Annotated in this window: 109 protein-coding genes and 2 pseudogenes (2 of these 111 cut by a window edge); 43 read left to right on the forward strand and 68 right to left on the reverse strand. The window is 66.1% G+C overall.

Annotated elements, in window-relative coordinates:
• Both B133_RS0118310 and B133_RS0118315 read right to left on the reverse strand, forming a co-directional pair.
• Positions 1-290 carry the beginning of a bifunctional 2-polyprenyl-6-hydroxyphenol methylase/3-demethylubiquinol 3-O-methyltransferase UbiG gene (locus tag B133_RS0118310; RefSeq protein WP_018603098.1) on the reverse strand. It extends 916 nt beyond the left edge of the window, so the window shows 290 of its 1,206 coding nt (coding positions 1-290); it begins with the start codon at positions 288-290; its stop codon lies beyond the left edge, outside the window.
• A gap of 88 nt (positions 291-378) precedes the next feature.
• Positions 379-1,464 carry a bifunctional 2-polyprenyl-6-hydroxyphenol methylase/3-demethylubiquinol 3-O-methyltransferase UbiG gene (locus tag B133_RS0118315; RefSeq protein ID WP_018603099.1) on the reverse strand — a complete coding sequence of 362 codons (1,086 nt, stop codon included), beginning with the start codon at positions 1,462-1,464 and terminating at the stop codon, positions 379-381.
• A 321-nt stretch (positions 1,465-1,785) separates the two neighbouring features.
• On the opposite strand from B133_RS0118315, the gene B133_RS0118320 reads away from it, so the two are divergent.
• Complete coding sequence (locus B133_RS0118320; protein ID WP_018603100.1) at positions 1,786-2,343, forward strand: hypothetical protein; 558 nt, start codon at positions 1,786-1,788, stop codon at positions 2,341-2,343.
• An 84-nt stretch (positions 2,344-2,427) separates the two neighbouring features.
• On the opposite strand, the gene B133_RS0118325 is transcribed toward B133_RS0118320, so the two are convergent.
• Together B133_RS0118325 and B133_RS23900 are read right to left on the reverse strand one after the other, a co-directional pair.
• Complete coding sequence (locus tag B133_RS0118325; RefSeq protein WP_026256592.1) at positions 2,428-2,868, reverse strand: nitroreductase family deazaflavin-dependent oxidoreductase; 441 nt, start codon at positions 2,866-2,868, stop codon at positions 2,428-2,430.
• Positions 2,869-2,941: 73 nt separating this feature from the next.
• Positions 2,942-3,351: pseudogene (locus tag B133_RS23900) on the reverse strand (hypothetical protein); the annotation flags it as partial.
• A gap of 165 nt (positions 3,352-3,516) precedes the next feature.
• Between B133_RS23900 and B133_RS0118330 the strand changes: the two are divergent.
• Positions 3,517-4,044, forward strand: a complete 528-nt coding sequence (locus tag B133_RS0118330) for a TetR/AcrR family transcriptional regulator (RefSeq protein ID WP_157626049.1) — start codon at positions 3,517-3,519, stop codon at positions 4,042-4,044.
• Between the two features lie 18 nt (positions 4,045-4,062).
• Positions 4,063-4,863, forward strand: a complete 801-nt coding sequence (locus B133_RS0118335; protein WP_018603103.1) for an enoyl-CoA hydratase/isomerase family protein — start codon at positions 4,063-4,065, stop codon at positions 4,861-4,863.
• An 89-nt stretch (positions 4,864-4,952) separates the two neighbouring features.
• Here the strand turns inward: B133_RS0118335 and B133_RS0118340 are convergent, their stop codons facing one another.
• Together B133_RS0118340 and B133_RS23040 are read right to left on the reverse strand one after the other, a co-directional pair.
• On the reverse strand, positions 4,953-7,502 hold the full coding sequence (locus tag B133_RS0118340; RefSeq protein WP_018603104.1) for an RNA helicase: 2,550 nt from the start codon (positions 7,500-7,502) through the stop codon (positions 4,953-4,955).
• A 76-nt stretch (positions 7,503-7,578) separates the two neighbouring features.
• Positions 7,579-8,271: a TrkA family potassium uptake protein gene (locus B133_RS23040; RefSeq protein WP_051088140.1), complete on the reverse strand. Its 693-nt coding sequence runs from the start codon at positions 8,269-8,271 to the stop codon at positions 7,579-7,581.
• A gap of 80 nt (positions 8,272-8,351) precedes the next feature.
• On the opposite strand from B133_RS23040, the gene B133_RS0118350 reads away from it, so the two are divergent.
• Positions 8,352-9,848, forward strand: a complete 1,497-nt coding sequence (locus B133_RS0118350) for a potassium/proton antiporter (protein WP_018603106.1) — start codon at positions 8,352-8,354, stop codon at positions 9,846-9,848.
• A 21-nt stretch (positions 9,849-9,869) separates the two neighbouring features.
• On the opposite strand, the gene B133_RS0118355 is transcribed toward B133_RS0118350, so the two are convergent.
• The gene (locus B133_RS0118355; RefSeq protein WP_051088068.1) at positions 9,870-10,559 is read right to left on the reverse strand and encodes a cutinase family protein; all 690 of its coding nucleotides are present in this window, start codon (positions 10,557-10,559) and stop codon (positions 9,870-9,872) included.
• Between the two features lie 83 nt (positions 10,560-10,642).
• Complete coding sequence (locus B133_RS0118360) at positions 10,643-13,465, reverse strand: FAD-binding and (Fe-S)-binding domain-containing protein (RefSeq protein ID WP_018603110.1); 2,823 nt, start codon at positions 13,463-13,465, stop codon at positions 10,643-10,645.
• 172 nt (positions 13,466-13,637) lie between these two features.
• On the opposite strand from B133_RS0118360, the gene B133_RS0118365 reads away from it, so the two are divergent.
• Complete coding sequence (locus tag B133_RS0118365; RefSeq protein WP_018603111.1) at positions 13,638-14,273, forward strand: cutinase family protein; 636 nt, start codon at positions 13,638-13,640, stop codon at positions 14,271-14,273.
• An 82-nt stretch (positions 14,274-14,355) separates the two neighbouring features.
• Positions 14,356-14,919 (forward strand): hypothetical protein, encoded by a 564-nt coding sequence (locus B133_RS0118370; RefSeq protein WP_081618300.1) that lies wholly within the window; start codon positions 14,356-14,358, stop codon positions 14,917-14,919.
• Positions 14,920-14,984: 65 nt separating this feature from the next.
• Here B133_RS0118370 and B133_RS0118375 read toward each other — a convergent pair whose 3' ends face one another.
• Positions 14,985-15,605, reverse strand: coding sequence for a TetR/AcrR family transcriptional regulator (locus B133_RS0118375; RefSeq protein WP_026256598.1), 621 nt, complete (start codon positions 15,603-15,605; stop codon positions 14,985-14,987).
• A 115-nt stretch (positions 15,606-15,720) separates the two neighbouring features.
• On the reverse strand, positions 15,721-16,173 hold the full coding sequence (locus tag B133_RS0118380) for a 6,7-dimethyl-8-ribityllumazine synthase (RefSeq protein WP_018603115.1): 453 nt from the start codon (positions 16,171-16,173) through the stop codon (positions 15,721-15,723).
• 180 nt (positions 16,174-16,353) lie between these two features.
• Between B133_RS0118380 and B133_RS0118385 the strand changes: the two genes are divergently transcribed.
• Entirely contained in the window at positions 16,354-17,247 is an 894-nt protein-coding gene (locus B133_RS0118385; protein ID WP_026256599.1) for a mycobacterial-type methylenetetrahydrofolate reductase, read from the forward strand.
• Positions 17,248-17,258: 11 nt separating this feature from the next.
• On the opposite strand, the gene B133_RS0118390 is transcribed toward B133_RS0118385, so the two are convergent.
• Entirely contained in the window at positions 17,259-17,981 is a 723-nt protein-coding gene (locus tag B133_RS0118390; RefSeq protein WP_018603119.1) for a type 1 glutamine amidotransferase, read from the reverse strand.
• Between the two features lie 229 nt (positions 17,982-18,210).
• Between B133_RS0118390 and hrpA the strand changes: the two genes are divergently transcribed.
• Positions 18,211-22,182, forward strand: a complete 3,972-nt coding sequence (gene hrpA, locus B133_RS0118395; protein WP_018603121.1) for an ATP-dependent RNA helicase HrpA — start codon at positions 18,211-18,213, stop codon at positions 22,180-22,182.
• A gap of 65 nt (positions 22,183-22,247) precedes the next feature.
• Here hrpA and B133_RS0118400 read toward each other — a convergent pair whose 3' ends face one another.
• The 4 genes from B133_RS0118400 to B133_RS0118415 form a co-directional block, all read right to left on the reverse strand.
• Positions 22,248-23,363 (reverse strand): GGDEF domain-containing protein, encoded by a 1,116-nt coding sequence (locus B133_RS0118400; RefSeq protein WP_018603122.1) that lies wholly within the window; start codon positions 23,361-23,363, stop codon positions 22,248-22,250.
• Positions 23,364-23,528: 165 nt separating this feature from the next.
• A complete protein-coding gene (locus B133_RS0118405) occupies positions 23,529-25,004 on the reverse strand; it encodes an FAD-binding oxidoreductase (protein ID WP_026256600.1) in 1,476 nt (491 codons plus the stop codon).
• Between the two features lie 20 nt (positions 25,005-25,024).
• On the reverse strand, positions 25,025-26,185 hold the full coding sequence (locus tag B133_RS0118410) for an esterase family protein (RefSeq protein WP_018603126.1): 1,161 nt from the start codon (positions 26,183-26,185) through the stop codon (positions 25,025-25,027).
• 181 nt (positions 26,186-26,366) lie between these two features.
• On the reverse strand, positions 26,367-28,160 hold the full coding sequence (locus B133_RS0118415; RefSeq protein WP_026256601.1) for a CocE/NonD family hydrolase: 1,794 nt from the start codon (positions 28,158-28,160) through the stop codon (positions 26,367-26,369).
• Positions 28,161-28,500: 340 nt separating this feature from the next.
• Here B133_RS0118415 and B133_RS0118420 point away from each other — a divergent pair, with 340 nt between their 5' ends.
• Entirely contained in the window at positions 28,501-28,944 is a 444-nt protein-coding gene (locus tag B133_RS0118420; protein ID WP_018603129.1) for a PPOX class F420-dependent oxidoreductase, read from the forward strand.
• A gap of 1 nt (position 28,945) precedes the next feature.
• On the opposite strand, the gene lipE is transcribed toward B133_RS0118420, so the two are convergent.
• From lipE to B133_RS0118435, 3 genes are read right to left on the reverse strand one after another with little or no spacing between them, the layout of a single operon-like run.
• Positions 28,946-30,181 (reverse strand): lipase LipE, encoded by a 1,236-nt coding sequence (gene lipE, locus B133_RS0118425; RefSeq protein WP_018603130.1) that lies wholly within the window; start codon positions 30,179-30,181, stop codon positions 28,946-28,948.
• Positions 30,182-30,212: 31 nt separating this feature from the next.
• Positions 30,213-30,698 (reverse strand): peroxynitrite isomerase, encoded by a 486-nt coding sequence (locus B133_RS0118430; RefSeq protein ID WP_018603131.1) that lies wholly within the window; start codon positions 30,696-30,698, stop codon positions 30,213-30,215.
• A 43-nt stretch (positions 30,699-30,741) separates the two neighbouring features.
• The gene (locus B133_RS0118435; protein WP_018603132.1) at positions 30,742-31,974 is read right to left on the reverse strand and encodes a globin domain-containing protein; all 1,233 of its coding nucleotides are present in this window, start codon (positions 31,972-31,974) and stop codon (positions 30,742-30,744) included.
• Between the two features lie 254 nt (positions 31,975-32,228).
• Here B133_RS0118435 and B133_RS0118445 point away from each other — a divergent pair, with 254 nt between their 5' ends.
• Both B133_RS0118445 and B133_RS23905 read left to right on the forward strand, forming a co-directional pair.
• On the forward strand, positions 32,229-32,897 hold the full coding sequence (locus B133_RS0118445; protein WP_018603136.1) for a GNAT family N-acetyltransferase: 669 nt from the start codon (positions 32,229-32,231) through the stop codon (positions 32,895-32,897).
• Positions 32,898-33,004: 107 nt separating this feature from the next.
• Positions 33,005-33,310 (forward strand): hypothetical protein, encoded by a 306-nt coding sequence (locus B133_RS23905; protein ID WP_081618301.1) that lies wholly within the window; start codon positions 33,005-33,007, stop codon positions 33,308-33,310.
• Between the two features lie 43 nt (positions 33,311-33,353).
• On the opposite strand, the gene B133_RS0118450 is transcribed toward B133_RS23905, so the two are convergent.
• On the reverse strand, positions 33,354-34,013 hold the full coding sequence (locus tag B133_RS0118450) for an enoyl-CoA hydratase-related protein (RefSeq protein ID WP_018603138.1): 660 nt from the start codon (positions 34,011-34,013) through the stop codon (positions 33,354-33,356).
• 41 nt (positions 34,014-34,054) lie between these two features.
• Positions 34,055-34,264, reverse strand: a complete 210-nt coding sequence (locus B133_RS0118455; protein WP_232423323.1) for a hypothetical protein — start codon at positions 34,262-34,264, stop codon at positions 34,055-34,057.
• A gap of 121 nt (positions 34,265-34,385) precedes the next feature.
• On the opposite strand from B133_RS0118455, the gene B133_RS0118460 reads away from it, so the two are divergent.
• Positions 34,386-36,935: an ABC transporter ATP-binding protein/permease gene (locus tag B133_RS0118460; RefSeq protein WP_026256602.1), complete on the forward strand. Its 2,550-nt coding sequence runs from the start codon at positions 34,386-34,388 to the stop codon at positions 36,933-36,935.
• A complete protein-coding gene (locus tag B133_RS0118465; protein WP_018603141.1) occupies positions 36,932-38,671 on the forward strand; it encodes an ABC transporter ATP-binding protein in 1,740 nt (579 codons plus the stop codon). The genes B133_RS0118460 and B133_RS0118465 overlap by 4 nt, the downstream gene beginning before the upstream one ends.
• A gap of 32 nt (positions 38,672-38,703) precedes the next feature.
• On the opposite strand, the gene B133_RS0118470 is transcribed toward B133_RS0118465, so the two are convergent.
• Together B133_RS0118470 and B133_RS0118475 are read right to left on the reverse strand one after the other, a co-directional pair.
• Entirely contained in the window at positions 38,704-39,477 is a 774-nt protein-coding gene (locus tag B133_RS0118470) for a DUF2127 domain-containing protein (protein ID WP_026256603.1), read from the reverse strand.
• A 45-nt stretch (positions 39,478-39,522) separates the two neighbouring features.
• Positions 39,523-40,980, reverse strand: a complete 1,458-nt coding sequence (locus B133_RS0118475) for a hypothetical protein (protein WP_026256604.1) — start codon at positions 40,978-40,980, stop codon at positions 39,523-39,525.
• A 212-nt stretch (positions 40,981-41,192) separates the two neighbouring features.
• Between B133_RS0118475 and B133_RS0118480 the strand changes: the two genes are divergently transcribed.
• The gene (locus tag B133_RS0118480; RefSeq protein WP_018603146.1) at positions 41,193-42,101 is read left to right on the forward strand and encodes a DMT family transporter; all 909 of its coding nucleotides are present in this window, start codon (positions 41,193-41,195) and stop codon (positions 42,099-42,101) included.
• 14 nt (positions 42,102-42,115) lie between these two features.
• On the opposite strand, the gene B133_RS0118485 is transcribed toward B133_RS0118480, so the two are convergent.
• From B133_RS0118485 to B133_RS0118495, 3 genes are all read right to left on the reverse strand, one after another.
• Positions 42,116-44,293, reverse strand: a complete 2,178-nt coding sequence (locus B133_RS0118485) for an elongation factor G-like protein EF-G2 (RefSeq protein WP_018603149.1) — start codon at positions 44,291-44,293, stop codon at positions 42,116-42,118.
• An 87-nt stretch (positions 44,294-44,380) separates the two neighbouring features.
• Complete coding sequence (locus B133_RS0118490) at positions 44,381-44,800, reverse strand: TIGR03668 family PPOX class F420-dependent oxidoreductase (RefSeq protein ID WP_018603151.1); 420 nt, start codon at positions 44,798-44,800, stop codon at positions 44,381-44,383.
• 27 nt (positions 44,801-44,827) lie between these two features.
• Positions 44,828-45,331, reverse strand: coding sequence for a hypothetical protein (locus tag B133_RS0118495; RefSeq protein ID WP_018603152.1), 504 nt, complete (start codon positions 45,329-45,331; stop codon positions 44,828-44,830).
• A 265-nt stretch (positions 45,332-45,596) separates the two neighbouring features.
• Here B133_RS0118495 and B133_RS0118500 point away from each other — a divergent pair, with 265 nt between their 5' ends.
• From B133_RS0118500 to B133_RS0118515, 4 genes are read left to right on the forward strand one after another with little or no spacing between them, the layout of a single operon-like run.
• The gene (locus B133_RS0118500; RefSeq protein ID WP_018603154.1) at positions 45,597-46,667 is read left to right on the forward strand and encodes an ABC transporter substrate-binding protein; all 1,071 of its coding nucleotides are present in this window, start codon (positions 45,597-45,599) and stop codon (positions 46,665-46,667) included.
• A 23-nt stretch (positions 46,668-46,690) separates the two neighbouring features.
• Positions 46,691-47,536, forward strand: coding sequence for an ABC transporter permease subunit (locus B133_RS0118505; RefSeq protein WP_018603156.1), 846 nt, complete (start codon positions 46,691-46,693; stop codon positions 47,534-47,536).
• Positions 47,533-48,315, forward strand: coding sequence for an ABC transporter permease (locus tag B133_RS0118510; RefSeq protein WP_018603157.1), 783 nt, complete (start codon positions 47,533-47,535; stop codon positions 48,313-48,315). The genes B133_RS0118505 and B133_RS0118510 overlap by 4 nt, the downstream gene beginning before the upstream one ends.
• Positions 48,312-49,352 carry an ABC transporter ATP-binding protein gene (locus tag B133_RS0118515; RefSeq protein WP_018603158.1) on the forward strand — a complete coding sequence of 347 codons (1,041 nt, stop codon included), beginning with the start codon at positions 48,312-48,314 and terminating at the stop codon, positions 49,350-49,352. The genes B133_RS0118510 and B133_RS0118515 overlap by 4 nt, the downstream gene beginning before the upstream one ends.
• 7 nt (positions 49,353-49,359) lie before the next feature.
• Here B133_RS0118515 and pyrE read toward each other — a convergent pair whose 3' ends face one another.
• Both pyrE and B133_RS0118525 read right to left on the reverse strand, forming a co-directional pair.
• Positions 49,360-49,938 (reverse strand): orotate phosphoribosyltransferase, encoded by a 579-nt coding sequence (pyrE, locus tag B133_RS0118520; RefSeq protein ID WP_018603161.1) that lies wholly within the window; start codon positions 49,936-49,938, stop codon positions 49,360-49,362.
• A 57-nt stretch (positions 49,939-49,995) separates the two neighbouring features.
• Positions 49,996-50,760: a HugZ family protein gene (locus B133_RS0118525; RefSeq protein WP_018603162.1), complete on the reverse strand. Its 765-nt coding sequence runs from the start codon at positions 50,758-50,760 to the stop codon at positions 49,996-49,998.
• Between the two features lie 276 nt (positions 50,761-51,036).
• Here B133_RS0118525 and B133_RS0118530 point away from each other — a divergent pair, with 276 nt between their 5' ends.
• On the forward strand, positions 51,037-52,278 hold the full coding sequence (locus B133_RS0118530) for a maltokinase (protein ID WP_026256606.1): 1,242 nt from the start codon (positions 51,037-51,039) through the stop codon (positions 52,276-52,278).
• A 77-nt stretch (positions 52,279-52,355) separates the two neighbouring features.
• Here the strand turns inward: B133_RS0118530 and B133_RS0118535 are convergent, their stop codons facing one another.
• The 11 genes from B133_RS0118535 to B133_RS0118595 form a co-directional block, all read right to left on the reverse strand.
• Entirely contained in the window at positions 52,356-53,456 is a 1,101-nt protein-coding gene (locus B133_RS0118535) for an acyl-CoA dehydrogenase family protein (RefSeq protein WP_018603165.1), read from the reverse strand.
• Between the two features lie 8 nt (positions 53,457-53,464).
• Positions 53,465-54,625: an acyl-CoA dehydrogenase family protein gene (locus B133_RS0118540; protein ID WP_018603166.1), complete on the reverse strand. Its 1,161-nt coding sequence runs from the start codon at positions 54,623-54,625 to the stop codon at positions 53,465-53,467.
• A gap of 84 nt (positions 54,626-54,709) precedes the next feature.
• Positions 54,710-55,462, reverse strand: a complete 753-nt coding sequence (locus B133_RS0118545) for an ABC transporter permease (protein WP_018603168.1) — start codon at positions 55,460-55,462, stop codon at positions 54,710-54,712.
• A gap of 73 nt (positions 55,463-55,535) precedes the next feature.
• On the reverse strand, positions 55,536-56,360 hold the full coding sequence (locus B133_RS0118550) for an ATP-binding cassette domain-containing protein (protein ID WP_018603170.1): 825 nt from the start codon (positions 56,358-56,360) through the stop codon (positions 55,536-55,538).
• Positions 56,357-56,875: a MarR family winged helix-turn-helix transcriptional regulator gene (locus tag B133_RS0118555; protein ID WP_018603172.1), complete on the reverse strand. Its 519-nt coding sequence runs from the start codon at positions 56,873-56,875 to the stop codon at positions 56,357-56,359. Before B133_RS0118555 ends, B133_RS0118550 begins: the two co-directional genes overlap by 4 nt.
• 273 nt (positions 56,876-57,148) lie before the next feature.
• The gene (gene glgX, locus B133_RS0118560; RefSeq protein ID WP_018603174.1) at positions 57,149-59,299 is read right to left on the reverse strand and encodes a glycogen debranching protein GlgX; all 2,151 of its coding nucleotides are present in this window, start codon (positions 59,297-59,299) and stop codon (positions 57,149-57,151) included.
• Between the two features lie 255 nt (positions 59,300-59,554).
• Positions 59,555-60,133 carry an isochorismatase family protein gene (locus B133_RS0118570; RefSeq protein WP_036418731.1) on the reverse strand — a complete coding sequence of 193 codons (579 nt, stop codon included), beginning with the start codon at positions 60,131-60,133 and terminating at the stop codon, positions 59,555-59,557.
• A 40-nt stretch (positions 60,134-60,173) separates the two neighbouring features.
• Positions 60,174-60,605, reverse strand: coding sequence for a hypothetical protein (locus tag B133_RS0118575; protein WP_051088069.1), 432 nt, complete (start codon positions 60,603-60,605; stop codon positions 60,174-60,176).
• Positions 60,606-60,762: 157 nt separating this feature from the next.
• Complete coding sequence (locus B133_RS0118580) at positions 60,763-61,563, reverse strand: DUF427 domain-containing protein (RefSeq protein ID WP_026256608.1); 801 nt, start codon at positions 61,561-61,563, stop codon at positions 60,763-60,765.
• Between the two features lie 150 nt (positions 61,564-61,713).
• Complete coding sequence (locus B133_RS0118590) at positions 61,714-62,124, reverse strand: VOC family protein (protein WP_018603184.1); 411 nt, start codon at positions 62,122-62,124, stop codon at positions 61,714-61,716.
• A 5-nt stretch (positions 62,125-62,129) separates the two neighbouring features.
• The gene (locus B133_RS0118595; protein ID WP_369751500.1) at positions 62,130-62,510 is read right to left on the reverse strand and encodes a helix-turn-helix transcriptional regulator; all 381 of its coding nucleotides are present in this window, start codon (positions 62,508-62,510) and stop codon (positions 62,130-62,132) included.
• Positions 62,511-62,638: 128 nt separating this feature from the next.
• Here B133_RS0118595 and B133_RS0118600 point away from each other — a divergent pair, with 128 nt between their 5' ends.
• The gene (locus tag B133_RS0118600) at positions 62,639-63,196 is read left to right on the forward strand and encodes a hypothetical protein (protein ID WP_018603188.1); all 558 of its coding nucleotides are present in this window, start codon (positions 62,639-62,641) and stop codon (positions 63,194-63,196) included.
• 139 nt (positions 63,197-63,335) lie between these two features.
• Here the strand turns inward: B133_RS0118600 and B133_RS0118605 are convergent, their stop codons facing one another.
• A complete protein-coding gene (locus B133_RS0118605; RefSeq protein WP_018603190.1) occupies positions 63,336-63,956 on the reverse strand; it encodes a TetR/AcrR family transcriptional regulator in 621 nt (206 codons plus the stop codon).
• Positions 63,957-64,046: 90 nt separating this feature from the next.
• On the opposite strand from B133_RS0118605, the gene B133_RS0118610 reads away from it, so the two are divergent.
• Complete coding sequence (locus B133_RS0118610; RefSeq protein WP_018603192.1) at positions 64,047-65,390, forward strand: cytochrome P450; 1,344 nt, start codon at positions 64,047-64,049, stop codon at positions 65,388-65,390.
• Positions 65,391-65,393: 3 nt separating this feature from the next.
• Here the strand turns inward: B133_RS0118610 and msrA are convergent, their stop codons facing one another.
• Entirely contained in the window at positions 65,394-65,909 is a 516-nt protein-coding gene (msrA, locus tag B133_RS0118615; RefSeq protein ID WP_018603195.1) for a peptide-methionine (S)-S-oxide reductase MsrA, read from the reverse strand.
• Positions 65,910-66,132: 223 nt separating this feature from the next.
• On the opposite strand from msrA, the gene B133_RS0118620 reads away from it, so the two are divergent.
• The 5 genes and pseudogenes from B133_RS0118620 (at position 66,133) to B133_RS0118640 (ending at position 74,679) form a co-directional block, all read left to right on the forward strand.
• Positions 66,133-66,951, forward strand: a complete 819-nt coding sequence (locus B133_RS0118620) for a class I SAM-dependent methyltransferase (protein ID WP_026256609.1) — start codon at positions 66,133-66,135, stop codon at positions 66,949-66,951.
• 55 nt (positions 66,952-67,006) lie between these two features.
• Complete coding sequence (locus B133_RS0118625) at positions 67,007-67,906, forward strand: DNA-3-methyladenine glycosylase (protein WP_018603199.1); 900 nt, start codon at positions 67,007-67,009, stop codon at positions 67,904-67,906.
• A gap of 119 nt (positions 67,907-68,025) precedes the next feature.
• Positions 68,026-68,228: pseudogene (locus B133_RS25050) on the forward strand (hypothetical protein); the annotation flags it as partial.
• Positions 68,229-68,624: 396 nt separating this feature from the next.
• Positions 68,625-73,220, forward strand: a complete 4,596-nt coding sequence (gltB, locus tag B133_RS0118635; protein WP_018603203.1) for a glutamate synthase large subunit — start codon at positions 68,625-68,627, stop codon at positions 73,218-73,220.
• Positions 73,213-74,679: a glutamate synthase subunit beta gene (locus B133_RS0118640; RefSeq protein WP_018603205.1), complete on the forward strand. Its 1,467-nt coding sequence runs from the start codon at positions 73,213-73,215 to the stop codon at positions 74,677-74,679. The genes gltB and B133_RS0118640 overlap by 8 nt, the downstream gene beginning before the upstream one ends.
• Before the next feature lie 799 nt (positions 74,680-75,478).
• On the opposite strand, the gene B133_RS0118650 is transcribed toward B133_RS0118640, so the two are convergent.
• Entirely contained in the window at positions 75,479-76,330 is an 852-nt protein-coding gene (locus tag B133_RS0118650) for an LLM class F420-dependent oxidoreductase (protein WP_026256610.1), read from the reverse strand.
• 122 nt (positions 76,331-76,452) lie between these two features.
• On the opposite strand from B133_RS0118650, the gene B133_RS0118655 reads away from it, so the two are divergent.
• Positions 76,453-77,799 carry an NAD-dependent succinate-semialdehyde dehydrogenase gene (locus B133_RS0118655; RefSeq protein WP_018603208.1) on the forward strand — a complete coding sequence of 449 codons (1,347 nt, stop codon included), beginning with the start codon at positions 76,453-76,455 and terminating at the stop codon, positions 77,797-77,799.
• A gap of 6 nt (positions 77,800-77,805) precedes the next feature.
• Here the strand turns inward: B133_RS0118655 and B133_RS0118660 are convergent, their stop codons facing one another.
• Together B133_RS0118660 and B133_RS0118665 are read right to left on the reverse strand one after the other, a co-directional pair.
• Entirely contained in the window at positions 77,806-79,431 is a 1,626-nt protein-coding gene (locus tag B133_RS0118660; RefSeq protein ID WP_018603209.1) for a SulP family inorganic anion transporter, read from the reverse strand.
• Positions 79,428-79,805 (reverse strand): metalloregulator ArsR/SmtB family transcription factor, encoded by a 378-nt coding sequence (locus B133_RS0118665; protein WP_018603210.1) that lies wholly within the window; start codon positions 79,803-79,805, stop codon positions 79,428-79,430. The genes B133_RS0118660 and B133_RS0118665 overlap by 4 nt, the downstream gene beginning before the upstream one ends.
• A gap of 91 nt (positions 79,806-79,896) precedes the next feature.
• On the opposite strand from B133_RS0118665, the gene B133_RS0118670 reads away from it, so the two are divergent.
• Positions 79,897-80,904, forward strand: coding sequence for a PHP domain-containing protein (locus B133_RS0118670; RefSeq protein ID WP_018603211.1), 1,008 nt, complete (start codon positions 79,897-79,899; stop codon positions 80,902-80,904).
• A 38-nt stretch (positions 80,905-80,942) separates the two neighbouring features.
• Here the strand turns inward: B133_RS0118670 and dinB are convergent, their stop codons facing one another.
• Positions 80,943-82,232: a DNA polymerase IV gene (gene dinB, locus B133_RS0118675; RefSeq protein ID WP_232423324.1), complete on the reverse strand. Its 1,290-nt coding sequence runs from the start codon at positions 82,230-82,232 to the stop codon at positions 80,943-80,945.
• Positions 82,233-82,271: 39 nt separating this feature from the next.
• Positions 82,272-82,910: a TetR/AcrR family transcriptional regulator gene (locus B133_RS0118680; RefSeq protein ID WP_026256611.1), complete on the reverse strand. Its 639-nt coding sequence runs from the start codon at positions 82,908-82,910 to the stop codon at positions 82,272-82,274.
• Positions 82,911-82,988: 78 nt separating this feature from the next.
• Between B133_RS0118680 and B133_RS0118685 the strand changes: the two genes are divergently transcribed.
• Positions 82,989-84,458, forward strand: coding sequence for an NAD(P)/FAD-dependent oxidoreductase (locus B133_RS0118685; protein ID WP_018603214.1), 1,470 nt, complete (start codon positions 82,989-82,991; stop codon positions 84,456-84,458).
• Between the two features lie 69 nt (positions 84,459-84,527).
• Here B133_RS0118685 and rraA read toward each other — a convergent pair whose 3' ends face one another.
• The 8 genes from rraA to B133_RS0118730 all read right to left on the reverse strand — a co-directional run bounded on the left by rraA (position 84,528) and on the right by B133_RS0118730 (position 89,857).
• Positions 84,528-85,007 (reverse strand): ribonuclease E activity regulator RraA, encoded by a 480-nt coding sequence (gene rraA, locus B133_RS0118690; protein WP_018603215.1) that lies wholly within the window; start codon positions 85,005-85,007, stop codon positions 84,528-84,530.
• Entirely contained in the window at positions 85,004-85,483 is a 480-nt protein-coding gene (locus B133_RS0118695) for a hypothetical protein (protein ID WP_036419421.1), read from the reverse strand. Before B133_RS0118695 ends, rraA begins: the two co-directional genes overlap by 4 nt.
• Positions 85,484-85,566: 83 nt before the next feature.
• Complete coding sequence (locus tag B133_RS0118700) at positions 85,567-86,508, reverse strand: CopD family protein (RefSeq protein WP_018603217.1); 942 nt, start codon at positions 86,506-86,508, stop codon at positions 85,567-85,569.
• The gene (locus B133_RS0118705; protein ID WP_026256612.1) at positions 86,484-86,990 is read right to left on the reverse strand and encodes a copper resistance CopC family protein; all 507 of its coding nucleotides are present in this window, start codon (positions 86,988-86,990) and stop codon (positions 86,484-86,486) included. Before B133_RS0118705 ends, B133_RS0118700 begins: the two co-directional genes overlap by 25 nt.
• Entirely contained in the window at positions 86,987-87,667 is a 681-nt protein-coding gene (locus B133_RS0118710; protein ID WP_026256613.1) for a YcnI family protein, read from the reverse strand. Before B133_RS0118710 ends, B133_RS0118705 begins: the two co-directional genes overlap by 4 nt.
• A 41-nt stretch (positions 87,668-87,708) precedes the next feature.
• Positions 87,709-88,242, reverse strand: coding sequence for a hypothetical protein (locus tag B133_RS0118715; protein ID WP_018603220.1), 534 nt, complete (start codon positions 88,240-88,242; stop codon positions 87,709-87,711).
• Between the two features lie 8 nt (positions 88,243-88,250).
• Complete coding sequence (locus B133_RS0118720; RefSeq protein ID WP_018603221.1) at positions 88,251-88,907, reverse strand: DUF6474 family protein; 657 nt, start codon at positions 88,905-88,907, stop codon at positions 88,251-88,253.
• 365 nt (positions 88,908-89,272) lie between these two features.
• Complete coding sequence (locus tag B133_RS0118730) at positions 89,273-89,857, reverse strand: hypothetical protein (RefSeq protein WP_018603224.1); 585 nt, start codon at positions 89,855-89,857, stop codon at positions 89,273-89,275.
• 31 nt (positions 89,858-89,888) lie between these two features.
• On the opposite strand from B133_RS0118730, the gene B133_RS0118735 reads away from it, so the two are divergent.
• The 3 genes from B133_RS0118735 to B133_RS0118745 are packed head-to-tail and all read left to right on the forward strand — an operon-like array spanning position 89,889 to position 91,990.
• Complete coding sequence (locus B133_RS0118735) at positions 89,889-90,335, forward strand: hypothetical protein (RefSeq protein WP_018603227.1); 447 nt, start codon at positions 89,889-89,891, stop codon at positions 90,333-90,335.
• Between the two features lie 27 nt (positions 90,336-90,362).
• Positions 90,363-90,854 (forward strand): ImmA/IrrE family metallo-endopeptidase, encoded by a 492-nt coding sequence (locus tag B133_RS0118740; protein WP_018603230.1) that lies wholly within the window; start codon positions 90,363-90,365, stop codon positions 90,852-90,854.
• Positions 90,851-91,990: a hypothetical protein gene (locus B133_RS0118745; RefSeq protein ID WP_018603232.1), complete on the forward strand. Its 1,140-nt coding sequence runs from the start codon at positions 90,851-90,853 to the stop codon at positions 91,988-91,990. The genes B133_RS0118740 and B133_RS0118745 overlap by 4 nt, the downstream gene beginning before the upstream one ends.
• Before the next feature lie 94 nt (positions 91,991-92,084).
• On the opposite strand, the gene B133_RS0118750 is transcribed toward B133_RS0118745, so the two are convergent.
• The 4 genes from B133_RS0118750 to B133_RS24710 form a co-directional block, all read right to left on the reverse strand.
• Positions 92,085-92,483, reverse strand: a complete 399-nt coding sequence (locus B133_RS0118750) for a helix-turn-helix transcriptional regulator (RefSeq protein WP_026256614.1) — start codon at positions 92,481-92,483, stop codon at positions 92,085-92,087.
• 662 nt (positions 92,484-93,145) lie between these two features.
• Positions 93,146-93,679, reverse strand: coding sequence for a hypothetical protein (locus B133_RS0118755; protein WP_026256615.1), 534 nt, complete (start codon positions 93,677-93,679; stop codon positions 93,146-93,148).
• Between the two features lie 177 nt (positions 93,680-93,856).
• Positions 93,857-94,480: a superoxide dismutase gene (locus B133_RS0118760; RefSeq protein WP_018603238.1), complete on the reverse strand. Its 624-nt coding sequence runs from the start codon at positions 94,478-94,480 to the stop codon at positions 93,857-93,859.
• Between the two features lie 127 nt (positions 94,481-94,607).
• Positions 94,608-94,766 (reverse strand): hypothetical protein, encoded by a 159-nt coding sequence (locus B133_RS24710; protein WP_085974202.1) that lies wholly within the window; start codon positions 94,764-94,766, stop codon positions 94,608-94,610.
• Between the two features lie 465 nt (positions 94,767-95,231).
• Between B133_RS24710 and B133_RS0118775 the strand changes: the two genes are divergently transcribed.
• From B133_RS0118775 to B133_RS0118785, 3 genes are read left to right on the forward strand one after another with little or no spacing between them, the layout of a single operon-like run.
• Positions 95,232-95,573 (forward strand): rhodanese-like domain-containing protein, encoded by a 342-nt coding sequence (locus B133_RS0118775; protein WP_026256616.1) that lies wholly within the window; start codon positions 95,232-95,234, stop codon positions 95,571-95,573.
• Between the two features lie 34 nt (positions 95,574-95,607).
• Positions 95,608-96,684 (forward strand): DUF4328 domain-containing protein, encoded by a 1,077-nt coding sequence (locus B133_RS0118780; protein WP_026256617.1) that lies wholly within the window; start codon positions 95,608-95,610, stop codon positions 96,682-96,684.
• Between the two features lie 4 nt (positions 96,685-96,688).
• Positions 96,689-97,552: a glycerophosphodiester phosphodiesterase gene (locus B133_RS0118785; protein ID WP_018603245.1), complete on the forward strand. Its 864-nt coding sequence runs from the start codon at positions 96,689-96,691 to the stop codon at positions 97,550-97,552.
• Here the strand turns inward: B133_RS0118785 and B133_RS0118790 are convergent.
• The 4 genes from B133_RS0118790 to B133_RS0118805 all read right to left on the reverse strand — a co-directional run bounded on the left by B133_RS0118790 (position 97,549) and on the right by B133_RS0118805 (position 101,127).
• Entirely contained in the window at positions 97,549-98,097 is a 549-nt protein-coding gene (locus B133_RS0118790) for a ferritin (RefSeq protein ID WP_026256618.1), read from the reverse strand. The genes B133_RS0118785 and B133_RS0118790 overlap by 4 nt on opposite strands.
• Positions 98,098-98,230: 133 nt before the next feature.
• Positions 98,231-99,493: an LCP family protein gene (locus B133_RS0118795; protein ID WP_369751462.1), complete on the reverse strand. Its 1,263-nt coding sequence runs from the start codon at positions 99,491-99,493 to the stop codon at positions 98,231-98,233.
• Between the two features lie 31 nt (positions 99,494-99,524).
• On the reverse strand, positions 99,525-100,286 hold the full coding sequence (locus B133_RS0118800) for a CPBP family intramembrane glutamic endopeptidase (RefSeq protein ID WP_026256620.1): 762 nt from the start codon (positions 100,284-100,286) through the stop codon (positions 99,525-99,527).
• Between the two features lie 58 nt (positions 100,287-100,344).
• On the reverse strand, positions 100,345-101,127 hold the full coding sequence (locus B133_RS0118805; RefSeq protein ID WP_026256621.1) for a DUF2470 domain-containing protein: 783 nt from the start codon (positions 101,125-101,127) through the stop codon (positions 100,345-100,347).
• A gap of 128 nt (positions 101,128-101,255) precedes the next feature.
• Here B133_RS0118805 and pheA point away from each other — a divergent pair, with 128 nt between their 5' ends.
• Both pheA and B133_RS0118815 read left to right on the forward strand, forming a co-directional pair.
• On the forward strand, positions 101,256-102,191 hold the full coding sequence (gene pheA / locus B133_RS0118810; RefSeq protein WP_018603253.1) for a prephenate dehydratase: 936 nt from the start codon (positions 101,256-101,258) through the stop codon (positions 102,189-102,191).
• On the forward strand, positions 102,188-102,874 hold the full coding sequence (locus B133_RS0118815) for a histidine phosphatase family protein (protein WP_018603254.1): 687 nt from the start codon (positions 102,188-102,190) through the stop codon (positions 102,872-102,874). The genes pheA and B133_RS0118815 overlap by 4 nt, the downstream gene beginning before the upstream one ends.
• A 4-nt stretch (positions 102,875-102,878) precedes the next feature.
• Here B133_RS0118815 and B133_RS0118820 read toward each other — a convergent pair whose 3' ends face one another.
• From B133_RS0118820 to B133_RS0118830, 3 genes are read right to left on the reverse strand one after another with little or no spacing between them, the layout of a single operon-like run.
• The gene (locus B133_RS0118820; protein WP_018603255.1) at positions 102,879-103,067 is read right to left on the reverse strand and encodes a hypothetical protein; all 189 of its coding nucleotides are present in this window, start codon (positions 103,065-103,067) and stop codon (positions 102,879-102,881) included.
• A gap of 59 nt (positions 103,068-103,126) precedes the next feature.
• Positions 103,127-103,477: a metallopeptidase family protein gene (locus B133_RS0118825; protein WP_018603256.1), complete on the reverse strand. Its 351-nt coding sequence runs from the start codon at positions 103,475-103,477 to the stop codon at positions 103,127-103,129.
• Positions 103,478-103,480: 3 nt separating this feature from the next.
• On the reverse strand, positions 103,481-104,908 hold the full coding sequence (locus B133_RS0118830) for a septum formation family protein (RefSeq protein ID WP_018603257.1): 1,428 nt from the start codon (positions 104,906-104,908) through the stop codon (positions 103,481-103,483).
• Between the two features lie 147 nt (positions 104,909-105,055).
• On the opposite strand from B133_RS0118830, the gene serS reads away from it, so the two are divergent.
• Positions 105,056-106,315 carry a serine--tRNA ligase gene (serS, locus tag B133_RS0118835; RefSeq protein WP_026256622.1) on the forward strand — a complete coding sequence of 420 codons (1,260 nt, stop codon included), beginning with the start codon at positions 105,056-105,058 and terminating at the stop codon, positions 106,313-106,315.
• Positions 106,316-106,379: 64 nt separating this feature from the next.
• Positions 106,380-107,195 carry a DUF5718 family protein gene (locus tag B133_RS0118840; RefSeq protein WP_018603259.1) on the forward strand — a complete coding sequence of 272 codons (816 nt, stop codon included), beginning with the start codon at positions 106,380-106,382 and terminating at the stop codon, positions 107,193-107,195.
• A 3-nt stretch (positions 107,196-107,198) separates the two neighbouring features.
• Here the strand turns inward: B133_RS0118840 and B133_RS0118845 are convergent, their stop codons facing one another.
• Together B133_RS0118845 and B133_RS0118850 are read right to left on the reverse strand one after the other, a co-directional pair.
• Positions 107,199-107,534, reverse strand: a complete 336-nt coding sequence (locus B133_RS0118845) for a hypothetical protein (protein ID WP_018603260.1) — start codon at positions 107,532-107,534, stop codon at positions 107,199-107,201.
• The gene (locus B133_RS0118850) at positions 107,531-109,075 is read right to left on the reverse strand and encodes an MBL fold metallo-hydrolase (protein ID WP_018603261.1); all 1,545 of its coding nucleotides are present in this window, start codon (positions 109,073-109,075) and stop codon (positions 107,531-107,533) included. The genes B133_RS0118845 and B133_RS0118850 overlap by 4 nt, the downstream gene beginning before the upstream one ends.
• Positions 109,076-109,196: 121 nt before the next feature.
• Between B133_RS0118850 and B133_RS0118855 the strand changes: the two genes are divergently transcribed.
• Genes B133_RS0118855 through B133_RS0118865 form a run of 3 tightly spaced genes read left to right on the forward strand, consistent with a single transcriptional unit; the run spans position 109,197 to position 111,580 of the window.
• Positions 109,197-109,991: a 1-acyl-sn-glycerol-3-phosphate acyltransferase gene (locus B133_RS0118855; RefSeq protein WP_018603262.1), complete on the forward strand. Its 795-nt coding sequence runs from the start codon at positions 109,197-109,199 to the stop codon at positions 109,989-109,991.
• 6 nt (positions 109,992-109,997) lie between these two features.
• The gene (locus B133_RS0118860) at positions 109,998-110,753 is read left to right on the forward strand and encodes a 1-acyl-sn-glycerol-3-phosphate acyltransferase (protein ID WP_018603263.1); all 756 of its coding nucleotides are present in this window, start codon (positions 109,998-110,000) and stop codon (positions 110,751-110,753) included.
• 2 nt (positions 110,754-110,755) lie between these two features.
• Positions 110,756-111,580 (forward strand): Cof-type HAD-IIB family hydrolase, encoded by an 825-nt coding sequence (locus B133_RS0118865; protein ID WP_018603264.1) that lies wholly within the window; start codon positions 110,756-110,758, stop codon positions 111,578-111,580.
• 4 nt (positions 111,581-111,584) lie between these two features.
• Here the strand turns inward: B133_RS0118865 and B133_RS0118870 are convergent, their stop codons facing one another.
• Both B133_RS0118870 and B133_RS0118875 read right to left on the reverse strand, forming a co-directional pair.
• Positions 111,585-113,195, reverse strand: coding sequence for an N-acetylmuramoyl-L-alanine amidase (locus tag B133_RS0118870; protein ID WP_018603265.1), 1,611 nt, complete (start codon positions 113,193-113,195; stop codon positions 111,585-111,587).
• Between the two features lie 133 nt (positions 113,196-113,328).
• Positions 113,329-114,252, reverse strand: coding sequence for a hypothetical protein (locus B133_RS0118875; protein WP_026256623.1), 924 nt, complete (start codon positions 114,250-114,252; stop codon positions 113,329-113,331).
• A gap of 214 nt (positions 114,253-114,466) precedes the next feature.
• Here B133_RS0118875 and glf point away from each other — a divergent pair, with 214 nt between their 5' ends.
• A protein-coding gene (gene glf / locus B133_RS0118880; RefSeq protein WP_026256624.1) for a UDP-galactopyranose mutase crosses the window boundary here: on the forward strand, positions 114,467-115,343 show its 5' portion. Its footprint extends 383 nt past the window's final position; only the first 877 of its 1,260 coding nucleotides appear in the window; its start codon is at positions 114,467-114,469; its stop codon lies beyond the right edge, outside the window.

Raw genomic sequence — 115,343 nt, forward strand, 5'->3', positions numbered from 1 at the left:
TTCAGATAGTGCTGATGGTCCAGCGATGGCCGACTGATATCGACCGCGACCACCCGGGCGTCGGGATTCGTGTAGGCAAAGACTGCGGCCTGATTGGTGCCGCAACCCGCGATCAGAATATCCAGATCTGGCCGATATTCCCGATCCGGCCACAGAATGCGGTGTGCATGAATCGGGTCGAACCACTGCCAGTTGTCCTCGAGCCAAGCCTCCAGATCCTCTATCGGCTCGGGATAGGTCCACCGCTCATACTGGCGGGAGACAACATCGGTGCGTGGATCCTCACTCATGACGGGGGTTACTCCTTGACGGCTCAATAACTTTCACTATCCCAACGGGAAGCACTCGTACGGTGAAGCCTACTTTGCAGCTGGCCAGTCACCCGCACGTCACATCAACCATCCGGGACTGATCACCCGGGCCGCCGATCTTCTGATACACCAGCCAGCGCATCTCGATCGGGCAGTCCGCCCGCTCCACGTCGAATACATCCAGACCACTGACCCACTCCGCGTACCAACTCGTGGGTGGCCAATGAGCCGGGGCCAGGTGGGCCTTCTCGTATTCGTAGACCGAGTCGTCCCCAACCAATTCAAGAGGTAAACCGGCTGCGGCAGCCGATATCTCGGGTCGCGTGAAGATACTTGTGTACGTCTGCTGGCCGAGTTCACGCACGGCGGCGTCGGGGACGTAACCGTCGCGCGCCACAAAAGCGTTGAACACCAAGCGTCCACCGGGCGCCAGGCACTGGGCGGCGAGTTCGAACACACCGCGCAGCTGCCGGGTCGTCCGGAAATCCGACACCACCTCGGAGAGCAGAATCAGGTGATAGTTCCGCCGCAGATCGTCGATGGTCTCGAAGACATCACGCGTGATGACGCGGACATCGAGTAATTCCCGTGCGGCATCGTGCCGGATCATCTCGGCGAACTTCGGGGTGAGTTCCACGACGTCCATGGGGTGGCCGCGTCGCGCCAAGGCCAGGGCGTTGCGCCCCGTTCCCGCGCCGATATCGAGTACCGGACAGCTTCGGGGTTGCGGTGCTTCGCACGCCAGCGCCCACACGCGAGCATCTGGTTCCGTCCCGAACAGAGGTGGCTGACGTGTGCTGAGCCAATTGTCGTAGGCGCTCTCGAGCGTCCACCACTGCGCTTTGACGTGATAATTCAAGACCGTGCCGACGGGGGCATCGAACGAGATCACGATGGTCGAACGTGGCGACGCTGCGTAGGCTTCCGCCAATTGCTCCTCGAGTATCACCTTGAGGTCAGCGAGCTGTTCGGCCGTGAACCTGCGCCCCACACCACCAAAGACACTGTCGCACATCGCCACATACTCGTCGACCATGCTGGGAACGGCGGGCAAGCTGATCTCACCCGTGACCAACGCGCGGCGATACAAGCGCCGCGCCAAGGCTTCACGCAGCAGTGCGGGATCAGCTGACACACACGGCGGATTATCCATGCGATCTCTCTACACCACGGGACGTGCTCCTGCCAGGCAACAGCTTAGACGTGTTGAGCAGCACCACCGTAATTCGCGACTATCTCGATGTGTTGGCACAACTACGTAAACCGAATTACAGCACGGGATCTTGCGATTATCGCAACCAACATGATCCCTAAAATATAAGTCTTTTACTCCGATTACCGCTGACACACGCTCGGACGGCAAACTCAAAAGGGAATTGAAACTGTGTCGAATCGCAGCAGAAGGGCTTGTGGTACTGGGTGATTACGGATCGCGGGCCATCGTGGCAGGGGCTTCAGCCGCTATCATCGTCACATGCCGGATTCACATGACGATGTTCGCACCCATTCCGATGAGACTTTTGCCGAGGAGACACCGCGGCGAGAGGTGTCTCGGTCGGCGGTGCAGATTGCGCCACAAGGAATGTCCCGTTGGATGGCGCCCGCCGCGCTGGTGATTGCGTTGGCTGCTGTCGCCGTTGCCCTATGGGCCGCGAAGAGCCCGTCACCAGGCGGCGCTGGAGCCGCGAACCTTTCCGGCGATCCGAAAACGCGCGTGTGCACCGCTTTCGGCGTGGTGAGCAAGGCAGTGCCGTTGCAAACGCACACGAGCTTGGGCCCTGATCCGGTGGCGCAGGCGGCCGTGGCGGCCAACTCCCGCTTGGCGCTTTTCGGCGGCGGTCAATACCTGCTGAACAGTCTCGACGGTGCGACGCCGGCATCGCTTGCCGATCCCGTTCGGTCTTTCGCCACCTCGCTACAAGACATCGGAATCAATGCTTTGGCCGGAGTGCAGAACACTGATCCTGCTCAGTCCACGCGACTCGTCGAAGCTGATCACACCAGGCAGCAGATCGTCGACTTGTGCAAGTAAGCATGCGTCAGAGTTACAGGGCCGGATTTCGGTATTCGTAGTGCCTTCGCCTGGGCCGCACAGAAGCCGACACGTCAGTCCGTCTCAGCCCTGCAGTTCGCAGATCACCACCGGAATGTCACGAGTCGTCCGCTTCTGATAGTTCGCGTAGCCCTTGTAGGCGGCGATGATCTTCGGCCACAGCTCGGCTTTCTCGTCGGCACTTGCGGTGCGGGCGTGTACCTTTCGACGCTCGCCGTTGATTACCAACTCGGCGTCGGGGTGCGCCCGCAGGTTCTGATACCAGTCGGGATTGCGGTCGTCACCGCCCTTCGAGGCGACCAGCACGATGCGGTTGGCGTCGTGCACGGGCGTGGTCAGGTAGCAGGACCGCGGCTGGCCGGACTTGCGCCCGGTCGTGTGAAGCTCGACCAAAGGCATCCCGAAGGGTTTGGCCAGCAGCCGTTTCCCGCTGATTGTGAGGACAAGACGGTGCGCGAGGTTCATCAACTTGGCGCTGCCGTCTTTCAGGGCATTGGTGTTCATCGCTTTGCTCTCATTCTGATGTAGGGCCCGATATTGTCTGGACTGAGATGGGCACCGGTATGTGCAGGGCGAGCTGAGCTTCGGTGGTGACGTCGGTTTCGCCGTCGGCATTGGCAACCCGCGCGGTCGTTCGTCGATGTCGACATCGAGTTGGGTTACCCATTTGGGAAATCCGTAACCGTCGTGGCCGCGGACCTGGGCAATGTCGGTGTTGACCGGCAGGGACAACACATAGGTGTGGAGGTGATCGTTGCCGAGACCGGTCAGCAGGTCCAAGAATCCGGGTCCCCCGTGGCGGGCGGGCCGGACGGCGACCCCGACCGCCGCCTCGGTGTAGAAGTCGACGTCGCTGACACGCGGGTCGCTGGTGACTTCGTCGAGATCGGTGTTCATCCGATACCGGTCATACAGACCACCTTTCGGCACGGTGACTACCCGGTTACCTAGCTTGACCTCGACGGTGTCCTGATCGGTCGATGACATTCAGCGCCAGCTCCCTTGTTGCATGTGCGCGGTGCTCAGATCTTGTAAGCACCGCTAACACTAGGACCGAATGTGAGCGGTGTCAACACTTGGTACCGTGACACCGTGTCGTCGGCCGCGCGCTATCACCATGGGGACCTACCCAGGGCTCTGGTGGGTGCGGCGATGGAACTCCTCGAGGAGGGGGGCGCGGCCGAGCTGTCACTGCGGGCCGCGGCGCGGCGGGCCGGTGTCTCCACCGCGGCGCCCTACCGACATTTCGCCGATCGCAATGCCCTGCTGTCGGAAGTGGCCGCGGTCGGTTACCGCGAGTTGGCCGCAGACCTCGTGGCGGCCCATCCTGCGCCGAGGAAGCCCGAAGACTTCGCCACCGTCGCCGTGGCTTACGTCCGGTTTGCGTTGGCACGCCCTGGACTCTTCCGCGTCATGTTCGCCGAGCAGTGCGATTCTACGCACGCAGAACGGGTGGCAGCGGTCGACGCCATCCGAGGTTATCTCAACTCCATTGTGCAGCAAGCATTTCCGTCTACCGATCCGGAGGCGATGTCGATCGCCCTGTGGGGGCTCGTGCACGGGCTGGCGTTCCTGCACCTGGATGGGAAGTTCGACAGCTCATCCGCTCAGGGCGTCGCCGACCGCGTCCGTGCCGCGGTACTGGCGACCATCAAGACGGCAGGCCTCAAGGACAGCTGAGCACCAGACGGAGGAAAGATGAATCTCAACGACTATCGGCAACTGACGTTGAGCCGCCGGGACAATGGGGTCCTGCTGATCACCATCGACCGTCCCGAGAAGTACAACGCTGCCGATGAGGAGATGCACGCCGAACTGGCCACCATCTGGCGGGACGTATCCGCCGACAGCCAGACCCGCGTCGCGGTGATCACCGGCGCGGGCAAGGCCTTCAGCGCGGGCGGTGACCTGGCCATGGTCGAGCGGATGGCCGGTGACTACGAACGGGTTTCGCACATGCTCACCGAGATGAGCGATCTGGTCTACAACATGATCAACTGTGACAAGCCCATCGTGTCGGCGATCAACGGAGTCGCGGTCGGCGCGGGCGCGGTGGCCGCGTTGCTCGCCGACATCTCGATCGTCGCCGAGGACGCCCGGATCGGCGACGGGCACGTCAAACTCGGTGTTGCCGCGGGCGACCATGCCGCTATCGTCTGGCCCCTGCTGGCCGGTATGGCCAAGGCGAAGTACTACCTGATGACCGGTGAGATGGTCACCGGCACCGAGGCCGAACGTATCGGCCTGGTGGCCAAAGCCGTTCCCCGCGAACAGGTTCTCGCCGAGGCGTTGCGGATTGCGGATGGTCTTGCGGTGGGTGCCCAGCAGGCCATCCGGCTGACCAAACGGTCGATCAACAACTGGCTTCGCCAAGCCGGTCCGGTATTCGATCAATCGGCCGCCTACGAGATGCTGACCTTTCTGGGGCCCGATGTGGTCGAGGGCTACACCGCATTGCGCGAGAAGCGACCACCGCGGTTCCCGTCCGCTCGATCCTGACCATGCCGGTGGTGCATGGCCTTCATCGGTGTCTCGAACACCGTCGCCCTAGCGATGTGCTCCTGCCTGATCGACGCGCGTCGGACCGTTCAGTCCATGCGGCCTGCGTCCAACATCCGCAGCACCGCCGTTCCCGCTTCATCGGACGCTTCGAGGTCCACCTCGACCTCGAAACCCCAGTCTCGATCGCCTGCGGGGTCGTCGAGGATCTGCCGCACCCGCCACATGCCGGGTTGACGGTCGAAGATCAACATCGCGGGGCCGCGTGCGTCAGGACCGGTGCCCACATTGGGATGCTCGGCAAAATACGCGGCGCCCACCTCTTCCCATTCCACGTCACCATCCAGCTCACCGAGCTCCTCCCAGCGTCGCCGGGCGAACAGCTCTACCCGACGGAACAGCGCATTGCGGACCATCGCAGTGAAGGCGCGTTCGTTGCCGGTCAGCGGCCGTGGCCGCGTGGGTGTCGCGACGGGGACGTCGTGTGGCTGGTCGGGGTCGGTGAGCTGTTCCCACTCATCGAGCAGGCTCGAATCTACCTGGCGGACAAGCTCGCCGAGCCATTCGACGATATCGGTGACATCCTCGGTGCGGGCCGCGGCGGGGACTCCGGAGCGGAGAGCCTTGAATGCGTCCGACAGGTAACGCAGCACCGCGCCCTCCGAGCGGGTCAGCCCGTAGCCGCTGACGAACTCCCGGAAGGTCATGGCGCGCTCCCACATCTCGCGCACGATCGACTTGGGCGACAGCCGGCCGTCCGCGGCCCACGGGTTCGTGCGCAGATATACGTCGAAGGCGTGGTTGAGCAGTTCTTCGAGCGGCTTGGGATAAGTGACGTCGTCGAGCAGCTCGATCCGTTCGTCGTACTCGATGCCGTCGGCCTTCATCTGTGCGACGGCTTCGCCGCGCGCCTTGTTCAACTGGGCACCCAGGATCTGGCGCGGATCCTCCAGCGTCGCCTCAATCACCGAAACCACGTCCAGCGCATAGGTTTCGGCTGCGGGATCGAGCAGGTCGATCGCGGCAAGCGCGAACGTCGACAACGGCTGGTTCAGCGCGAAGTCGGGCGGTAGGTCCACGGTCAGCCGATAACGCCTACCGTCGGAGTCGGGTACGTCGAGCCGCTCCAGCACGCCGGCCTGCAGCAGCGAACGGGCTATGCCGACGGCCTCCTTGACAAGTCTGAGTTGACGTTTGCGTGGTTCGTGGTTGTCGGTGAGCAGCCGGCGCATCGTCACGAACGGGTCGTCTGAGCCGTCTCCCGTCGCTGCGCTCGCCCTGGGCCGGTCCACGACGTCGAGGATCATCGCCGTGGAGACCCGCATATTGCTGGTCAGTGCCTCCGGCGGGGCAGCGACGAGGCGGTTCATGGTGGCCTCGCTCCACGGCACCATGCCTTCGGGAACTTTACGGCGCACGAGTTTTCGCCGCTTCTTCGGATCGTTGGCCACCTTGGCGAACTGCTTGAGGTTCTCCACTTCGTGGTCGGGGGCTTGGACGACGACGGTGCCCGCGGTGTCGTAGCCGGCTCGCCCGGCGCGGCCCGCGATCTGGTGGAACTCACGGGCACTGAGCAGCCGGGTGCGCGTGCCGTCGTATTTGGACAACGCCGAGAACACCACCGTGCGGATCGGCACGTTGATACCGACGCCGAGGGTGTCGGTACCGCAGACGACCTTGAGCAGGCCGGCCTGAGCGAGCTGCTCCACCAACCGCCGATACTTCGGCAGCATCCCGGCGTGATGCACCCCGATGCCGTGCCGGACCAGCCGCGACAGCGTCGCCCCGAACGCCGAGGTGAAGCGAAACTCGCCGATGGCCCCGGCGATCGAGGCTTTCTCCTCCTTGGTGCAGACGTTGACGCTCATCAGCGCCTGCGCGCGTTCCAATGCCGAGGCCTGGGTGAAGTGCACGACATAGATCGGGGCCTGTTTGGTGTCGAGCAGATCCTGAATCGTCTCGTGCATCGGCGTAGTCGCATACGAGTAGAACAGCGGCACCGGTCTCTCGGCCCCCGCGACCAGCGCCGTAGGACGACCGGTGCGCCGGGTGAGGTCCTCGCGCAGGAACGTGACATCACCGAGTGTGGCCGACATCAACAGGAACTGGGCCCGCGGCAACTCCAGCAGCGGGACCTGCCACGCCCAGCCGCGGTCGGGATCGCCGTAGAAGTGGAACTCGTCCATCACCACCAGGCCGATATCGGCCTGCGCACCCTCCCGCAACGCAATGTTCGCGAGCACTTCTGCGGTGCACGCGATGATCGGCGCATCGGAGTTGACCGCGGCGTCGCCGGTGAGCATGCCGACATTCACTGCGCCAAAAATCTCGCAGAGCGCGAAGAACTTCTCACTGACCAAGGCTTTGATCGGGGCCGTGTAGTAACTGCGGCCCCCCAAAGCGAGCGTGGCGTACAGCGCACCCGTGGCCACCAGCGACTTGCCTGACCCGGTCGGGGTGGCGAGCACCACGTTGGCCCCGCTGACCAGCTCGATCAACGCTTCTTCCTGCGCCGGGTAGAGCACGGTGCCGTTGGCCTCGGCCCACGCGGCGAAGTCGGTGAACAGCTCGTCGGGGCTGGAGCTGCGGGCGCGCAGCGCGGACAAGTCGCCGGGGTCGTCGAGCAGCGCAGCAGTCATCGGGTGGGAGCGGTGGGAGTGGCCATTGTGGTGACCAGCGTGCCTGACCGGTGCCCGACCATTCCGCTAGGGGCTGTCACTCGTCCCCGCCGAGCATGTCATGGAGGAACTCGCCGCCGTGAACCGCGGCGAGCAGCGATCCTTCGGCGGAACGATTGGCGATGAACAGCATCTCGTCACCGGCCTCAAGCACTTCGTCGGGGCGCGGCAAGATGACGTGCCGGCCCCGGACCACCGTCACCAACGCCGTGTTCGACGGTAGCTCCAACTGGTCGACCCGCTGCCCGACGAGCGGGTTGGCTTCGGGCAGAGTCAGCTTCGTCAGCTCGGACGTTCCGCCTCGTAGCCTCATCAGCCGTACGAGATGGCCCACGTCGATAGCGCCCTCGACACCGGCGACCAACGCGCCCGGAGTCGACACCGCGACGTCGATACCCCATTCGGGGCCGAACAGCCACTGGCTGCGGACGTCATTGATGCGGGCCACCACTCGGGGCACCTTGAACTCGGTCTTGGCAAGCAGGCCAATAACCAGATTGGCCCTGTCGTCACCCGTCGCCGCGATCAGCACGTCGCACGTCTGGATCCCGGCCTCCTCCATTGTGGTGAGCTCGCAGGCGTCGGCCAACAACCAGTCCGCACCTGGAGCCGTCTCGGGCTCGAATTTGCGCCGTTCGTGCTCGATCAACAAGACCTTGTGGCCGTAACCGAGCAATTCTCGCGCGACCGACCGTCCTACGTTGCCTGCCCCTGCGATCGCGATTCGCATCTTCCGTTCCGCCACTTAGTCATCTTTGCGTACACACCGGGGCTCACTGCAGACTTCGGTACTGATTTACTTTCACGTTGATGAGCTTGCAACAGCTGTACCTGGCCCTCTTGATCGGAGGCCTCGTGCTGCTCGCAAGCATCATCGGTACGCGCGTCGCGACGCGCGTGGGGTTCCCCAGCTTGCTGCTGTTCCTGTTGGTCGGCGTCGTTCTGGGCGAGGACGGACTGGGGCTGAACTTCGACAACGTCGAACTCGCCAGGAACATCTGTACCGCCGCGCTCGCGGTGATCCTCGTCGAGGGCGGTTTGACGACGCGGTACTCCGACATTCGCAAAGTGCTGGCGCCAGCAGCGTCGCTGGCCATCGTCGGCGTGCTGATCAGTACGGTGGTGACGGCGGTGGGTGCCCACGTGCTACTGCGCATGGATTGGCAGCTCGCCCTGTTGCTCGGGGCGATCGTGGCGCCGACCGACGCAGCAGCGGTGTTCTCGGTCCTGCGCGTGCTGCCGCTGCCCCGGCGTCTGGCGGGCCTGCTCGAGGCGGAATCCGGATTCAACGATGCCCCCGCGGTGATCCTCGTGCTCATGTTCAGCGTGGTGCCTTTCGTGCTGGAACCCGAGGGTGCGCTCACCGATCTGTTGTATGAGCTGGTGGTCGGTATCGCGCTCGGCCTGGCGGTAGGTCTTCTGGGTGCGATCGCTCTGCGCCGCATCGCGCTGCCCGCGTCAGGGCTGTACCCGATCGCGACGTTCGGGCTGGGACTCGTCGCGTTCGCCGCCAGCGGCAGCGCTCACGCCAGCGGGTTCATCGCGGCCTATCTCGCCGCGGTCGTGCTCGCCAATTCAGGATTGCCGCACAGGTCGGCGACCCGGTCGTTCGCCGAGGGGCTCGGCTGGCTGGCTCAGATCGGCCTGTTCGTGCTTCTCGGGCTGCTGGTCAACCCGCATGAACTGGCACCCGACGTGATCCCGGCCATCATCATCGGCCTCGTCCTGCTACTGGTCGCCCGTCCGATCTCTGTACTGGGATCGCTGATCGGGTTCCGTATCCCCGTGCGCGAGCAGCTGTTTCTGTCATGGGCAGGGCTACGCGGCGCGATCCCGATCGTGCTGGCCACCTTTCCGATCGTGGTAGGCGTGACGGACAGCCACCGCCTGCTCAATATCGTGTTCGTGCTGGTGGTGATCTTCACCCTGGTCCAGGGCCCCAGCCTGCGTTTCGTCGCGCAGCGGCTGGGCCTGGTGACCCCCGAAGCCGCTCGGGAGATCCAGGTCGAAGCAGCGCCGCTGGATGTCCTCGACGCCGAGCTGCTCACCATGACAGTGCAGCCGGCGTCGCGTCTGCAGAACGTCACGATCCTCGAACTGCGGCTGCCGCACCCCGCGGTCATCACGTTGATCATCCGGGACGGGCACACCTTCGTTCCGCTGCCCGATACGCGCATCGAGGTCGGCGACGAGCTCCTCATCGTCACCACGAGCAAGGTCCGGCCCACCACCGAAGCGCGGCTGCGGGCCGTCAGTCGCCGAGGCAAGCTGGCGTACTGGTTCGACGAATACGGTCAGCTGGACTGAGCGCGTGGCGCCGGCGAGGCGTCAGACGCGTTGCTTGATGTGGCGCGACGCCCATTGTGCACCGAGCTGTATCAAGCCGGACTGCTGATAGCGGACATGTGCGTCGAAATCCCGGCCGAGCGAGCAGACGGGGTCGTTGGTGTTGCACAAGTCGGCGGTTCTGGCGCCGAAGTCGGGGCTCATCCGTGTCAGCGGCTGGCCGAGACGCGCCGACGGATTACCGAAGACCACGATTGAGGCGATCCGCGGGACGACGGCGGCCGGCAGCGGCGCGGAGTAGCCCAAACCACCGACGGGGGAGGTGGCGACGACATCGACGACAGCCGCGCCCTGCGAGTAGCCGCCGAGCACGATCTGCGTCTTCGGGCATCTTGACGCGGTGTTCTGCGCGCGGTTGCTCATGTCGGTAGCACCGGCCGCGGCCTTGAGAAAATCCCACGATGCGGGGTACTGGACCGCGTAGCTGCTGAGCGTCGATCCCTTCACCATGGGACGCAGCGCGTCCACGAAAGCCTGCCCGACGGCACCGATGCCCGGTGGCTCATCGGTGCCCCGCGCGAAAATGACCTCGACGTCGGAGCACTTCGGGGCCGCGGAGGCCGTCGGTGTCGGGACCGTGGCGGCGACTGTGGTCATCACGACGACAGCGAGCGCGCTGTGCGTTCCCGTTCGCAAGCGGCGACGATGTCGAGGGGTCGTGCCGACAGGCATGATTCTCCTCGACGTGTTCCGGATCGGCGCCCTGCAGATCTTTTCCCGATAACCACTTTTACCACTCTGTCAACAGGCTGGCGTCAGCGCCGCGACTCACTTAGGCCTGCCGACAGCAATTCGGCCAGGTGCAGCCCGTGGGTCTGGGCCAGGTCGTGCAGTTGGGTGCGGCACGAATAGCCGTCGGCCAGCACCACAGTGCCGGGCTCCGCCTCGCGCACGGCCGGTAGCAGCTGCTGTTCGGCGACCGCGACAGACACCTCGTAGTGGCCTTTCTCCACGCCGAAATTGCCTGCCAGACCGCAACATCCACCCAATTTGCGGACCACCGCGCCGGCATCGCGCAGCAGCGCGGCGTCGGCACCCCACGTCATCACCGCGTGGTGATGGCAGTGTGGTTGGGCCACTGCCGAGATGTCGTCGAGTCGTGGTGGCTGCCAGGATCTTTCGGTGAGCAACTCGGCGAGCGTGCGGGTGGCGGCTGCGACCGGACCAGCCTTCTCGCCGAGCAGTTCGCCGGCGTCCGAACGGAGCACCGCTGTGCAGGACGGCTCCAGGCCGACGATCGGGACTCCGGCGCGGGCAGTCTCGGTCAGCTCGTCGATGGTGCGCCCCAGGATGCGTCTGGCGGCATCGAGCTGGCCGGTGCTGATCCAGGTCAGACCGCAGCACTGCGGCCGCCGCGTCAGCTGCACCCGCAGGCCCGCAGCTTCCAGCACCGCCACGGCTGCCTGGCCGACCTCGGGGGTGAAGTAGTCGGTGAACGTGTCGACGAACAACAGCACCGGATCACCAGTCGCCGGCTGGGTGTGCGTGCGGCCGAACCAATGCCGGAAGGTCCGGGGAGCAAACCGTGGGATGGTGCGGCGTTGGTCGATGCCTGCGACGTGCCGTGCCAGCCGGTCCACGCCCGGCAGCCGGGCAGCGGCGTTGACCAGACCGGGAGCTGTGCCGGCCAGCCGTGCCCAGCGTGGCAGCCAGCCGAGTGAGTAGTGCGTGACCGGGCGCAGCTGCCGACGGTAACTCTGATGCAGCACTTCGGATTTGAACATCGGCATGTCGATCCCGGTCGGGCAGTCCGAGGTGCAGCCCTTGCAGGACAAGCACAAATCGAGCGCCTCGTGCACCTCCGGCGCCCGCCAGCCACCGGTGACCGCGGTGCCGTTGATCATCTCCTGCAGCACCCGCGCGCGGCCCCGCGTGGAGTCTTTCTCATCGTGCGTCGCCAGATACGACGGGCACATCACCCCGCCGGTCGCGCGGGTGTCGGCACGGCATTTGGCGACTCCGGTGCAACGATGCACAGCCTGACTGAAGTCCCCGCCGTCTTGGCGGTAGGCGAAGGCCAGGTCACGCCGCAGCGCAGGTGCCGCGGGAACCCGCAGATCCGCGTCGAGTGGGCGGGGGTCGACGATCACCCCCGGGTTGAGTACGTTGCCCGGGTCGAAGATGTGTTTGACCGCCGCGAAAGCGTCGAGCGCGGCGGGCGAGTACATCATGGCGAGCAGTTCGCTGCGGGCCCGGCCATCGCCGTGTTCCCCAGACAGCGAACCGTGGTATCCGACCACAAGATGCGTTGCAGCGGTGATGAATTCGCGGAAGATTGCGACGCCGCCGAACCGCTCGAGCGGCCAGTCGATTCGGATGTGCAGGCAGCCGTCACCGAAATGCCCGTACGGCAGCCCGGTGACGCCGAATTCGGCCATCAGCGCATCGAATTCGCGTAAATAGGCACCGAGCCGGTGCGGCGGCACCGCGGCGTCCTCCCAGCCCGCGTGGGCGGGCCGGCCGGCCGGGCTGCGCGACGACAGCCCGGCCCCGTCGGCACGAATGCGCCACAGCGCGGCCTTGTCGGCGGCATCGGTGACGACGCGGGCGGCCACGGCATCGCATTCCGTGGACACCCGCGCGGCCCGGTCGAGCACATCGTCGAGATCGTCGCCGGCTATCTCGACGAACAGCCAGGCCCGTCCTCGCGGCAGCGGCGGCACGGCGCTCGGTCCGCGGCGCTGGGTCACCACGTCGACGATGCGTGAATCGAGGCCCTCGCACGCCGTGGGTGAGAAGGCCAGCACACCGGGCGCCGCGTCACCGGCAGCGACGATGTCGTCGTAACCGAGCACAACCAACACCGCGTGGACCGGATCAGTCACGAGCCGCACCGTGGCCTCGGTCAGGACCGCGAGTGTGCCCTCCGAGCCGGCCATCATCCGGGTGACGTCGAAACCACGTTCGGGCGCCAGGTGCTCGAGCGCATAGCCGGACACCTGACGTCCGAAGGTGCCCAGCTCGGTGCGGATGGTGCTCAGATGTGCGGCGGCGACCTCGCGCAGCGCCTGCATGATCGGGCCGTGATCGTCGGCGGCCGTGTCCAACCGCGCGCCGGAGCCGGTATAGCCGCGGACCCCGAGCAGGTTGTCGGACGTCCGGCCGTAGCCCAATGCCCGTGACCCGCAGGCGTTGTTGCCGACCATGCCACCGATCGTGGCGCGGTTGAACGAAGACGGGTCGGGGCCGTACCGCAGACCGACAGCGGCGGCTCGACGCTGCAGATCGGCCTGGACGACCCCGGGCTGCACCACCGCGGTGCGGGATTCGACGTCGATGCCGAACACCTGGTTCATGTGCCGGCTGAAGTCCACGACCACACCGGAGCCGATGGCATTGCCTGCGATCGAAGTTCCCCCGCCACGGGAGGTCAGCGGGACGCCTTCGCGGCGACAAACGGTCAAGACCGCGTCCACCTCAGCGTCGTCGTACGGCCGTACCACCAGCAAGGGCAGCACACGATACAGCGACGCATCAGAGGTGTACAACGCGCGGGTGGTGTCGTCGGCGGCGACATCGCGCACGCCGGCGCGGCCCAGTGCTGAGGCCAGCCCGGCTGCGTCGATCACGGTTCGCACGCTACCGAAATACGACTGGTGCGGCTTCCGCGCATTGGTGCGGCGCCACGAGGAGCGTCAGGTCCGGCAGGTCGCACAACAGCAGCCACATCCGTGAACGACCGCATATGCGCCGCGGGTGTGTTTTGATCGGCGGATGAGCCACCGGGGGTTGACGCAGCTGATACGCCGAATGGTGCTGACCGCCATGCTGATCGTGGCGCTCGTCGGCGCCGGTCCGGTCCACCCGGCAACCGCCGACCCGTGCGCCGACGTCGATGTGGTGTTCGCGAGGGGTACGGGTGAGCCGCCCGGTATCGGCCGGGTGGGGCAGGCGTTCGTCGACGCGCTGGTGCCACAACTGGGCGGACGTTCCGTGAGTACCTACGGCGTGAACTATCCCGCCAGCATCAACTTCCTCACCACGGCTGACGGCGCCAACGACGCGGCCGCGCACATCGCCTGGATGGTAGGGCAGTGCCCGGGGACCCAATTGGTGTTGGGCGGGTTCTCCCAGGGTGCGGCGGTCGTGTCGATGCTGGCGGGCGTGCCGCCGTTGGGCAACACCATCGGTTCGTTCGGGTCGGCCCCGCCGCTGCCGCCGCCGAGCGCCGACCAGATCCGGGCGGTCGCGGTGTTCGGCAATCCCGGTCAGCGTTTCGGCACGCCGCTGTCGAGCACCGGACTGTTCGCGGGCCGTGCCATCGACCAGTGCAGCCCGGGTGACCCGATTTGTGTCCAGCGCGGCCGGGACCGCGCGGCACACAGCAACTACGAACTGCCGCCCTACAGCGACCGGGCGGCGAATTTCGTCGCCGGTCGCCTCTGACGTTTCGGGGAGCTAACAATCGGGTCCTAACTCGGCTTCGACCCCTCCCACGTCGCCCCCGCGCGTGGTGTCGTGGACCGTGATGGTGCGTTCTTTGTTGTCGATGCGCGGGTTGCCCGTACCTCAGCTGGTCGTTGCCACAGCGTTGGGTACGGCGCTGCTGGCGGCTTCCTTGGCGCCCGCATCAGCAGGTCCGGCCACCGACGCCCAGGGGTTCGTCGATTCCACCGCGCGGTGCGGGACCGTCGACGCGACGGTGCTCTACGGCAGCACCGACGCCTCGCGGGTGGCGATCTGCAAGACCGGCAACACCTACGAGTACCGCGGTGTGCGCGTGCGGGACGGGGCCAAACTGGTCGTGGCAGCCACACCGTCCGGCGATGGCTTCCGCGCGGAATCCAGCGGTTTCACCTACGTGGTGACGGCAAAGTCGTTGGTGGTCAGCCAGGGGAACACGACGATCCGCGAGGAAACCATGGTCGATTTCCATCGACCGGGTACCTCGACGCCGCAAGGGGCGCCTCAGGGGAGTCCGGCGCCGGAGAGCGCACCGACAGCGCAGAACGTCCCGCAGCCGCTGGAATCAGCAACACCGTCAACACCGCTGCCCCCACCGTTGCCCGCCGAGGTGGGCGCGAAACGGTAGCGGGCAACCCCGTATTCGGTGCCGATGCGCAGAAGCGGAAGTATCTGCCGGCCATGGCCGACGGGTCAATCCTGCAAGACGGCGTAGGTCTGCAGATACGCGGTCAGCGCGCGGGCGCCTTCGGCAAGCACAGAGCGGTCCCCCTCCGGCCCGGCCCGGTGGGCGACTTCGAGTAGACGGTCACCCATCTCCACCGCCACCGCGGTTACCAGCGGATCGGTGTCTGGCCGCACCAACTGCCACGCCAGCAGTGCTGAGTGGAGGGCATTGGCGAACTTTGCGCGGCGCAGCCTCGGGTCGGCCAGCAGGCCACGCGCCAGGCTGTTGTAGTGCAGCGTCACCAACTGTGGACGGGCGTGCAGGTGTTGGTAGTGAAAGTCGAAGAGCGTATGGGCAACCTCGCTCAGGCTGCTCGGCGCCATCGCACCCAGCATGGCAGCGCCGTCGGCATCGCGCTGATCGAGATGCTCCAACAGGATCTCCGACAGGATGGCGTCCCGGTTCGGGAAGAACTGGTACACCGTCGCTACCGGTACATCGGCGCGTTCGGCGATCGCCCGGGTGGTCACCGCGTCGGCGCCGTGAGCCTCCAGCAGCTCCATCGCGGCGGCGAGGATTCGCTGGACCCGTCGCTTGCTGCGTTCCTGCACCGGCTGGCGGCGACGTAACCCGGTTTGGGTGACCACCTAGGCATAGTCCCACACTGATAACATGAACGGGGTTCATGTTAATGTTGGCTCGACGATCGGCCGATCATCCGGTTCGAGGGGTGCTGGATGATGACCGGTCCGCGTCCGGTCGCTAACCCAGGGACTTGTGCAGCTCCAGGGTCGCAGCGACGGCGTCGGCCGCCTCGGCCCCCTTCTTGACGAAATGCTCGGTGAAGTAGCGGACGTGTTCGTCGTGCTCGTGGAAATGGTGCGGCGTCAGCACCACCGAGAACACCGGGACATCGGTATCGAGCTGGACTCGCATCAGGCCGTCGACGACGGCCGTCGCAACGAATTCGTGCCGGTATATGCCGCCGTCGATCACCAGCGCCGCGGCGACCACCGCCCGGTACCGGCCGCTGCGCGCCAATCGCTTCGCCGTCAGCGGGATTTCGAACGCGCCGGGTACCTCGAAGAATTCGAGGTGGTCATCACTGAAGCCGACTGTCCGGATCCGCTCGGTGAAACCTTCACGCGCACGGTCGACGATATTGCGGTGCCAGGCGGCCTGCACGAACGCGATCTGGGTGGCTGCGTCAGTCATGCCGTGACGGTACCGCAGTACCAATCGCCACCGAGGTACGCGTCGACGCGTTCGCGCTCGTCCAGGTGACCGGCCCGTCACCGCGGCGGCCCCCATACGTAGGCTGGAGGTCATCGGCTGCTGTTGGTCAGTGCTGCCCGGCATGCTGCGACTGAACGCAATGAGATGTGGAGCAAGTTCGTGCCCCTGAACACCATCGCGCTGGAACTCGTCCCGCCGAACCTGGAACGCGGCGTGCAGTACCCCGTCGACGAAGCGCACAAAGTGCTCGCGCTGGCTGCCGAGACCGGGATCGAAGGCCGGATCCGCCACGTCATGATCCCGGGGATGATCGACGAGGACGACGACCGTCCGGTCGAGATGAAGCCGCGGATGGATGTCCTGGACTACTGGAACATCCTGCGGCCCGAGCTGCCCGGCATGGGTGGTCTGTGCACGCAGGTCACCTCGTTTTTGGACGAGGCGGCACTGGGCCGGCGGCTGGCCGATCTGAGCGCGGCCGGTTTCGACGGCATCGCCTTCGTCGGCGTACCGAGGACGATGAAGGACGGCGAGGGTGAGGGCGTCGCGCCCACCGACGCGCTGTCGATCTATGAGCAGCTGGTGCCCAATCGGGGAGCCATCCTCATCCCGACCCGCGACGGCGAGCAGGGCCGGTTCAAGTTCAAATGCGAGCGGGGCGCGACGTACGGCATGACGCAGCTGCTGTACTCCGACACCATCGTCGGATTCCTCAAGGAATTCGCCGAGACCACCGACCACCGACCCGAGATCATGCTGTCATTCGGCTTCGTACCGAAGATGGAGTCCAAGGTCGGTCTGATCAACTGGCTGATCCAGGACCCGGGCAACGAGGCTGTTGCCGCCGAGCAGGAATTCCTCGGCCAGCTCGCGGATCGTGACCCGGACGACAAACGCAAGCTGATGCTGGACCTGTACAAGCGGGTGATCGACGGGGTGGCCGACCTCGGCTTCCCGCTGAGCATTCACTTCGAGGCGGCCTACGGAGTGTCCAAGCCTGCGTTCGCAACATTCGCCGAGATGCTCGCCTACTGGGCGCCGGATCGCGCCTGACCCCGCTCAGCTCAAGACTGTGGCGCGGCGCGGACCACCCGTGACAGGTAACCGCGTACCAGCGCGCGCATGCGCACGGCGGAGTCGTCCGCGAGTTCTTTTGTCCGCAAACGTAATTCATCCTGGGTCAGACCGACCGCCGCGGCGGCGGCTCCGTCCTGGTCTTCGCCCATCCAGACCTCCAGCAACGCCGGATCGAGTTCGGGGTGGAACTGCAGGGCCAGCGTGCGGCCCAGCACGAACGCCTGCGGCGCGTTGCTGTTACGGGCGATTTCGGTGGCGCCGGGTGGCGTCGTCCAGCGATCGAAATGCCACTGGAACCACGGGCCTGGCGGGATCAGTTGCGGATCGTCTGTGCTGATGTCGTACCAGCCGACCTCGGGTGAACTGGACTTGCCGACGGACCCGCCGAAGGTCTGCGCGAGCAATTGGCCGCCGAAGCACACGCCCAACAGACCAACACCGGCGTCGGCCGCCTCACGTAGCCGGGCCATCTGAGTGCCGACCCAGGTGTCACGCAGGGCGTCGTCGTACACCCCCCAGCGCCCGCCCATCGTGACCACCACGTCGTAACGGGTCAAGTCGGGAAAGTCCACCTCGATGGCTGGGTTTTCCAGTTGATCGCGCGAAACCACGGCGAAGGTGTCGACGTCGAATCCATTTTCGGCGAAGGCCTCACTCAGCGTCGTCCCGGGCTCGGCGGGGTCGTTGCGGATGAACAGTACTTTTGCCACGCCTCATGGTAGTTCCCGAACCGATCACAATCGGGAACTGGGTCTGCGACGGCCTACTTCGTGTAGTCGGCCATGGGAGCCGTCATCCGGATGGTGTCGGAGCTTTTGCCACCTGTTTTTCGACGGTCGGCGCCAGAGGCGGATACGCCCGCAGTCCGGAACCCGCCGATCAATCGCAGCCACGCTGATCGCATCGTGACCGGTGATGGGACGTCGCTACCCTTGTCGGGTGTCCGAACCATCAGTCGCCGAGCTGCGCTCCCGCCTCGACGACCTGACGATCCGTGACGCCGCCCGCCTGGGCCGACGGTTGCGGAATCTTCGTGACGCCAGTGTCCCGACGAACCTCATAGAACAATTCCGCGCGGCGGAGGCCCTGGTGCTCACGCGCCAGGCCGCCGTCCCGTCCATCACCTACCCGGATCTACCGGTCACGCAGCGGCGCGACGAGATCGCCAAGGCCATAAGCGAAAACCAGGTGGTGATCGTCGCGGGCGCCACCGGCTCGGGTAAGACGACGCAGCTGCCCAAGATCTGCCTGGAACTCGGGCGCGGCATCCGCGGCACCATCGGTCACACGCAGCCGCGTCGACTGGCCGCGCGGACCGTCGCCCAGCGCATCGCCGACGAGTTGGCGACCCCGCTTGGTGAGGCGGTCGGCTATACCGTGCGGTTCACCGATCAGGCCAGCGACGCAACATTGGTCAAACTGATGACCGACGGCATTCTGCTCGCGGAGATTCAACGAGACCGCCGGCTGCTGCGTTACGACACGCTCATCCTCGACGAAGCCCACGAACGCAGCCTCAACATCGACTTCCTGCTCGGCTATCTGCGAGAGCTGTTGCCGCGGCGGCCCGATCTGAAGGTGATCGTCACCTCGGCGACGATTGAGCCGGAGCGCTTTGCGAGGCACTTCGGCGGTGCCGAACATGGATATAGCGGCGGCGCCGAACATGGATATAGCGGCGGCGCACCGATTGTCGAGGTGTCGGGCCGGACGTATCCGGTCGAGATCCGGTACCGGCCGCTGGAAGTGCCTGTGACGCTCGGTGATTCAGAATCAGACTCGGCCGACCCCGACGATCCCGATCACGAGATCGTGCGTACCGAAATCAGGGATCCGGTCGAAGCCATCATCGATGCGGTCGCCGAGTTGGAAGCCGAGCCACCCGGTGACGTGCTGGTCTTCCTGTCTGGCGAGCGTGAAATCCGGGACGCCGCCGATGCCCTGCGTACGGTGGTCGGCCAGAACACCGAGGTGTTGCCGCTGTATGCGCGGCTGTCGACCGCCGACCAGCAGAAAGTGTTCCAGCCCAGCCGGGCGTTGCGCCGAATTGTGCTGGCCACCAACGTCGCCGAGACTTCGCTGACGGTTCCGGGGATCCGCTACGTCGTCGACCCCGGTACGGCCCGCATCTCCCGCTACAGCCGCCGTACCAAGGTGCAGCGCCTGCCGATCGAACCGATCTCGCAGGCTTCGGCTGCGCAGCGCGCCGGCCGGTCGGGCCGCACCGCACCCGGTATCTGCATCCGGTTGTACTCCCAGGAAGACTTCGAATCCCGGCCCCGCTACACCGATCCGGAGATCCTGCGCACCAACCTAGCCGCGGTCATCCTGCAGATGGCGGCCCTGGGACTCGGTGACCTGGAGGGTCCCGCGCAGTTCCCCTTCCTGGATCCGCCGGATCCGCGCAGCATCCGCGACGGTGTCGGCCTGCTACAGGAACTCGGTGCGTTCAGCGCCGACGGTGGGCTGACCGATATCGGCCGTCGGCTGTCCCGTTTGCCGCTGGACCCCCGGATCGGCCGGATGATCCTCGCCTCCGAGGCCGAAGGTTGCGTGGCCGAGGTGCTGGTGCTGGCAGCCGCGCTGTCGATCCCGGACCCGCGCGAACGTCCCGCCGACCGCGAGGAGGCCGCGCGGCAGAAACACGCCCGGTTCGCCGATGAGCACTCCGATTTCGTGTCCTACCTGAATCTGTGGAGGTATCTGCGAGAGCAACGAAATGAGCTGTCCGGCAATGCCTTCCGACGGATGTGTCGCGAGGAGTTCCTGCACTACCTGCGGATCCGGGAGTGGCAGGATCTGGTGGGGCAGTTGCGCAGCATCGCCCGCGACATCGGAATTCGCGAGAGTGACGAGCCGGCCGACCCGTCGCGCATACATGCCGCGCTTGCGGCGGGTCTGCTGTCGCACGTCGGGATGCGTGAGGAGACCCGCGGACGCGATTCCCGGGAGTTCCTGGGGGCCCGCAACACCCGCTTCGTCCTGGCGCCGGGCTCGGTGCTGACCAAGAAGCCACCCCACTGGATCGTGGTGGCCGATCTGGTGGAGACCAGCAGGTTGTTCGGGCGCATCGCGGCCCGCATCGAGCCCGAGGCGATCGAACGCGTGGCGGGGCATCTGGTACAGCGCAGTTACAGCGAACCACACTGGGATGCCAAGCGCGGCACGGTGATGGCTTTCGAGCGCGTGACGCTCTACGGATTGCCGCTCGTGGCGCGCAGGCGTGTCGGCTATGCGCAGGTGGACCCGGAGTTGGCCCGGGAGCTGTTCATTCGGCACGCGCTCGTCGAGGGGGATTGGCAGACCCGGCACCACTTCTTCCGTGACAACGCGCGGTTGCGCGCAGAGCTGGAGGAGATGGAGGAGCGGGCCCGCCGTCGTGATCTGATCGTCGGCGACGACGATATCTTCGCGCTGTACGACGCCCGCGTTCCCGCGGATGTCATCTCGGCCCGCCACTTCGATGCCTGGTGGAAGAAACAGCGGCACCAGACCCCGAACCTACTTACCTTCACCCGCGCCGATCTGCTGCGTACCGACGCCGACGACGAACACCCTGACACCTGGCAAACCGATGATCTGACGCTGCCGCTCAGCTACCGCTTCGAACCCGGCGCAGCCGACGACGGTGTCACCGTGCATGTTCCGGTGGGAGTGCTGGCCCGCCTCGGTGGCGACGGATTCGCTTGGCAGGTACCCGCTTTGCGGGAGGAGCTGGTGACGGCGTTGATCAAGTCGCTGCCCAAGGACCTGCGGCGCAACTTCGTGCCGGCACCCGACACCGCGCGGGCCATCCTGCCCGATCTCGATCCGGCCGCCGGTTCACTGTTGGACGAGGTGCAACGCGAACTGCGGAGGCGCAGCGGCGTCCTGGTGCCGATCGACGCGTTCGATCTGGACAAGGTACCCGAGCATCTACGGGTGACCTTTTCCGTCGAATCCACCGACGGCACCGAGGTGGCCCGGGGTAAGGACATCGATGCGTTGCGTGAGCAGCTGGCGGTGCCAGTCGCCGCGGCGGTGGCCGACGCTCTCGGAGGAGGCCTGGAATGTAGCGGGTTACGCAGCTGGCCCGAGGATCTCGATGAACTGCCTCGCAGCGTCGAGAACGTCTCGGGCGGTCACACCGTGCGTGGCTACCCGGCGTTCGTGGACACCGGCAACGCCGTGGACATCCGGGTGTTCGCGGCCCAGGCCGAACAGACCGCGGCGATGGGCCCGGGTCTGCGTCGGCTGCTGCGGCTCACGGTGCCTTCACCGGTCAAGGCGATCGAACGCAGTCTGAACCCCCGCGTGCGCCTCACCCTCAACACCAACCCGGACGGCACCCTGGCCGCGCTGCTCGAGGACTGTGCCGATGCGGCGGCCGGTGTTCTGCTGAAGCGGACGGTGTGGACCAGGGCTGATTTCACCGCACTGGCGCAGCAAGCCGCCAAAGAACTGGGGCCGACCACCACGGCCGTGGTGAACCGGGTGCAGGCCGTGCTGACGGCGGCCCACGAGGTACATGTCGCGCTGCCGGACAAACCGCTGCCGGCGCAAGCCGACGCGGTGGCCGACATTCGCTCTCAACTGGACCGCTTGCTGCCCAAGGGGTTTGTGACCGCCGCGGGTGCGTCGCGGTTGGCCGACCTCGCCCGGTATGTCACCGCGATCAGTCGCCGGTTGGAGCGATTGCCGCAGGCCGTGGCTGCCGACCGCGAGCGGATGGCCAGAGTGCACGCTGTCGAGGACGCTTATGACGATGTGGTGCAGGCGCTTTCGCAGGCCCGCGCCGTCGATCCGAAAGTGAGCGAGATCGCGTGGCAGATCGAGGAATTCCGGGTGAGCCTGTGGGCTCAGCAGCTCGGGACCCCGCGCCCGGTCAGCGAGCAGCGTATCTACAAGGCGATCAACGCGATTCAGAACTGATGGGCCCCGTCCGGCCTTCTGCCGGCGCCTAGATCACCCCGCGAGCGACCGCAAATGCACGCAATTCACGGCGTGTCGGTGTACAGACACGGTCGCTCGCGGAGCAGGGGGGCGGGATGCAGATCGGCGTAGTGGCACGCCTGGTTCCCACCGGCGCGTTTGGCCGCATACATTGCCAGGTCGGCCGCGACGATGACATTGTCGAGGAATCGCGGATCAGGGGTTGTTCCGGCACCGTCGAGTGAGGCGCTGGCGCTGCCGATGCTGGCGGTCGTGGGGTAAGGGAGTGCCGCGGTCGCCCGGCGAATCCGCTCGGCAAGGTCGGCCGGCCGCGGTGTGCTGTGGATGTCGGCTACGACGAACTCCTCGCCCCCGAGCCGTCCGATCACCGCCGCCGACGGGCAGTTGTCCCGCAAGGCCGCCCCGACCCGGGCCAGCGCCCGGTCCCCGAGGGCATGCCCCCACGTGTCGTTGAGCAGTTTGAAGTTGTCCAAGTCGATCACGAGGACCACCAGATGTGACCCCACGGCCTGATGCCGAATCAGGCCGTGCGCCGAGCGGTAGAAGGCGCGTCGGGTGTGCAGGCCGGTGAGCGGATCGTGATCGGACACCGTGAGGTCCGAGCGCAGGGCGTGCACCAGGGACCGGATCCCGAACGGGACACCGGTATTGAGCACCACCACGGTCAGCACGGCGGCAGCCGCCAGGGCGATATCACCCGTGTCCTTGATGAGCCGGGACGCAAAAACGGCCGCGCACACTGCGCAGACCACGAGATTGCCGACGACGTAGCGCAAAGTGTGGAAGTACGCGATGAATCCGCCGAGCACTGCGAAGACCACACAACCCATGAGGGCCGAGTACGGATTGGACAGGGAGGCGCACCCGAGCGCGGTAACACCGCTCGCAGCCAGCAAAAACAGCGACGACTGCCTTCTGGTGGGCCAGTGCACCAGCCACACCAGGGCGCTGAGAAATCCGAGTGCTGCGGTGCCCACCGCAATCATTCTGGAGGCCAGATGGTCGGGACCGTTTGGGCTCCAGATCATCAACAGCGGAAGCGCCGCCAACACGGCGGTATACAGGGCCGTCACCCACTGCCAGCGGCGTCGTAGACCGCGGTCCCGGATGTAGGTGCTGAGCCAGTCGAACTGGTGAGTCTGTTGCGGTATCCCGCTCACCTCGCCGCCCCCCGATTTCCCAAACCTCCGCATAGTGCGGGAACTTACGACATCTGCGGGCCGATAGTAGCAATACCGCGCCGATCGCCAGCTAACGTTCTCCTGTGCGTTTTTGGTGCCGGAGTCGATCAACGAGCAACGACGGCTAGTGTCAGGGGGAGGGTGTCACCGCGACGTCGGTCCCAACGCCGTGCAGATCAGCCCGGCGGGATCGTAGTGAGACCGGACGGTATTCAGCCGATCCAGGTTGTGCCCGAAGTAGCGGGCCGCGGGCATGCCGGCCTCGACGTAGTTGACATATCCGCCGACCGAATTCGCTTGCACCGCGTGGTGCGCGTCGCGCAGCCAACCGGTGGCGGTCTCGACGGCGGCCGATGACGTCGGCTCGGTGTACCACTGCACGCAGGCGGCGTGGCGCCGCCACGGGAAGGCGGTGGCGTCGGGTGCCGTGTCGGTCACGGCGCCGTCGAGTGATTCGACGACAGCGGTCGCGGCCCCTGCGCCCTTGGTCCAGGCGGACAACGCGGCGACGATGGATTCGGCGGCGGCGTGGGTCATTTCCGCCGCGATGTCCGAGCCCGCGACGAAGGCCCGGGGCCTGGTGGCATCGCTGCCGCCCTCGAAGTAGTGGACGAAGTCCAGGTGGCCAAGGGTCTGGGTTCGGGTGCTCAGTGGGGCTGTGCCGATCGCGGCGGCCAGGGCAGACGCCGCTTGGTCGCCGGTCTGTGCGGGAGCCGCCAGCACGACACTGCATTGCAGGTCGGTGCCTGGGCCGGAGGTCAGGTTGACCATGCCCCAGATCTCCCGCGGTGCCGTGCCCAGCCAGTGGTGCCATCCGTAGAGCAGTTGTGCCGCAGCCGTTTCGGGGAACGTGAGGGTGACGACGTCGCGGTCGACGGTTGCGAAGGTATGGAATGTGAACGAGGTGACCACGCCGCACCCGCCTCCGCCGCCCCGCAGCGCCCAGAGCAAGTCTTCGTGGTCGTCCGATGACGCGGTGACCGTCTCGCCACTAGGCACGACGACGGTCGCCGAAACCAGGCTGTCGCACGTCAGTCCGTAGCGCCGGGCATCGGAACCCAGGCCGCCGCCCAGCGTCAGGCCCGCGACACCGACGCTCGGGCAGCTTCCGGTGGGAATCGAGCAGCCGTGCTCGGCGAGTGCGCTCTGCACCGTGTCGAGATCGGTGGCGGCTGCAACCGTCACCAGGCCGGTGCCGTTGTCGTAGTCGATGGCGCGGGGCAGCCCGCGTAAGTCGATGACCATCGCGCCCGATGTCGCCGAGGCGCCGATGTAGGAGTGCCCGCCGCTACGGGGCGCAACCTTGATGGCGTGCTCGGCGGCGAATACGACGGCTTTCGACACGTCGCCGGACGAGTTGGCCACGACCACCGCGGCAGGTCTCGTGCCGTCGAACCGGCTGTTGAAAATGCTCTTGGCGGAAGGGAATTCCGCGTCATCCGGCAGGATGACCTTGCCGTCGAGCGAACCGGACAGGGCGACCCAGCCCGGTGGCCCGGCAGCCATCGTCGAGCCGGCCGGAGGAGGTGCGGGACTGTCCCGGCACGCTCCAAGTGCCCCGGCGGTCGCCAGTCCCAGTGCCCCGCGTAAGAAGGTCTGACGAGAGATCTGCGAGGTCATGGTGCCGACGGTCGGCGCGGTTACTGCGGGTATGCCGCAGGTACCTGCGCCACCGCCGCGGGCACCTGTGGGACCTGGGGTACCTGCGCCACGGCGCCGGGGACCTGTGCTGCCTGCGGTACCTGGGCCCCGGGCACCTGTCCCACGCCGGGTTGCTGCGCGAGCGCATCAGGTGCTGGTTCCGGCGCCGGGGTCGGTGGTGGGGCGCCGACCCCGAGGACCCGGAGCAGGTCAGGCTTCATCTGCTGCAGCTGGGCTCCCCAGTAACCCCAGCTGTGCGTGCCGTTGGGCGGGAAATTGAAGACTGCGTTGTGACCTCCGGCGGCCAGATAGCGCTTCTGGAACTCCTTGTTGGAATCCACGGTGATGTTCTCCAGGAACTGCGCGCTGTACATCTGGCCGAAGCTGCCACCGGCCGAATCCAGGTCGGAGGAGACGCCATTGCCGCAATACACCCAGATGGCGGTGTTGTTGGCGACCAGTCGGCCGACGTTGACCATGGGGTCGTTGCGCCGCCAGGCCGGGTCGTTGGACGTGCCCCACATGTCGGTGGAGTTGAATCCACCGGCATCCTTCATCGCGAATCCGATCATGGTGGGCCACAAGCCCTGTGACGGATTGAGGAAGCCGGACAGCGCGCCGGCGAAGATGAACTGGGCCGGGTGCCAGATGGCCAGGGTCAGTGCGGCGCCGCCTGACATCGACAGCCCGACGACGGCGTTGGCCGTCGGCCGGATGCTGCGGTTGGTGGCCAGCCACGCCGGTAGTTCCTGGGTGAGAAACGTCTCCCACTTGTACGTGGTGGTGCCTGCGCTGCCTGCCGCGGGCCGGTACCAGTCGGTGTAGAAGCTGGACTGCCCGCCAACCGGCATCACCAGTGCGAGACCCGACTGGTAGTACCACTCGAACGCGGCGGTGTTGATGTCCCAACCGTTCTCGTCGTCCTGAGCTCGCAGGCCGTCCAGAAGATACAGCGCCGGGGTGCCGCCGGCGGTGGCCGGCCCGTCGCCGGGCTGGAACGAGACCTTGATGTCGCGACCCATGGACGCGGACGGGACTTCGAGCTGCTCGACCGGAAGGCCTTTACGTGAGTAGGCCGTCGCGGTGGGCATACCAGCCACGCTCAACAGTGCCGACACCAACAATGTCGCGCTTGCGGTGGCCGTCAGCCGCCAGATCATCCGGCCCAGATACCTCCCCGTCACATTGGCAAGCTAACAATGCAGTCTGTGATGACCACGGGGCCGCGCCCGGCGTAACCCGGCCGTTATCAAGGTGATTCGATCCCGATGCCGAACAGACCGATGATCGTCTACTTTGCGATCTGGATGAAGCAGCGTCGCGCGCGATGAATCTCGCGCCTTATCCGAACGTCGCAGGGTCGGCCAGCGAGATGAGGATTTGGGACGGCGACTGTCCGCCCTGGCGCAGCTGATAGACCCCGCCCGCCAGGGCCCGGCGGGCCGGCTTGGTCGGCACCAGATGCGGGAAGTCGTAGGTGGTCAGGGTCAGCCGCAACCGATGTCCGGCCTCGATCAGGGCAGCAGTGGGAAACACCTCGATGTCGTAGCGCGTCAGCTGCCCCGGCACCACCGGAACGACGGCCGCGCGCGTGCTGATGTGATGCGGCCGCAGCACCGTGCCGTCGTCCAGGTACCACGTCTTGTCGGCATCCAGGGTGCGGTGCGAACCGAGCAGGGCGCCCTGGGTCAGGGGACGGCTCATGCCTTCGGGGGACACGTCGTCCAGATGAGCCACCCACAACGTCTCCGTCGTGCTGGCGCGCGCGTACACGGCGAGCGCGACCGGGCCCGCCACCAACTGCGGCGTGTCGAATGCTGCGGTGGTATAGGTCAGGGCTTCCCGCTGAACCTTGCTGTTGTCCAGGTCGTAGCGGATGCGGCGGCCGGCCTGCGACACCACGAAGCTGCCCATCCCGAAACTCCACTGTTCCAGGCTGCGTCCCGAGATCGGCCCACGTGTGGCGTACCGGAGCATCGCCTCGGTCACGTCAGGCTCGGCGTCGGTGCACAGTACGCCGCCGTCGGACAGGAAGAACCGCGTGGGCGTGGCCTCGGGGAACGGGTATTCGCTGGTGTGAAACCACTGAGAGCTGCCGATGGCCTGGAAGCGCACCGGGGTACCCGTCACCGCGGCGTCCTCGGAGTCTTTCAGCCAACGGTCGAACCACCGCAGTTGCAGGGCGCGCAGGTGCAGGCCGTCCAGATCCGAAACGTGGTACCAGGGACCCATCATCAGTTGGATGCGCTCCGACGTCGGCTGGCCCGGCTGCATCGGCGCATCGGCGGGCCGGCCCGCGAAGGTGTTCTGCAAGGCGGCGTAGTTGAGCGGCGCCCCGCGCTGGAAAGCGTCGTGCCACCCGCCGATGAGGAACACCGCGACGTCGTTGTCGACGATGTTCGGCAACACGTCGCTGGCGCGCATACTGTCCCAGAACGGGCCGTCGAATGCGTTGTCCCCGCCGGCCGTCGCATCGGCGATCATGGTCTTGAAGTACTGCCGCTGGTCGTGTCCGCGCTGGCGTACCCCGGCCAGCCCGCCGGCCCGCGGACGCTCGTGGGGACCACGGTTAGTGAACTCCAGCGTCGAATTGACCACGTTCAGAAGCGAATACACGGCACCGTAGGCCCGGACAGTGCGCATGTGCGGGACGCCGCCCATGGTGACCACATCGCGGTAGAAGTCGTTGGCGGCCATCACCGGAAAGATCGCTCTGAGCGGTGAGCCCCGGCCGACGGCGGCTGCGGTCAACAGCTGGTTGACCGCCAGATAGGAGATACCGAACATGCCGACCCGTCCGTTGGAATTCGGCAGCTGTGCGGCCCAGTCGACCAGGTCGACGCCGTCGGTGACCTGCTCGGCCCCCAGCATCTCGAACGATCCGCCGGAAACCCCGGTACCGCGGACATCGGCTATCACCTCGATGTAGCCGCGTCTGATCAGATACGGGGTTGCCCCGCCGCCGATCTGCGCGGCCGGAGGCGGAGCCTTCTTGCCGTAGGGCGTGATGGACAGCAGCACCGGGAACGGTCCCGGTGCCGGCTCGCCAGTCTCGGGAATGGTCGGGTAGTGAATGTCAGCCCGCAGCACAGTGCCGTCGCGTACCGGGACCGCGACGTTGTGGTGCACACCGATACCGAACCGCGCGGGTTCGGGTGTCCACGGTGGTTCCAGTGGTGACGGGCTTGTCTTCCGCGTCCGTGCCGCTGCCCAGCCGGCTATTGCCTTTTCTCGCACGGCCTGCAACCGGTTCGCCATGAAGCCCCCTTGACGACGTGTCGGTGATCAGCTCGACCGTAGACGAGGACGTGACGTCCCGCTTTTGCCAACAATCCCCACTGTGCAAAGCACCAGTGCTTAACTCTTCGGGCGCTACGACCACTACAGTCTGTGGTCAACGTCGATGCGCTGGGCCCACCGGGCATCGACGCGTCTCCTGGAATAGTGGGCGTGGGTTTGGAGGTTGCGCACAGACGTGACCGTCACCTCATCTAAACCGCCGTTCGATCCGCGCGATCTGCTCGCCGAGGTCCGCCTCGGGATACTCGCCACCCTTAAGGCCAGCGGTATGCCACAGCTGTCCCCGGTGACGCAGTCGTATGTCCGGTCCGCCGACATCATCCAGGTGTCGATGACCGACGGCCGCGCCAAGACGCTCAATCTTCGGCGCGACCCCCGTGCCGCGATCGAGGTGACCAGGTCGGACGGCTGGGCGTGGGCCACCGCCGAAGGGCCGGTGACACTCATCGGTCCGGGTACCGATCCGCACGGTCCCGAGGTGGAGGCGCTCGTCGACTACTACCGCAACGCCGCCGGTGAGCATCCCGACTGGGATGAGTACCGGGCGGTCATGGTGTCCGATCGGCGGGTGCTGATGACCATGACCGTCGAGCGGGTCTACGGCCAGCAGCTGCGCTGACTCAGCCCTGCGGGATCTCGGCGGCGATGCGGTCCAGCACGGCCGGATAGCGGTTGGCCTCCTGATGGCCGCCGGGCTTGCCGCTGCTGACGATCGCCGCGGACAGTCCACGCGCCGGGTCAGCCCACACCGCGATATCGACGAGGCCCGTGTGCCCGAACGCCGAGGGCGTGTTCTTCCCGAACGGCCCGAAGCGTTTCCCGCCGAGCATGTAGCCGGTGCCCCAGCGCATCGGCTTGAGCCCGGTTGCAACGTCCGGCCGCATCCGCCGGGCCGGTTTGGTTGCCGTCCACAGTGTTTCGGGCCGCATGATCCGTACCCCGTCGAGTTCCCCTCCGCGACGCAAGATCTCGGCAAAGCGGGAGAGTTCGTCGGCGTTCGAGACGGTGCTCGACGAGGGCACGACGCTGGTAAGGAACAGTGGGGTGTTGCTGAGCGGGATGATCCGGTCCAGGGTGCCGCCCACGGCGGCCCGGAACGCCGCGGCGATCGGAGGCGGCAGCGGCTTGCCGGTGGGGTAGCTCGGCGCTACCAGCGAAACCTCTTCGGGCGCAACACCGTAATTGGTCCAGCGGAATCCGAGGGGATCGAGGATGTCCTCGGCCAGGATGTCGCGGATGTTACGGCCGGTGGCCGCCAGGACGATCTCACGAACCAGCGGACCCCATGTCAGCCCGTGGTAGATGTGCACGAGCCCGGGCCGATAGACCGGTTTGAGGTTCCCCAATTGCTCACGGGTGTACTCACTGTCGTTGACCCGGGTGACATCGGGACGCGGACCGGTGTGGATCGGCACCCCCGCACTGTGCGTGATGACGTGCCGGATGGTGGTGCGATCCTTGCCGTGACTGGTGTAGCTCGGAAGGTAGTCGCAGACGCGATCATCCAACGAGAAGCACCCGCGTTCGACGAGCATGTGCACGACTGTCGTGCTGATGGCCTTGGCCGCCGAATACACGCAGAACGGGGTATCGGTGCGAACCGGGATCTTCTCGGCTTCGGGCGGAGCGTCAGGACCGTTGCCCCAGCCGTGTCCGATCGCGCGGTTCAGGATCACTTTGCCGTTGCGACGCAAGCAGACCTGGATCGCCGGGTGCATCCCGGCGCGGTACCAATACTGCACCGACTGCCAGATCCGCTCGACTGCCTGCGGATCGATATCGGAGTGATCTTCTTCCGCGATGGCGGTGACTGAGTCCAGGTCGCAGGGGACTGCGATCCGGCCGTCTGCGCTCATGCGCGATCCGCTTTCGCTTCTCGCGGGCCAGTCATGCCCGGCTCCTGTGCAGCGACGCCGCCAAATGATGCTGCAACGGTTGACCAACGGCACCCATGCGCAACGTGTAGCTGAACTCGTCACCCGACACCTTGATCGAACGTGACAGTGCCGTAACGCCTTTGGCGCTCGCACTGAGACCGATGTTGGTTGCGGTCAGCTCCATCTCGATGGTGCCGTCGGCGGCTGTCAGCGACCCTTCCTGGATCTCGGTGATGCCGGTCGGGTGGGCGATAATCCACTCCACCCGACCGGGCGTCGGCACCCGGAGATATCCGGTTTCGGCATGTAGCGGGCGACTGTCCACACGTGACTTGGTGCGCTGACCATAGGTAAGGAACGGCTTCCCGACGTGGCCGAATATGACCTCTTCGACGTAGTCGAACGACTCGATGGTCGGGTATTCACCACAACCCTGCCCTGCCCAGGTGCCCAGCAGCGGAGCCAACGCCGCGACGTCGGGATGCAGATCAACCACGGTCGCCAGGGTACGGACCGCCGCAGCGCGGCGTCGGATCCGATCAGGCGTCGGGCGAACCCTGCGCAGCCCAGAGATCCGGGCCGAAGACTTCGTAGCGGATCCGGCTCGCCGGCACGCCACGCTCTAGCAGCGTCGTCCTGATGTACCGCATGAACGGTAGCGGACCGCAGGTGAACACCTGTATGTCGTCGGGCAGAGGCACGTCGGTCAAGTCCATGTACCCGTGCCGTGACCGGGTGTCACCGTCGTCGACGGTCTCGTACCACGCGTAGGCGGTGAAGTCGTCGAGCTCGCGGCCGAGGTGCAGCACAGTGTCCCGCAGCGCATGGTCCTGGGCGCGGCGGTCGGCGTGCGCGACGACCACCTTCCGCTGCGGCTGGGTACGGGCGATGTGCTCGACGATCGGCAGCACCGTGGTGATCCCCGCGCCGGCGCTGGCGAGCAGCAGTGGCCCGTCGGTGGGTGTCACGACGAAATCACCGGCAGGCGCGCTGATCTCCAAAACATCACCGACCTTCACCTGGTCGTGCAGGTAGCTGGAAACCCGACCGTCCGGTGCGCCGTTGACCCCGCGAACCCGTCGGATGGTGATCTGCAGACGGGTGTGAACAGCTGTGGACGACACCGTGTACTGACGAGGCTGGCGATCGCCGTTCGGCAGGTTGACGAACACCGACACGTACTGACCGGGGGCGATGTCCGGCAGTGGTTCGCCGTCGACCGGCTCCAGCACGAGGGAGATGACGTCGGCGGTCTCCTCGATCCGGCGGACCACCCGGTACTCGCGCGTCGGCTGGTTCGGGTCGACGCCGGCCTCCAGGTACAGCCGGGCCTCCTCGGCGACCAGTTGCAGGGCGAACAGCCAGTACACCTCGCTCCAGGCGGCAGCGATTTCCGGAGTGACGGCGTCGCCGAGCACCTCGCCGACAGCGGCGAGCAGATGTTCGCCGACGATCGTGTAGTGCTCGGGACGGATCCCCAGCGAGACGTGCTTGTAGGCGATCCGGCGCATGACATGGTCGAAGGATGGGGCATCGGGGTCGATCAGCTGCACGGCGTAGGCCACCACAGACCCGGCCAGTGCCTTACTCTGATCGCCGGTGGCCTGGTTGCCCTGGTTGAACAGCCGTAGCAGTTCGGGGTGGGCTTCGAACATGCGCGGATAGAAGCGCGCGGTGATCGCATCGGCATTCGCCGCGACGACGGAAGCGGTCGCCCGCACCACGTCGAGGCTGGCTGGTGACAGCAGCGAGGTAGGTGTCGTGGTGGTCACAAGAGGTCCCTTCGGGCTGGCGGGTGTCTGGCGAAAAGTTATCGGCGGCTAGGCCGGATGGATAGGGTCTTTTGGCCCACGGGCGACGGACCGTTCGCCTCTAGTGTGGAATTGCTGTTAATTGAGGCGAAGCCCTGGCCCGAGGCGTTGCGGATCCGGCTGCGCATCTCGGGCTGCGCCCGTCAATTTGCCACCTGAGGTGGCCGCCGTGAACGCACGGCAGGGTGGACGGGGCTTGCTCTACGCTCGTTGGCATGACCGATCACGACAAGGCCGCCGCGCGGCGTGAGATCGCTGACGCTCTGCTCAACGCACTCAACCGGCGGCACGAACTGCTGGATGTGATCGTGGAGGCTGACGACCGCAAGTCCGCCGTCGCCGCCGTCGCGACGTTGCTCAACACATCGTATGCCGCTGCCGACGCCGTAGTCGGGTTGTCCTTCGACCGGATCACCAAGGAATCGCGCCGGCAGATCGCCGCCGAACTCGACGATCTGAACAGTCGGTTGTCCTTCACGGCTCAGGAACGTCCTGCCAGCTCGGGTGAGACGCTTGTGCTGCGTGCGTTCTCGCCCGACTCCGACCGCGACATCTTTGCGGCGCGTACCGCCGACGTCGGCGCCTCCGGTGACGGGTCCGGCGCACCTGCCGCCGACATCGACGACGAGATCAGGTCTGCGTTGGTCCGCGTCGACGCCGACGAGGCCGCGTGGTTCGTCGCCATCGAGGGTGCGGACAAGGTGGGCATGGTCTTTGGTGAACTCGCAGGCGGCGAGGTCAACGTGCGGATCTGGATCCATCCCGCTTTCCGTAGGCGTGGATACGGTACTGCGGCGCTGCGTAAGTCGCGGTCAGAGATGGCCTCGTATTTCCCGGCTGTTCCGATGGTCGTCCGCGCACCGGGGGTTGTCCCGCCGGCCTGAGAAAGTTCCCGCCTGTCCACACTCCTGATCACTGCTTTCGCCGAAAAGTGGTGGATGTGTGCACAGAATTCCTTGGCAGGGAGCTCACAGCGGGGCACTATGGAGTCATGCTAACCATACGAAAACTCGCAGGAACAGTATTCGTAGCGGGAGCCGCAGCGGCCATTGCCGCCGCACCGACGGCCATGCTGCTCGCTGATGCGCCGGCCACGTTGACCGACCTGAGCGGAACGAATCAAGTAGTGCTAGCCGACCCGGTTGGCGGGGGTGACGCCGGTGGCGGTGGCGGTTGCGACAATGGCCCCGGTTGGCAGGGCTGCGGTGGTTGGAACCCTGCCCAGGGTGGCTGGGGCCACGGCTGTCTCAACGGCATGTGCGGAGGCTGGGACGGCCAGCGCGGGTGGGGTAACTAAACCCCACCCGGTGCCGGCGACGGGCTGACTGGCTTGTTGTCGGCTAACCGTTGGCTTTCAGCGCTCGGACAGCGGCGCCGAACATGACGTCTTTGATGGCACCGAGCGTGCCGCTGTCCTTACCGTGTAACGGGCGCAACAGATCGGCTGCTGCCACCGTGACCCCTCCCTCGGGTGCGGTGGCGTCCACCAGCCCGTGCGCCTGTGCGTCCAGGCCGCCGAAGCGTCGGCCAGTCGTCATCGACGCGACCGCGGCCTGTGGCGTGAGTTTGGCCTGGATCAGTGCTGCCATCCCCGGTGTGAACGGGATGCGAATGTCGACCTCGGGGAAACAGAAGAAGCCGCGGTCGGCGCGCATGACGCGGAAGTCGTGAGCGATCGCCAACATGGCCCCGGCGCCGAAGGCATGACCGACCACTGCGGCTGCGGTCGGCACCGGGAATGTCAGGAACCTGGCCAGCGTGTCCTGGACCCGCCCGACGTACCACGGGCCCTGATCACTGTGCGCCCCAAGCCAATCCAAGTCCAAGCCGTTGGAATAGAACTTGCTGTCGGCCGTGGTGACCAGGCCGTGCGCGCCCTTGGCGATCACGTGGTCGAGATTGGCGTCGACCTCATCGAGAAACTCGGGGGAGAACCGGTTCTCATCGTCCCCGAGGTCGAGGATCGCGATCTCTCCGTCGAAGTCCAGTGTCGTTGTCATGGTGCACCTTTCGTTGGGGCTGGGGGATTACCGGGCTGGAGTCATCGTTCGGCGGTCACCGGGCTGGGGCCGCTGGCGAGCACGGCCTCTACCGCCCCTCGGAGGTGTCGACGCGCCGTGGGATCGCCGAGTCGATCGCGCTGCAGCAGGATGGCGGTGGGCAGGTCGAGACCGGTGATCTCGTGTGGCGGAATGATCAGCACCATCCGGGCTGACGCCGGGCGGTCCTCGGCGAACATGGCAGGCGCCACAGTAACAGGGCATTTGCTCTGTATTGATGACATGTGCCGGTAGGGCCATGTTGACAGTAGGTAAGGCTACCCATACTTTGAGTGCGTATCGTGGTCAAGACCAACCAGGAGGGGACCGTCGATGGCACGTGGATTCCAAGGGGCGATCATGCGGGGCTTCGGCGCCCGTGATCACCAGGCCACGGTCGTCGGCACTGAGCGCCGTACGCCGAATCTGCTGCGTATCCAGATGGTTTCGCCCACGTTGTTCGACGATGCGATCGCCGAGCCGACGTCCTGGTTGAGATTCTGGTTCCCGGACCCGGAGGGGACAAAGACCGAATTTCAGCGGGCCTACACAATCGTCGAAGCCGAGGTCAGCACAGGGCATTTCGCCATCGACGTCGTGCTGCACGAGCCGTCCGGACCGGCGGCGCACTGGGCCAGAACCGCAATGCCGGGCGCGACGGTACCGGTGACGACGTTGGGGTCTGCCGGATTCAGTGTCCCGGAGGAGCCGCCGGCCGGTTATCTGCTGATCGGTGATGCCGCGGCCACACCCGCGATCAACGGCATCATCGGGACTGTCCCGCACGACATTCCGATCGAGGTCTACCTCGAACAGCACGATGAGTCTGATCTGCTCATCTCGATTGCCGCCCACCCACGGATGCGGGTGCACTGGGTGCCCCGCGCAGACACGACCTCACTCGCGGCGGCAATAGAAGGCAGGAACTGGTCGGACTGGTACTGCTGGGTGACGCCGGAAGCCGGATCGCTCAAGCACCTGCGAACCCGGTTACGCGACGAATTCGGGTTTCCCAAGACAGAGATCCATGCGCAGGCCTACTGGACCGAGGGTCGGGCCATGGGCACCAAGCGAGACGACGCTCCGGCTGACAAACCCGTCGAAACCAAGTCGGTAGACGTCAAAACTGCTGCGCCGCGCGGGAACTGGCGAGCGCAGGCCGCGGGCCGGTTGCTGTCCCCGCTCCGCACGCCGTTGATCGTCTCCGGCGTGCTGCAGGCCGTGATCACGCTGGTCCAGTTGGCGCCTTTTGTTCTGCTGGTCGAACTCGCGCGGCTGCTGTTGACCGGCGCGGACCGGGAGCGGCTGTGGACGCTGGGCCTCGTGGCAATCGGGCTGCTCGGCGCGGGTACTTTCCTGGCCGCGGTGCTCACGCTCTGGCTGCACTGGATCGACGCCAATTTCGCGCGCGATCTGCGGACCCGATTGCTGACCAAGATGTCCCGGCTGCCGTTGGGCTGGTTCACCGCTCGCGGATCCGGTGCGATCAAGCAACTGGTGCAGGACGACACGCTGTCGCTGCACTACCTCGTCACGCATGCCATACCCGACGCTGTCGCCGCGGTGATCGCACCGCTGGCGGTACTGGTCTACCTGTTCACCGTGGACTGGAGACTGGCCGCCGCGTTGTTCGTGCCGGTGCTGGCCTATCTCGTGCTCATGTCGATCATGACGATCCAGTCGGGACCCCGCATCGCGCAGGCGCAACGGTGGGCCGAGCGGATGAACGGTGAGGCGGGCGCCTACCTCGAGGGCCAGCCCGTGGTCCGGGTGTTCGGTGGCGCGGCGGCATCGAGTTTCCGTCGTCGCCTCGACGAGTACATCGGTTTCCTGGTGGCCTGGCAGCGCCCGTTCACCGGCAAGAAATCGCTGATGGATCTGGTCACCAGGCCCAACACATTCCTGTGGTTGATCGTCGCCATCGGCACTCCGATGATCATCAACGGTTGGCTGGATCCGGTAGATCTGCTGCCGTTCCTGTTGCTGGGCACCACGTTCGGCGTTCGGTTGCTCGGCATCGGCTACGGTCTGGGCGGTATTCGCGGCGGCATGCTCGCCGCCCGGCGTATCCAGAACACGTTGGAAGAGGCCGACCTCGCGATCGCCGATGCTGAGCCGCCCCAGGATGATTCGGGTGCGGTGGTGTTCGACCACGTGACATTCGCCTACCGCCCCGGCGTTCCCGTGATCGAAGACGTCTCCCTGACACTGCGACCCGGGACGCTCACTGCGTTGGTCGGGCCGTCGGGCTCGGGCAAGTCCACGCTCGCCGCGCTGCTGGCCCGCTTCCACGACGTGAACGACGGCGCAATCCGGGTCGGCGGTAGCGATATCCGCACTTTGAGCGCCGACGACCTGTATCGCCGAGTAGGTTTCGTGCTTCAGGACACCCAGCTGGTGGCGGGGACTGTCGCGGAGAACATCGCCCTGGCCGACCCTGATGCGGGCATCGACCGGGTGCAGGACGCCGCCCGTGACGGGCAGATCCACGACCGGGTACTGCGCTTGCCCGATGGCTACGACACTGCTTTGAGTGCGGCACCCACCCTGTCCGGGGGGGAACGGCAACGGCTCACCATCGCCAGGGCGATCCTCGCCGACACCGAGGTGCTGATTCTCGACGAGGCGACTGCGTTCGCCGATCCGGAGTCGGAATACCTTGTACAGCAGGCACTTAACCGGTTGGCCCGGGACCGGACCGTACTCGTCATCGCGCACCGGCTGCACACCATCACCCATGCCGATCAGATCGTCGTGCTCGACGCCGGACAGATCGTCGAGACCGGTACGCATGAGGAACTGCTGGCCGCCGGTGGCCGCTACGGCCAGCTGTGGGAGACCGGGCACCGCGACACCGTGACCGCCGGAAAGGCCGCTCCATGATCCGCACGCTGATTGCGCTCATTCCCGTCGAGAAGCGCGGCACGGTCGGTGTTTATGCTGTCCTGACGTTGATTTCGGTGCTGATCCGCGCGGCGGGCGCGGTGCTTCTGGTGCCGCTGGTGGCCGCGCTGTTCGGCGCCAGTCCAAGCGACGCGGTGCCGTGGCTCGGCTGGCTGACCGCCGCGACCGTCGGAGGCTGGGTCGTCGACACCATCACCTCGCGGCTGGGATTCGATCTCGGCTTCGCGGTTCTCGACAACACCCAGCACAACGTCGCCGACAGGTTGCCGAACATCAGGCTCGACTGGCTGGCAGGCGACAACGGCGCGAACATCGCCAACACCCGTCAGGCGATCGCCGCGACCGGGCCGGAACTCGTCGGCCTCGTGGTGAACCTGCTCACGCCGCTCGTCGGTGCGGTTCTGCTGCCTGCGGCTATCGCGGTGGCGCTGATTGCGGTGTCCCCGCCACTGGGACTCGCGGCGCTGACCGGTGTGGTGGTCCTGCTGGGAGCATTGTGGGCGTCGGGGCAGTTGAGTCGTAAGGCCGACGCCGTCGCCGACGAGACCAACAGCGCCTTGACCGAACGGATCATCGAGTTCGCCCGCACCCAGCAGGCTTTGCGGGCGGCCCGGCGCGCGGAACCTGCGCGCAGCCTGGTCGGCGACGCGCTCGTGGCCCAGCACGGCGCGAGCGTGCGACTGCTGGCCATGCAGATTCCCGGGCAGTTGTTGTTCAGCCTCGCCAGCCAATTGGCCCTGATCGCGTTGGCGGGTACGGCCACGGTGTTGACCATGCACGGCGCATTGACCGTGCCCGAGGCGATCGCGCTGATCGTCGTCATCGCCCGCTACCTGGAACCCTTCACGGCGCTGAGCGAGTTGGCACCGGCGATCGAGTCGACCCGCGCCACCCTGGACCGGATCGGCAGCGTTCTGTCGGCACCGACGCTCCCGGCCGGGACGGTCGGGTCTCCCGAGCGAAACTCCTTGCCACGCATCGAGTTCGATGAGGTGAGCTTCACCTACGGCGACGATCCGGTGCTCGACAAGGTCAGCTTCGTGCTGGAACCGGGCGGCACGACGGCGATTGTCGGCCCGTCCGGATCGGGCAAGAGCACGATCCTGGCGTTGATCGCCGGCTTGCATCAGCCGACCGCCGGCCGGGTGCTGATCGACGGTGTGGACGCGGCGGCGCTGAACACTGAAACCCGCAGGGCTGCAACGAGTATGGTATTTCAGCATCCTTATCTGTTCGACGGGTCGATTCGCGACAACATCGCGGTGGGAGATCCCGCGGCCGATGCGGACCGGCTCTCCGCCGCGATGCGGCTGGCCCGGGTGGACGAGTTGACCGGCCGGCTGCCCGACGGTGACGCGACGAAGGCCGGCGAAGCGGGCACCGCGCTTTCAGGTGGCGAACGGCAACGGGTCAGCATCGCCCGGGCGCTCGTCAAGCCCGCGCCGATACTGCTCGTCGACGAGGCGACCAGCGCACTGGACACCGAGAACGAGGCTGCCGTGGTGGACGCCCTCACCGTCGATCTGCAGCCGCGCACCCGGGTGATCGTGGCGCACCGGTTGGCCAGTATCCGCCACGCCGATCGGGTGTTGTTCGTCGACGGCGGACGCATCGTCGAGGATGGAAGTGTCGAAGAGCTGCTGAGCGCCGGTGGCCGGTTCGACGAGTTCTGGCGTCAGCAGCACGCCGCCGCGGAATGGCAGATCGTGCACTGAGATTCGGGCACGAGCGGTGGCCATTCCCGAAGTTACTGGTGTTGCTCCGATGCTGCGAGACCGGCACGCTCGACACTGAGCAGGCTCTCGGTGTGATGCTCGGCCCGGTATGCCGCACCGCCGCCGTTGATTCCGAACAACCGTTTACTCCACAGCAGCCAGATCACCGCCGCGACGTTGACGAGGAAGGCGCCGAGTCGAACCACGGTCACCTTCTCGGTGAGTTCGTAGATCTCCAACGGCAGGAACACGCTGGTGGCGATCACCGCGAAGTACTCACCCCAGCGTTCGGCAAGCCACAACCCGACTGCTTCGATCAATTCGATCAAGGCATAGACGGCCAGACCGACGGCGATCCACAGCAGCGTCGTCGCCGACAGCGAGAACGCGTGATCGATGGTCCGGATGATCCTGGAATCGTCCAGGTTCCAACCTATTTGGTCGGCCAGCGGGCGGGCCAGCGGAATATCCTTCTGGAACGCGTCGTGCAACTGGGAGCGGGTGGCGCGCACCTTGAGCACGCCAATCGCCAGCGCCACGAAGACCACCGCGCGGACCGCTCGCTCTACGGCCAGCAGGCGCATGATCGTCCGGTCGCGCAACAGCCGTCCCCGCGGGACTTCGGGAGCGGTGTCGGCCGGGCCGTGCCCCCTCGGCGGTCCGACCACAAACGTCTCACACCGCAGGCAGCGCCACGCTTCCCCGACCGGGGTGTCGGCCCGAAGCCGCTCGCGCAGGTCGGGTTCGTCGGGGGCGAACGTGGCGTGGCCCCGTAAACCACAGGACCGCAGCGCGAAATTCACCATTTCAGCACCGTAGCGACCGATGGCATCTGGTCGCATGGAACGGCGTCAGGTCAGCGGTGCGATGCGCTGAATTCCTGTCGCCGTGCCCTGGTAGATCACTCCGCCGGGTGCCGTGGTGCCCGCAGACTGCATGGGGTCGGCGGCGGTTGCGGCGCCGATGAACTGTTCGGTGAGCACGGCTCCGGTGCCGGTGTCCACGGCGGCGTAGAAGAACTTGTCGGCAGGCGTGGTGCCGAGTTGATCGTCGACCGGATTGTGCCGGGTGACAGTCACGATCATGCCGTCGGCCACCGACAGTCTCGGTACTGCCGCCGAGCGCACGCTGTTGTTCCACGCCACGTCACATCCGGAGTTGTCGGGCCGGACGTCGACCCGCGTCATCCCTCCGACAAACCGCGCCGTAGCCGGCACAGCGGGGTCGGCGGCACTGGGCACCGTGGGATATGGATAGCCGTAGGTGCTGGAGGCGATCACCGTGCGCCCCGCGCCGATCGACGAGTTCTCCGAGCCCGGGCCGCCGGAGGTGAGTACCGGGGTTGTGCACAGGACCGCGCCGGAGGCCGTGCTGACCACGAGCAGATGGACCTGGTTGTCGGCGTTGTCGATGAGCGCGAGGTACTCACCGCCGGTGACCGGCCCGAAGAACGTCGGCGTGGATCCGCTGCCCCAGCTCAGCTGTCCTGGCTTGCGAGCCGATCCCCTGTCATAGCCGACCCGATATTTCACCACCGGGTTTCCGGCTCGATCCTCGGTCAGTAGGTACAGCGCGTGCGTGGTGACCACCGCGGTGCCCTGCGGTGCGGTGGAGATGCTGTTGGCGACGTGCTCGCCGTCGGGCAGCGCCACGGAGGTGACCTTCCGCGCGGCCGTGTCGACGATTCCCACCGTGCCACCCGCGGTGGCGTACCAGACCTTGCCGTTGTAGGCGGGTGCGACACCCGTGACGGAGTCCCCGGACGGCAGACCGGCACCCAGCGGTGTCGACTCGGCGATGGACAGGCCCCACAACCCGAGCTTGTTGCGGCTGTGGCTGATCCGAATCAGGTTGTTGTCACCGTCCACCAAGACCAGTCGATCGTTGTGGTCCAGATAGGCGTCCAGATAGCCATAGACGCCGCCGAGCGGGCTACCCGCCGCAACCGCCATGCTGGTCAACGGCGTGCCGGTGGATTTGTCCAGCAGGTACACGCGTGGCGAACGGCCGAGAGCCTGGGCGCACAGCGCGACCGGTAGACCGTCGGAGCCGATCAGGACCGTCGAACAGGCCGCGGACAGGCCGACGGGCTGGGCGAGCACACGGCCGGTGCCGGGCCCCGGCAATGAGGTGGTGTCCGATGCGCCGCTGTCGCCGTGCCTTGACCCGGTACCGGTGGGTCCGTCGTAGGGGTTGTCCGGCAGCTGCGGACCGAACTGGTTCGCGGCCGCGGCCGGTGGTGGCGTCACCGTCAGCGCTGTCACCAGCACTGGAGCCAGGAGCGTTGCAAGCCATCGGCTTACCGACATCGTCAACTCCTGGTGGCGGACGGAACCGTACGGGTCACGAACGCTACGGCGGCCTGATCACGAAACCGCATCCGCCGGAGCTCGGTTGAGCCAAGAAGCCCGACACGCCGCGTTGGGTAGGAGACCCGGACCGGCGCGAGAGCGTCAGGCACTCTACGGTTGGAGGTGACTGGCGTTCAGGGGCCTACCGGCCCGAAAGGGGTTGACGAGGCTTGCTCGGCAACGGTCTTGCGGTGCTGTTCGCCCTGTGCGCGGCGGTTTTCGCCGCGGTCGGCATCGTGGTGCGGCAACGCGCCACCATGGACGTCCCGGCGGAGAAGGGCGTCAGCACCGTCATGCTGCGGACTCTGCTGGGTCGCCGGCTGTGGTGGTTCGGTACGGCGGCCGCGGTAGCCGGCTACGCGTTTCAGGCGCTCGCGCTGGGTTTCGGTTCACTGCTGCTGGTGCAGCCGGTGTTGGTGTCGGCGTTGTTGTTCGCGTTGCCCTTGAGCGCTCGACTGGCGGGCCGTCGGGTCAGTCGCGCCGAGTGGCTGTGGGCCCTGCTGCTGACTGCCGCATTGACGGTTTTTGTCCTGCTGGCCCGGGCGAGCACGGGCTCGTACCAGGTGCCGGTGGCTACCACACTCATCGTCGCGGTGGTGTGCGCGGCCGGGGTCACCCTGTTCGTGCTGGCCGCGACCCGCAGCACCACGTGGCGCCGCGCCGCCCTGCTCGCCGTGGCGGTGGGCGTGATGTTCGGCGTCGTGGCGGTGCTGACCAAGATTGTGATGCACCTGGTCACCCAGGGCAGTGCGCTCACGGCGCTCACCACACCCGCCCTGTACCTCGTGGTGATGCTCGGAGTGGTCGCAACACTGCTGCAGCAATCGGCTTTTCACGCCGGATCCCTGCAGACCTCGGTACCGACCATGCTGGTGCTCGAACCCGTGGTGGCGGTGGTGCTCGGTTCGGTCGTGCTCGGGGAGCACATGTCGATCACCGGGCTGGAGCCCATTGCGCTGTCGCTGGCCATCTGCGCGATGGCCGTCGCGACGATAGCGTTGGGCCGCGACGAGGGCGCCTACGAGGAGAAGCTGGAAGCCGAGGTGGGCCGGCGGTCGGTGAGCACCGTCACGGATTGATGGCGCGTTCTCGGCTACCCCGCACCGCGTACCCGGGCCGCGGCCGTCTCGGGCATCGGCTCGTACCGGGCGAACGATCGAGTGAACGAACCCGCACCGTGCGACAGCGACCGCAGGTCGATGGCGTAGCGGGTCAGTTCGATCTCGGGGATCTCGGCTTTCACGGCCGTGCGGTCCTCACCGACCTTGTCGGTGCCGACCACGCGGCCGCGGCGGCTGGACAGATCGCTCATGATGGCACCGACCAGGTCGTCGGGCACCAGCACGGTCACGTCATCGACCGGCTCCAGCAGATTCACCCGAGTGGTGGCGGCGGCTTCCCGCAGCGCCAGCCCGCCTGCCATCTGGAAGGCAAAGTCCGACGAATCGACGCTGTGCGCTTTGCCGTCAACCAGGGTCACCCGGATGTCGACAACGGGGTAGCCGACTTCAGAACCGACCCCTTTCTCCATCTGGGCGCGCACCCCCTTCTCGACGCTCGGGATGAATTGGCGCGGAATCGCACCGCCCACCACCTTGTCGACGAACTCGAAACCGGCTCCTTCGGGCAGTGGCTCGACCTCGATGTCGCATACCGCGTACTGGCCGTGCCCACCCGACTGCTTGACGTGCCTGCCGTGTCCTTTTGCCTTGCCGCCGAACGTCTCCCGTAGCGGTACGCGCAACTCCACGGTGTCTACCGATACGCCGTAGCGGCGGGATAGCGCGTCGAGTACGACACCCGCGTGCGCTTCACCCATGCACCAGAGCACGATCTGGTGCGTTTCCGGATTCTGCTCGATACGCAGGGTCGGGTCCTCGGCGGCCAGCCGCTGCAGACCGACCGAGAGCTTGTCCTCATCGGTCTTCGCGCGCGGTTGGACAGCCACCGGCAGCAGCGGGTCTGGCATGGTCCACGGCCGCAGCACCAGCGGATCGGCCTTGTCGCTCAGCGTGTCACCGGTTTCCGCGCGGCTGAGCTTGCCGATCGCGCAGATGTCGCCGGCCACCACCAGCGGTGCCGGGCGCTGCAGCTTGCCCAACGGGAAGGACAGGGTGCCGATGCGTTCATCCTCGTCGTGGTCGGCGTGCCCGGTCGTGGCATGCGCGCCCGTATCGTCGCTTGCGGCGCCGCCATTCGGCAAGAAGGCCGAAAAATGGCCCGACACGTGCACTGTCGCGTCGGGCCTGAGGGTTCCGGAGAACATCCGGACCAGGCTGACCCTGCCGACATACGGATCCGACGTCGTCTTCACCACCTCGGCTAGCAGCGGTCCGGCGGGGTCGCAGGCCAATGCTCTACGGGGCGCCCCCTGTGGCGTGAACACCTCGGGCAGAGGATGTTCCGGTGGTGCTGGGAACCCGCGGGTGGCGACCTCCAGCAGTTCCAGGGTCCCGACGCCGGATCCGCTGCACACCGGGATCACCGGGAAGAACGAGGCCCGGGCCACGGCCTTCTCCAGGTCTTCGATGAGCACGTTCGGGTTGATGTCCTCACCGCCCAGGTAGCGCTCCATGAGCGTCTCGTCCTCGGACTCCTCGATGATGCCTTCGATGAGCGTGCCGCGAAGTTCGGCGATCTCGTCGGTATAGGACTCGGCGGGCGCGTGCGACGAATGCGTACCGTCCGCGTAGTCGTACTGGGTCTTGGTGATCAGCCCGATCACCCCATCGCCGGCGGGGAAGTACAGCGGAAGCACCTTGTCGCCGAACGCCTGCTGGGCGGTGGCCAGCGCGTTGGCGTAGTTGGCTCGAGCATGGTCGAGTTTGGTGATCGCCACGGCGCGTGGCATTCCCACTGCACTGCACTCCTGCCACAGCGCCTTGGTCGGCTCGTCCACGGTCTCATTTGCCGCGACGACGAACAGGGCACAATCCGCGGCCCGCAGCCCCGCGCGCAGTTCCCCGACGAAGTCGGCATACCCGGGGGTGTCGATGAGGTTCACCTTGATCCCGTTGTGCTGCAACGATGCCAGTGCCAGGCCCACAGAACGCTGTTGAGCGATCTCGGCGTCGTCGAAGTCGCACACCGTCGACCCGTCGAGCACCGAACCGATCCTGGTCAGCACCCCGCTGGCCATCAGCAACGCGTCGACAAGCGTGGTCTTACCAGCGCCCGACGGCCCGACCAGCGCGATGTTGCGGATCGCCTCCGGGCGTTCCGCCGTAGGTAGGGCCCCGTTGCCGGCTGCAGAGGCCGTCCTGTCCGCCATGGCATGTCCTCCTGAGGTCCCCTTCCACCATTCCCCGATGCGACCTGCAGCACAAGGGCTGCACGTGGGCTTCGAGCGGTCGCGTGCTCACGCCTGCCAGGAGGACCAGTGTGTGATGGCGACCGTGACGACCGGGCCGTCCAACGCAATCCGTTCGTACTGAGGATATTTGGCGCGCAGCAACGCGTATCCGATCGCCACCTCGTCGCCGGTGTAATGGGTTGCGGCCTGGCCGTCGGCCCGCACCCACCACAGGTGCGTCCAGTCGTCGTCATAGTGGTCGGTGAGCAGACTCACCCGAGAATCGTGTTCGATGTTGGTCAGCCTCCGCAGCTTCTGCGTGGACTTACGTTTGGCGTCGACCGCGGTGTAGATCGTGATGCCTTCGGACTCGCGGTGCACCGCGAACACCACCGGGACCAGATGCGGGGCGCCTTCGGGTCCCAGCGTGGCCAACACCGCGGTCGGGCTGCCGGCAAACTGCTCCACCGCATCGAACTCGCCCATGCGTTCAGCGTAGGAGCAGAGTGGGGCTCAATGCGGGTGTCTGGGCTGTGGCGCCACGCTGTACGGCGACCGGGTCACGTTGATCTCGGGCCGTTTGGTGGGTGTGGGCCGCTGCGGTGCTCGGTACACCGGCGACTGGGACTCGGGCTCCGGTGGCGGAGGTGCCGGCGGCGGGGGAGGGGGAGCAGGCAGGATGCCGGCCCGCAGCGGTGGCGGTGCGGGTGCGGGCGCGGGAGCACTCGATGCCGTCGGCGTCACCGCTGTCGGAGCCCGGTCGACCGTCGATGACGGATCGCGAACTATCAGCAGGACCAGCGAAATCACGATCGCCGCCGCGGCTATCCCCGCCGCGACGATCGCGGCCGCGGCCCGTCGGGTGCGGTACCACGGCACGGGCGCGGGTTTGAAATTCCAGGTGCTGGAATCGAAAGCATCGAAACCAGCGGTTGCGTCGTCGGCCTCACCGTCCGCCTGCTGCGCAGCGTCGGTCCAGAGGTAGTCGAAGCGACCCGCTGCTTCAGGTTCAGCCACGTTCTGATGTTAGCGGCACGACCTGCACAAACGCGCGATGATCGTGATGTCGACACGATCGGCCGTCCCTCACGGTAGGGTTCGGACGTCACGCCGGAGCCATTCACCGCAGCGACCAGTGTCGGTAACCGCGGCGCCATTGCTGCGCTTTCTGATCATCGGAAGGTTGGCAATGCTCACCAGAACAGCGCTTACTCGAATGTTGCAGCCAAAACTTATCCCGGGCGTCCTTGCCGCCGTTACGTGCCTCGTCGTCACGTCTGCGGTGGCATGCGCCCCACCGCAGAAAGACGGCGGCGGCGGGCAGACGGAATCGGGAGTCAAGGCCGCCGAGGCCACCTCTGCCGGGGCATGCGGCGGCATGGACGGCCTGGTCACCGCGGCCAAGGCCGAAGGCGAGCTCAACGTCATTGCTCTGCCCCCGGATTGGGCCAACTACGGCGCAATCATCAAGGCGTTCTCCGACAAGTACGGCATCAAAGTCACCTCGGCGCAGCCCGAGGCCTCCAGCCAGGAGGAGATCAACGCCGCCAATCAGCAGAAGGGCAAGAGCACCGCGCCCGATGTCTTCGATCTTGGACAGGCTGTGGCACTGTCGAACACCTCGATGTTCGCCCCGTACAAGGTGGCCACTTTCGACAGCATCCCGGCGAAGTTCAAGGATCCGAACGGGGTTTGGGTCAATGGCTACGGCGGTTATATGTCTATCGGGTTCGATTCGGCCAAAGTGCCTGCCATCACCGACGTTGACGACCTGCTCAAGCCCGAATACCACGGAAAGGTCGCTCTCAACGGCGATCCCACCCAGGCCGGTGCGGCGTTCTCCGGGGTGGTGATGGCGGCGCTGGCCCAGGGCGGGTCGGCCGACAACATCGCGCCGGGCGTCGACTTCTTCGGAAAGCTCCATCAGTTGGGCAATTTCCTGCCGGTCGACCCGACCCCGGCCACCATCGAGTCGGGCCAGACGCCTGTAGTCATCGACTGGAACTACACCAATGCCGCCGAAACCCAGAAGCTGCCCAGCTGGCAGGTCGTGGTGCCGCCGGACCACGCAGTCGCTGGTTACTACTTCCAGGCGATCAACAAAGCGGCCCCGCATCCGGCCGCGGCGCGGTTGTGGCAGGAGTTCCTGTTCAGTGACGAAGGCCAGAACCTGTTCATGGTGGGCGGTGTCCGGCCGGTGCGCGCAGATCAGATGGCCGTCGCGGGAACCGTCGACAAGAAGGCGTTCTCCAAACTCCCGTCGATCGACGGGCAGGTGGTCATCCCGACACCGGCCCAGACCGAAGCGGCCACCAAGTATCTGGCGGACAACTGGGCCAGGGCGATCGGCTGAGTCGGCCGGTGCCAGGGGCCGTTGTGGGTCGGCGGATCCGCGAAAGTCTGCCGCTGCTGCCGTTTCTCACGGTGGTCACCGTTTTTCTGATCGTGCCGACGGTGACAGTGGTGGTCATGGCCTTCTTCGCCGACGGATCTTTCTCGCTTGCGCGGATCATGGCGCTGTTCTCGCCGACGGCGCTCGCGGCCCTCGGCAAGAGCGTGCTGCTCTCGGGCAGCACGGCACTGATCGGGGCGGTGCTGGGTGCCGTGCTGGCCTGGTTGATTGTCAGCAGCCCGCCGTCGTCGATGGTCCGTCGCTCGGTGCTGGCGCTGTGCAGTGTGCTGGCCCAGTTCGGGGGTGTGGCATTGGCTTTCGCGTTCTTGGCGACGATCGGCCTCAACGGTGTGCTGACGATCTGGGTGCGTGAGCATCTGGGTTGGGACTTGGCCGGATCCGGCTGGTTGTACGGGCTGCCCGGGTTGATCCTGGTGTACACCTACTTTCAGATCCCGCTGATGGTGATCGTCTTTCTGCCCGCACTGGAGGGTCTGCGCGACCAGTGGCGTGAGGCCGCCGTCAACCTCGGGGCGTCCAGGTGGCAGTACTGGCGTGAGGTGGCGGTGCCGTTGTTGACCCCGGCGTTCCTCGGATCGGCGTTGTTGTTGTTCGCCAACGCCTTTGCCGCCTACGCGACCGCCGCCGCTCTGGTCAGCCAAGGAGCTCCGATCGTGCCGCTGCTGATCCGCGCGGCCCTCACCAGTGAGGTGGTGCTCGGTCAGTCCGGGTTCGCCTACGCGCTGGCGCTGGAGATGATCGTCGTGGTGGCGGCTGTGATGCTCGTCTACAACGCGCTGGTGCGGCGTACCGCGAGGTGGCTGAAATGACGCACGCGAGAACGACACTGCGGATCACACTGTGGGTGCTGTTCGGGTTGTTCTTCCTGTTCCCGCTGTACGCGATGGCGGACTTCTCCACGCGCAACCTGATCGAGGGCGGACGCACCCTGACGGCCTGGCGCAACCTGGTGGCCGACGAGACGCTGTATCAGGCGATCGTGATCTCGGTGTTGTTGGCGGTGTTCACCGTGGTCGCGATGCTGGTGCTGCTGGTGCCGACGATGATCTGGGTGCGGCTGCGGGCGCCGTGGGCCCGTCGTGCGATCGAATTTCTGTGCCTGTTGCCCTTGACGATTCCGGCCTTGGTGATCGTGGTGGGCCTGCGCAATGTCTACCTCTGGGTCACCTACTTCCTCGGGGAATCCGCGCTGACGCTGACGTTCGTCTACGTCGTACTCGTGCTGCCGTTCGCCTACCGGGCCCTCGACGCGGCGCTCGCGGCCATCGACCTGCGGACTCTGTCGGAGGCGGCTCGCTCGCTCGGCGCCGGCTGGGGCGCCACCATCGCACGGGTGATCGTGCCCAACATCTGGCCCGGAATCCTTTCCGCCGCTTTCATTTCCATCGCCGTGGTGCTCGGCGAATACACCATTGCGTCGCTGAGCGGTTACCAGACCCTGCAGGTGCAGATCGTCGCAATCGGTAAGAGCGACGGTCCGACGTCGGTGGCCGCCTCACTCGCGGTGCTGCTGTTGGGTTTCGTGCTGCTGCTGGCCCTGGCGGTTGTCACCCGCGGCCGCCGTCGGAGGGCGGGTGGTCCGAGGTGAGGAGCAATCGAGGTCTTGCCGTCGAACTCAATGACCTCACCCGGGTCTACGGCAGTGTCAAGGCGCTCGACGGACTGACGCTGCACATCGAGCCCGGCGAGTTGGTGGCTTTGCTCGGACCGTCGGGGTGCGGCAAGACCACAGCGCTGCGCATCTTGGCAGGTCTCGACGAGGCCACATCGGGCAGCGTGCTGGTCGGTGGGCGCGACGTGAGTTCGGTACCGGCTAACAAGCGCGATATGGGGATGGTGTTCCAGGCGTATAGCCTCTTCCCGCACCTGACCGTGCTGGACAACGTCGCTTTCGGGTTGAAGATGCGAGGAAAGAGCAAGGCCGACAGGCTTTCCCAGGCCGCGGACATGCTCGATTTGGTGGGCTTGAGCGAGCACAAGGACAAGTACGCCGACGAGCTTTCCGGCGGCCAGCAGCAGCGTGTCGCGCTGGCGCGGGCATTGGCGATCCGGCCGCGCGTGCTGCTGCTCGACGAGCCGCTCTCAGCGCTCGACGCGAAGGTGCGGGTGCAGTTGCGCGACGAGATCCGTCGGGTTCAGCTCGAGGTCGGCACCACGACGTTGTTCGTCACCCACGATCAGGAGGAGGCGCTGGCGGTTGCCGACAGGGTCGGGGTGATGAGCCAGGGCAAACTCGAACAGCTCGCAGCGCCGGCAAATCTGTACGCGAGCCCCGCGACACCGTTCGTTGCGGAGTTTGTCGGACTGAACAATCAGGTACCCGCGGAGGTTTCGGACGGGCGGGCTCTCCTGCTGGGTACTTCGGTCCCGACGCTGGCCGGCTCGGTCGATGCAGGTACGGGCACGGCGCTGGTGCGTCCCGAATCCATCATGGTCACCGCCGACACCGACGGTGCCGCTCGGGTCAGCTCGGTGGCGTTCCTCGGGCCGATCTCCCGGGTGTACGTGACGTTGCCCGACGGCGCGGTGCTGCATGCGCAGTTGGCAAGTTCAGCCGCCGAGGTGTTCAGCCCGGGGGACCCGGTGCGCGTCGGGGTACGGCCCGCGCCGGTGCTGGTGATCTGAACCGGGCTCAGACGTCCTTGACCGGTTCGATACCCAGATCGCGGTAGGTCACCAGCGCCGCGAACGGGACCCCGCGCTTGGCGAATCGTCCCGTCGCGACATCGCCGCGGTCGACCATCGGGATGACCCCGGTCACCACCGCACCCGCGGCGGCGACGCGCTCGTAGGCGATCTCGGTGGAGCCGCCGGTGCTGATCACATCGTCGACCAGCAGCACGCGGGTGCCGGGTTCGAGCCGGGTGCCTTCGATCCACTGCTCGCGGCCGCGGCTCTTCTGTTCCTTGCGCACCGAGAACCAGGCCTTGCCGGTGACCATCGCGACCCCGTGGGCCAGCGGGTCGGCACCCATGGTCAGACCGCCGACGGCGTCGAACTCGATGCCGCGGGCCGCGGCCAGATCGGCGACCGCGCGGCTGACGATCGTCATCCGCTCACCGGTGTCGATGGCGTACTTGCCGTCGATGTAGTCATGGCTGAGCTGGCCGCTGGCCAGCCGGAACGGCTCCTCGCGGTGCTCGTAGCCGCGCGTGCGGATCAGATCGAAGGCGGCGTGCCAGGTTTCCGGACGCTCGGCGGCAACAGACATACCCGCGATCGTATTGCACACGGCGTTGTGCGCCGATCCGGCCTGGGCGTGGTGCGCCTATCCGGCCTGGGCTCGCCTGGCCAACTCGACTGTCGCGGAACGCAATTCATCGAAGGAGCTGATCGGCGCGGCATAACCCACCCGCGTGTATGCCACCCCGCGGTCGGTGGCGACCCTCAGATCGAGGCCGTAGCGGTCAGCGCCCGTGCACACTGCGGCGGTGGTGTCGGGGTAGCCGCCGAGAGTGCGGGCCATCGCCAGCAGTGACGCAGCGTGGTCGGCGTTGAGATGCTCGATGGCGCCGGCAGCGTGCGGCGACACCGGGTCGGGCTCGGCGGCGGCGTAGGCCGCACCGGTGGCCGAGTCCATCCGGCCGTAGCCGCCGACCCAACGCACCCGGTCCACGCGCAGCACCCACAGCGAGAAATCGCTGTAGTCGATGTAGTACTTTGCCGCCGTGACCGCTGACAGGTGGGCGTCGCGGGCCGCAGCCGCCTCGGCACCGGCGGGGCGCTCGGCTACGCCGGCCAGGGTGACACGGGCGCTGGCGAGCGGATCCGACCCGGCCCCGGGCGCGACGATCGCGATGCTTGCCCGCGGATCCTGCGCGAGGTTGCGACCGTGCTCCGCGAGATTCGACACGCAGAGCACCGGAGCACCGTCCAGCAGCCCGTAGGTGACGAACGACGCCCACGGTGCGCCTTCGGCGGTGAGAGTGGCCAGCGTGCCGGAGTTGGTCGACTTGGCCACGGTGCGAGCTTCTTCGGCCGCTGATGGTCGCGCCGCCGGTACTTCGCGATCGTCAGGCGCCGACTCACCCACAGGGCATCCCTCATCGAATTGTTGGGGCCGATCTCCGCGGCGGACCGCCGCAGACAAGTTCGAATTCGGGAAAACCTAACCCGTCGCGGGCTCTTGTTCAACCGTGTTCTTTCCCGCAAACTCACTGGTGAGGCTGAATCACGTTGCTGGTGGGTGGAGTCGGTCGGGACGCCGGAAACCAGGCCTCGGCGCAACAGTTCTAGGACGGTTGAAAAGCCGCTCCTGTGGGTAGGTTTAACGCTGATGGAAGGCATCGACGGAGTGGCCGTGCAAGGTCTGGACATCCCGTTTGGCGCGTGGTTACCCCGGCAGCGGTGGTATGCCGGCCGGGGCCGCGCGTTGAGTGCAGCGCGCCCAGCGCTTGTGGTGCCGCTGCGAGACAACCTCCTGCTGGTGTTGTTGGACGTGTCGTACACGGACGGCACTCGTGAGCGCTATCAGGTGATCGTCGGGGTCGGTCGTCGAGACGGTTCAGATCACGGCCACGCCGGCGCGACCATCAGTATCGACGGTGATCGGATCGCTTACGACGCGTTGTTCGACCCGGATGCGGCACGCTATCTGCTGAAACTAATCGACGACGCGGCCACCGTCGGGGAGGTGGTTTTCACGAAGGAGCCGGACGCGGAGCTTCCCCTGGATGCCCCTGCCCGGGTCTCCACGGCCGAGCAGAGCAACACCAGCGTGGTGTTCGGGCAGGACGCCATGCTCAAGGTCTTCCGGCGGGTCACTGCCGGTGTGCATCCTGACATCGAACTCAACCGGGCTTTGGGCAGGGCGGGAAACCCCCATGTGGCTCGGCTGCTCGGATCGTTCGAAACCTCGTGGGACGGCGAGCCGTATGCGCTGGGTGTGGTGTCGGAGTTCGCCGCCGATGCGGTCGAAGGTTGGCACATGGCGACCACCGGTGGCGGTGATTTTGCGCAGGAGGCGCGTGCGCTCGGCGCAGCGGTGGCCTCGGTGCACACGTGCCTGGCTGACGCGCTGGGTACCGATTCCATCCCGTTTCCGGTGGACGTGATGCTGAGCCGGTTGACGACGGCCACGCAAGCGGTGCCCGAGCTGTACGACTTCGCTACGCGAATCAAGCAGCGCTACCGGGCCCTGGCGGGGCGGCAAATCACGGTGCAGCGCGTGCATGGTGACTTGCACCTGGGGCAGGTGCTCCGCACCCCTCAGCGCTGGTTGTTGATCGATTTCGAAGGTGAACCCGGAAAACCGTTGCAGCAGAGGCGTCGTCCAGATTCAGCGGTGCGCGATGTCGCGGGCATGTTGCGCTCGTTCGACTACGCGGCCTATCAACGACCGGGCGTTGCCGCTCAGGCTTGGGCCGACCGCAACAGTACGGCCTTCTGCGACGGTTATGCCGCAGAATCCGGTGTCGACCCACGCGACCCCGTCGACCTACTGGCGGCCTACGAGTTGGACAAGGCGGTGTATGAGGCCGCATACGAAGCCCGGCACCGCCCGGATTGGCTGCCCATCCCGATGGGGTCGATCGACCGGCTGGTGGGCTGAGTCCTTCCCGCGAGCAGACGCGCAGGCCCCTGACATGCCGCGCTTGGCGTACCCAAGTGTCTGTTCGGCGAGAAAAGTTACAGCGTGGCGATCTGGTAGTCGCCCAATTGGTCGATCAGCGTGTGCAACTGGTCTTGCGATGAGCCGAGAGTGTGTTCGATCGCGGTGAGCCGCGCCGCATAGTGCCCGACCGGATACTCCGCGGTGATACCGATGCCGCCGTGCAGCTGAATGGATTCCTGCGCGATGTGTCGGCCCGAGCGGCCGATCTGCAGCTTGGTACGCGCGGCCGTCACGGGATCGAAGTCACCGTCGGTGATCGACATCGATGCGTAGAGAGCCATGCTGCGGGCCAGCTCCAGTGATACGTACATATCGGCGGCCCGCTGCGTCAGAGTCTGGAACTTACTCAGTGTGACCCCGAATTGCTTGCGCGCCTTGAGGTAATCGGTGGTGAGACGTAGCGATTCCGCCATGGCGCCGACTGCCTCGGCGCACAGCCCCGCCGAGGCACGGATCAGCGCGTGCGTGATGGCCGTGCCGGCGTCCACCGCGTCACCGAGGGGATCGGCGAGTGTTTCGGCGAGGTCGATCTGGGCGCCCCGTTGCCCGTCGAACGTACGGTAGCTCTCCCGGGTGACTGTGGCCGCGTCGACGAGAAACAGTCCGGTCCCACCCCCGGGCAGGCCGGCGCTGACTATCAGTGTGTCGGCGTTGTCGCCGGCCAGCACCGGGTTCTTCCGGCCGGTGAGCACCCACGAATCACCTTGGTGGGCAGCGGTTGTGGTGACGGTACCGGTTCCGCGTAGGCCAGGCTCGGTGTGGGCGAAAGCCAGCAGTCGCTTGCCGGCAGCGACCTCGTCGAGCAGTTGACGCTGTGCGTCGGTGCCCACCTCGGCGATGATCGACCCTGGCACCAGCGCGCCGTGCAGCACGGGCTCGGGCGCCAGCCGGCGTCCGATCTCGCCCAGCACCACCATGATCTCGAGCGGGCCGCCGGCGTCTTCCTCGAAACCCAGTCCGAGGACTCCGATCTCGGCGAGCTGGGCCCACACCTGAGTGCTGTAGCCGGGGTCGGTGTCGACGACCTTGTTGCGCTTTTCGGTGTCGTAGCCCGACAACACATCGCGCGTGGTGTCGGCCAGCAGGGTCTGTTCTTCGGTCAGCTGAAAGTCCATGGTTCAACTCACAATCCGAGAATGGTCGACGCGATGATGGTGCGCTGAACTTCGTTGCTGCCGCCGTAGATCGAGGTTTTGCGATAGTTCAGATAGTGCGGTGCGGCCTCCTGGGCCCACTCGGGCGACGCGATCGTATTGCCGGCCTCGAATGGCAGCGCGTCCGGCCCGGCGACCTCGACCAGTAGTTCGGTGGCGGCCTGCTGCAGCTGACTGCCGCGCAACTTCAGCACCGATGACGCTGGGTTGGGCTTGCCGTCGGCGGAGTCCGACGTGACGCGCATCTGGGTGAGTTCCAGGGCCAGCACGTCGTTCTCGGCCTCGGCCAATCGCGCAGCGAACAAGGGGTCAGACAGCAAACCGGACTCCTTGGCTCGGGCCTTTACGTCGGCCAGCCACACTTTGGTGCGAGCCACCTGCGCGATGCCGGTGCGCTCGTTGCCGAGCAGGAACTTCGCGTAGGTCCAGCCCTGGTTCTCCTCACCGACCAGCTGGTCGGCCGGCACGCGTACGTCCTCGAAGAACACCTCGTTGACCTCGAAGCTGCCGTCGATGAGCTTGATCGGCCGCAGTATGACGCCCGGGGTGTTCATGTCGATGAGCAGGAAGGAGATGCCTGCCTGCTTCTTGGGGGCGTGCGGGTCGGTGCGGACCAGGCAGAAGATCCAGTCGGCGTACTGGCCGAGCGTGGTCCAGGTCTTCTGGCCGTTGACCACGTAGCTGTCCCCGTCGCGGACCGCGGTGGTGCGCAGCGAGGCCAAATCGGAGCCGGCCTCGGGCTCGGAGAAGCCCTGGCACCACCAGATGTCCAATGCGGCAGTCGGCGGGAGGAAGCGTTCCTTGACGGCCTGCGAGCCGAACTCGGCGATCACCGGACCGACCATCCGGGTATTGAAGGTCAACGGCTCCGGAACGCTGGCCAACTGCATCTCGTCGAGCCAGATCTGATGCTGAGTGGGCGTCCAATCCTTGCCGCCCCACTCGACGGGCCAGTTCGGCACAGCCAGGCCGTGCTCGTTCAAGATCTTGTGCGCGGTGACGATTCCGTCCTTGCCGAGCGGTTTACCCAGCCGGTTGCGTTCGCGGATCTCAGCGGGAACCTGGGTGGTGTAGAAGGTGCGCAGCTCGTCGCGGAACGCAGCCTCCTCCGGTGTGAGCGCCAGTTGCATGACCGTCTCCCTGTTCCGTGGATCTGACAGCACACTAAACCACCGGTTGGTTGGGAGACGAAAGAGCCTGGTCAGGGCTCAGAGTCAGCGCACCAGCCGGCGCAGCAACGCCGAGGCGGCGGCGACGCCGAGCACAGCCGCCACGATCAGCACCGTGACGTCGAGCGCCCAATTGGTCGGCGTGCCGATCAGCAGGCCGCGCAGGGCGTTGACCTCGTAGCTCAGCGGATTGACCGTGGACAGCCATCTGAGCCAGCCGGGCATGACGTCGACGGGGTAGAGCGCATTGGACGCGAAGAACAACGGCATCGTGATGGCTTGACCGATACCCATCAGCCGGTCCCGTTTGCGGACCAGCCCGGCCAGCGTCATCGACAGACACGCGAAGAATGCCGCGCCTAACGTCACGATGGCCATCGCGGCGAGGATCCGCAGCGGGTTCGCGGTCATCGGGATGCCCATCAGGTAGGCGAGTACCACGACGCCGACCACCTGCACCACGGAGCGCACGCCGGCCGCGAACGCCTTACCGGTCACCAGCGCCGACGCGGGTGCCGGCGTGACCATCAGCTTCGCCAGAATGCCCGCATCGCGATCCCAGATGATCTGGATGCCATAGAAGATCGAGATGAACAACGCGGACTGGGCGATGATGCCCGGTGCCAGAAACGTCAGATAGGGCACGCCACCGGTGTTGACCACGTGCAGCCGGCTGAAGGTCTGCCCGAAGATCAACAGCCACAGTGCCGGCTGGATCAGGCGGGTGAACAGCTCGGTGCGGTCGTAGCGCAGCTTCTGCAGCTCCACGAGGGCGAAGGCACCGACACGTACGGCCATGCCGCGGGCCCGCCGCCACCCGCGTGGCGCGAGGACAAGGCCCGTCGAAATAGGTGAATCAGAAGTAGGCGAATCAACTGACACGGCGTGCCGTCCTCCGGCTCGAACGAACCTCACCGATGCCCGAACGGCGGGTGTCCTCGCCGAGTTCGGACCCCGCATAGTGGCGGAAGACGTCCTCCAGCGTGGCGTCCTCGCCGTCGCCCGACACGGCCGCCTTGAGTTCGGCCGGGGTTCCGACCGCTTGCAGCCGGCCGTGGTGCATCAACGCCACCCGGTCGCACAGGGCATCTGCCTCGCCCATGTAGTGGGTGGTCAGCAGCACCGTCATACCGAACTCGGCCTGCATGCGCTGTACTTGTTCCCAGACACTGTCGCGGGCAATCGGATCGAGCCCCACCGTCGGTTCGTCCAGAATCAGCAGCAGCGGCCGATTGACCAACGCCTGGGCCAGTTCGAGGCGCCGCACCATGCCGCCGGAATAGGTGCTTGCGGGCTCGTCGGCGACGTCGAGCAGCTGCATCCCGTCGAGCGCCGTGGTGACACGTTCGCGAAGTTCGGTCCGCGGCACGTCGTAGAGGCGGGCGAACAGCTCGACGTTCTGCCTGCCGGTCAGTGCCGATTCGATCGAAAGTTGTTGCGGTACATAGCCGATGTTGTGCCGGATGTCCATGGTGCGGCGCTGCGCGTCCAGTCCGAAGATCCGCACTTCGCCCTGCTGGACCGGGGTCAATGTGGTGAGGACCCGCACGACGGTGGTCTTGCCCGCGCCGTTCGGGCCGAGTAGGCCCAGGGTCTCGCCTTGGTGCACTTGCAGGCTGAGATCCTCGACGGCGGTGAAGTGCCCGTAGCGATGGGTCAGGTGCCGGCAGTCGATGGCGAGCAGTTCGTCGTTCATGTGGACTCGATCTCCTCGGGGACGTCCCGTACCTCGGCCTGCTCCTGTAGCAGCCGGGTCAACTCGGCCAGCACGTCTAATCCTTTTGCTAACGCGTCAATTTGGGCACCGTTCAGCTGCGCCATGACAGTCGCCAGCGCGGTGCGGCGGGCGGCCCGGGATTCGTCGGCGAGCCGTTGGGCCGATTCCGTGAGCCTGAGCCGTCCCACTCGGCGATCAGCCTCATCGACGGTCCGGATCAGCAGCCCGTCGGCGACCAGTCGGGATACCAGTGTCGACGCGGTGTTGGGCATCAGGCTGAGTTCGATGGCGGACTCCCGCACCGAGATGCCCGGTCGACGACTCACCAGACGCACGAGTTCGGCCTGGGACTGGGTCAGTCCGGCTGAGCCCGATGTCGTCACCCCGGCGGCGCCGATGTCGAATCCGCCGCCGGTAGAGCGGCGCAGCTGTCGCCGGAATCGACCGACGACGCTGAACAGGTCGCTGATGAGATCTCTGCGGAAATCTACCACCCCACCACAATACCTCTGTAACAGAGGTATTGTCTCGCTCGTCGCGAACGTCTGTGAAGGTGATGTGGGTGCCGCGCGGATTGCCGCAGCCGTGGCCGCAGGGTAGCTGCCGCCGCTCTTCGGCTTCTACCCCCGGCCCGCCCGGCCGGCGGCATGAACCCGAAGACTCATGCCTGCGAGGCGGCCACGGCTGCTACTTGCCGAACGTACCATACTTCCTGGTACGGGCTGGGATATCAATGCTTCGAGCAACGCCCGACGCGGTGCTCAATCTCACTCGGCACGCAGCACCAACACCGCCCGGGCATCTACGTTGACCTTCGCCCCGGCTGCCAGCGGCGTATCAGCCGAGTTTGCGGCGCCGTCGATCGCGGCAGTGTTGATCACAGGCGTCCACTGCTGGCCGAACTCCTTCGGCGGCAGCACGAACTCGATCGGTTCGTAGTGCCCGTTGAAACACAGCAGGAACGAGTCGTCGACAACCTGCTGCCCGCGGACACTCAGATCGGGGATGCCGTGTCCGTTGAGATACACCGACACCGACTTGGCGTAGCCGGTTTCCCAGTCCTCCGCGGTCATGTCGGACCCGTCGGGCGCGAGCCAGGTGATATCGGGCACGTTGGGGGCGCCGGGCTGGCGAACCGGCCTGCCGTCGAAGAAGCGTCGCCGCCGGAACACCGGGTGGGCGGCTCGTAGCGCCGACACGATCTTGGTGAACTCGAGTAGGTCTTTGTCGGCGTTGGCCCAGTCGATCCAGGTGATTTCGCTGTCCTGGCAGTACCCGTTGTTGTTGCCGCCCTGGGTGCGGCCCAGTTCGTCGCCGTGGCAGATCATCGGAACACCTTGGGACAGCAGCAGAGTGGTGAGAAAGTTGCGTTCCTGCCTGGCCCGTAGCGCAAGGATCTCCGGATCGTCGGTGGGCCCCTCCACGCCGCAGTTCCACGAGCGGTTGTGGCTCTCGCCGTCGTTGTTGTCCTCGCCGTTGGCGTCGTTGTGCTTCTCGTTGTAGGACACCAGGTCTCGCAGCGTGAAGCCGTCGTGCGCGACGACGAAGTTGATGGACGCGACGGGACGGCGCGCGGTGTGCTCGTACAGGTCGGCCGAACCGGTCAGCCGGTAGGCGAACTCGTCGAGCGTGGCGGGCTCGCCGCGCCAGAAGTCGCGAACGGTGTCACGGTACTTGCCGTTCCACTCGGTCCACTGCGGCGGGAAGTTGCCCACCTGGTAGCCGCCGGGCCCGACGTCCCACGGCTCGGCGATCAGCTTGACCTGGCTGACGGTCGGATCCTGTTGCACCAGTTCGAAGAACGTCGACAGCTTGTCCACGTCGTAGAACTCACGGGCCAGCGTGGAGGCCAGGTCGAAGCGGAAACCGTCGACGTGCATCTCGGTGACCCAGTACCGCAGCGAGTCCATGATCAGCTGCAGTGAGTGCGGATGGCCGACGTTGAGACTGTTTCCGGTGCCGGTGTAGTCCATGTAGTAGCGCTTGTCGTCCTCGACGAGGCGGTAGTACGCAGCATTGTCGATACCGCGCATCGACAGCGTCGGGCCCATGTGGTTGCCCTCGGCCGTGTGGTTGTAGACGACGTCGAGGATCACCTCGATGCCGGCCTCGTGCAGCGCCCGCACCATGGCCTTGAACTCCTGCACGTGGCCGCCGGGCGTGGCACTCGAGCTGTACCGCGGATCGGGCGCCAGGAACCCGATGGTGTTGTATCCCCAGTAGTTCGACAGGCCCTTCTCCAGCAGCGTCGAATCGTCGACGAAGTGATGCACCGGCATCAGCTCGATCGCAGTGATGCCCAACGACTTCAGATGGTCGATGATCACCGGATGCGCCACCGCCGCGTAGGTGCCGCGAATCTGCTCGGGAATGTCGGGATGAGTTTCGGTCAGGCCCTTGATGTGCGCCTCGTAGATGACGGTGTCGGCGTACTCGTGGCCGGGCGGCCGGTCAGTGCCCCAGTCGAAGTACGGATTGATCACCACGGCCTTGGGCATGTGGGCCGCCGAATCGTCGTCATTGCGGCTGTCCGGGTCACCGAAGTTGTAGCCGAACAGCGGCTGGCCCCAGTCGAAGGTCCCGTCGATGGCTTTGGCGTAGGGGTCGAGCAGCAGCTTGTTGGGATTACACCGGTGTCCGGCGGCGGGATCGTACGGACCGGTGACGCGGTAACCGTAACGCTGACCCGGCTCGATGTTCGGCACGAAGCCATGCCAGATGAAGCCGTCGACCTCGGGCAGGGTGACCCGTGCAGTCTCATTGCCCTCGGTATCGAAGAGACACAACTCCACACGCTCGGCGACCTCGCTGAACAATGCGAAATTCGTGCCCGACCCGTCGTAGGTGGCGCCAAGGGGGTAAGCCTTACCCCGCCAGATTTCGAGTTCGTGTTCCGTGGTTCGCTCGGCTGGATTCACAATCCGACTTTACGGTCCGCTGCGTTGCGTGACCATTCGGACAGCCCGCCCAGCGTGCGCCGAACCGGCGGGGGCTCACCCTGTTCACCGGCTCTGACCTGCCCGAATGCCCTTCGCCTTGGGTGAGGCGGACCACGGCGTTGTGACCGTCACACTGCACCGTTCGGGGCATCGCATTGCCGTCGGCGACGGTGTGCGCCAGGATCGTGCTCACCGCGAGCCGCCCGCGCCGGACCGGCTCACACCAGGATCCGACTAACTGACTTCGACGCCAGCCGAAAGCAATTCGTCGATCGCCGCGGCGGTGCTCTGCGGTGCGACACCGGCCGTCATCCCGGTGAGCACGCGGGTCCGCAGACCGGCTTTCACGGCATCGGCTGCCGTCGCCGCCACGCAGTAATCGGTCGCGATGCCGACCACGTCGACCTCGTCCACATCGTGGGAGCGCAGCCAGTCCATCAGCGTCGTTCCGGAATCGTCGACACCCTCAAAACCGCTGTAGGCGGCCGTGTAGTGGCCCTTCATGAACACGGCCTCCACAGCGCTGGTGTCGAACTCGGGGTGAAACGCCGCGCCCGGCGTCTCGGCCACGCAGTGCCGAGGCCACGACGCCTGATAGTCCGGGTGCTCGGAGAAATGCCCGCCCGGGTCGATGTGGAAGTCCTTGGTGGCCACGACGTGGTCGTATTCGTGGTCGCCGACGAGCAGTTCGCTGATGGCGCGCGCCACCGCAGCACCGCCGGTGACCGCCAGGGAGCCACCCTCGCAGAAATCGTTCTGCACGTCGACGACGATCAGTGCCCGCTTATGCCGTTTTGCTCCTCGCGTCCGCACGCGCCCTTCTGCTCCTCGCGTCCGCATGTGGTTCATCTCACTACTGCACTTGCACGCTGGCGACGGTGCGGTTGAGGTGGTGCAGTTTGATCTCGACAGTCCCGGGCGTATCGACGGTGAACTGGAACTGTTGACCGGTGCGCGGCTCGATCTTGAAAGTGTGGTCCGGTGCGGAGTCTACGTACAGCTCATCGGCGGCGTCGCTGTTGACCCGCACCACGATGGGCTCTTGCGCCTTGCCCTGCAACGACGCGTTGGTCGGTGTCACCTCACCGCCCTTGATGGTTACGTCTATGACCAGCCGGGCGGGCGCCTGCTGCTGGTTTGTCATGTCTGACGGATTGACAGCGGTCACCGAAGGTGTCGTCGAGCCGGTCTCGCTCGACGAGGACTTGTCGGAACTGCCGCATCCGGCCGCCAAGAGTGCTGCCGCGGCCGCCAGGGTGATCAGTCTGCATATACGCGTGTTCACGGTGAACCATCTTCGTCTGTAAGGTCCCGCGAACCGCCTTCTCCCGGCCCGGCGTTTCCTTTGGTGTCCGGAATGCGGCGATCTCCCCGACGACTACAACGGCGGGGATGAATGCCGGCAGCACCGGCAGCAAGGTGGTCAGCCAGGGCCGGAACACCTACTGAGTGCTCCACGGTGTCACCGGCCGCTCGCGCGCCACTCCGTCGATCGTGACGTCGACCCGCTCGTCGAAGAAGCAGATCAGCCCGCGCACGAGCTCGGCGTCGTGTAGTGGCTCGTGGTAGCTCCATGCCACATCTGCCGATCCGCCTGGCACGGAATAGTAGCTCGCCCGGCCCTTGTATGAGCAGTAGCTGATCGTGTTGCTTTCTGCCAGTGCAACTTTCACATCTCTCCGGGGAAGGTAATACCGCGTCGGCAGGAGCGTCTCGAATAACAGTGTGGGATGGCTGGATTCGGCCAGCAGCTGGCCGTCGAGCTCCACGCGGACGTGCCTGCTGCTGCGCAAGATGTCGATGCGGTGGAACGGATCACGCGGGTGGGCGAGGATCGGTTCGTCTTCCTCACGCCACTCGAAGCTGGCGAAGTCGAGGATCAGGTACCCGGCCAGATCCGGATCGTCCGGCTGATAGGCGGCCGCGACGCCAGTCTCCTCGCCCGCGATGACGTCGAATTCGATGCCCGGGCAACTGTGCGTGGCGAAGGGAATCGACGGGTCGAGAAACCCGGGGATCTCATCGTCGCCTGACTCCGCACCGGCCGGCACCAATCCTGCGGTCAGCGCGCCGCGGGGCACCGCGTAGCTCGGGACGACCCGCCGAGGCTCCCACACCAGAACGGCCGCGCAGGTGTCGGCCACCGGCTCGCCGCCCATACAGGCGCGGATCCGTTTCGCCGTCGGCTGATACCGAAGGGTGTCCAGACTTTCGGCGAGTAGGTCTGACACCTTGGCAGCCATATCGGCCATTATCGGCCAGGTGGACCGACTGGCACACGGAGGACAAGGAAACTCTCAGGTACCGACGTAGTCCGCGAGATGCTTCCCGGTGAGGGTCGACAGGGCCGCGGATGCGATCGTGGGTGTCGGCGGGGTGAGAAGTACTACCATTCAGCGAATCTCCTGGAGGCGGATGAGATTGCCGGCTGGGTCCCGCAACGCACAGTCGCGGACGCCGTACGGCTGATCGGTCGGTTCCTGGATGATCTCGGCGTCGGTTGCCTGCAGCCGTTCGAAAGTGCCGTCGAGATCCTTGGTAGCCAGGATCAGGCTGGCGAGGGTGCCCTTGGCCATCATCTCGGCGACGACCCGCTGTTCCTCATCGGTGATGCCCGGAGTGGCCGTGGGAGGGAACAGCACGATTGATACGTCGGGCTGCTCCGCCGGACCGACGGTGATCCAGTGCATACCGTTGTAGCCGATGTCCTTGTGGATTTCGAAACCGAGGATGTCGCGGTAGAACGTCCTGGCGGCATCCGGATCGTTCTGCGGGAGGAAGCTTGCGCTGATGGTGATATCCATGTTCGTCACGCTAATTGCGGGTTGGGGCTCGACGCTTCTCGATTCCTGATCGGTCTGGTCACCTGCTTGGCGACGCACGCCGGGATGCCCTGGGTGGAGTCGGCCATCTGCTGGCGGTAGGTGCTGGGCGGGACGCCGACGAGTTCGGTGAAGCGCGTGCTGAACGTGCCTAGCGACGAGAAGCCGACCGCGAAACAGACCTCGGTGACCAGGTGGTCGCCGGCGCGCAACAACGACATTGCACGCTCGATGCGCCGAGTCATCAGGTAGCTGTACGGCGACTCACCGTAAGCAAGCTTGAATTGCCGCGATAGATGCCCCGCCGACATGTTCACGCCGCGGGCGAGCGCTTCCACGTCGAGTGGCTGGGCATAGTCGCGGTCCATCCGGTCACGCACGTGGCGCAGCAGCGCGAGGTCGCGCAATCGTTGCACGTCGGGGCTGGTGGCCACGTGTTCGATGCTGCCACAAACGAACCGGCGCGTCCGCCGGGCCGGGCGGTAGGCTGCTGTCGGTGAGACCGGCACAGCTGGCGGCGCTGGATTTGCGGCAACGCGACGGGGTCACATGCGGCCCTACCGTCGCGGTGGTGGCGGGCCTGCTGGTGGACCCGGCGTATCGCGCAACCCTGCTGGGGCCCGCCGGCCGGAAGTGGTTCTCCGACGAGCAGCATCGGGTTCACGAGGAGATCAACCGCATATGGCCACGCCGGCTCGGTGCGACACCGGCGGGCATGGCCCGGGCACTGACACACCACAGCATCCGAGTCGCCTACCGTTGGCGGCCGTTTCGCGGCGACCAGGATGGTTTGGTCGATGTCCTGGCTGCGCTCGAGGCCGGCTGGCCGGTCACCATGCTCGTCGGCGGTCGCGGTATCCCACGGCACTGGGTGCTGATCGTGGCGGCTGCCGATGACGTCCTGCAGTGCTACGAGCCGACATCGGGAACGGTGGTTCCCGTTGATATCGCGGAGGTTCGCGGCGCCCGTGTCACCGGGCTGGGATTCCCGCGACCGTTTGCGTTCGTCCTGCCGAGTGGTCGGCAATGCGAGCCAACCACGAGCTGGCGGTGAAGTCCTGTACCAGGCGCTGTGGCGAGCGGGTAGCTCCCTGTGGCATTTTCGGCGTTTTGCCGCGAAAACCTACACGCTCGTCAGAGCGTCCAGAGGCGCATGGTGAGTAGCGTCGGAGTTCGCCCTATTAGCGCGGTTGCTACTCGGCTGAATCCGCGCGCGGTCCCAGGATGGCCTGTGATGCAGCGATGGCCGGATCGTAGATCTCGCGGATCTCACGGCCGTCTTCAACGATCATCGCGGTGAGTTCACGCAGTCCGCCCAGCAGGATGATGGCCATCGGGCGGGTCAGCCGCGGCAGTTCGGCGTGCCGGAAACCGGCGTTTGCACTGAGATCGATAAGGAGGTCGGTTAGTTCGCGCATGGCCTCGCGCTGCAGCGGACGAGCCTGGGCGCCCAGCGCGGGCAATTCCCGTATCCAGCTCAAGGTCACGGCGGGGGCGGACTCGATGTGGTCGACATAGGCGCCGACGGCCTGTGAGATCTGGCTCTGCCAGGGTGCCTCGGCGTCGACGGCGGCGCGGATCTCGTCGGCCAGGCGCGCGTTGTTGAGCCGAAGTAACTCGATGAAGCAGGCTTCCTTGCTGGAGAATTGGTCGTAGAACGTGCGCTTGGAGGTGTGGGCGTACCGGACGACGTCGGCGACGGTGGTCTCGCGGTAGCCCTTGTCGGTGATCCCCGTCGCGAGCCCGTCGAGCAATCGCAGCCGGAAGGTGTCGGTTCCGGCGGGAGCGCCGGAACCCGCGAGTGCAGCAGTCATCTCACCACCCTTGCATCACCTGGTACCTGGGAGTACCGTACTACACACGTTAGTGGTACATCGCAGTACCATCACGTGGCTGGAGATGGCATGACCGAAACAGTGACCGTCATACAACCCGAAGTCGCCGGCATGCGGATCCCGCCCGGTCCGCGGATCCCCGTGCTGTTCCAGGGCGCCGGGTATGCGTTCGCCCGGCGGTGGATGGTCAAACGGATATCCCGGCGCTACGGCGACATCTTCACCCTTCGCCTCCCGATGTTCGGCCGCACCGTCATCGTCGCCGAACCGCAACTGGCCAAGCAGCTGTTCCAGGCCAACACCGAAGATGTCGGCAACATCCAGCCCAACCTGAGTCGTATCCTCGGATCTGGCTCGGTGTTCGCGCTCGACGGCGCCGGTCACCGGCGCCGTCGCAAGCTGCTGACGCCGCCGTTCCACGGCAAGAGCATCCGCAACTACGAAACCATCTTCGAAGAGGAAACTCTGCGCGAATCGGCCAGCTGGCCCGAGGGCCGGGAATTCGAAACGCTCGAGCCGATGATGCGCATCACCCTCAATGCCATCCTGCGTGCGGTATTCGGCGCCGACGGAGAACAACTCGACGAGTTGCGGCGCATCATCCCGCCCTGGGTGACTCTCGGATCACGGCTCGCGGTGCTGCCCAACCCGACGCGGGACTACGGCCGGTTCAGCCCGTGGGCGCGGCTCGCCGAATACCGCAGGCAGTACGACGCGGTGATCGACCGGCTGATCGAGCGGATCGAATCCGACCCCGAGTTCGAGCACCGCGACGACATCCTCGCGCTGCTGCTGCGCAGCACTTACGAGGATGGTTCGGCCATGTCCCGCAAGGACATCAGCGACGAGCTGCTCACACTGCTGGCTGCCGGGCACGAAACCACGGCGTCCACGCTGGGGTGGGCGTTTGAACGCATCAGCCGCCACCCCGAGGTGCTCGCCGAACTGGTCACCGAGGCCGCCACCGCCGGCAACGAGTACCGTCAGGCGACCATCCTGGAGATACAGCGGGTCCGCACAGTCATCGATTTCGCCGGCCGCCACGTCTACGCGCCCGCATTCGAACTCGGCGAGTGGGTGATCCCGCGCGGTTATTCGGTCATCGTCGCGCTCGCGGCGATTCAGGAACGGCCCGAGGAGTTCCCGGACCCGGGCCGGTTCGATCCGCAGCGGTTCGTCGGCAACCGTCCCGGCCTGGGCTGGATTCCATTCGGCGGCGGCACCCGGCGCTGCGTGGGTGCGGTGTTCGCCAACGTCGAGATAGACATCGTGCTGCGAACGGTGTTGCGGCACTTCGTCATCGAAACCACCACGGCACCCGGCGAAAAGGTGCACTCGCGCGGCGTGGCCTACACCCCGAAGTCAGGCGGTCGGGTCGTCGTGCACCGTCGCGCCACCCCGCTGGGGCAGTAGCGGTTACTGACTGGCGGTTTGGCGCTTCGGCAGCTTCCAGCCCGGCCGCGGAAAGTGGCAGGTGTAGCCGTTGGGGAAGTGCTGCAGGTAATCCTGGTGCTCGGGCTCAGCCTCCCAGAAGTCGACGGCAGGCGTGACCTCGGTGACCACCTTGCCCGGCCACAGGCCCGAGGCGTCGACGTCGGCGATGGTGTCCAGTGCGACGCGTTTCTGCTCGTCGTCGAGGTAGAAGATCGCCGAGCGGTAGCTGCTGCCGACGTCGTTTCCCTGCCGGTCCTTGGTGCTCGGATCGTGGATCTGGAAGAAGAACTCCAGCAGCGCCCGGTAATCGGTCTGGGCGGGGTCGTAGACGATCTCGACGGCCTCAGCATGGCCGGGATGATTGCGGTAGGTGGGGTGATCGTTGCGCCCACCGGTGTAGCCCACTTGCGTCGACACCACGCCCGGTTGCTTGCGGATCAGATCTTCCATGCCCCAGAAGCAGCCGCCCGCCAGGATTGCCGTGGAGTAGTTGCTCATTGCGCGCGCTCCTTCAATAGGGTCTTCGGGCCAGTGGGTCCCATTGTGCTCCGGCGCTACCGTGGGGCCCACACGGATAGTAGTAACGGCAGCTCTCGCCGGTTTACTCCTGGCGGCCTCCGCAATCTGTGGGCCAGATGTGCTGCCAAGCAAGGCTGAACACCACGCCGATGGGCGTTAAACTCTTGTGCGCCAACTATATTACCGCGCTAGCCTGGCGAGCATGACCGAAAAGCTCAAGGTCGACCTGCGCGGCGCTCCGCAGACCATGCTCGCGACGTTCTATGCCAAGGCGCTCGATGCCGACCTGCCGAACTCCGTTCTGCATGACACCTGGGCTAAGGGCATCGTCGATCGCATCGACTACGACTGGAGCCAGACCACCATCACGGCCGCGAACTCACCCGCGGTGACTACCCGCAGCGCGCACTTCGACAAATGGGCCCGCCAGTTCCTCGCGGTGCATCCCGAGGCCGTCGTGTTACACCTGGGCTGCGGGTTGGACAGCCGATTCTTCCGGTTGGCGCCCGGGCCGGGTGTCGAATGGTACGACATCGACTATCCCGACGTCGCGCGGTTACGCACCGAGCTCTACCCAGCCGCGGAGCACTACCACGTCGTACCCGCCTCTGTTACGGATCCCGTTTGGCTGCAGGATATTCCGACCGGTAGGCCCACACTGATGATCGGCGAGGGCCTCACCATGTACCTCACCGAACAAGACGGGGTCGCCCTGCTGCGCAGGGTGGTGAACCGATTCGATTGCGGAGAACTGCAGTTCGACGCGTTCAACTGGCTGGGCGTCAAAGCGCAGTGGATGAACGCCGTGGTGCGGCGCGCGGGAGCTCATCTGCATTGGGCGATCAACAAGCCCGAGGACATTCTCGATGCCGTCCCGGGCACCCGGTTGCTGGCTTGGGCGTCACCGTTCGACGACGGTTCGTTCGACCACGTGGTCTGGTACTACCGGTGGACCGTGAAGGCGATGGGGATGCTGCCGGTGTTGCGATACATGGCGCAGTACCACCGCTACGCATTCTGAGCCCGAGGAGCGGTGGTGGGCCTACGACGTCGGCGTCGATGCATAACCTGGACGGGTGGCGACCGCCAGTGTGGTGTTCAACGGCCCGGCGAGTCCCGGTCTGACGCTGGTTCCGCTGCGCCGCAGTGCCGGTGATCCATGCTTTCGCACCGGTGCCGACGGGGCGATCTGGCGCACGAGCCTCATGCGTACCGGCCCGGTCACCGCCCGGATCAGCAAGACGGCGCACGACACCGTCGACTGCGAGGCCTGGGGTGGCGGCACTGCGGAGTTCCTGGATGGGCTGCCGGACCTGCTGGGTGCGGCCGACGACGACAGCGACTTCGATCCGGTGGAGCCGACGATCGCCGAGGCCTATCGGCGCACCCCCCATCTGCGGCTGGGTCGCACCGGGCGGGTGCTCGAGGCACTGATCCCGGCGATCATCGAGCAGCGGGTGTCGGGCCTGGACGCCTGGCGGGCCTGGCGCGCACTGGTCACCCGCTACGGTGCGCCGGCACCCGGGCCTGCGCCGAGCGGGATGCGCGTCGTGCCTAGCGCCGAAGTGTGGCGACGCATCCCGTCGTGGGAATTTCATCGGGCCAATGTGGATCCGGGCCGGGCCCGCACCATCGTCGGTTGTGCGCAGCGGGCCGATGCGCTGGAGCGGCTGGCTCCGGACCGGGCAGTCGCGGGCCTGCGGTCGCTACCGGGAGTAGGGGAGTGGACCGCAGCGGAGACCGTGCAACGCGCGTTCGGTGACTCCGATGCGCTGTCGGTCGGCGACTACCACCTGGCCAAGGTGGTGGGGTTGAGCCTATTGGGTACGCCGATCGACGATGCGGCCATGGTCGAGCTGTTGGAGCCGCTGCGGCCGCATCGGCACCGGGCGGTGCGACTACTGGAAGCCAGTGGGCTGGCGGTCAATCCGCGTCGTGGTGCCCGTCAGGCGATACCGAATCTGTGGGCCCTGTGAGTCCGCGGTACCCGGATACGCACCTGCCCGTATAGCGGCGACGCTGCCGAAGGCCGGCGTGCTGGACACGACGAAAACCGCTGGGCGGTACGGTAATCCAGACGTTGTACTGGAAGTCCTACCGCAAGATGCAGCAAAACCCTTGGTAAGCAGCGAGCTACGATCTGATAGCGATTTCGTGATGTCGATGTCTGTCGGAGCGGTCCCGATGTCGATGTCTACGATGGTGGTCGCGCTCAATGCGCAGCTGCTGTGCTGGCTCGATCTGTGGCCCGAAACGGGCAGTAAAAGGCTATTCCAGCGTGTCGCGAGCAAAATCTAAGAATCTGACCAGGCTTTTCTGCAAACCCAACAGGTTCATATAACAACTGTATAACGCCATTGTTAAGTCGGTGTAGCAAATACAAATAGCTGCTGAGCAGACCTCGGGGCGATCGGTGCGGGCCTGGAAGTAGTTTGGCTGAGCTATGAAATCCCAAGCGGGGCAGGGCTTTTCCGGAAGCTTGTACATTGGTAGACGGATGGGACGGGTCGAGCGGGGAAATATGGTTAGGCTTAGCTAAGTTGGCGTGCCGCACGGTATTTGCCCTATCGTTTTGTCCACTTATGGTTGTCCACTTGGTGTGTCGGACATAGCCGTCGTTCATCGCCGCACGAACGGCTTGCCTCGCCGAGTGGCCTACGCCAGCTTTTGAGCGTGGTTGGAGGGCTAGTGGTAATGGCGCCCAATAAGGTCGGGTTGTACAACTCCGCATACGAACATGACGCCTGCGGCGTCGCGATGGTCGCCGATATGCACGGCCGTCGCAGTCGCGACATCGTGGACAAGGCGATCACGGCGCTGCTGAACCTGGAGCACCGTGGCGCTGCGGGCGCGGAACCCAACACCGGCGACGGCGCAGGCATTCTCCTGCAGGTACCTGACGAGTTCCTGCGCGCTGTCTGCAAGGAACAAGAAGGCTTGGAGCTCCCTCCCGAGGGCAGCTACGCCACCGGTATCGCGTTCCTCCCGCAGTCCTCGCGCGACGCCAAGCTGGCGTGCGAGGCAGTCGAGAAGATCGTCGAGGCCGAGGGGCTGAAGCTGCTGGGCTGGCGCGACGTCCCGCACGACGACTCTTCGCTGGGCGCACTGGCCCGTGACGCCTTGCCGACGCTGCGTCAGGTCTTCATCGGCGGCGCCGAAGGTATGGAGCTGGAACGCCGTGCCTACGTCATCCGCAAGCGCGCCGAACACGAACTCGGCACCAAGGGCCCCGGCCAGGACGGCCCCGGCCGCGAGACCGTGTATTTCCCCAGCCTTTCGGGCAAGACGATCGTCTACAAGGGCATGTTGACCACGCCGCAGCTGCGAGCGTTCTACCTGGACCTACAGGATAAACGGCTGACCAGTGCACTGGGCATCGTGCACTCCCGGTTCTCCACCAACACCTTCCCGTCGTGGCCGCTGGCGCATCCGTTCCGCCGCATCGCCCACAACGGTGAGATCAACACCGTCACCGGCAACGAGAACTGGATGCGGGCCCGCGAGGCGCTCATCCACACCGACGTGTTCGGGTACCACAACGACCTGAACAAGATCTTCCCGGTGTGTACCCCGGGCGCCTCGGACACGGCCCGGTTCGACGAGGTCCTCGAACTGCTGCACCTCGGCGGGCGTCCCCTGCACCATGCGGTGCTGATGATGATTCCCGAGGCCTGGGAACGCAACGAGGAAATGGACCCGGCCCGCCGGGCCTTTTATCAGTACCACGGCTCGCTCATGGAGCCGTGGGACGGTCCGGCATCGGTTTGCTTCACCGACGGCACCGTCGTCGGCGCCGTGCTTGACCGCAACGGGCTGCGACCGTCGCGTATCTGGGTGACCAACGACGGTTTGGTCGTCATGGCGTCCGAGGCCGGCGTCTTGGATCTCGATCCCTCGACCGTGGTGCAGAAGATGCGCCTTCAGCCCGGCCGGATGTTCCTGGTGGATATGGCCCAGGGCCGCATCGTCTCCGATGAGGAGATCAAGGCCGAGCTGGCCGCCGAACACCCCTACCAGGAATGGTTGGACGCCGGGCTGTTCCACATCGACGAGCTGCCCCAGGGCAAGTACGTCAAGATGCCGCACGACCGGGTGGTCCACCGCCAGCAGGCGTTCGGCTACACCTACGAAGAGCTGAACCTGCTGATCGCGCCCATGGCACGTACCGGCGCTGAAGCGCTCGGGTCGATGGGCACCGACACGCCGATGGCCGTGCTGTCGCAGCGGCCCCGGATGCTGTTCGACTACTTCCAGCAGCTGTTCGCCCAGGTGACCAACCCGCCGCTGGACGCCATCCGCGAAGAGGTGGTCACCAGCCTGCAGGGCGCCATCGGTCCCGAGGGTGACCTGCTCAACCCCGATGAGAACTCGTGTCGTCAGATTGTGCTGCCGCAGCCGATCCTGCGTAACGCCGAGCTGTCCAAGCTCGTCGACGTCGACCCCGACCACGAGATCCGCGGCCGTAAGCACGGCATGCGGGCCGCGGTGGTGAACTGCCTGTACCCGGTGGCCGACGGTGGCGCCGGCCTGCGCCGGGCGCTGGAGGACGTACGCACCAAGGTGTCGCAGGCCATCCGCAACGGAGCCCGCATCATCGTGCTCTCCGACCGCGAATCCAACGAATGGCTCGCGCCGATTCCGTCACTGCTCGCCGTCTCCGCCGTCCACCATCACCTGGTCCGGGAACGCAGCCGCACCCAGGTGGGCCTTGTGGTCGAATGCGGCGACGCCCGCGAGGTGCACCACATGGCCATGCTGTGTGGTTTCGGCGCGGCAGCGATCAACCCGTACATGGCGTTCGAATCGATCGAGGACATGATCGACCGCGGCATCATCACCGGGCTGACCAGTGACCAGGCCAAGGCCAACTATGTGAAGGCCGCGGGCAAGGGTGTCCTCAAGGTGATGTCCAAGATGGGCATCTCTACGCTGGCCTCCTACACCGGTGCCCAGCTGTTCCAGGCGGTCGGCGTCGGCCGGCGGGTGCTCGACGAGTACTTCACCGGATTGCACTGCCCTACAGGCGGTATCGGCCTCGACGACATCGCCTCCGAGGTGGCCGCGCGGCACGAGCTGGCGTACCTGGACCGGCCCGACGAGTGGGCACACCGCGAACTGGAGGTCGGCGGCGAGTACCAGTGGCGCCGCGAGGGCGAGTACCACCTGTTCAATCCGGACACGGTGTTCAAGCTGCAGCACTCGACCCGCACCGGGCAGTACTCGGTCTTCAAGGAGTACACCCAGCTGGTCGACGACCAGAGCGAGCGGATAGCTTCGCTGCGCGGGCTGTTGAAGTTCAAAGACGGTGTACGGACGCCGATTTCGATCGACGAGGTAGAGCCCGCCAGCGAGATCGTCAAGCGGTTCTCCACCGGTGCGATGAGCTACGGCTCGATCTCGGCCGAGGCCCACGAGACGCTGGCCATCGCGATGAACCGGCTCGGTGGCCGGTCCAACTCGGGTGAGGGCGGTGAGAGTGTCGACCGCTTCGAGCCCGACGCCAACGGTGACTGGCGCCGCAGTGCCATCAAGCAGGTGGCATCCGCCCGGTTCGGCGTGACCAGCCACTACCTGACCAACTGCACCGACATCCAGATCAAGATGGCCCAGGGCGCCAAGCCCGGTGAGGGCGGGCAGCTTCCGGCGCACAAGGTGTACCCGTGGGTGGCCGAGGTGCGGCATTCGACGCCGGGCGTCGGGCTCATCTCACCGCCGCCGCACCACGACATCTACTCGATCGAGGATCTGGCGCAGCTGATCCACGACTTGAAGAACGCCAACCCGGCAGCGCGCATCCACGTCAAGCTGGTGAGTGAGAACGGCGTCGGAACCGTGGCCGCGGGTGTTTCGAAAGCGCACGCCGACGTGGTGCTCATCTCCGGGCACGACGGCGGCACGGGTGCCACCCCACTGACTTCGCAGAAGCATGCGGGCGCCCCCTGGGAACTGGGCCTGGCCGAGACTCAGCAAACGCTGCTGCTGAACGGGCTTCGCGACCGGATCGTGGTACAGGTGGACGGTCAGCTCAAGACGGGCCGCGACGTGGTCGTCGCCGCGCTGTTGGGCGCCGAGGAGTTCGGCTTCGCCACCGCTCCGCTGGTGGTGTCGGGCTGCATCATGATGCGGGTCTGCCACCTCGACACCTGCCCGGTGGGCGTGGCCACCCAGAACCCGGCGCTGCGCGCGCGCTTCAACGGCAAGCCCGAGTTCGTCGAGAACTTCTTCATGTTCATCGCCGAGGAAGTCCGCGAACTCATGGCCCAGTTGGGCTTCCGCACGGTCAATGAGATGGTCGGCCAGGTCGACATGCTGGACACCAGCCGCGCCGCCGAGCACTGGAAGGCCTACAAGCTCGACCTGTCGCCGGTGTTGCACGAGCCGGAATCGGCCTTCATGAATCAGGACCTGTACTGCAGTTCGCGCCAAGACCACGGTCTGGACAAGGCGCTCGATCAGCAGCTCATCGTTCAGAGCCGCGAAGCATTGGACACGGCTACGCCGGTCCGTTTCTCGACCAAGATCACCAACGTCAACCGCACCGTAGGCACCATGTTGGGCCACGAGGTCACCAAAGCCTATGGCGAGCAGGGGCTTCCGGACGGAACCATCGATATCACGTTCGAGGGCTCCGCTGGCAACAGCTTCGGCGCATTCGTGCCGCGTGGCATTACGCTGCGGGTGTACGGCGACGCCAACGACTATGTCGGCAAGGGCCTTTCGGGCGGTCGCATCGTGGTCCGGCCCTCCGACAATGCGCCGGCCGGTTACGTTGCCGAGAACAACATCATCGGCGGCAACGTGATCCTGTTCGGCGCCACCAGCGGTCAGGCCTTCCTGCGCGGTGTAGTGGGCGAGCGGTTCGCCGTCCGCAACTCGGGTGCGCACGCCGTCGTGGAGGGGGTAGGCGACCACGGCTGTGAGTACATGACCGGCGGCAAGGTGGTCATCCTCGGTGCCACCGGACGCAACTTCGCCGCGGGCATGTCCGGTGGCATGGCCTATGTGTACGACCCGGCCGGTACGTTCCCGCAGAATGTGAATGCGGAGATGGTCGATCTTGACGGTTTGGACGGCACCGACCGCGAATGGCTGCGCGGTATGATCACCGCGCACGTCGACGCGACGGATTCGGCCGTGGGACAGCGGATTCTGGCCGACTGGGATGGCGAGACGGAGAACTTCGTGAAGGTAATGCCGCGGGATTACAAACGGGTGCTGGCGGCGATCGCTGAAGCTGAGGCTGCCGGTTCTGATGTCAACGAATCGATCATGGCGGCGGCTCGTGGCTGATCCGAGCGGTTTCCTCAAGCACACCACCCGCGAACTGCCGGCCCGCCGGCCGGTGCCGCTGCGGTTGAAGGACTGGAAAGAGGTCTACGAAGACTTCTCCCACGACGCTCTGCAGGTGCAGGCATCACGTTGCATGGACTGCGGTATCCCGTTCTGCCACAACGGCTGCCCGCTGGGCAATCTGATCCCCGAGTGGAACGACATGGTGTTCCGGGGCCGGTGGCGTGACGCGATCGAGCGTTTGCACGCGACCAACAACTTCCCGGAGTTTACCGGCCGGCTATGCCCGGCGCCCTGTGAGGCGTCGTGTGTGCTGGGCATCAACCAGGATCCGGTGACCATCAAGCAGGTCGAGGTCGAGATCATCGACAACGCCTTCGAGCAGGGCTGGGTCAAACCACTGCCACCGGATGTGTTGAGCGGCAAGAAGGTTGCGGTTGTCGGATCCGGGCCCGCAGGCCTGGCCGCGGCTCAGCAGCTGACCCGCGCCGGGCACGACGTCACGGTGTTCGAGCGCGCCGACCGTATCGGTGGTCTGCTGCGGTACGGCATCCCCGAGTTCAAGATGGAGAAGCGCCACATCGACCGCCGTCTCGAGCAGATGACGGCCGAGGGCACCAAGTTCCGTACGGGTGTCAACGTCGGCGTGGACCTCACAGTCGAGCAGCTGCGCGAAGACTTCGATGCTGTGGTGCTCGCCGGCGGTGCGACCGCCTGGCGCGACCTGCCGATCCCGGGCCGTGAACTCGACGGCATTCACCAGGCCATGGAGTATCTGCCGTGGGCCAACCGGGCCCAGGAGGGCGACGATGTGCTGGGTTCCGACGGCGAACCGCCCATCACCGCCAAAGGCAAGAAGGTCGTCATCATCGGCGGCGGCGACACCGGCGCGGACTGCCTGGGCACCGCACACCGGCAGGGCGCGGCGAGCATCCACCAGTTCGAGATCATGCCGCGGCCACCGGAGGCCCGCGCAGATTCGACCCCGTGGCCGACCTATCCGCTGATGTTCCGGGTATCCAGCGCGCACGAGGAGGGTGGCGAGCGGGTCTTTTCGGTCAATACCGAGCAGTTCGCCGGTGCCGACGGGCGGGTGACCTCGCTCAAGGTGCACGAGGTCGTTATGAACGCGGGGAAGTTCGAGAAGGTCGACGGCTCGGACTTCGAGCTGGACGCTGACATCGTGTTCCTGGCAATGGGTTTCGTAGGCCCCGAGCGGGAAGGCCTGCTGACCGAGCTGGGTGTCGAGCTGACCGACCGTGGAAATGTGGCGCGTGACAAGGACTTCCAGACCACCGAGCCGGGCGTGTTCGTCGCAGGCGACATGGGGCGTGGGCAGTCTCTGATCGTGTGGGCGATCGCAGAGGGTCGCGCTGCAGCGGCCGGCGTCGACCGCTACCTGATGGGTCACACTGCGTTGCCGGTGCCGATAAAGCCGACCGCCGCTCCGCAGCGATGAGCGCTTGCGCGAAGAGCCGATGGTAGCGATGAGCTAGCGGGCAGACGGCTCTGCGGCGCGCCGGCGCTGCGGGGAATCTGATCCGTTCAACCGCCCTTGGCGAGTGGCTGCGCTCGCGGTGCCGTCGGCACGGCGCGACCACGTTGCATGCCGGAGTTCACGGCACTGACAGTGTGAAAGACCTCGACAGCGTCTACCGCACGATCTTTCATGGCAATTTCTTATTCTTTGCCCGCTTTGTTACGGCATCGTGATGTTCGGGTGAGATGGCGTCCAGGAAGTGATGCAGGCCACGGGTAGAGGCGAATTTATCGCCACTTCTATCACACTAGTATCACCAGAAACATCAGTTGTTTTTGCGGCGTGGCATACACTGTTTGCCAACGAACAGGTATCTAATGACTTTATGAGAGTGCTGCGGTAACGTAGAGCCACGGGCACAGCTATCAAAACATCGCAGGAGTGATCACCGTGTACAACATGCCGCTGAGTCGGTCGCGGATGGGACGAATCGCCTGGTCATGGTTCCGCCACCCCGTGAAGAGCCGCGAGTTTCCGGCCAAGAATGAACGTCTCATGACGGCCGACGAGCTACTTCGCTTCGGAGTTTAAGACCTCGGTACGTATCTTCGTCCGTGGTCGTAGTGGCCTGAGGGCCCGCATTTGCTTCGGCAAGTTTGTCAGTTCGTGCCCGAGATAACGAGTCGTATCAGCGCCGTTGAGCAAAAGTGTTTCGCCGACCGACCGCGCCCGGCTGTGCTGGTAGGCGCGGCCGGGCGCCGTGGGGCCGGCTACCGAGCTACGCGCTCAGCTGGCCCGAATCCCGGATCGTCTCGGCGAGCGGTTCCAACACCGCCGGGTCGTAGGGCGGCGGCAGGTAGATGATCGCCAGATCCAGCCCCTCGGCTCCGAGTGCGGCGGCCTCATCGACGACCTTTGCGTAGTCGCGGTCCGCGCCCAGGCGAATGTGGGCTGACAGCGTGATCTCCTTCGGATCGCGACCGAGATCGGCGCAGTGGGCGGCCAGCACGTCGCGCTTGCGGGCGAACTCCTCGGGTGATCCGCCGACAAAGTTCCAGTGATCGGCGTACTTGGCGGTGATCCGCAACGTGCGCTTCTCACCGCTGCCGCCGATGCAGAACGGCGGGTGCGGCTGCTGCGGGCCCTTGGGTTCGTTGCGGGCGTCCTTGAGTTGGTAGTACTTGCCGTCGAACGTCGTCGTCTCTTGGCTCAGCAGACCCTTGAGCACCTCACAGGCCTCCTCGAAGCGGTCGAAACGTTCCTTGATGCTGCCGAGTTCGATGCCGTAGGCGCCGGATTCCTCTTCGTTCCAGCCGGCGCCGATGCCCAACTCCAGGCGTCCGTCGGAGATGATGTCAAGGGCCGCGGCCATATTGGCCAGCACGGCGGGATGGCGGTAGTGGATGCCGGTGACGAGCACGCCGACGCGGAGTCGTTCGGTCGCTTGGGCCAGCGCGGTCAGCGTGGTCCAACCCTCAAGACAGGGGCCGGTTGGATCGGAGAAGATCGGGTAGAAGTGGTCGAATGTCCAGCCCGATTCGTAGACGTCGATGGTGTCGGCCGCGCGCCAAATGGCGAGCATGTCGGCCCAGGCGGTGTTCTGCGGAGAAGTTTTGAAGGCGAATCGCACGTACATCGAAACTAGTCGGCGTAGGTGAATATTTCCTGCTCGGGTTTGCTTCCGGGCCGATTTCGGAATGCGCTGGGTAATCTCGCGTGGGAGTGCACCCTCGAAGCGGCCAGGAGCGAACTATGAGCGAGTATGCAGTCACCGACCCGGCAACCGCGGAAGTCGTCGCCACTTATCCGACCGCAACGGATGCCCAGATCGAGGCCGCGATCGATGCCACTGCCAAGACCGCCCGCACGTGGCCGCGTACCACCACGGTGGCCGACCGTGCCGTGCTTCTCGGGAAGGTCGCCAAGCTGCACAAGAAGCGTCGCGAGCAACTGGCGAAGGTCATCAACCGCGAGATGGGCAAGCCCATGGACCAATGCCTGGGCGAGGTCGACTTCTGCGCCGCGATCTACCAGTACTACGCCGACAACGCCGAAAGGTTCCTCGCCGACGAGGAGATCACGTTGCTCGACGGGGAAGGCACCGCGGTGGTCAAGCGCGGGCCCATCGGTGTACTGCTCGGAATCATGCCGTGGAATTACCCGTACTACCAGGTGGCGCGGTTCGCCGGCCCAAATCTGGTGGTGGGCAACACGATTCTGCTCAAGCATGCGCCGCAGTGCCCTGAGTCGGCCGAACTGCTGCAGTTGATCTTCCTGGAGGCCGGATTCCCGCAGGGCGCCTACGTCGACATCCGTGCCACCAATGAGCAGGTTGCCGAGATGATCGCCGACCCACGGGTCGCGGCGGTCTCGCTCACCGGCTCGGAGCGGGCCGGTGCCGCGGTCGCCGAGATCGCCGGACGCCACCTGAAGAAGTGCGTGCTCGAGCTCGGCGGCTCCGATCCGTTCGTCGTGCTGTCGACCGACGATCTCGACGCGACGGTTGAATCGGCCGTGGCCGGCAGGATGGAGAACACCGGACAGGCTTGTAATGCGGCCAAGCGGTTCATCGTCGCCGAGGACATCTATGACGACTTCCTGACGAAGTTCACCGAGAAGATCCTGGCTGCCGCGGATGGGGTCGCGCCATTGTCCTCGCTGCGGGCGGCTGAGACGCTGGAACACCAGGTGAAAACCGCGGTGGACGCGGGTGCGAAGTTGACGTCGGCCGGGGAGCGCCAGGGCGCGTTCTTCCCGCCCGGTGTGCTGACCGGCGTCACCGAGGACAACCCGATCCATGGCCAGGAGCTGTTCGGTCCGGTGGCCGTGGTGTACAAGGTCGGCTCGGAGGACGAGGCGGTGGCCGTCGCCAACGACACTCCGTTCGGGCTTGGCTCCTACGTCTTCACCACCGATCCGGAGCAGGCCAGGCGGGTCGCCGATCGGATCGAGGCGGGCATGGTGTTCGTCAACGCCGTCGGCGCCGAAGGTGTCGAGTTGCCGTTCGGCGGGGTCAAGCGCTCCGGTTACGGACGCGAGCTCGGCAGGTACGGCATCGATGAATTCGTCAACAAGAAGCTGATCCGCATCGCGGGTTGACGGGCCTCAATGCGGGCGGTGCGCGACGTGCGTGCGCGCATGTTCGACCGCGTCCTCGAGCGAATCGACCAAGTGGTTCTCGTGGCGCAGTGACTCGAACACGCCGACATTGGCCAGCAACTCGATGTGTTCGGGGCGAACACCCTTGATGATCACCGTGATTCCGCGTGACTCCAGCTCGGTGGCGATCTCCGCGAGGGTGTGGGCGCCCGTCGCGTCGAGCATGCCGAGTTGCGACATCCGGATGATGACGACAGATGTGCGGGGGTGCTCGGTGTCGATGATCGCATTCGAAATGCGCTCGGCCGCACCGAAGAACATCGCACCGTCGAGGCGCAGCAACGCTATCTCGTCGTCACCGGGCAATTCGGGCCCGGGCAGCTCCTCGCGAACCACACTGCTGCGGTGGGAAATCGAACGCAATGCGAAGAAGGCGGCCACCACGATGCCGATCTCAACGGCTTCGATGAGGTCGAAGCACACGGTCACGACGGCGGTCAGCACAAAGGTCAAGGCATCAGAGCGGGTGGAGCGCAGGATCTTTCGGATCGTGCCCACCGAGATCATCCGGAACGACGTCACCATCAGAACCCCGGCCAGCGCGGCGAGCGGAATCGTCGACACCGGCCCGGTCGCCAGGTACACCACGCCCAGCAGGACCAGCGAGTGCACGATCGCCGCCACCCGTGTCCTGGCGCCGGAGCGGACGTTGACCGCGGTGCGCGCGATCGCTCCGGTCGCGGGCATGCCGCCGAACACACCTGAGGCCACCGAGGCCAGGCCCTGACCGACCAATTCGCGGTCGGGATCGTATGGCCCAGTTGGCGACATGGTCGCGGCAACCCGCGCCGACAACAGCGATTCGATGGCCGCCAGTGCGGCGATGGCCAGTGCGGCACCGAGCAACGCGCGCATGGCGCCCAGGTCGGTGTGGGGCAGCACCGGCGCCGGCAAGTGCGACGGTAATTCACCGATCGCGGCAACCGGGATGTGCAGCACTGCGACCAGAAGCGTGACGATGACCACGGCGGTAAGGGATTCGGGAATTGCCCGGTGCACTCGGGGGAGCGCGATCATGAGAAGCGCGACAACGGCAACCACGCCAAGGGTGGTCGCCGCGGCCGCCCAGTCGGCGTGGGCGATGACAGTGAACGCGGCGGGCAACGTGCGCTCACCGGCCGGTGCTGCCTGGGCGAAGGCAGCGGGAACCTGCTGCAGGAAAATGATGGTCGCGATGCCCAGGGTGAACCCCTCGATCACCGGCCACGGAATGAACGTCACGGCCCGGCCCAACCCGGTGACGCCGGCCGCCAGCACCAGCAGGCCTCCCACCACCGTCACCAACGCGATGCTGCCCAGCCCGTGTTGGGCGACGATCGGGGCGAGCACCACCGCCATCGCTCCGGTCGGCCCAGACACCTGGACGTGCGAACCGCCGAACACAGCAGCGACCAGCCCGGCCACCACCGCCGTGATGAGGCCTGCGGCAGCCCCGACGCCCGAGCTGATCCCGAATGCCAACGCCAACGGCAGCGCCACCACGCCGACTGTCACCCCCGCCAGGATGTCCCGGCGCCATGAACGCGGAAGCTCGGTGTAATCGTCGCGCTGAGGCAGCAGCCGCGCGATCACAGCTGTTGCCCGATGGGCGGGAGCGTCTGCAGTGCCTCCAGCTGATCGCGTTGCGCGCCCAGTGTGTCGGCCAGGAAGGTTCGGGCGATCACCAGCAGCTCGGAGATCTTGGGGTGGGCCAGTTCGTAGAACACCGCGTTACCGACGCGCTGGCCGCTGACCACATGGTGACGTTTCAGTACCGCCAGGTGCTGCGAGAGCAGCGTCGGCTCGATGTCAATCTCGGCGAGAATTTCGCTGACGGGGGTCGGTTCACCGCTGGCGGAAAGGATTTCGAGGATGCGGATCCGCGCCGGATGGGCCAGGGCCTTGAACAGGTTGGCCTTGATCTCGTACAGCGGTTGTTCGGGGCTGCCGAAGAAGCGATGGGGCACGATGCGACCTGATGAATTGGTGGATTGAAGAAAATCTCAATCCAGGATAGCCGGATGCCCGTGCGCACCGCAACCGGGCACACTGGAGCCCATGGATCCGGTGACCGCACTACGCCAGATCGCGTACTACAAGGACCGGGCCCGGGAGGACCCGCGCCGGGTGATGGCCTACCGGCGGGCCGCCGACGTGGTCGAGGCGCTGACCGACGAGCAGCGTCAACGGCTGGGTGCGGCCAATAGTTGGCAGTCTCTGCCCGGTATCGGACCCAAGACCGCGACGGTCATCGCGCAGGCATGGGCCGGCCGCGAGCCCGAGGTACTGGTCGAATTACGTTCGACAGCAACCGATCTGGGTGGTGGTGAGATTCGCTCCGCGCTACGCGGCGACCTGCATGTGCACTCCAACTGGTCGGACGGTTCCGCGCCGATCGAGGAGATGATGCTCGCCGCAAAGGAATTGGGGCATGAATACTGCGCGTTGACCGATCACTCGCCGCGACTCAAGATCGCCAACGGACTGTCCCCGGAGCGGCTGCGTGAGCAACTCGACGTCATCGACGACCTGCGCGACACGGTCGCACCCATGCGAATCCTCACCGGCATCGAGGTTGACATCCTCGAGGACGGCTCTCTCGATCAGGAACCTGAGTTGTTGGAGCGGCTCGACGTAGTGGTGGCCAGTGTGCATTCCAAACTCGCCATGGACGCCGCGTCGATGACGCGTCGCATGTTCAAGGCGGTCTCGAACCCGCATGTGGACATCCTCGGCCACTGCACCGGCCGGCTCGTCACGGGCGGCCGCGGCACTCGTCCCGAGTCGAAGTTCGACGCGGACAAGGTGTTCACCGCCTGCCGGGACCACGGCGTCGCGGTGGAGATCAACTCCCGCCCCGAGCGCCGCGACCCGCCGACCCGGCTGTTGAAGCAGGCACTGGAGATCGGTTGTCTGTTCAGTATCGACACCGATTCGCACGCCCCCGGCCAACTCGACTTTCTCGGTTACGGTGCCCAGCGGGCGCTCGACACCGATGTCCCGGTCGAGCGCATCGTCAACACCTGGCCTGCCGATGATCTGCTGCAGTGGACCTCAGGTCGCTGAGCTAAACGGATTCTCTCTCGGCAAGAAGCTCAACTGCATTAATCGGGCAGCATAGGCATCTCCCACCCCTGTTCGCGGCCGACCAGCACGCCCCGTGTCAGCAGCGCGGTACCGAACCGCTGCCGGATCTGGTCCACTGCCGAATCCACGGCGACGAGATCCGGGCCGCTGTCGAACGGGAGCTCCAGCTGCTGACTGCCGTCACGATCGATGTTGCACACTGCGAAGCCGATCAGGGTAAGACCCCGCTGAGCGACCAGCGGCGCAGCTGCGTCGACCAATGCACGGGCCGCACCCAGGACGTCCTCGGTAGACGCGGTGGCTCGCGGCAGCGTGTGCGATCGCGTGGCTCGGCCGTAATCGTCGAACCGCAGGCGCAGCACCACAGTTCGGCCGGTGCGTCCGGACGCGCGCATCCTGCGGGTGATGCGCTCGACGAGGCTGATCACCACGGCGTCGACCTCGGTCGCCGACATGATGTTGCCGCGGCGGCCGAGGGCTCGCTGAGCACCGACCGAATGTCGTCGCACCCCGGTGGTCACCCGGCGCCGATCGATGTTGCGGGACAACGCGAACAGCTGACGGCCCATGGCCCCGCCGACCATCGCGGAGAGCGCGGACTCGGGCAGTTCGGCGACATCGGCCACTGTCTCGATACCGTGCGCGTGCAGTTTCTCGGCCGTCTTGGCTCCGACACCCCACAGCCGGCGCACCGGCAGCGGACGCAGGAACGCCAGTTCCCGGTCCGGCGGGACCAGCAGTAGCCCGTCGGGCTTTGCTTCCTGACTGGCCACCTTGGCCAGAAACTTCGTCCGGGCGATGCCGACGGTGATCGGCAGGCCGACCCGGGCACGAACCTGCTCACGCAACCGCCCGGCGATCTGAACCGGCGTTCCCGCCACCCGGCCGAGGCCGGACACGTCGAGAAATGCCTCGTCCACCGACAACGGCTCGACGATGGGCGTGGTGTCGTGGAAGACCTCGAAAACATCGCGGCTGGCCTGTGTGTATGCCGCCATCCGCGGTGCCACGACGACGGCTTGCGGGCACAAGGCGCGGGCCTGATGGCCGCCCATCGCCGTCCGCACGCCGAATGCCTTGGCTTCGTAGCTGGCCGCCAACACCACGCCCGCCCCGACGATCACCGGCCGGCCCCGCAACGCGGGATCGTCGCGCTGCTCGACCGACGCGTAGAACGAGTCGAGATCGGCGTGCAGGATGGCCACCTGCGGAGCAGGTGAAACGGCAGAAGCCTGCGGAGCAGGTGAAACGGCAGAAGCCTGCGGAGTAGGTGAAACGGCAGAAGCCTGACCATCAGACACGAACATATGTTCGCATGCTGCTCCGACAGATGCCTATGCCAGCGGTCAGGCGGCGGTCCCATAGATGCTCGTGAGCCAGATATGCGCGAGGGTGTCGACGACCTTCTCGTGCTCTACAGCAGGTTGTTCGCCGGCGAGCGTGGCCATCATCATGCGCTCGTTCATCAAATTGAGTGAGGTGGCCAGGTCGAGCGCGGGGATGGTGTCCGGCGCGGTGCCGCGTTGGCGTTCGGCAGTGATCAGGGCTGCGGTCAGGCTGATCCACTTCTGCATCAGGCCGGACCAGAAGTCCCGGAATTCTGGGCTGCTGTTCAGTGCCTCGGTGCCCGCGCGTGCGGTTGCCGGATGCGATCCGAATGAACTGAAGAAGATCTCGATACCGCGGCGGATCGCCCGCTTGGGGTCCGCAGGCATATCTTCCAATGCCTTGTCGAAGCCGGTGTCCGCTCGCTTGATCAGCGGATCGAGCAGGGATAACAGGACGGCTTCCTTGGAGGTGAAATAGAAGTAGAACGTGGGCCGCGAGATGCCTGCGCCCTTAGCCAGATCGTCGACCGAGATGTCGGCGAACGCCTTGGTCTCGAGCAGTCGCGACGCCGTCGCCAAGATTGCCGCTTCACGGTCGTCACCCGACGGTCTCGTCGCGCGGCGGCCGCGTGGGGCGCGGGTCTGGGCAGTTGCCACAACCAGCAGACTAACAGTGCGTCGAAATTTCCGACATATCGTTGACTGAATCAACATGGTGTTGATACCGTCGGTACCATGATCGAACACTTCGACGTCGTGATCGTCGGCGCCGGAATCTCCGGTATCAGCACGGCCTGGCACCTGCAGCACCGCTGCCCGAGCAAGAGCTACGTGGTCCTGGAGCGCCGGCAGAACGTCGGTGGCACCTGGGATCTCTTCAAGTACCCGGGCATCCGCTCGGACTCCGACATGTTCACCCTCGGCTTCCGGTTCAAGCCGTGGGAGTCGGCCCGCTCGATCGCCGACGGCCAGTCGATCTGGAACTACATCAACGAGGCTGCCGTCGAGAACGGCATCGATAAGCACATCCGCACCGGCCACCGTGTCACGTCGGTGGACTGGTCGGACGCCGACAACCGCTGGACGGTCAACGTCGAGCACAACGGTGAAGCCGAGCAGATCACCGCGTCGTTCTTATCGGTGTGCAGCGGCTACTACAACTACGACGAGGGCTACTCGCCGGAGTTTCCGGGCGCCGCAGACTTCAAAGGTCAGATCATCCACCCCCAGCACTGGCCGGAGGACTTGGAGTACGCAGGTAAGAAGATTGTCGTCATCGGTTCCGGCGCAACCGCCGTGACCCTGATCCCATCGTTGGTTGACGGCGGTGCGGGTCATGTGACGATGCTTCAGCGGTCGCCGACCTATATCGGCGCCCTACCGCTCGTCGATCCCTTCGCCGAGAAGGCCAACAGGTATCTACCGAAGCGCCTGGCGCATTTCGCCAACCGATGGAAGCAGATCGGAAACAGCACCGGGCAATACCAGATCGCCCGGAAATTTCCGGGGGTGTTCAAAAAGGCACTGCGTCAGATGGCCGAGCGCCGGTTGCCCGAGGGTTTCGACTACGACACGCACTTCAGCCCGCGCTACAACCCGTGGGATCAGCGAGTCTGCTTGGCGCCCAACGGTGATCTGTTCAAGGCCATTCGGTCGGGCAAGGCCGGGGTCGTCACCGACACCATCGAGACCTTCACCGAGACCGGCATCAAGTTGACCTCCGGTGAGGAGTTACAGGCTGACATCATCGTCACGGCAACGGGTTTGAACATGCAATTGTTCGGGGGCGCGGTGGCCTACCGTAACGGCGAGCCGATCGACCTGCCCGGGTGCATGACCTACAAGGGTCTGATGCTCTCGGGAGTGCCGAACATGGCGATCACGTTCGGCTATACCAACGCCTCCTGGACGCTGAAGGCCGACCTGGTGTCCGAGTTCATCTGCAGACTGCTGAACTACATGGACACCAACGGTTTTGACCGGGTCGAGCCGCAGCACCCCGGCGACAGCATCGATGAGCTGCCGTTCATGGACTTCACACCGGGCTACTTCCGGCGGGCGGTGGACAGCCTGCCCAAGTCGGGGTCGGAAGCACCGTGGAAGCTCAAGCAGAACTACTTCTTCGATATGCGGACCATCCGGTACGGCAAGGTCGACGAGCAGTCGCTGCACTTCACCAAGCACCGGGCGGCCGTGCCGGTTTAGTTTTCCCGCCGAGCAGACGCAAAGGTCCCTCGGTACCGGCGTGTCGAGGGACCTCAGCGTCTGCTCGCGCTAGGCGGCGACCACCACGATGCCGTCGTCGTCGCAGTAGGCGATCTCGCCCGGCACGAACGTCACACCACCGAAGCTGACCTCGACGTCGCGCTCGCCCTCGCCGGTCTTGCTGCCCTTACGAGGATTGGTGCCCAGGGCCTTGATGCCGACGTCGATGGTGCGCAATGTTGCCGCATCACGCACCGCGCCGTTCACGATCACCCCGGACCAGCCGTTGTCGTACGCCAGTCCGGCAATGATGTCGCCCACCAGCGCGGTGTGCAGGGAACCCGATCCGTCGACCACGAGCACCCCGCCGTCACCCGGGGTGGACAGGATTGACTTGAGTAGGGCGTTGTCCTGGAAGCAACGCACCGTGGTGATCTGGCCGGCGAACATCGTCCTGGCGCCGTAGTTCCGCAACTGCAGGTCGCAGCTGCGGACGTCGGGATAGATCTCGTCGACCAGATCGGCGGTGGCACGGGGTTCGATACTCACTGCGCGATTATTTCAGGGTGCTCGCGGCCGGAGCGGCGCCGCGTGAGGAACACCAGCAGTACCACCAACGCGCCGACTACCGCGGCCGCCGCGAGAGGCAGCAGCGACGGCGCGGGCTGGACCGGCACCGCCGGATTGGGCGCCGTGGCTACCGCCGACTTCGCTTGTGCCGCAGCCTCTTCCGCTGCTGATGTCAGAGCGTCGGGTGTTTGCGGCGGCGCGGGCGGCTGCTTGGCGGGTGCCTTTTTGGCCGGCGCTTTCTTTGCGGGAGCTTTTTTGGCCGGCGCCTTCGCGGCGGCGGCCTTCGCTGGTGCCTTTTTGGCCGGTGCCTTCTTCGCCGGTGCCTTCTTGGCGGGGACCTTCTTGGCGGGCGGCGTCACAGCACCGGGATCGGCAGCAGCATCTGACGGACCGGCCGCGGGAGCTTCGGAACCAGCGCCCGGCTTGTCCTCGGATTGATCCTGCTGCTCTGCCATCTGGCTGCTCCTTTGCAGTGTCTGGTACTCCGCGCCGACGGGCTGGTGGGCAGTCGTCCCCATCATGCCAGGCGGCTTTCGGGTCAACCGGCCACGGCCAACGCCGCGGCAAACGTGACGACGACGGTCATCACGGCCAGCTCGGTCAGTGACCGGGACCGGGACAGTCTTGCGGTCGCCCGATGTGCACGCGCCGCAGGCACCCAGCCGGCCCTATTGTGCCAGGCCAGCATCAGCAGACCCGCAGTCAGCACGATCTTCGCCGACAGCAGCCGGCCGTAACCGGTCATCCACAGCTCTGCCGGGGCATCCAGCCGGATCAGCGCACCGAGCACCCCCGCGACGATCAGCACCATCACGCACATCAGCGACAGCTGGGAGAATCGCGGCAGCACCCGCGCCCACTGCCCCCGATGTGTCACCGTGAGGACCAGAGCGGCCAGCACGCCGCACCACAACGCCGCGGCCAGCGCGTGCACAGCCACTGCAAACCCGCCGACAGGGCTTTCGGCGAGGTGTCCCGACAGTGTCCGGGCCGCCAGCCCGGCGGCTGCGATTCCGGATGTCGCGATCAGCGCCGTCGCAGTCCGCGGCAAGGTGAGCGCGACGACGCCGACTGCCAGTGCCGCGACGATGCCGGCCACGGTGGACCGGCCCGCCGTGGTGTGCAGCGCGAACTCGGTGCTGGTCCGCACGCCGAGGTGCAGCACGGATGCATCGGCCGCCCTGGCCGTTTCGACGATCAGCCGTACCAACTCGGCCAACAGCCAGAGCACACTGCTCCAGACCAACGGTCCGGTCGTCGACCGGATCGACTCGGCACGGTAACGCGCCGTGTCGAGCATCGGCACCACGGCCAGCCCCACGGTGACCACGGCGGCACCGTCGGCCGCGGCGCGTGCCGAGGCATCGCCCACCGAGCTCTGGGGATAGGCCAGCGCCCAGGCGCCGGCCACCGACGCAGCGACGATGAGCACACCGCAGGCCACCACCCGTCGGATCACGACCGGCGGCGCAGTACCCACCAAGCTCCGCCACCCGCGATCAACGCGGCCGCCACCACGAACGGCCACACTGGCACGCTGCCGTCGGAACGGCTCGCCGATCCGGCGGGCGGTCCCGGTGTCCCACTACCCGCCACGGTCAGCTCGAACGACCACGATCCGGATACCACGTGTCCGTCTGCCGAGGTGACCCGGTAGTTCACCGTGTACGTGCCTGCAGGTCCGAGCGGTCGCACCGCCATGCTGATGACCGCGCCCTGCACCTGGGCGCCGCCGGTCGACCACAGGTTGCCGTCGGGCCCGACGACCGTCATGTCGGCGAACGTCTTTTGCAGGACCTCGTTGAATGTCGCGCTGACCCGTTGCGGTGAGACGGTCAGCGCGGCGTGTTCGGCGGGGTCGGTGGCGATCCTGGTGGCATGCGCCGACGCGGTGCCGGCCATAGCCAATGACATTGCTGCCAAGGCGAATCCGGCCAGAACTGTTGCGAGTACACGCCTCATGACCGGCGCCGTGCTGCCAGCGCCGCCACCACGGCGACCGCGGCCACCGTCAGCGCGCCGCCGGCCAGCCAACGCGCCGTGTTGTCGGCGGTACCAGCCGGGTGCTGGGCAGATTGCACCGTCGCGGTGATGGTCGGGGTGGCCTCGTGATCGTGGTCGTCATCTCCGGTGGCCGCGCCAGACAACCTCAGCTCGGGTGCCGGGTGCTCCGGCTCGCCGCCGCCGGGCAGCGGGGCCTGATCCCAATGCACCACCTCGCCATCCGAATATGTCTGGGTGGCAGGGAAACTCACCGTATCGGTGTTCGGCAGCTTCACCGCGATCCGGAACAAGGCGAACTGGTCGGGCGAGATGCCGACGCCAGGGGCAGCTGTCCAGGTCACCGAACGGGTGGTGCCCGCCGCGGTGTCGCGGTCCAGCTTGACCGTCCAGCCCGGCATGACCTCAGCACGTGCGGAGGCGACGTTGGGCAGGGCGACGCTCAATTGTGTTGTCAGAGCCCCGGTCTCGGATTCACCGGGAACCTGGAAGGTGAGCAGCGATGTGCTGCCCGGCGTGGGGTTGTCGGCATTGACATGGACGTGGGCGGACGCGGGCGCCGCGGTGAGCAGGCCGGCCGCCAGAGCCGCTGCAGCGGCGGGCAGGGCGCGCGAACGCACCCGGCTACGGGATTTCATTGTGGCTCGATGTCTTTCGTGGATGATCGGGGATGGGTAGGTCAGCGGATGACGCCGACCGGCGGACCCCGATGGGACATCGAACTGCCCAACAGCCGCGCGGAATGCAGCGGCTGGTCGGCGCTACGCACGGCGGCGCGCGTCGCCGGCTCCGATCTCGGGTGTGCGGGGCGCACCATCGCACGGACGGTCCGGGACAGTGCGGCGCACAGCCGCGTTCCACCCGTGATGAGAAGGGCCCCGATCGTGACGGCGACCAGGTGCGCTACCAGCATGAATACGCTGGGCTGTAGCGGATGCGATCTGTGAGCATGGCCGTCGATGGCGAGTAGCACATGGGCCAGCAGCTGTCCGACTCCGAGCAGACCGGAGAGCGCCAGGGCGCCGGTCGTGGCACGGACCCTCGACGCCACCGCGCCGAGGGTCACAGCCAGCAGTGCAAGCTGGGCGGTGCCCGCGCCGCCCGGCCATCCTCCGCCCGCGGTTCCGTGGGCGGCCACCGCCAGCGCGGCGGTGAGTACCCCGACGGACACACCTCGCAGTGCGGCCGCAGGATCGGTCCGGGCGCCGGTCATCGCACGGGTCAGACCAGACCGAGCCGGGCCAGCAGGTCGGCGTCGATGCCGTCGAGCTGGGCGGCGATAGCCGCATGGGCGCCCCGGCGGCGCGCGGTGGGCATGTGTTCGGCGGCGGCCACCGCGGCACTCAGGTCGGTGAGCCGATCGGTGATAGCCGCAACGAATTGCTTGGTCTCGGCGTCCTTCGGGGCCTTGTCGGCGACCAGGCGCAGGGATTGTTCGGCACCGGCGATACGAGCCGACAGCTGACCGCCGTGCCCGGAGAACTGGCCGAGCTGACTCAACGGCACGCCGAGCTGATCGGCCCTGCGTTCATCGATGGCGCCTCGTGCGGCGATGGCGACCCGGTAGACCAACGGCACGAGAACCGGTGCCAGCAAACGCGTGATGGTCAGCAGTCGGCGGATCCGGAGCGGTGATAGCAGCTTGCCCTCGCGGGCTGCCTTCAGCTGGGTCTCGGCCACTTTGAGTGCGTTGCGGTCACTGTTGCGCTGGGCTTTGAGCTGGGCTTCGAGTGCCTTGCGCTCGGCCTTGCGGTCCCCTTTGATTCGCCGGGCCTCGTTCTTTGCGGTAAGCCGGGCTTCCAGCTTGGCCTTGGCCTTGATCGCGCGGGCTTCGGCTCGGCGGGTTGCACGGCTTTTGCGTGGCGTGAACAGGCCCATTCCGGCTGCCTCCGGGTCGTCTCGTCGAGTATTGGTTCTCACCGCTGCACTGCTGCTGACCCACAGTATCTTCCAGCGGATTTGCTCTGCCTCCACGCCCCGGCGGCGACCGGGTTAATCGCCACAGCTAGCAAACCGGCTAGCCCAGCTGTGCGACAATGTCAGCACATCAATACATCGTTGGGCGATGCGCGGAAAGGGGGTGACAGAGTGCGTTCGCGGGTGCGTGTCGCCGCCTCAACCATCATGGTGACTTCCGGCCTGCTCATCGCCGGTGTAGGCGGTGCGCTGGCATTTGCCGATCCAGACCACGGCGGGAGCGACTCCGGTCGCGGTGCCGGCGATTCTGCCGGCGCCGGCGCCGGTCAGAACAAGGACGGCAACGGCCACGGGAACGACGACGGCGGCAAGCCACGCGGACCCGGTCGAGGGTCTGGGTCCGACGACGAAGGCCATGGCGGACAGCAGCCGGGCGGGCACACAAAACCACCCACCGACGCCACCCACACCCACCAACCCACCGGGACCGGTGGCCCGACCAAGACCGGTAGGCCCTCTGAGACCGGTAAACCGACCCACACTGGCCAACCCACCGGCACGGGCGACCCGACCGGCCCGACCGACCCGTCGGGATCGCCAGACCCGACCTCCGGTGAGGAGTCGCCGACGAAGACTCCGCCGACAGAGACAGCGACCGAAACGGACACCTCGACAAATACGACGACCGCGTTGACGACTCCGTCATCGACCACGGCGTCCACTACGCCATCGACCACGCCATCGACCACCGCGTCCACCACGCCGTCGACGACGGCCTCTACTACTTCTACTTCGTCGCCTTCCGAAACCACGTCGTCGAAAACCACTTCGTCATCCCCCGAGAGCACCACGTCGAGCTCGGTTGCCGGTGGTGTCTCGTCGACCGCCGGAGGCCGCGGAGTAGCCGCCATACCGCAGCTGTTCGGGGCTCCGGTACCGCAGGTGCAGCCGCCTCAACGCGAGTTGTCCGCCCCCGCATCGGCGCAGCCGGCCGCAGCCCCGCCGCCCGGCCTGGCGGCCGCGGCCGCGGTACCGATTCTCATCCCCGTCGTGGTGCCACCGGTGGTCGTGGCGCCCGGAGCCCCCGGCGGTGACGGCGGGTCGGGTGCGGGGTCGGATCAACGCCCGGCGATGCAGCCCAGGCCGGAACAGCCGCCTCCGGCACCCGCACCTCAGGCCGGCGGACATGGCCACCGGGTAATACCCGCGACGTACCGGGTGGGCTACGGCGACTATCTACGGACGGCGGGGACGTCCGAGATCGCCGCGCTGGCCGTGTCGGGGACGGTCGGGATCATGGCGCTGACCGGGGCGGGAGGCATTGTGGGCTATCGCCAGGCCAGAGCCGGGCATGCGGTGCGGATCAACGTCGCACGGTTTGTCGAGTAACGAGGCACACGGCGGAAAGGGGGAGGTATGTCAGCCAGTCGTACTGTCACGCGGGCTGTCAACGCGGTGCTCGATCTGGCGCCGCGGCGCGGCGAAGTGACGCTGGTTCGCCTGGTCGAAGCCGTCAGCGAGGACCGGGGTAGACCGATCGAGCTGGTGATGGAGGAGCTGCCGCCGGGGGTGTGCGGTCAGTGGCGGCAGTACGCCGATCGGGACGTTTTCCTGATCCAGCAGGGATTGCCGACTTGGGACCGGACTCTGGCGCACGAACTGGGTCACCTGGTGATGGGCCACGAAGGGATTTCGATTGTCGAGGCCGCCGAGGAATCGGTCGAGCTGGCCAGCGCCGATCTGATCGCCTACATGCTCAACCAGCGCACCGGATGCATGGGACCCAACGGCGAGGACATCGAACAGGAGGCCGAGGACTTCGCGGCGCTGCTGCTCTACCGCTTGGGCCGGCTCCCGTCCGACCGGTCGTCGATCATCCAGGTTCGCCTCGGAGAGGCGTTTGGTTGATCATCTGGGTGATCGCCGGCCTGCTCGGTCTGGCTACTGGACTGCGCATCGGATGGGCACTGGTCAACAAACAATCGCTGGTCAGCCTGGCCATGATCGTTGCGCTCGGCAGTCTTGGCGTGGTGGCTGCGCTTAACTGGCAACCGCTCGCCCTGCTGATCGACACCGTCGCGCACTGGCCCAATATCGCGATAGCGCTCAGCCAGGTCGCGCTCATCGCCTGTGCCGCAGGCAGTTGCGTCATGATCACCAGTGCGGCATCGGATCATTCACCGGCAATCACCCTCCGCCTTGCCATGGTGCAATACGGCGTGGCCGTGCTCGTCGCGATCGTCAGCCTGGTGCTGTTCTTCCGGTCCCCCAGGCAACCCGAGATGGCGCCGGAGGAATATCTCAAACGTGACCTCGGCAGCAACGGCATCACGTGGCTGTTGCCGTTGCTGTATGTGCTGCTGGCCCTCACGCTGGTGGTCTGGGCCGGCCTGCGGTACTCGAACAGGAGCCGCCGGGGCCGTGCGTTGTTCGTGTTCAGCCTGGGTATCGCACTGATCGTTGCCGCCAGCGCGTTCTTCCTCCTGCGAGCAGTCGGGCACACACCGATGGTCGGTGTCGGATCGGCGGCGACCCTGCTCGGCTGTGCCATGGTGGTCGTTGCTGCCGGCTCGCTGCTGCCAAGCGTCGAGGACTGGTTCGGTGCCCGACAGGAATTGCGTGTCATAGCCCCGCTGCTCACCGAACTCGGCCGCAGGCATCCTGACGCCGGCATCGGTGTACGGCCACGCGGCCCGCTGGTGTTCCGGGTGGCCGAGCGGATGTCATTGATCTCGGACTCGCTCTACCTGGAGGCGACCGCCGCCGCGGCACGCCGGCGCGAAGCAGTCGGACCTCCGCGAAGAGTGGGCGCCGAAATCCGCCCAACCGATCCCGACGCGGTGTCGCCGGTGCAACAAGCCCGCGCGGTGGCGCGGTGGATCTACCAGACCCGTGGTGTCGACAGCTCCGGTGCTGACGGCGAAGGATCGGTGTTTCCGGGGTTGACCTGGTTGCGTCAACCGGAGTCGTATTCCGACCGTGAGTGGATTCTCGCGATTGCGCAGGAGTACCGCGCCTTACCACGTTCCGGCGGCAGAACGTAAACAGAGCGGCAGATACACAAAACCCAGACAGAGACCGACGACGCCGGTCCCTGTCTGGGTTTTGTCGCTGATGATCGGCTGGAGGACGGCCGGGTCAGTCGTCGAGACGCTCGAGGCGGCGCAGCTCGTCGACCTTTTGGGCAAGGTCCTGCTGAGCCTGCGCAGAGAGCCCGACCGTGCGGGCGGCGATACGGCGAACCCCTTCATCGCGCATGCTCGCGAGCCAGGTCAGTTCTTTGTCAAGCTTCTCGTAGTACTCGTCGTCGGTGAAGTACGCCGGCTTGATCCGGAAGAAGTTGGCAAGGGCGGCCATGGTGGCCACTGACGGGTTGGTGCGGTTGCCCGACCGGAGCTGCGAGAGGTACGGAGCCGACATGGTGATGCCCTCGGACTTCAACGCAGCAATCACCTCAGCAGACGTATGGGGTCCGCGCCCTGGGGGATAAACCGTGTCGAACAGCCGGTTGAGACGGGCGGCGAACGTCTTGCTCATCGAATTGACCTCCACATACATCTTGAGCGGCAACGAATAGGCGGCGTATTTGCTGACCATCGTAGCGAGAACTGTGTCAACTACCAAGTGCAAACCGCGTAAAAGTTAACCCGGCTTACCGTTTTTACCACCTTGACCGTGCAAAACGGGGCCTTCGCCACAGGTCGATGGCAGGATTGCACCGAGTGCCAAAGCAAATAGTAAGGGTTGCATCGCATTGCCGGTGGTGAGCTCCCCACAGCGTCTCGTGCAGCCTGTTACAGGTTTCCTGTGGGCAACCTGAGGCTCGACCCCCTCCGGGGAACCGCACATTTGCTGGAGCGCGGATACCCGCGAGTGCTGTGCCGCGCGGCGGCGACGGCATGCAGCAATTGACGCACGCGGCCGTCGGAGCCGTCGAAAACCAGTGCTGGCGACGATTCATGCGGCTCAGGCATCCCGTGAATGGCTGTGCGACCCGAGTCGCCGAACCGGACAACCAAAGCGCGCTGTCCCGGTCAATCTGGGGTGGGCTGACGTTCGACAGCCGCCCTTCTTCGTTGGCGTCAATACCCTAGTGGCGGAATGCATAAATCGCTCGACTCGCTTATCAATATCGATCGCTAGGCCAGGTTCTGCCGGTGAGAGAACGACCCTTCCGAGTTTTGGGACAGACGTCCGACTCATGCGGCAAGCAGCATGGCCAGAATCGCGGTATCCGGATGACTGATCGGGTCCACGCCGACTCGACTCACCATCGACGTGACGGTGCCGTCGGACTCGGCCTCCACCCACGCCGCCCGATGATCCAGCCCGAGATAAGGCAGACCGGGCAGCAGTACGCAGCCGGATGCGGCACCGGTGCATTCGGGCAGCGACGGTGTGGTCTCGGACGGTGGATGAAGTAACAGAAGTGCGGGCGGCTGATGAGCGGCGAAATAGCCTGGCGGCAGCGCAGACTCACCCACTACCGGCCCCTCGGCGAGCACGAGTCCGACCGTACCGGGCTGAGACTGCTCGGGCAGTTCCTCGCGCACCCCGAAAATCGTTGTGGTGGAGAGTAATCCGGGCACCGAAGCGATCCGCACGGTCACAATCAGCAGCTGTGCCCATTCTTTCGTGGTGTCCGGCCAACGCCCGGATACCACGAACCCCTTGAGGCACCCGCCGGAATGAAACGGGGCGATTTCGATCGCCCGAGAAGAACTAGAATCCATTTCGCCTCCCGGACATAGGAGTTGGGCGCCGGCACCTTTCTTTTCGCACTCGATCACTTCAGCATGCGGCAGGTGCGTGGGTCGTGCAAGGGGAAACGGGGTCGGCCAGGTCTCAATACGAGAACGGAGCGTCGCGCGAATCGCGCGACGCTCCGCCTGGAAGATGGGAAACGAGCCTCAGCCGAAGATCAAACTATTGGCCTTCGAGGTCGCGGCCGTGTACCGATTCTGTACGTCCTCCCAGTTGACTACGTTCCAGAACGCCTTGACATAGTCTGCCTTGACATTCTTGTACTGCAGATAGAACGCGTGCTCCCACATGTCCACCTGCAGCAGCGGGATGATGCCGAGTGGCACGTTGGCCTGCTGGTCGTAGAGCTGAAAGGTCAGCAAGCGGTCGCCGAGGCTGTCGTAACCGAGCACCGCCCAGCCTGAACCCTGCAGACCGTTGGCGGCAGCGGTGAACTGAGCCTGGAACTTGTCGAACGAACCGAACTGGTCATCGAGAGCCGCAGCAAGATCACCGGTCGGCTTGTCGCCGCCGTTCGGTGAAAGGTTCTTCCACCAGATCGAGTGGTTGACGTGCCCGCCCAGGTGGAAGGCGAGGTTCTTCTCGTTGAGGAAGATGGCGGCGTGATCGCCGTTGGCGCGGGCTTCCTCAAGCTTGGCCACCGCGTCGTTGACACCCTTGACATACGCCGCGTGATGTTTGCTGTGGTGCAGCTCGTTGATCTGGCCGGAGATGTGCGGTTCAAGCGCTCCATAGTCGTAATCCAGGTCGGGCAGGGTGTACTCAGCCACGTGATTCCTTCCTCAAATCGGTCGATCGCGCCAGGCGCCCACAAGATCGTCGTACACATTGCTTCATCGCAACGCGCACCGCAACGATGCGTGTCATCCCTCACACGTAAACCCGATGAGTCGGAAGTCAGAGCCAGACGATCAGTGCCAGGACGCCCAGCAGGATCAGCGCGATAGCGCTCGCGCGGAGGAAGACCATGAGCTGATTTTGCGTGTGCAGACAGCCGGATGGATGCTGCTCGGGATGCGGCACGACACTCCCGGGACCCATTGGATGTGATGCCATCACACGCTCCTGAACTGCAGGATCAACGTTCACCCAGTGAGTTCTGTCACAACGGCTGGTGTGACGCCGAGCATAGACCCTCGGGTGGGTGGGCAAAAATCCACCGTCGCCCACCGCAAAACCCCGGGCCGACCCCGCCCAGTGGTCCGCCCGCTCAGCCGGTTACCGGGATACCGGTGCGGGGTGGCTCGACAGCGGCCGCGACGCGGTGTGCCGAGGCGAATGGTTAGCCGAACAACTCATTTCGCTCGACTCCAAGTGGCTGTTGATCGACAGGCAGACGAACACAGGGTTATCCACAGTGGTGATCAGCATGCGCACAGCTAAACCCGGTTGGCTCATGCCGGCGCAGGTACCGGCCTGTGGATGAACCTGTGGAAACTGTGGATAGTTTTGGATTGCTAAATCGACAGTCAGGCCGGGGACTGGATGCATCGCACGAATCCGCGTGCAAGCATGGACGGTATGGACGACGTGGAGGTTGCGCAGGCCGGTATCGCCGCTGTTCCGACGACTTTCGGTGAGACGGTGGTGCTGCTCGACGTGCGCGAGGACGACGAATGGCAGCGCGGTCATGTGGCGGGGGCCCAGCACATCCCGATGGGCGATGTGCCGGCCCGGATGGCCGAGATCGACCCGGATGCCGAATTATTCGTGGTGTGCCACGCGGGTGGCCGTTCGTTGCGTGTCGCCAACTACCTCGCGCGCAACGGATATACGCCCACCAATGTCGACGGTGGAATGCTGGCCTGGGTGGGTGCCGGCCGGCCAGTGGTCACCGACGACGGCAGTCCCGGCAGCGTGTGAGAGGCCGCTCCGCAACCGTCGCTAGGCTGAACCGATGATCCAGGTGTGTTCGCAGTGCGGAACGCGCTGGAATGTGCGTGACCGGCAGCGGTCGTGGTGCCCGCGGTGCGGTGGCACGTTGCTCGCGCCGTCGGTGATGCAGTGGACTCCGCCGCAGGCCGCTCCGACACCACCTCCGCAGCCACATGGGCCCGCCCAGCCGCAAGGCAAGCGGTCGCCGCAGGCGGCCTCATCTCGCTTGGCGCCCGGCTATCGCTGGGTCGCGCTGCGCCCGGGCGCTCCGCCGCGGCGCCGCGTGCGCCGCGGGCTGCTCGGGCCCACTCCTCACTACCCGGTCGTCCCGCGTTGGGGCCTGCAGCAGCATTTCGACGTCGTCGGCGCCGAGCAGGCCCGCGAACATGCCGGGCCCCAACCAGCAACTGTGCGCACCATGCTGGTCGCCACCATGGTTGCGCTCGGTGTCGCGGCCTTCGCGCATGTGCTGCGCTACGCGCTGATGCTGATCAACCGCAGCGTCCTGCTGCATCCGTGGATCGCCGCCGCGGCGGTGGTCTTCGGTGTATTGGCGAGCCTCGTGGCGCTCGTCATCCTGGGCATCACCGCGGTGATCCTGGTCAGATGGCTCATCGCGCGACGCGCGGCCGCCTATGCCGAACGCGGGCAGACCGACCCGCACCCCGCTGCGCAGGTGTGGGCACTCACGCTGATCCCCGGAATCAACGTGGTGTTCGCACCGGTGTATGTGATCGAGCTGGCGACTGTGGAGGGCCGGCTGACACGGTTGCACCGCCCGATCGTGGTGTGGTGGATCGTGTGGGCACTCAGCGCCGTCGTCGCGCTGTGGTCGGTCATCGATACCGTCGTCGTCACGTTCTTTGCCAACAGCACGCAGAACCTTGCCGACGACAACGTGATCGTCGCCGTCGGGTATCTGCTGGCCCTGGCTTCGGTCTTGCTGGTCTCGCGGGTGTATCTCGGTTTCGAGGGCGCCCCGGGCGAGCGCAGCACCCGACGCTGGGTGGTGGTAGCGAGCGAACCGGACGCAAGCCAACCGGATGAGCCGGAATCGGCGGTTCCGGTTGAGACCCAGGGGCAAAACCCGGCAGCATAGCGGTATGAACGCGGGCGAAGCCGCTGCCGAAGAGCCAGCGACACCGGGTCTATCGCATCCGTTTGTGGTGGCGCACCGCGGGGCCTCCGCGGACCGGCCCGAACACACCCTTGCCGCTTATGATCTGGCGCTGCGGGAGGGCGCCGACGGCGTCGAATGCGATGTGCGGCTCACCCGCGACGGGCACCTGGTGTGCGTGCACGACCGCCGGGTGGATCGCACGTCGACGGGTACAGGGTTGGTCAGTGAAATGTCCCTGTCCGAGCTGCGGGACCTCGACTACGGATCGTGGCATGCCAGCAGGGACACCGACGGTGGTCAGGGAGACACCGGGCTGCTGACCCTGGATGCACTGGTCTCCATGGTGTTGGACTGGAACCGGCCGGTGAAGCTGTTTATCGAGACCAAGCATCCGGTCCGCTACGGCGCATTGGTGGAGAACAAGGTGCTGGCCCTGCTGCACCGCTACGGGATCGCCTCACCCGCGTCGGCGGATCTGTCCCGGGCCGTGGTGATGTCCTTCTCGGCGGCCGCGGTGTGGCGGATCCGGCGGGCCGCGCCGATGCTGCCGACGGTGCTGCTCGGGGAGACCTCGCGTTACCTGGGTGGAAGCGCGGCGACGACGGTGGGAGCGACGGCCGTCGGGCCGTCCATCGCCACGTTGCGGGAGCATCCCGAATTGGTCGACCGGGCGGCAGCGCAGGGCCGGGCGCTGTACTGCTGGACCGTGGACCACTATGAGGACGTGCAGTTCTGCCGGGATATCGGGGTGGCCTGGGTGGCCACCAACCACCCCGGCCGCACTAAGGACTGGCTGCTGAACGGCCTGACCGGTGCGGGCGGGACGGGCGGCGTGTCGAACTCTTAGAGGGTGCCCCCGGCGGCTTTGGGAGCCGAGGGATCGGCGCCTGCGGCGGCCGCAAGCTCGCGGGCGACGAAGTCCTCCAGATGGAACAGGTTGTCGCCGGCGCGCTCGGCGATACGGACCAGCGTCGACATCGACGCCACCTCTTCCACCTGCTCCTTGAGGAACCACTGCATGAACTGCTCGCCGAGGTAGTCGCCCTCCTCGCGGGCCACGCTGGCCAATCGGCTGATCTGCTCGGTGACCGTGCGCTCCTGCTTGAGCGAGAGCGCTAGCGCGTCGCGGGGCTCGGCGAACTGGTTGCACACCGCGTCGGTGCCGGGTATCTCGACCTCGATGTCACGGTCGAGCAGGTACTGCACCAGCATCATCGCGTGATTGCGTTCTTCGACCGATTGGTTGTAGAAGTGCTTGGCGAGCTGGGGAAGATCGGCTCCATCGAAATACACGGCGATCGCAATGTATTGCTGTGAGGCAGTGAATTCGTTGCGAATTTGGTCGTGCAGAAGTGTGTGGAATTTTGTTTCGAGTGGGCCGGTAGTTGTCATGTCAGTGATGATATAGCAGGTCAGACGGTATGCTTTGAGAAGGTCAGCCTCATTGAGGTCAGCATTGCCTAACTCCTGTGACGTGGATGACACGTTCTGACTCGAATTTGCTGTTCGCTATTTTTAGCTTTGGCTAACCTTTTGGCTCGTTGGCGTTCAGGGTGTCGGCGGGTGGCGGCGAATCGGCTGCCAGGGCGTCGAACAATCGGCTCGCAGCATCGTGGTCCCACACCACCACCGAACCGGAGTCACTCGCGCCGAAGTCTCCGATGGGCACCGTGGTGGTGACCGGATCGCCGTGCAACGCCCAGCCGAGCCGTGCCAGATCCCACACGTGGGCGTCCTGGTCGACGGTGACCGTCTTGGCCGCCGCATGCGCCATGGGAGACCATCGCAGCGGATTGAGCAGCACACTGGGGCTCGTCGCGCGGTGTAGCAGCGCCGACATGAACTGCCGCTGATGGACCATGCGATCCAGGTCGGCGCGGGGTGTGGCGCGGGACCGCACGAAACCGAGCGCGTTGCGCCCGTCGAGCTGCTGGCAGCCCGCGGGCAGGTCGATGCCGGCCAGGGGGTCGCTCATCGGCTCGGCCGGGCACACCGTGACGCCACCGACGGCGTCGACCAGGTCGGCGAATCCGCCGAAGCCGATCTCGGCGTAATGGTCCAGACGCAGCCCGGTGGCCTGCTCGACGGTCTGTGCCAGCAGCGGCGCACCCCCCAATGAGAATGCGGCGTTGATCTTGTCCGTGCCGTTGTCGGGTATCGGCACGTAGGAATCGCGGGGAATGCTCACCATCGTCGGGGGTGTGCTCGACCCGAGCGCCGGGATATGCACCAGCAGGATGGTGTCGGTGCGGCCGTTGCCGATGTCTCCTCCGGTGGCGAGGTCGGCCTGCTGCTCGGGGGTGAGGTCCTGGCGGCTGTCGGAGCCGACGAGCAACCAGTTGGTGCCGTGGCCCGGTGCCGGACGGTCCGGATACGAGTCGAACGCCGTGATGCGGTGCAGCGACGAGTCGATCCACACCCCTCCCCCTACCAGCGCCAGCACCCCGACCAGTAGCAGGGCCAGCAGGATTGCGCCCCAGTGCCGTTTACGCCGGCGCTTGAGCGGCGCAGGCGGCGGCACTGGTGGCGTCCCTGCTGGTGGCAGCGGGCGGCGTGGGGGCGGGGGCCCTGCATGAACGGGGGCCGGCCGTGGGGGTGGCGGCATGCGGCCCGGCGGCACGCGTGGCGGCGGCGGTGGTGGCGGAGGGGGCGGCGGTGGCGGGGCATGCCGGCGCTGCGGTGGGGTGGGCGGGTTCGGCGGCCAGGCGGGACGATGGTTCGGATCGCGCCGGATCACCTGTGACGGCTCACGCCGTGGCGCTGGGCCTGGGTGCCGGTTGTCGTCCACAGAAAAAATGTACGTGCCGGACGCATCTGGTTTACTGCAACCAGCCGAGATGGCGGGCTGCGAGTGCGTAGCCGACGAATGCCACGGCATCGATCACGGTGTGCGCAATGATCAGCGGCCACAGCCGGCCGGTGCGCTGCCAGGCGTAACCGAACACCAGCCCCATGACGATGTTGCCCAGGCCGGCGCTGTAGCCCTGGTAGAGGTGGTAGGCGCCGCGCAGGACGCTGGAAATCACCAGGGCGCGGCGGGGACTGATGTCGAGCTGGCGCAGCCGGGTGAGCAGGAAACCCACCACGATGATCTCCTCGGCCCAGCCGTTGGCGAACGCCGCGCCGATCAGTACAGGTATGCGCCACCAGGTGTCGTAGAGTTCGGCCGGTTCCACCGTCGCGGTCAGGCCGAGCAGCCGCGCGCCGGCATAGAACGCCAACCCGGGCAGGCCGATCAGCGCGGCCAGGCCTAGGCCGCCGAGCCCGTCGGCGCGCCACCGCGGCCGCCCTAGGCCGATCGAGCGCGGGCTGAAACCACTGCGCCACAACAGGTAGAGCGCCAGGGCACCCCAAGCCAGCAGCTGCACGATGCCTGCCAGGTGCAGGCCGAGGTCGATCAGGTCGAACGGCGAGCGCTTCGGGTTGAGGGTGATCGTCTGCCCGGACAGGCCGAGCAGGACGGCTTCGGTCAGCTTCAGCAGCGCGGTGTATGCGCTGAGCCCGAAGGTCACCGCCAGGACGACGGCGATTTCGATCCGCAAGCCGCGGCGCTGAGGATCGGTCGACGGGGCCGCGGTCACCGGAGCAACGGTAGCGGTCACCTCGCGCACACGAGGAGCGCCGACCTGCCCGGGCAGGTCAGACGTGCCGCGCGCGTAGCCCGTTGAGGAACGGGCAGCCCATGAGGATCCGGATGGCCTGGCTCAGTCCGGTGACGTCGTCGACCGGGTTGGCGAACGGCAACCGGACGTCGTGGTCGCCGTCGGTGCCTTCGACCCGCAGCTGCACGCCGTAACGGTCCAGGCCCAGTGGGCGCACCCGGCCGTGGCGTAAGGCCATGGGTAGCCGGGTTGCCAGCCTTTCGACGACATCGCGGTGAGCCGATTCCAGGTGCTGTAGCCAGCAGGATTCCATCGTGGAGAACGGGTCGGGGCGGGCCTGCAGGAGCGCGCCCAGCGGGACCGATTCGGCGCCACTGGTGTCGGCCACGACCACCGACTCGATCTCAAGACGCATCAGGACGTAACTGTCGTCGGACTGGTCGGTTCCGGTATTGACCTGCAGCAGCGCGGGATTGGGGTCCTGGCCGGCGATCAGGTCCAACAGCGGTGCGACCGTTTCGGCGGGCACCTGCTGCAGGCGGCCGCGGATCCACACCAGGGAACGCACCGGCTCCCGCAGTGGCAGTGGTGCATAGTCGGTGAGTTCGAGGACGGCCTGCACGCCGGCCGAGCCGGAGGAGGCCACCTGGAAGCTCAGCGGACCGGCAGCGGGGACGGTGATGGCGAATGAGCCGTCGTCGAGCAGATGGTGGACGGGAGATGTGACCGGCTCGATGCCCTCGACGGCGAGCATTGCGTCACCGCCTCGCGCACAGGCGCTGCGGATTCGTTCGGCTGTCGTCGGTGCCGCTGTGGCCATCTCGCCGCCTTTCGTTTTCTCGGGTACACGTTAGTGAGGTAAGCCTAACTTAACTCACTGGCGGGAAAGTGCAAGGCTTCTCTTTCACTGCTCCGAGCGTGGTCGACCGAACCGATAGGGTTGGCAACGTGCTGCGCATCGCCTACCTCGGCCCCGAAGGAACCTTCACCGAAGCGGCGTTACTGCAGATGGTGGCCGCCGGACTGGTTCCGGGGAGCCCAGGAATCGCTACCGGCGACGCCGGGTTTGCTGCGGTTCGCACCGACACCACACCCGGTGCGCTGACAGCCGTGCGTGACGGCGCGGCCGACTATGCATGCGTGCCGATCGAGAACTCCATCGAAGGGTCGGTGCTGCCGACGATGGACAGCCTGGCCGCCGGCAGCCCATTGCAGATCTATGCCGAGCTCACCCTCGACGTTGCGTTCACCATCGTCACGCGTCCCGGTCACCTGGGACCCATTCGGACGGTGGCGGCCTTCCCGGTCGCCCTGGCCCAGGTGAGTCGGTGGCTGTCGGCCAACTTCCCCGCCGCCGAGGTGGTCGCGACCACCTCGAACGCGGCGGCCGCACACGACGTCGCCGAAGGACGCGCTGATGCCGGCGTGAGTACCAGGTTGGCCGCGCAGCGCTGCGGGCTCGACGTGCTGGCCGACGATGTCGTCGACGAGGCCAATGCCCGCACCCGGTTCGTCCTGGTCGGCCGGCCCGGGTCGCCTCCGCCCGCCACGGGCGCGGACCGGACCTCGGTCGTGCTGCGGCTCGACAACGTGCCCGGCGCGCTGGTGTCGGCGATGACCGAACTCTCGATCCGTGACATCGACCTGACCCGCATCGAATCCCGGCCCACCAGAACCGAGTTGGGTACCTACCTGTTCTTCCTGGACTGTGTCGGGCACATCGACGACGATTCGGTTGCCGAGGCACTCAAAGCACTCTTCCGGCGTTGTGCAGATGTGCGATATCTGGGTTCCTGGCCGACTGGATCGGCGACGGGCGCACTGCCCCCGCCACTCGACGAGGCGACACAGTGGCTGACGCGGCTGCGCAAGGGAATGGCATGAGCGGACGACTGATCCTCGTCCGGCACGGCCAGTCGTTCGGCAACATCGACCGCCGTCTGGATACCCGACCGCCCGGTGCCGAACTCACCGACCTCGGCCGCGATCAGGCGCGGCAGTTCGCCGGTGCGCTCGGCCATCGTCCGCACATCGTCGCTCACTCGATCGCCCGCCGGGCAGCGCAGACCGCGGTGGGCATCGCCGGTGAGGTCGGACTGACCCCGCACGAGTTCGAGGGTGTGCACGAGGTGCAGGTCGGCGAGCTGGAGAACCGCAACGACGACGCGGCGATCGAGGAGTTCAACACCACATACCAGCGTTGGCATCGGGGGGAGCTGGATCTGGCGATGCCCGGCGGCGAGAGCGCCAACGAGGTGCTCGACCGATACGTCCCGGTGCTCACCCAGCTGCGGTTGCGCTATCTCGATGACGACGCCTTCACCGGTGACATTGTCCTGGTCAGCCACGGCGCGGCGATCCGGCTGGTGGCCGCGGTACTGGCCGGTGTAGATGGCGGCTTCGCACTCGACCACCATCTGGCCAACACCGAATCGGTGATCCTGGCGCCCGTTACCGACGGACGGTGGAGCTGCGTGCAGTGGGCCCAGATGACTCCGCCGTTCTACCCCGAACCGGCCGTACGCCTGGTGGAGGAGGCACTGCGCGCACCCGACCCGATGGGCTGAGGGCTTACATCGCCAGCGCGACGTCCTGGCTGCACGAGCAGCCGACGGACTCGCAGTCAACGCTGAAGGTGTGTGCGGATTCGGGTGTGGTGCAGCCCTCGTCGGTGCACTCCGAGCGATACCGGATGTGATGGATGACCGTGCCGTGGCAGTGCTCCAGCCCGGCCAGACAATATCGGCACTGGATGCTCATGGCCTGTTCATAGCACCCCGCGCCGACACTGCGCGGTTGCCGCGCGGGTCATTTCCGGATCATCCCCACCCCAGATCGTGGAGCCTCTCGTCGTCAATCCCGAAATGATGCGCAATCTCGTGGATCACCGTGATCGCGACCTCGTCGACAACCTCGTCCTCACTGCTGCAGATATCGAGGATCGCGTCGCGGTAGATCGTGATGGTGTCCGGCAGTGCCCCTGCGTACCACGAGTCCCGTTCGGTGAGTGCGATGCCCTGGTACAGGCCCAGGATGTCCGGCTCATCCGGATTGCGGTCCTCGACCAGGACCACGACGTTGTCGATGGCGGCCGCCAACTCGGGTGGAATCAGGTCGAGCGCGTCCGAAACCAGCTCGTCAAACCGTTGTGAGCGCATCCGCGCAGCCATGGGTCACGGTCCCGGCGGAATGGGCGGTGCCTCGGGTGCCGCCGGCCCGGGCGGCGGGCCGGCCGGGGGCTGGTCGCCTGCCGGTGCGGGCTGGTCTCCTGCAGGAGCCGGTGCAGGTTGGTCGCCTGCGGCCGGAGCGGCCGGCGGTGGATTGGTGTTCGACTGAGGTGCCGGTGCCGGTGCGGCCGTGCTGGTCGCCGACTGCTGCGGCATGTGCTGGGTCTGGCTGTTCGACGACCCGGAAGAATCCGTTGACCCGGATGAATCCGACGCCGAGGACGACCCCGAATTCGAGGACGACGACCCGGACTGGGACCCCGACGACTGCGAGGTGGAAGCGGACGAGGCATCCGGCATCGGAACGGGCGGCATGTTGAGGCGTTCTTCGGGAATGTCCGGGGGTGGGACGGGCGGCTGCCCGTTGATCAGCAGTGCACCCTTGGCGCTGTTCAGCAGGGTTGACCAACCACCGTTGCCGAGGGTGGCGCCGATGTTGCAGGACACCTGGTGGCTACCGGCCGACCAGCTCGGCAGCGAGATCGTGCTGTAGCTCAGCGCCAGCGTGGTGGCACGCAACTGCACCGGAGCCAGGTAGGCGTCGGTCAGCTTGGTGCAGGTGTCCTTGATGAATAAGTCCTGATCGGAGTCTGCCGGCAGGCCGCCGGGAAACTTCTCTGCCAGGTTCACCGCACCGGTGACCTCCATGGCGTGCGGTTGTGCGCAGTCGACCGGGACGTCGGTGGGCTGATCGGTGGCCGGGTCGATGCCCAGGCACGTGCCCGCCGCCCACACCTTGGATTGGTCGATGTCGGCGACATTGCCCTGGAACGGCAATTGGGAGTCGCCGGGGCCGAGCAACTGCAGGCCGCACAGCATGCGCCGTTCGCCGGACTGCTTCCAGGCTTTTTCTCCTGACCACAGCAGGCCGATGGTGAACTTACCGTTCGGGTCGAACTTCGGGCCCAGGTACGAGCGCAGCGCCGGCGTGCACTGTTCCTGGCTGATTTGTGCGACGCGTTCCTTCGACGGTGGCGCGGCGTTGGGGCCGTACTCGGCGCCGGGGAAGGTCTTCATGTCGATGGATTCGGCGACCTCGAACCGGTGCTCGTCCTTGCAGGCCACGATGTGGGCGGCATCGGGGTTGGTTCCCGGCCAGTTCAGGCAGTCGCCGGGCTTGACGTGATCGAACGTGTCGTTGCCGCGGGGACCCAGCGAGATCGCGCCCGCGCTGAGCCCGGTCTCAGCGCCTCCGCCGTGCGACAGCGCCGTGATCAGACCTGCTATGAGCAGTCCGCCGAGCGCGGTCAGCAGCAGAGCACGCCGCGTCGACGTGGCCTGCAAACTGTGCCACCACTTGCCCCACTTCCGATCGTCATCGGTTCGGTAGGGGAGCAGATCGTCTTGCTCGGGTGCCTCCAACATCGCGTCCATTGTGACAGGCGTGTCAGGCTCTGTGACAAGTGATGCAGTTGTAATGTTATGTGGTTGTGCTGGCTATCGGCCATCGATTCGCGCGGCAGCCCCTCACAAGCCACCTCGGATGCACGGTTTGGCGTCGTCGAAAGTATGGTTGCGCCCGTGATCGACCTCAGGCTGCTGCGCGAGAATCCCGAAACCGTTCGTGTGTCGCAACGGGCCCGCGGTGAAGAGCCCGCACTCGTTGACGCGCTACTGCAAGCCGACGCCGCTCGGCGGGCGGCGGTTTCGGCGGCCGACAATCTGCGGGCCGAACAGAAGGCCGCCAGCAAGCTCGTCGGCAAGGCCTCCCCGGAGGACCGCCCGACGCTGCTGGAACAGGCAAAGGACCTGGCCGAGCAGGTCAAGGCGGCCGAGGTGGCGCAGAGCGAGGCCGACACGGCCTTCACCGCCGCGCACATGGCGATCGCCAACGTCGTCATCGATGGCGTGCCGGCCGGTGGCGAGGACGATTTCGCGCTGTTGGACATGGTCGGCGAACCTCGCGCCATCGAGAACCCCAAGGATCATCTCGAGTTGGGCGAGACCCTCGGCCTGATCGACATGGAACGCGGTGCGAAGGTCTCCGGTTCGCGGTTCTACTTCCTCACCGGTCACGGCGCGCTGTTGCAGCTCGGTCTGCTGCAGCTGGCCGCCCGGCTGGCCGTGGCGAACGGGTTCACCCTGATGATCCCGCCGGTCCTGGTGCGGCCGGAAGTCATGGCGGGCACGGGATTCCTCGGTGCACACGCCGAGGAGGTGTACCGGTTGGAGGCCGACGACCTCTACTTGGTCGGTACCTCGGAGGTGCCGTTGGCCGGCTACCACGCCGACGAGATCCTCGACCTGTCGGCCGGACCGCGGCGCTACGCGGGTTGGTCGTCGTGCTTCCGGCGCGAGGCAGGCAGCTACGGCAAGGACACCCGCGGCATCATCCGCGTGCACCAGTTCGACAAGGTCGAAGGCTTTGTCTACTGCAAGCCCGAGGACGCCGAGGCCGAGCACCAGCGGCTGCTGGGCTGGCAGCGGCAGATGCTGGCCGCCATCGAGGTGCCCTACCGGGTGATCGACGTCGCCGCCGGGGATCTCGGCTCGTCGGCGGCCCGCAAATACGACTGCGAGGCCTGGGTCCCCACCCAGCAGACCTATCGCGAGCTCACCTCGACGTCGAACTGCACGACGTTCCAGGCCCGCCGGCTGTCCACCCGCTACCGCGACGAGAACGGCAAACCACAGGTCGCGGCCACCCTGAACGGGACCCTGGCCACCACCCGCTGGCTGGTGGCGATCCTGGAGAACCATCAGCAACCCGACGGCAGTGTGCGGGTGCCCGCCGCACTCGTGCCGTTCGTCGGCACCGAAGTCCTGGAGTCCGGGAAATAGCACACCGCTTCGACACGGGGACGACGTATCACCGGCTTGACAGGCTCACAGTAGGGTTGCAGCCATGATCGATATCGACCTGGACGAGCTGCGGAACTGGTTTGGGTTCGGGGTGGCGGGCAACTTCGCCGGCCATCTCGAACAGGCAGGGGAGGCTGGGGATTTCGTCAAGGTCGTGACGGAAGGCTATGCGCCCAAAGGCATTTTTCCTTGGTACGCGCCGGGCCGCGACGACTTCCTGGGTGAGTTCCCGCTGTCCGACGACGCTATCGTGCTGCCCGCGGCCGAGGAGGTTGACGGGCCGCTGAACCTGCAGATCGAACCCGAGGTCGGTGTGGCCTGCCGGGTGGTGTGGAACGGCGACACCGTGGTGCGGTTGGAGCCGTTTGCGCTCGGCGCGTTCAACGACTGCTCGATCCGGCGGCCCGGCGCCCCGAAGATCAGCTACAAGAAGAACTGGGGCCCGGCCTCGAAAGGCGTTGCGCCACAATTCTTCGACATCAGCGACCTGACCCCTGACGGGCCGACGGCCACCATGCGGTTGGTGTGCTTCCTGCGCGACGGTGACGGTGAACAGCATGCCTACGGCGTGGACTCCCCACTCGTCGGTTACTCGTACTACGGCGAGGTGCTGCTGGACTGGATCGTCGAGCGGCTGGCCAACCAGAAGGGTTCTACGGACACGCCGCTGGAAGATGTCGGTGCACTGATGGTGGCAAGTGGACATCCGCGGAACGTGCTGATCGGCATCGGCGCCACCCGCTACACCCCGCTCGGCGAGTCCACCTACCTCAAGGCGGGCGACGAGGCCATCGTTCGGGTATACGACACCGTGACGGATGTGGCATCCGAGTTGCGCCAGGTGGTTTCGGACCGCTGATCGTTACGGCGTGTGCAGCACCTCATCGAGCATCTCGACGAACTGCTGCGGATCGGCCGGGGTGAACGCCGGCCGCCAAAAGGCCCCCTCCACCTCAAGGGTGATCAGCGTCGACCGTAGGGGTCGCCCGACGTCCAGTGGCAGCCACCGACGCAGATCCGAACTGCCCCACAACCGGAAGCGGTGCAGAATGTTCAGCGACTCGGCCTTGTAGCTGCGGATGTCGCGCAGCGGGATCACTTTCGAGGTTCCGGACGGAAAGTGGTAGCGCCGCAGCGTGATCGCCTCACGGTCCAATTGGATCAGGCCGTCGTCGTAGTACTGGCGCGGTGCGCTCACGACTTCGCGGACCTCAGCTCATGTCCCTTTGTGGTCAGGCACCGCCCGTTCTCCAGGTTCCACTGCCAGCCGTGCAGGTTGCAGGTGAGGGTTTTCCCTTCCACCACACCGAATTTCGACAGATCGGCCTTCAGGTGCGGGCAGCGCCGCTGGATGTCCCAGCCGGCGAGCGTGATGGTCGCGGTGTCGTCGTGCGCTTCGGCGAACCATCCGTCGGCGTAGGCGATCCGCTCGTCGGTCAGGCACTTGAAGAAGGTGTACAGGTACTCGTTGTAGCCGCCCACCCGCCAGGCGCGGAACCGGGTGGACAGGAAGATCGTGTTGACCCAGTCCGGCTCGTCGTCGCGCAGCACGGTGCGCACCAGTTCCGGGGCGATCTCGAACCCGTAGCGGAACTTCTCGTCTGCAATCGGTTCGCGCACAGAGCGTTTCGGGAAGTCCAACACCACCGTCTCGGGGCCCAGGCGTAGTTCGACGGGGTAGCCGATACCGTCGCAGATCTGGTCGGACTGGCTCATGATCGGCTCGAACAATGCGCGCAGAGGCTCCAGCAGCGGTTCCCCCGCGGCAGGCGCCCAGCCGGCCTTCTCGGCGGCCAGCACGGGGGACATCCGCCGGGCGTAGTCCTCGATGTAGGCGGCCTTGCCGGTGGTGAACACCGCTTCGGGGTCTTCGATCGGGTGGCTCAGCCCGTTGAGCTCGGAGCCGGTGAAATTGGCGACGGACCCGGGCACCATGAGCAGGCCTCGGTCGTGGCCGTGCCGGCGCATCTGGTCCAGGAACACCATCTGGTCGGGGAAGATGTTGGCCGGGTCGCCGTGGTCGTCGTTGAGGCCGCGCAGTGCGGGATCAAGGAAGCACGGCGGGCCGGCCGACGGGATCACCCACGTGGCCCCGACCTGGGCGATGTACTGGCGGCAGCGGTCCATCTGCCGCTGCCGCTTCTGGATGCCGAACGCCTCCTTGGCCCGCTCGGGCATGTCGTAGACCATCGGATACCAGATGGCCCCGGAGTACTGCAGCATGTGCACGTCGATGTGGCCGAATTCGGCGTACAGCACGTCCAGGTCGACGGGCCGCGCGTCGTTCATGTTGAAGGCCGTCGTGACGCCGTCCGACACCACCAGCCCGGAGTCGCCGATCGGACCGTCCGCAGGGGCTCGCAACGCGATGATCATCACCTCGAGGTCGCCCTTGGGCCCGCTGACCGTGTGCTTCACCGAGTCGGTGGTCTCGAAGAACCGGTGGAAGCCCAGTTTCTCCAGCTCGCGGCGCAGATCCGGCACGGGATAGTCCGGCAGCAACACCACCGCGTCCTTGTTGACGTGGCGGCGCAGGTTTTCGGGGTCGAAGTGGTCCTTGTGCAGGTGGGAGACGTACAAGTAGTCGACATCGCCCAGAGCCGCCCAGTCCAGCTGGCTGTTGTCCGGGAACGGGAACCACGATGTGAAGTACGCCGGGTTGACCCAGGGATCGCACAAGATGTTGCCGGCCGTGGTATCGATCCGGAAGCCGGCATGTCCGACGCTGGTGACCTGCACGAATAGCCTTTCGACTCAGAACATGGAGCGCCAGCCAGCCTAGCTGGAACCCGGCGCGGTGCCGAAGCCCGCCTGGTGACCGCATACGCGGCGCGTCGGGTTGCGGATTACGCTTGCGGCTGTGGAACCGGTGTACGGGACTGTCATCCAGCTCGCTCGGCTGGTCTGGCGCATGCAGGGGCTGAAGTTCACTGTGACCGGGGTGGAGAACCTGCCCGTCACCGGCGGCGCGGTGATAGCCATCAACCACACCAGCTACTTCGACTTCACCTTCGCGGGTCTGCCTGCGTACAAGCAGAAGCGTGGCCGCAAGGTGCGGTTCATGGCCAAAAAAGAGGTGTTCGACAACACGATCACCGGGCCGATCATGCGCAGCCTGCGCCACATCGAGGTGGACCGCGATTCGGGCGCGGCCTCCTACGACACCGCGGTCGACTATCTCAAGGCCGGTGAGCTGGTCGGGGTGTACCCCGAGGCGACCATCAGCCGCAGTTTCGAGATCAAGGCGTTCAAGTCGGGTGCTGCGCGCATGGCGATTCAGGCCGGTGTGCCGATCGTCCCGCTCATCGTGTGGGGCGCACAGCGCATCTGGACGAAGGGGCGCCCGAAGAAGCTGTACCGGCCCAAGGTGCCCATTTCGATCGCGGTCGGTGAGCCGATCCAGCCGACGCTGCCTCCGGCGGAGTTGACGGCACTTCTGCATTCCCGGATGCAGCATCTGCTCGAGCAGGTACAGGACGCCTACGGGCCGTATCCGCCGGGAGAGTTCTGGGTGCCGCACCGCCTCGGTGGTGGCGCGCCGTCGCTGGCCGAAGCCAACCGGATGGATGCCGAGGAGGCCGCCGAGAAGGCGGCCCGGCGGCGGGCGTTGGGGGAACAGACCGGACCCGCCGAGCCGACTGGGGCGTCGGGGTAGGGCCCTATGGAACCGGTTTTCCGAGGTCTGGAGATCGCGGCCGAGATGGTGGTCCGGGCCACCGGAGCCAGGATCACCTTTCGTGGATTGGAGAACCTCCCCGCGACGGGCGGCGCTGTCGTGGCGATCAACCACACCAGCTACGTTGATTTCCTGCCCGCTGCCCTGGCCGCGAAGGAACGCGGTCGTCGGATGCGCTTCATGATCAAGGCCGAGATGGCGGAGGTGAAGCCGGTCGGATTCCTGATCAGACACACCCGCACTATTCCGGTGGACCGCCACGCGGGTGCGAGCGCTTATGCCGCCGCGGTGGACTCGTTGCGCCACGGCGAACTCGTCGGGGTGTACCCGGAGGCCACCATCAGCCGCAGCTTCGAGCTCAAGGACTTCAAGACAGGAGCAGTGCGGATGGCGCTGGAGGCCGATGTCCCGATCGTTCCCCTGATTGTCTGGGGCGCACACCGGATATGGACCAAGGATCATCCGAGGGTTCTGGGGCGCAAGAAGTTCCCGATCACCGTGGAGCTGGGTGAGCCGATCGCGCCGACCGGTTCGACGGTGGAACTGGAGGCGCGGTTGCGAACGGCGATGACGGGTCTGCTGGACCGGGTGCAGCGCGAGTACCCGACGCCCGTGGGGCAGTATTGGGTGCCGCGCCGATTGGGTGGAACGGCACCGACTCCGGAGGAGGCCAAGCGTCTCGACGAGGCCGAGTTGGCCGAGCGGGTGCGCAAGCGGGCCGCGCGAAGCGACAGGAAGTAACGATGACCGCCGACCGGAGGCCGGGGCTGATCGCCACGGACGTTGACGGCACGCTGCTCGACGAGGACGAGAAGGTGACGCCGCGGACGCGCGAGGCCGTGCAGGCCGCTGTCGCGGCGGGCACCAGGTTCGTGCTGGCGACCGGCCGGCCGCCACGATGGATCAGGCCTGTCGTCGACGGGCTGGGGTTGGCGCCGCTCGCGGTGTGCGCCAACGGCGCGGTGATCTACGACCCGGCCACCGACCGGATCGTCTCGGCGAACACGCTGCTGCCCGACATTCTTGGTGAACTCGCCGAGATCGCGACTCGGGTGATACCGGGCGCGGGCCTGGCCGTGGAGCGCGTGGGTTCCTCGGCACACGATGCCGCCACCCCGCAGTTCGTCAGCTCACCGGGTTACGAGCATGCGTGGCTCAACCCGGACAACACAGAGGTGTCCGTAGCGGACCTGCTGTCGCAGCCCGCGGTCAAGCTGCTGGTCCGCAAGGCGGGCGCGCGCAGTGACGACATGGCAGCCGCGCTCGTCCCGCACCTGGGGCTGCTCGGCGACATCACCTATTCGACCAACAACGGTCTGATCGAGGTGGTGCCGGTGGGCATCAGCAAGGCTACCGGGGTGCAGCAGGTCGTCGACCCGCTCGGGCTCACCGCCGTCGACGTCGTGGCGTTCGGCGACATGCCCAACGATGTGCCGATGCTGAGCTGGGCCGGTCGCGGCGTAGCCATGGGCAACGCCCACCCCGACGCACTCGCGGCCGCCGACGAGGTGACGGTGACCAACGCCGACGACGGCGTCGCTCGGGTGTTGGAACGCTGGTGGGGCTGACCCGTTACGTGATCGGGGTGAACCGCTCCAGCTGAACCGGCTGCCGGTCGGGGGGTGGCGGCGGCAGCTCCTGCGGCACGCCGTCGACCACGCGGGTCACGGTGCCCTTCTCGCGGTCGAAGTTCAGGGTGCCGTGCTGGAAGTTCTGCACGATCCACAGCGGTTCGGCGATCTCACCGCTGGTCGGCAACCCGAGGATGCCGCGTTCGAAGCCCAGCATGCCCCACGCGTCGTAGATGGCCCCGGTCAACGGTTCGGCACCGCTCTGTGGTGACCAGTACACCGCGCCCTTCTCGAACGTGGCGTAGCGCGCCGTCCCCTCGGCCGCGGTCTCGGGTGAGGTTGGGTTGCCCAGTAGGCCGCCGGGCCCGCCGAGGGATTGCCAGCGGTCGTAGATGGCTCCGCCGCGCATCTGTTCTGCCAGGTCTGCGGGGCTTGGTGGTTGGTTGAAGCGGGCGGCGATATCGCGGAGCCGGTCCATCTCGGCGTAGGCGGCGTTGCCGGGGCACTCGGTGTCTCCCACGTCGCGGTGGGTGAAGATCGTCGGCAGGGTTGGGGTGGAGCCGAGCGGGAAATGGGTGAACGCGCCGCCGGCGGAGGTGAGCACCACGGAGCCCTTGGGGTCGACGTGGTCGAGACCGAGCCGCCAACCGAGCAGCCGTCCCACGGTGTTCAACTGAATTTCGGTGGGTGGGACGGTCGTGAAGTCGCCCATCATCGCCACACCCCAGGTGTCGTGGTTGAACCCGCCGGTGTGCGACCCCTCGACAGCCCGGTTCATACCGCCGGCGCGGCCCTCGAAGACCTGGCCGTACTTGTCGACCAGGGCGTTGTAGGCGATGTCGCACCAGCCGAGGGTGCGGGAGTGGTACTCGTAGATCGAGCGGACGATTCCTGCGGAGTCTTCTGGCGCGTAGTCGTTGCTACCGGCCGTGTGGTGCACGACGGCGGCGCGAATGCCTTGGTCGTACACCGGGTTTCCGCATCGCATCGCCTCATCGGCGCCCCACTGGGCGCGGGTGATGATGTGCGGTGGTACCCCGGGCGGGGTGGCGGCGGTGGGGAGGCTTCCGGTATCCACCGGAGCCTTCGGCGGGCTGATCAGCACGGCGTTGACGGTCTGGGCGAAGGGTTTCTCGACGGAAGCCGGCCGGTAACCGAGGCCGGGTTCCTGCGGCCCGGGCAGGGTGGTGCCGGGGTGTGCCGTCGGTAGTGGGCGCGTGACGGCTATCTGCACGGTGGTGGTACGGCCGACGAACACCGGTTCGGTTCCGCGTGGTCCTGTGCCACCCTCGTCGCCTACGCCGTCGAGGTTTTCCGCCTGATACCAGGGGCCCCAGGAGCCGTCGGCCTTCTGGGCTCGGACCTTGGCCGATGTGCCCCTGAGGTCCTGCGCGGTGAGCGCGACCATCGAGAACGGGGTGTCCTGGTGGATCTCGCGGATACTGTCGCCCGCGGCCAGATTGTCCAGTGGTTGCTGGGTGAGCACCGGTGCGGCGTCGCTGCCCTGGGCGCGGTTGCTGTCAGGCGTACCGCCGATCGCCCACGGGAGGATGACGACTGTCGCCGCGAGCGCAGTTAAGAGAAGTGACGGTGCGGAACGGCGGGACAGCACGGACTGATGTTACGTATGTGTCTGTTGTTACTAATGATTCGACACGCGATTTATCTGTGCACGCAACGGCACCGCAGAGCCTGCACTGGCTTCTGCGGTGCCGTTTTGTGACAAGCGTTTCGCGACAGGACCGTCAGGGCGTGGCCGGCGTCGGGACAGGTGCCGCCGCGGGTGCGGCTGCCGGAACACCCGACTTCATTGCCGAGGTGATGGCCGGCATCACTATGCCCTTGAGCAGATCGATCGCCTGGCCGGCGCCAAGCTGCTGGGCGGCGCTGGACAGATCGCCGAGGAGGCCACCGCCGCCACTGCTGGTGGTGGCCGGCATCGCGCTCAGGGACGGGTCGGCACCACCGAGGATCGGATAGGTGCCGCCCAGGCCCGGGTCGCCGGTGATGGGCACCTCGCCCGGGGCGGGCAGGGCGCCTCCGTTGGAGATGGGCATCAGTGACGGATCGGTGCCGAGCCCGGGTGTGGTCAGGCCTGTCGCGGGTGCGCCCAGGCTAGGCGTGGTGAGTCCACCGGGCATGGCTCCGGCCGGGTTGGTGAGTGCCGGGTTGCTCAGGCCGGGGTCGGTCAGCGCGCCCGGTGCGGTCAGGCTCGGCGTGGCCTCCGTCAGGCCTGGCGTGGTCAGGCCGGGGCTGGTCAGGCCCGGGTTTGTCAGCCCAGGGCTGGTGAGCCCGGGCGAGGTGAGGCCCGGCGAGGTGAGGCCGGGATCGGTCAGGCCCGGTGAGGTGAGACCCGGGCTGGTCAGGCCTGGCGAACCCAGGCCCGGCGACGTGAGCGTCGGTGAGGCGAGCGACGGCGACGCCCCGGTGCCGTTGAGCAAGCCGGTCGGCATCGGCGGCAGGTTGATGCCGAACTGGGCGAGTCCCTGGGAGAGTGCGGACATCAACTCGCCGGGCAGATCGGTGACCATCGCGGCCTGCGTGAATTCGCGCTGCTGGGGTGCGGGAGAAAGCTGGGTGACCGCAACCAATGCGGCTGGAGTTGCGACTGCCACTGCGGCGACTGCGCGCATGGCTGTCGAGAGCTTGCGTCGACGTCGGTTCGGCACGGAAGTCTCCTCAAATTGGACTGCATATATCTACTGCTCATTGCTGTCGGCAGCTAAAGGACGAAACGTGCGAAGCCCATGAGTGCCAACGTGATCGATGGTACTGGTGTGACTAATGGGCCTAGAGTGACGATATTGAATTGTGAGCGAATTGCGACCTGCGGTCGCTGTCGAATTCGGGGTGCAGCGGGCCGGTCGGATACCCTGGCTGCCGATGACGTCCTTATATCCCCGGGTCGGCGCGGTCCAGCCCACTGGTCGTTTCGACCTCATTGTCGTTGGTTCCGGTTTCTTCGGCCTGACGATCGCCGAGCGCGTGGCGACACAACTCGACAAGCGTGTACTTGTCATCGAGCGCCGTCCGCACATCGGCGGTAACGCCTATTCCGAAGCGGAACCGCAGACCGGTATCGAAGTTCACAAATACGGCGCCCACCTGTTCCACACCTCCAATCAACGGGTGTGGGACTACGTCCGGAACTTCACCGACTTCACCGGCTATCAGCACCGGGTCTTCGCGCTGCACAACGGGCAGGCCTATCAGTTCCCGATGGGGCTGGGCCTGGTGTGCCAGTTCTTCGGCCGTTACTTCTCCCCGGACGAGGCCAGGGCCCTTATCAAGGAGCAGGCCGCGGAGATTTCAGCGATCGACGCCGCAAATTTCGAGGAAAAGGCCATCTCGCTGATCGGCCGCCCGCTCTACGAGGCCTTCGTCAAGCACTACACCGCCAAGCAGTGGCAGACCGATCCCAAAGAACTGCCCGCGGCCAACATCACTCGGTTGCCGGTGCGCTACACCTTCGACAACCGCTACTTCAACGACACCTATGAGGGTCTGCCCGTCGACGGCTACACAGCGTGGCTGAAGAAGATGGCTGCCGACGACCGCATCCAGGTGCTGCTGGATACCGACTGGTTCGACGTGCGCGCACGCCTGCGTGCCGAGAGCCCGGACGCGCCGGTTGTGTACACCGGGCCGCTGGACCGCTACTTCGACTATTCGGAAGGCCGGTTGGGCTGGCGCACACTCGATTTCGAGGTTGACGTGCTCGACACCGGGGATTTTCAGGGCACGCCCGTCATGAACTACA

The organism is Mycobacterium sp. 155, from assembly GCF_000373905.1.
Classification (GTDB): Bacteria; Actinomycetota; Actinomycetes; order Mycobacteriales; family Mycobacteriaceae; genus Mycobacterium.

Excerpts from the sequence above, each read along its gene's own strand:
- B133_RS0118315 (WP_018603099.1), bottom strand. The coding sequence starts at position 1,464 with ATGGATAATCCGCCGTGTGTGTCAGCTGATCCCGCACTGCTGCGTGAA.
- B133_RS0118320 (WP_018603100.1), top strand. The coding sequence starts at position 1,786 with ATGCCGGATTCACATGACGATGTTCGCACCCATTCCGATGAGACTTTT.
- B133_RS0118325 (WP_026256592.1), bottom strand. The coding sequence starts at position 2,868 with ATGAACACCAATGCCCTGAAAGACGGCAGCGCCAAGTTGATGAACCTC.
- B133_RS0118330 (WP_157626049.1), top strand. The coding sequence starts at position 3,517 with ATGGAACTCCTCGAGGAGGGGGGCGCGGCCGAGCTGTCACTGCGGGCC.
- B133_RS0118335 (WP_018603103.1), top strand. The coding sequence starts at position 4,063 with ATGAATCTCAACGACTATCGGCAACTGACGTTGAGCCGCCGGGACAAT.
- B133_RS0118340 (WP_018603104.1), bottom strand. The coding sequence starts at position 7,502 with ATGACTGCTGCGCTGCTCGACGACCCCGGCGACTTGTCCGCGCTGCGC.
- B133_RS23040 (WP_051088140.1), bottom strand. The coding sequence starts at position 8,271 with ATGCGAATCGCGATCGCAGGGGCAGGCAACGTAGGACGGTCGGTCGCG.
- B133_RS0118350 (WP_018603106.1), top strand. The coding sequence starts at position 8,352 with ATGAGCTTGCAACAGCTGTACCTGGCCCTCTTGATCGGAGGCCTCGTG.
- B133_RS0118355 (WP_051088068.1), bottom strand. The coding sequence starts at position 10,559 with ATGCCTGTCGGCACGACCCCTCGACATCGTCGCCGCTTGCGAACGGGA.
- B133_RS0118365 (WP_018603111.1), top strand. The coding sequence starts at position 13,638 with ATGGTGCTGACCGCCATGCTGATCGTGGCGCTCGTCGGCGCCGGTCCG.
- B133_RS0118370 (WP_081618300.1), top strand. The coding sequence starts at position 14,356 with ATGGTGCGTTCTTTGTTGTCGATGCGCGGGTTGCCCGTACCTCAGCTG.
- B133_RS0118380 (WP_018603115.1), bottom strand. The coding sequence starts at position 16,173 with ATGACTGACGCAGCCACCCAGATCGCGTTCGTGCAGGCCGCCTGGCAC.
- B133_RS0118405 (WP_026256600.1), bottom strand. The coding sequence starts at position 25,004 with ATGACCTCGCAGATCTCTCGTCAGACCTTCTTACGCGGGGCACTGGGA.
- B133_RS0118410 (WP_018603126.1), bottom strand. The coding sequence starts at position 26,185 with ATGATCTGGCGGCTGACGGCCACCGCAAGCGCGACATTGTTGGTGTCG.
- lipE (WP_018603130.1), bottom strand. The coding sequence starts at position 30,181 with ATGAGCGCAGACGGCCGGATCGCAGTCCCCTGCGACCTGGACTCAGTC.
- B133_RS0118445 (WP_018603136.1), top strand. The coding sequence starts at position 32,229 with ATGACCGATCACGACAAGGCCGCCGCGCGGCGTGAGATCGCTGACGCT.
- B133_RS23905 (WP_081618301.1), top strand. The coding sequence starts at position 33,005 with ATGCTAACCATACGAAAACTCGCAGGAACAGTATTCGTAGCGGGAGCC.
- B133_RS0118450 (WP_018603138.1), bottom strand. The coding sequence starts at position 34,013 with ATGACAACGACACTGGACTTCGACGGAGAGATCGCGATCCTCGACCTC.
- B133_RS0118460 (WP_026256602.1), top strand. The coding sequence starts at position 34,386 with ATGGCACGTGGATTCCAAGGGGCGATCATGCGGGGCTTCGGCGCCCGT.
- B133_RS0118465 (WP_018603141.1), top strand. The coding sequence starts at position 36,932 with ATGATCCGCACGCTGATTGCGCTCATTCCCGTCGAGAAGCGCGGCACG.
- B133_RS0118470 (WP_026256603.1), bottom strand. The coding sequence starts at position 39,477 with ATGGTGAATTTCGCGCTGCGGTCCTGTGGTTTACGGGGCCACGCCACG.
- B133_RS0118475 (WP_026256604.1), bottom strand. The coding sequence starts at position 40,980 with ATGTCGGTAAGCCGATGGCTTGCAACGCTCCTGGCTCCAGTGCTGGTG.
- B133_RS0118485 (WP_018603149.1), bottom strand. The coding sequence starts at position 44,293 with ATGGCGGACAGGACGGCCTCTGCAGCCGGCAACGGGGCCCTACCTACG.
- B133_RS0118490 (WP_018603151.1), bottom strand. The coding sequence starts at position 44,800 with ATGGGCGAGTTCGATGCGGTGGAGCAGTTTGCCGGCAGCCCGACCGCG.
- B133_RS0118510 (WP_018603157.1), top strand. The coding sequence starts at position 47,533 with ATGACGCACGCGAGAACGACACTGCGGATCACACTGTGGGTGCTGTTC.
- pyrE (WP_018603161.1), bottom strand. The coding sequence starts at position 49,938 with ATGTCTGTTGCCGCCGAGCGTCCGGAAACCTGGCACGCCGCCTTCGAT.
- B133_RS0118535 (WP_018603165.1), bottom strand. The coding sequence starts at position 53,456 with ATGGACTTTCAGCTGACCGAAGAACAGACCCTGCTGGCCGACACCACG.
- B133_RS0118540 (WP_018603166.1), bottom strand. The coding sequence starts at position 54,625 with ATGCAACTGGCGCTCACACCGGAGGAGGCTGCGTTCCGCGACGAGCTG.
- B133_RS0118545 (WP_018603168.1), bottom strand. The coding sequence starts at position 55,462 with ATGGCCGTACGTGTCGGTGCCTTCGCCCTCGTGGAGCTGCAGAAGCTG.
- B133_RS0118550 (WP_018603170.1), bottom strand. The coding sequence starts at position 56,360 with ATGAACGACGAACTGCTCGCCATCGACTGCCGGCACCTGACCCATCGC.
- B133_RS0118580 (WP_026256608.1), bottom strand. The coding sequence starts at position 61,563 with ATGGCTGCCAAGGTGTCAGACCTACTCGCCGAAAGTCTGGACACCCTT.
- B133_RS0118590 (WP_018603184.1), bottom strand. The coding sequence starts at position 62,124 with ATGGATATCACCATCAGCGCAAGCTTCCTCCCGCAGAACGATCCGGAT.
- B133_RS0118595 (WP_369751500.1), bottom strand. The coding sequence starts at position 62,510 with ATGGACCGCGACTATGCCCAGCCACTCGACGTGGAAGCGCTCGCCCGC.
- B133_RS0118605 (WP_018603190.1), bottom strand. The coding sequence starts at position 63,956 with ATGACTGCTGCACTCGCGGGTTCCGGCGCTCCCGCCGGAACCGACACC.
- B133_RS0118610 (WP_018603192.1), top strand. The coding sequence starts at position 64,047 with ATGACCGAAACAGTGACCGTCATACAACCCGAAGTCGCCGGCATGCGG.
- msrA (WP_018603195.1), bottom strand. The coding sequence starts at position 65,909 with ATGAGCAACTACTCCACGGCAATCCTGGCGGGCGGCTGCTTCTGGGGC.
- B133_RS0118620 (WP_026256609.1), top strand. The coding sequence starts at position 66,133 with ATGACCGAAAAGCTCAAGGTCGACCTGCGCGGCGCTCCGCAGACCATG.
- gltB (WP_018603203.1), top strand. The coding sequence starts at position 68,625 with ATGGCGCCCAATAAGGTCGGGTTGTACAACTCCGCATACGAACATGAC.
- B133_RS0118655 (WP_018603208.1), top strand. The coding sequence starts at position 76,453 with ATGAGCGAGTATGCAGTCACCGACCCGGCAACCGCGGAAGTCGTCGCC.
- B133_RS0118670 (WP_018603211.1), top strand. The coding sequence starts at position 79,897 with ATGGATCCGGTGACCGCACTACGCCAGATCGCGTACTACAAGGACCGG.
- dinB (WP_232423324.1), bottom strand. The coding sequence starts at position 82,232 with ATGTTCGTGTCTGATGGTCAGGCTTCTGCCGTTTCACCTACTCCGCAG.
- B133_RS0118685 (WP_018603214.1), top strand. The coding sequence starts at position 82,989 with ATGATCGAACACTTCGACGTCGTGATCGTCGGCGCCGGAATCTCCGGT.
- B133_RS0118695 (WP_036419421.1), bottom strand. The coding sequence starts at position 85,483 with ATGGCAGAGCAGCAGGATCAATCCGAGGACAAGCCGGGCGCTGGTTCC.
- B133_RS0118705 (WP_026256612.1), bottom strand. The coding sequence starts at position 86,990 with ATGAGGCGTGTACTCGCAACAGTTCTGGCCGGATTCGCCTTGGCAGCA.
- B133_RS0118710 (WP_026256613.1), bottom strand. The coding sequence starts at position 87,667 with ATGAAATCCCGTAGCCGGGTGCGTTCGCGCGCCCTGCCCGCCGCTGCA.
- B133_RS0118715 (WP_018603220.1), bottom strand. The coding sequence starts at position 88,242 with ATGACCGGCGCCCGGACCGATCCTGCGGCCGCACTGCGAGGTGTGTCC.
- B133_RS0118720 (WP_018603221.1), bottom strand. The coding sequence starts at position 88,907 with ATGGGCCTGTTCACGCCACGCAAAAGCCGTGCAACCCGCCGAGCCGAA.
- B133_RS0118730 (WP_018603224.1), bottom strand. The coding sequence starts at position 89,857 with ATGGCGGCTACTCCGCGGCCTCCGGCGGTCGACGAGACACCACCGGCA.
- B133_RS0118740 (WP_018603230.1), top strand. The coding sequence starts at position 90,363 with ATGTCAGCCAGTCGTACTGTCACGCGGGCTGTCAACGCGGTGCTCGAT.
- B133_RS0118750 (WP_026256614.1), bottom strand. The coding sequence starts at position 92,483 with ATGAGCAAGACGTTCGCCGCCCGTCTCAACCGGCTGTTCGACACGGTT.
- B133_RS0118755 (WP_026256615.1), bottom strand. The coding sequence starts at position 93,679 with ATGGATTCTAGTTCTTCTCGGGCGATCGAAATCGCCCCGTTTCATTCC.
- B133_RS24710 (WP_085974202.1), bottom strand. The coding sequence starts at position 94,766 with ATGGCATCACATCCAATGGGTCCCGGGAGTGTCGTGCCGCATCCCGAG.
- B133_RS0118775 (WP_026256616.1), top strand. The coding sequence starts at position 95,232 with ATGGACGACGTGGAGGTTGCGCAGGCCGGTATCGCCGCTGTTCCGACG.
- B133_RS0118780 (WP_026256617.1), top strand. The coding sequence starts at position 95,608 with ATGATCCAGGTGTGTTCGCAGTGCGGAACGCGCTGGAATGTGCGTGAC.
- B133_RS0118785 (WP_018603245.1), top strand. The coding sequence starts at position 96,689 with ATGAACGCGGGCGAAGCCGCTGCCGAAGAGCCAGCGACACCGGGTCTA.
- B133_RS0118790 (WP_026256618.1), bottom strand. The coding sequence starts at position 98,097 with ATGACAACTACCGGCCCACTCGAAACAAAATTCCACACACTTCTGCAC.
- B133_RS0118805 (WP_026256621.1), bottom strand. The coding sequence starts at position 101,127 with ATGGCCACAGCGGCACCGACGACAGCCGAACGAATCCGCAGCGCCTGT.
- B133_RS0118815 (WP_018603254.1), top strand. The coding sequence starts at position 102,188 with ATGAGCGGACGACTGATCCTCGTCCGGCACGGCCAGTCGTTCGGCAAC.
- B133_RS0118820 (WP_018603255.1), bottom strand. The coding sequence starts at position 103,067 with ATGAGCATCCAGTGCCGATATTGTCTGGCCGGGCTGGAGCACTGCCAC.
- B133_RS0118825 (WP_018603256.1), bottom strand. The coding sequence starts at position 103,477 with ATGGCTGCGCGGATGCGCTCACAACGGTTTGACGAGCTGGTTTCGGAC.
- B133_RS0118830 (WP_018603257.1), bottom strand. The coding sequence starts at position 104,908 with ATGGACGCGATGTTGGAGGCACCCGAGCAAGACGATCTGCTCCCCTAC.
- B133_RS0118840 (WP_018603259.1), top strand. The coding sequence starts at position 106,380 with ATGATCGATATCGACCTGGACGAGCTGCGGAACTGGTTTGGGTTCGGG.
- B133_RS0118860 (WP_018603263.1), top strand. The coding sequence starts at position 109,998 with ATGGAACCGGTTTTCCGAGGTCTGGAGATCGCGGCCGAGATGGTGGTC.
- B133_RS0118865 (WP_018603264.1), top strand. The coding sequence starts at position 110,756 with ATGACCGCCGACCGGAGGCCGGGGCTGATCGCCACGGACGTTGACGGC.